Below are 99,883 nucleotides of genomic sequence, written 5' to 3'. Positions count from 1 at the left end.
CCCACCCCCGCCTTCCCCACCCACCCCAACCCGCCACCCACCCCCCAGCCCGTCCGGCGCTTGAGGACAAAGCGGGGTCCGGGGCGGCAGCCCCCAGGGATGGGACGGGTAGGGGCGGCGGGGGCGAAGGAAAGCTACGCGGCCCCGAAAACCTCCCCCTTCTCCGCCCTCCCCACCAACAACGCCGGCGGAGCAAACCGCTCCCCATACCTCTCCGCCAACTCACGCGCCCGCGCGACAAACCCCGGCAGGCCGCCCTCGTACCCGTTGATGTACTGCAGAACGCCCCCCGTCCACCCCGGGAACCCGATCCCGAAGATCGAGCCGATGTTCGCGTCGGCCACCGACGTCAGCACGCCCTCCTCCAGCAGCCGTACCGTGTCCAGCGCCTCGGAGAACAGCATGCGTTCCTGCATGTCCACGAAGGGGATCCGTACACCCTCCGCGCCCTCGGCGCGCCCGAAGTGCTCCCGCAGCCCGGGCCACAGGCCCGCCCGCCTGCCGTCCTCCCCGTACTCGTAGAAGCCCCCGCCCCCACTCCTCCCCGTACGGCCGAACTCGTCGACCATCCGGTCGATGACCGCCTCCGCGGGGTGCGTCTGCCACGTGCCGCCCGCCTCCTCCACCGCCCGCCTGGACTCCGCCCGGATCTTGCGCGGCAGCGTCAGCGTCAGTTCGTCCATCAGGGACAGCACCTTCGCCGGATAGCCCGCCTGGGCCGCCGCCTGTTCGATCGACGCGGGCTCGATGCCCTCGCCGACCATCGCGACGCCCTCGTTGATGAAGTGGCCGATGACCCGTGAGGTGAAGAAGCCCCTGGAGTCGTTCACGACGATCGGGGTCTTCCGGATCTGGCGGACCAGGTCGAAGGCCCGCGCCAGCGCCGCCTCCCCCGTCCGCTCGCCCTTGATGATCTCGACGAGCGGCATCTTGTCCACCGGTGAGAAGAAGTGCAGGCCGACGAAGTCGGTCTGGCGTTCGACTCCTTCCGCCAGGGCTGTGATCGGGAGCGTGGACGTGTTCGAGCACAGCAGCGCGTCCGGGTCGACGATGTGCTCGATCTCCTGGAACACCTTGTGCTTCAGGGCCGTGTCCTCGAAGACCGCCTCGATCACCGCGTCGCAGCCGGCCACGTCCTGCGGGTCGGCGGTCGGCGTGATGCGGGCCAGCAGTTCGTCCGCCTTCTCCTGCGTTGTGCGCCCCCTGGCGACCGCCTTCGCGCACAGTTTCTCCGAGTAGCCCTTCCCCCGTACCGCCGCCTCCGCCGAGACGTCCTTCAGCACCACCTCGATGCCCGCGCGGGCGCACGAGTACGCGATCCCCGCGCCCATCATCCCGGCGCCCAGCACCGCCACCCTGCGCACCGGACGCGGTTCGAAGCCCTTGGGGCGGTTGGCGCCCGAGTTGACTGCCTGGAGGTCGAAGAAGAACGCCTGGATCATGTTCTTCGAGGTCTGTCCGGCGGCCAGTTCCACGAAGTAGCGGGCCTCGATGACCTGCGCGGTCTCGAAGTCGACCTGGGCGCCCTCGACGGCCGCCGCGAGGATGGCGCGGGGGGCCGGGTACGGGGCACCGTTCGTCTGCTTGCGCAGGTTGGCGGGGAAGGCGGGCAGGTTCGCCGCGAACTTGGGGCTGGCGGGGGTGCCGCCCGGGATGCGGTGGCCGGGCTTGTCCCAGGGCTGCTGCGAGGCGGGGTTGGCGTCGATGAAGGCGCGCGCCTTGGCCAGCAACTCGTCCTGCGTGGTGGCCACTTCGTCGATCAGGCCGTTCTTCAGCGCACGCGGGGCGCTGTACTGCGTGCCCTGGAGCAGCACCTTCAGCAGCGCGTCCGCGATGCCGAGCATGCGGACCGTACGGACGATTCCGCCACCCCCGGGGAGGAGGCCGAGGGTGACCTCCGGACAGCCGATCTTCGTGCCGGGCGTGTCGAGGGCGATCCGGTGGTGGCAGGCCAGCGCGAGTTCGTAACCGCCGCCCAGGGCCGCGCCGTTGATCGCCGCGACCACCGGCTTGCCCAGGGTCTCGATGCGGCGCAGGTTCCGCTTGATGGCGAGGCCGCCGTCGAGGAGTTCCTGGGCCGTCTCGGGGGTGACACGGATCAGGTCGCGCAGGTCGCCGCCCGCGAAGAACGTCTTCTTGGCGGAGGTGAGGATGATCCCGCGGATCGTGTCCTTCTCGGCCTCAAGCCGGTCGGTGACCACCGCGAGGGAGTCACGGAACGCCTGGTTCATGGTGTTCGCGGACTGGTCGGGGTCGTCGAGGACGAGGGTGACGAGGCCGGTGCGGTCCTGCTCCCAGCGGATGGTGGTGCTCTGTGTCATGAGGGGATCTCCGTAGCAGCTCAAAAAGTCTCTGTACTGGCGCGCCGGCTTACTGGCGCGCTCGCGTGCTGGCGTCGATTCCGCCGAATCGGCCGAATCCGCTGGGAGTTCAGATCCGTTCGACGATCGTCGCGATGCCCATCCCGCCGCCCACGCACAGCGTGGCCAGGCCGTACCGCTTGTCCTGGCGCTCCAGTTCGTCGACGAGCGTGCCGAGGATCATCGCGCCGGTGGCGCCCAGCGGGTGGCCGAGCGCGATGGCGCCGCCGTTGACGTTGACCTTGTCCAGGGACAGGCCCATGTCTCGGGCGAAGCGGAGGACTACCGCCGCGAAGGCCTCGTTGATCTCGACGAGGTCGATGTCGTCGATGGTCAGCCCGGCCTTGGCGAGGGCCTTGCGGGTCGCGGGCGCCGGGCCGGTGAGCATGATGGTCGGCTCGGAGCCGGAGACGGCGGCGGAGACGATCCGCGCGCGCGGGCGCAGGCCGTAGCGCTCGCCGACCTCCTGGGAGCCGATGGCGACCAGCGAGGCGCCGTCCACGATGCCGGAGGAGTTGCCCGCGTGGTGGACGTGGTCGATCTTCTCGACCCAGTGGTACGTCTGGAGGGCCACCGCGTCGAAGCCGCCCAGGTCGCCGATGTCGGCGAACGACGGCTTGAGGCGGGCCAGGGAGTCGGCGGTGGTGCCGGGGCGCAGGTGCTCGTCGTGGTCGAGGACGACGAGGCCGTTGCGGTCCTTCACCGGGACGAGGGACCGGTCGAAGCGGCCGTCCTTCACCGCTGTCGCCGCGCGCTCCTGGGACAGGGCCGCGTACTCGTCGACGTCGCGCCGCGAGAAGCCCTCGATGGTGGCGATGAGGTCGGCGCCGATGCCCTGCGGCACGAAGTTGACGGCGAGGTTGGTCATCGGGTCGTTGAACCAGGCGCCGCCGTCCGAGGCCATCGGCACCCGGGACATCGACTCGACGCCGCCCGCGAGGACGAGGTCCTCCCAGCCCGAACGCACCTTGGCGGCGGCCATGTTGACGGCCTCCAGACCCGACGCACAGAAGCGGTTCTCCTGGACGCCGGCCACCGTGTCCGGCAGTCCCGCGACGACGGCGGCCACGCGCGCGATGTCGGAGCCCTGGTCGCCGACCGGTCCGACGACGCCGAGCACGACGTCGTCGATCGCGGCCGGGTCGAGGTCCGGGAAGCGGTTCCTGATCTCGTGGATGAGGCCCACGACGAGGTCGACGGGCTTGGTGCCGTGCAGGGATCCGTTCGCCTTGCCGCGCCCGCGCGGGGTGCGGATCGCGTCGTACACGTACGCTTCGGTGCTCACTGGTCAGCCTTTCGGGGAGGGTGCGGGAGCGGGCGCCGGCCGGGGGTCAGCCGCCGTCCTTCAGGAGTCGGGGCACGTCCCAGTCGCGGGCCACGTCCGCCGTGTCCGCGCCCGGCTGGGCGGGGCCGCCGTGGATCGACGTGTGGGTCACGGAGAAACGGGGCGCGGGGGCGGGCTGGGTGATGCCGCCGTGGTCGGTGAAGGTGCCGCGGGCGGCCAGGTGCGGGTGGTGCGGGGCCTCGCGCAGCGAGAGGACGGGCGCCACGCAGGCGTCGGAGCCCTCGAAGACCGCCGTCCACTCGTCCCTCGTACGGGTCCTGAACCGGGCGGTGACGGCCTCGCGCAGGTCGTTCCAGCGGGCGATGTCCTTGCGGGCGGCGGAGTGCTCCTGGAGGCCGAGCAGGTCGAGGAACTCGGCGTAGAACTGGGGTTCCAGCGCGCCGACCGCCATGTACCGGCCGTCGGCGGTCTCGTACGTCCCGTAGTACGGGCAGCCGCCGTCGAGGAGGTTGGCGCCGCGCCGGTCCTGCCAGCCGCCCGCCGCGAGCATGCCGTGGAGCATCGTGGCGAGGTGGGCGGCGCCGTCGACGATCGCGGCGTCCACGACCTGGCCGGCGCCCGTCGCGCGCGCGTGGTGCAGGGCCGCGAGGACCCCGACGACGAGGTAGAGGGAGCCGCCCGCGTAGTCGCCGAGGAGGTTGGCCGGGGCGGGCGGCGGGGCGTCCGGGCTGCCGATGAGGCCGAGGACGCCGGTCGGGGCGAGGTAGGCGATGTCGTGCCCGGCGCGGCGGGCGAGGGGGCCCTCCTGGCCCCAGCCCGTCATCCGGCCGTAGACGAGCCCCGGGTTGCGGGCGTGGCAGCTCTCGGGGCCGACACCGAGGCGCTCGGCGACCCCGGGGCGGTAGCCCTCGACCAGGATGTCGGCGCGGGCGGCGAGATCGAGCACGCGGGCGGGACCGTCAGGTGCCTTCAGGTCGACGATCACCGAGCGCTTGTTGCGGTTCGTGACGTCGTACTCGGGGTCGATGGCCAGTCCCGTGCCGCCCGGCCGGTCCACGCGGACCACGTCGGCGCCCAGGTCGGCGAGGAGCATCGCGGCGAACGGGCCGGGCCCGATGCCCGCCAGCTCGACCACCCGCACCCCGGCGAGCGGACCGCCGCCCGCCTCCCCTGCCACCGACATCGAGTCCCCCACTCCCGTGACACAACCGACATGACACCAGCGATGCTAGGAACGCCCCGAGGCTCCGCACAAGGCTTCGCCGGGCACAAATTAAGCAAGCGCTTGGCCAAGCCTCCCGTTCCGGACGGACACGCACCACGGACGGACCGGGCGCGCGACCCCACTCCCCCTCACGCTAGCCTCGACCACCGACAACGGCGCGGAACGCACAACGAGGGGTGTCATGAGCAGGCCGAACAGGATGGAACGCCCGTACGACATCGTGCTGTTCGGAGCCACCGGCTTCGTCGGCGCGCTCACCGCCGAGTACCTCGCCGCGCACGCGCCCGACGGTCTGCGCTGGGCGCTCGCGGGCCGCAGCCCGGAGCGGCTGGAGTCGCTGCGCGAGCGCCTCGCGGGCATCGGCAAGGCGGCCGAGGTCGGCGTGCTGGCGGCGGACGTCTCCGATCCGGCCTCCCTGCGCGAACTCGCCGGGCACACGCGCGTGCTGGCCACGACGGTGGGCCCCTACCTGACCTACGGCGAGGAGCTGGTCGCCGCCTGCGCGGACGCGGGCACCGACTACCTGGACCTCAGCGGTGAGCCGGAGTTCGTGGACCTGATGTACGTCCGGCACGACGCACGCGCGCGGGAGACCGGCGCCCGGCTGGTGCACGCGGCCGGTTTCGACTCGGTCCCGCACGACCTGGGCGCCTACTTCACCGTCGCCCAGCTGCCCGAGGGCGTGCCGCTGACCGTGGACGGGTTCGTGCACGCCGACGCGATGTTCTCGGGCGGCACCTTCGCCTCGGCGCTCAACCAGTTCTCCCGGGGACCCCGGATGCTGGCCGCCGCCCGCGACCGACGGCGGCACGAGCCACGGCTGCTGGGCCGCCGCGCGACCGCCCCCTCGGGCGCACCCCGGTACGCCAAGGAGGTCGACGCCTGGGCGCTGCCGCTGCCCACCATCGACCCGCAGGTCGTGGTGCGTTCGGCCCGCGCGCTGGAACGCTACGGCCCCGATTTCCGTTACCGCCACTACGCGGCGGTACGACGGCTGCCGTTCGCGGTGGGCGGGGTCGCCGCGGTCGGCGCGGTGTTCGCGGCGGCCCAGGTGCCGCCCGCGCGGCGCTGGCTGTCGGGGCGGCTGCGGCCGGGCGACGGGCCGAGCGCGGAGCGGCGGGCCAAGAGCAGCTTCTCGGTGCGGTTCGTCGGCGAGGGCGGCGGGCAGCGGGTGTTCACGGAGGTCGCGGGCGGCGACCCCGGCTACGACGAGACGGCGAAGATGTTCGCCGAGTCGGCGCTCTCCCTGGCCTTCGACGACCTTCCGGCGACGGCCGGGCAGGTCACCACCGCCGTGGCGATGGGCGACGCGCTGATCGACCGGCTGCGCAAGGCGGGCATCACGTTCCGGGTGGCGGCCACGCGCTGACGGACGGGCCCTCGGCAGGGCGTACGACGGCTCCAGCGGGGCTTACTGGGCCCAGCCCGTGACCGTCCAGATCATGCCGACGATCCAGGCGAGTCCCGCCAGTACGGCGACGACCAGCGCGGCCGTGACGGCGCGCTCGACGGGCTGGGCGGGGCTGGCGGCGGGCTTCGGGGCGCGGTGCGTGGTCATGGGCACAGCCTGCCGACAGCTCAGGGTCGCCGACATCCGTACAGATACTCAGAACACATACTCAGATGATCACTTGAAGGCCCTACGCGGTAGGCCCTTGCGCAACAGCCCCCTCCGCGGTGGCCTCCTTCAGTGCCCGCCGGCACAGGGCGTCCGCGCGGCGGGTCGTCTCCGGGAGGCGGTAGTCCGGAGTGAGCGCCAGGACGTGGGCGCAGGCCCCGTCCAGGGTCGTGCGGTGGCCGACGGAGACGAACACCGGTTTGACGCCGTCCCGGGTGCGCAGGGCGCGGCCGACCTCCTCCGGGCCCGCCAGGAGCGGGGACGCCGAGCCGCGCCGGGTGCCCGGCTCCTCGTACGTGAAGGTGAACGGGTTCTTCGCGACGCCGATCGTGGGGAGCCCGGTGAGGACGCCGAGGTGGCTGGCGAGACCGAAGCGGCGCGGGTGGGCCAGGCCGTAGCCGTCGCACACGACGAGGCCGGGCGGGACGGGCAGCGCGTCGAGGGCTGCCAGGACGGCCGGGACCTCACGGAAGGCGAGCAGGCCGGGCACGTACGGAAAGGGAACCCGTCCGACGGCCGTGGCCTCGGCGACGACGCCCAGGGTCGCCGCGTCCAGGACGACCGCGGCGGCCACGACGAGGTCCCGTTCGTCGTCGTAGGCGACGTCGACGCCGGTGACGTGCCCCGTCCCGGGCGGCGGTCCGGGCTCGTCGAGCACCACCCGCAGCCGCAGTTCGTCCTGGACCGCGCGGGCGCCTTCCTCGGTCGTGGGCCAGTCCGCCGGAACGGGCACGCTCGTCGTCATCTCCATGATGACGACGAGCGTACGGCCCCGGCGCGGGAGGTCACTTGCCGCCGAGGACCCGCTTCAGCTGCTCCTTGTCCATGCCGGAGCGGCCGTGCACGTTCCGCCGCCTCGCCTCCGCGTAGAGCTGCTCGTACGTCTGCCCCCGCGCGCCCTTGTGCGAGCGCAGGCCGCCGCGCCTGCCGGACGACATGTCCTCGGTCGACGTACGGCTGGCGGTCCGGGACTCACCGGCACGGGCGTGCTCCTTGTTGACGGTCCGCGCGTGAACGGGTACCCGGGCATCACGATTCGAGCCGTGCCACGCGCCCCTTCTCGCCGGCCGCCCAGCAGCCCAGGTCGGGGGTGCAGTCCACGGTGTCGTACGAGCCGGTGTCCACCGTCTTCCAGGTGCGCCCGGCGTCCGTGGTGAGGTCGGTGCCGGTCGGGCCGACCGCGAGCGCGGCCGTGCGGCTGTAGGGGAGCCAGGCGACGCCGGAGCGGTAGGCGGGCGGGGGTGTGGCCGAGGTGGTCCAGGTACGGCCGCCGTCCCTGGTGACCGCTCCCGCGCGCGGGGAGGGCTGGTCGGCGCGGTAGTCGCCGCCGACCGCGAGTCCGTGCGTACGGTCGCGGAAGGCGAGCGCGAAGACACCGCGCGCCCCGTCGCCCGCCGGGATCGGCGAGTCGGCGGCCGTCCAGGTGAGCCCGCGGTCGGCGGAGTGCAGCACGCGCGCGCGTGCACCCCCGCCCGTGGCCAGCCAGACGTCACGCGGCCCGGAGCTGACCAGGCACTGCCCGCTCGCCGCGAAGCCCGCCTCGCCCTCCAGCGCGGCCGGCATGCCCTCGCTGGGCAGCACCTTCCAGGAGCGTCCGCCGTCGGCGGTGGACAGGATGCGGAACCTGCCGTCCACCGGGTCGCTCATGGCGAGGCCGTGGCGGCTGTCGAAGAAGGTGAGGCAGTCGTAGAAGGCCCTGGCGTCGGTGTTGCGGAACGACTCGGTCCAGGTCGTGCCGCCGTCGTCGGTGCGGTAGACCCGGGAGGCCTCGCCCTCGCCGATGGCCAGGACCACGGCACGCCGCGCGTCGAACGCCTCGATGTCCCGGAACTGCAGCTCGGCCGCGCCCGGCGGAGAGACGTTTCGCCAGCTCGCGCCGCCGTCGGTGGTGCGCAGCACGGTGCCCGCGGTCCCGGCGACCCAGGCGGTGTTCCGGCTCACGGCGGACAGTCCGCGGAAGCGGACGTCGGCGGCCCCGCTGTCCTTGGCCGCCCAGTGCGGCGCCGGGTGCCCTGCGCCGGAGCCGGTCCCCTCGTACGCCTGCGCGGGCGCCGCCAGTCCGGCGGCCACGGCGGCGAGCGCCGCCGCGTACGCCCCCGCCATCACCACGCGACTCGTCCGCTTCGTCCGGCTCATCCGTATCGTCCGTCTGGCCTGCCGCTTCGGGCTCAAGATCCTCATGGCGGGCGAAGGTAGCAGTGAATGAACTCGGTGACAGAGGTCACTAGAAATTCAGGTGCACTGTTTGGCTCGTTCCAGCGTCTCCTTCAGTGTGCGGACCGTTCCAATCGGGAGTGCGGCCAACCGTCACAAGGGAGCAAGGCGATGTCCACCGTCATCGAACAGCTGGTAGAAGCCCGTCTCGTCGCCGCCGCGCCGCGGATGCCGAGCATTCCCGCGACACTCACCTACGACCGGCGCGATCCGTTCGCCGTCCGGATGACCTTCCCCGCGCCGGCCACGCTGGAGGGCGTGGAGGTCTGCTGGACCTTCGCCCGCGAGCTGCTCTCCGACGGCATGCGCGAACCGCAGGGCCACGGCGACGTCCGGGTCCGGCCGTACGGCTACGACCGGACGGTGCTGGAGTTCCACGCCCCCGAGGGCACCGCGGTCGTCCATGTCCGCTCGGGCGAGCTGCGGCGCTTCCTGGCGGCCACCACCGAACTGGTGCCCGTCGGCCTGGAGCATCTGCAGACCGACCTGGACCACGACCTCGCGGAGCTGATGCGCGACGCCCTCTGACAGCACCGCTCGGCCGCCTTTAATGCTTTGACAGCCCGAAACGCCACTTCCTACGCTGACAGCGGTCCTGTTGCCGTCGAATTGGAGAAGGACGTTGCTCTACTGAGGTCTTGAGACACCGCGCCCCACACCCTCCAGTGGTGTGTGTGCACAGCGTGCGACCTCGGTGTTCGAGCCGTCCGTGACTCCTTCCGGAGCAGGGCCTTTCTCGTGCCACCAAGATCATTCCGCCGCCGCCCGCCGGTGTCTCGACACGCGTTTGCCCCGACCGAACCAAGCAACCGCGAGGCCGCATGTCAGCCACCACTTCCATCGCCGTCACCTCCCTGTCCTTCGCCTGGCCGGACGGCACCGCCGTCTTCGAGGGCCTCGACGTCGCCGTCGGCCCCGGCCGCACCGGGCTCGTCGGCGTCAACGGATCAGGAAAGTCAACCCTGTTGAAGCTGATCGCCGGTCGGCTCCAGCCCGCCGACGGCACCGTCCGCGTCGCGGGCGACATCGGCTACCTCCCGCAGTCCGTCACCCTCGACACCACCCTGCGCGTGGACGAAACGCTCGGCATCCGCGCCAAACGGGCCGCGCTGCACGCCATCGAGGCGGGTGACGTGGCCGACGAGCACTTCGAGACGATCGGCGACGACTGGGACGTAGAAGAACGCGCCCTGGCCACGCTCGGCGAACTCGGGCTCGGCCGGATCGAGTTGGACCGCACGATCGGCGAGATCTCGGGCGGTGAGTCCGTCCTGCTGCGCCTGGCCGCGCTGCTGCTGCAGCGCCCGGACGTGCTCCTGCTGGACGAGCCGACCAACAACCTGGACCTGTACGCGCGCCGACGCCTCTACACGGCCGTCTCCTCCTGGCCCGGCGTGATGGTCGTGGTCAGCCACGACCGTGAACTCCTCGACCTGGTCGACCAGATCGCCGATCTGCGCTCCGGCGAGGTCACCTGGTACGGCGGCAACTTCTCGGCGTACGAGGAGTCGCTCGCCACCGAACAGGAGGCGGCCGAGCGGATGGTGCGGGTCGCCGAGGCCGATCTGAAGAAGCAGAAGCGCGAACTGTCCGACGCGCACCTGAAGTTGGCCCGCCGCAGGAAGTACGGGCAGAAGATGGCCGACCAGAAGCGCGAGCCGAAGATCGTCATGGGGGCGCGCAAGCGGTCCGCGCAGGAGTCGGCGGGCAAGCACCGCATCCTGCACGAGGAGCGGCTCGCCGGCGCCAAGGAGCGGCTCGACGAGGCGGTGGACGCCGTGCGGGACGACGACGAGATCCGCGTCGACCTGCCGTACACGGCCGTACCGCCCGGCCGTACCGTCCTCACGCTGCTGGACCTGGAGCTGGCGTACGGCGCGAGCGTGGGCTCCTTCGATCTGCGCGGGCCGGAGCGGGTCGCGCTGATCGGGCGTAACGGCGCGGGCAAGACGACCCTGCTGCGGACGGTCTCCGGAGAGCTGGCCCCCGCCTCCGGGGAGGCACGCGCGCACGTGCCGCTGCGTTTTCTGCCGCAGCGGCTGGACGTCCTCGACGACGAGCTGACCGTCGCGGAGAACGTGGCCCGGTTCTCGCCCGGCGCCACCAACAACCGGGTCCGTGCGCGGCTGGCCCGCTTCCTGTTCCGGGGCGCCCGCGCCGACCAGCCGGCCGCGACCCTGTCCGGCGGCGAGCGCTTCCGGGCCGCGCTGGCCGCGCTGATGCTGGCCGAGCCCGCACCCCAGCTGCTGATGCTGGACGAGCCGACCAACAACCTGGACATGGCGAGCGCACGCCAGCTCGTCTCGGCCCTGGAGTCGTACGAGGGCGCGCTGATCGTGGCCAGCCACGACCTGCCGTTCCTGGAGTCGATCGGGATCACCCGGTGGCTGCTCCTGGACGGCGAGCTGCGGGAGATCGACCCGGCGGAGGTGGGCTGACGTCGGGGGCCGGGGCCGGGGCGGCGGCCCCGGTCTGACCTCCGGGGCTTTTGTCCGGACAGCCCGGCCCGGCATGATGTGCCCGGACGCCCCCTGCGATTCGGAGTTCCGCCCGTGCCCAGCAAGAAGGCCCTCATACGCCGCCCCAGCCCACGCCTGGCCGAGGGCCTCGTGACGCACATCGAGCGCGAGGAGATCGACCCGGCCCTCGCCGAACGGCAGTGGGAGGCGTACGCGGAGGCGCTGCGCACCCACGGCTGGGAGACCGTCGAGGTCGATCCGGCGGACGACTGCCCGGACGCGGTGTTCGTCGAGGACGCGGTGGTCGTCTACCGGAACGTCGCCCTGATCGCCCGGCCCGGCGCCGAGTCCCGGCGCGACGAGACGGGCGGCGTCGAGGAGACCGTGGCCCGCCTCGGCTGCTCGGTGAACTGGGTGTGGGAGCCGGGCACCCTGGAGGGCGGCGACGTCCTCAAGATCGGCGACACGATCTACGTAGGACGGGGCGGGCGGACGAACGCCGCCGGCGTACAGCAGCTGAAGGCCGTGTTCGAACCGCTGGGCGCCCGGGTGGTCGCCGTACCGGTGAGCAGCGTGCTGCATCTGAAGTCGGCGGTCACCGCGCTGCCGGACGGGACCGTCATCGGGCACGCGCCCCTGGTGGACAGTCCGACGCTCTTCCCGCGCTTCCTGCCGGTCCCGGAGGAGTCGGGGGCGCATGTGGTGCTGCTGGGCGGCGGCAAGCTGCTGATGGCCGCGAGCGCGCCGAAGACGGCCGAGCTGCTCGCCGATCTCGGCCACGAGCCGGTGCTGGTCGACATCAGCGAGTTCGAGAAGCTCGAAGGCTGTGTGACCTGCCTCTCGGTGAGACTGCGGGAGCTGTACAGCTGATCGGGCGAACGGGCTACCCGTTCGGCCCTGGACCTGCGAGCCTGGGGCTTCGCCTCTCCCTGGTGCGAAACCCGCTGATCAGCGATCTTTACAGCACTCTTAACTTACGGTGGCGTAACCTACGGGAACGTAGCCTACGATGCCGTAGGTTGAGTTCTCGGCAGTCCCCGGCAGTCCCCCGAGAAGTCCGCGTATTCCGCTCGCACGTCATTCTGGAGCATTCATGACGATCACTTCGCCGCACCTCGGCAGCCCGTCCGGCGCCTGGACCGACGCCCGGCTGCTGTTCGCCCTGGAAGAAGTGGTCGAGACCGAACTCAACCGGCATCTCAAGGTCGCCAAGGACTGGATGCCGCACGAGTACGTGCCGTGGGGCGACGCCCGCAACTTCCCCGGTTTCTTCGAGGACGGCGAGGCCTGGGACAAGGAGCAGTCCAAGGTCACCGAGCTGGGCCGGATCGCCCTGGTCGTCAACCTCCTCACCGAGGACAACCTCCCCAGCTACCACCACGAGATCGCCAGCCTGTTCGGCCGCGACGGCGCCTGGGGCACCTGGGTGCACCGCTGGACGGCGGAGGAGGGCCGACACGGCATCGTGATGCGCGACTACCTGCTGGCCTCGCGCGCGGTCGACCCGGACAAGCTCGAAGAGTTCCGTATGCAGCACATGGCCGAGGGCTTCGAGTCGGACAACCGGCACTCGATGCTGCACTCGGTGGCGTACGTCGCCTTCCAGGAGCTGGCCACCCGCGTCTCGCACCGCAACACGGGCCACCAGTCGGGCGACCCGGTCTGCGACCGCATGCTGGCCCGCATCGCGACCGACGAGAACCTGCACATGGTCTTCTACCGCAACCTCCTGAAGGCCGCGTTCGAACTCGCGCCCGACCTGACGATGCAGGCGGTCCGGGACGTGATCGTCAACTTCCGGATGCCCGGTCACGGCATGCCCGGCTTCGAGCGGGCCGCCGCGCAGATGGCGATCGGCGAGGTCTACAACATGCGCATCCACCACGACGACGTGCTCCAGCCGGTCCTGCGCCACCTCAAGGTCATGGACATGAGCGACCTCACCGGCGAGGGTCTCCAGGCCCAGGAGGAACTGGGCATGTTCATGGGCGGCCTGGACGCGGAAGCCGCCAAGTTCGACGAGAAGCTCGCGGCCCGCAAGGCCCGCCTGGCGGCCCGCGCCGCCGGCTGACCCGCCTCGACCCCGCCGCATCCCTCACTCGTACGCCGTCACCTCGTCCAGCGCCGCGTCCCGCACGTCGGCCACGGGGTGGCGGCGCAGTGCTGTCAGCCGCTCCCGCCAGGGCCCGGCCCACTCCGTACGGCCGCCCAGCGCCCCGGTGACGGCGACCGCGAGCAGCCCCTCCGCGTGGCCGCCGTGGGCGGTCAGCAGCCCGACCTCGGCCAGCAGCGCCTCGGGGTCGCCCTCCTGTTCCGGCCGCGCCAGCCGTTCGGCCAGCTGACCGGCGGTGCGGGCGGCCAGTGCGGGGCGGCCGGCGGTGAGCGCGGCCAGCTGTCCGAGGCGGGGCGGCCGGGCGTCGAGGTCCAGGTGGTACGCCGCCAGGGTCGCGGCCCGCGGTACGTGGGCGTCGTACCCGGCGAGCAGCTCGCTCGCGGCGAGAGCGGCGGGCCGGACGCTCCCGGCGGCCGGACTGCCGTGCCGGAGCAGGCAGGAGACGACGTACTCGACCCGCCGGTGGGCGGGACGGTCGCGCCCCTCCCCCGCGTCCAGGTCGGGCTCGCCGTCCGCCGGGCGCCCGGCGAGGGTCCGTAGGGCCTCCAGGAGCCAGTGGGCGCCCTGCGGGGAGTCCTCCGCGACGGTCACCAGGCCGCCGGCCGCCACCTGCCAGTTGGTCCGGTCGCCGAGGTCCGTCGCGGCCCGCGCCAGCAGCGCGGGCGCGTCCGGCGACCAGGGCGTCCACCGGGCCAGGGCGCCGAGGGCGAGGGCCGCGGTCTCGGGGTCGTCGGTGCCGCACACGGCGTGCACGAGGCGGGCGTAGCGCTCGCGGTGGGGTTCGGGCAGATCGAGGGGGCGGATCCGCAGCACGGCCCGGCGCAGCACCGGTTCGGCGCCGGCCGCGTCGCGCAGCAGCTCCCAGACCGGCTCGTGCGCGACGAGCCCGCCCGCGAAGGCCACACACGCGGTACGGACGTCGCGGTGGGTGCCGGGCCGCCCGTACGTCTCGCAGAGCAGCGCGACGGCCGACCGCGCGGGCAGCCGGGTCACCGCGAGCCGGACCGCCTCCTTGCGGCTGGTCACCTTGGTGTCCGGGGCCCGCAGCACCTCGGCGAGCTGTCCGGCGAGCAGCGACGGCGGCGCGTACCGCGAGGCCCGGGTGGCCGCGTGGACGGCGACCCGGGCGCGATCGTCGCCCGCGTGGGCGAGGAGTTCGGGCAGCGCCTCGTGGGGCCGGTCGGTGCGGGAGAGCGCGGTGAGCGCCGCCTCGGCGAGGACGACCTCCCCGGAGTCGGTCCACTGCCGTACGAGGGCGACGCCAAACTCCGGTACGTGCGCGGCCTGTTGGATCGCGGCGGCCCGACGGTGCAGCGGCAGCGCGGAGTCGGCGGCGAGGTCCGCCAACCGGCCGACGAACCGGCGCTGTTGGCGGGGCCGCCAGCGCCGGACGCCGTGGTGGCCGGGTGCGGTCCAGGGCTCGCGCTCGGGCAGGAAGCGGCCGTACGGCGGGGTCTCGGCGAGGTACGGGTCGAGCAGGTCGGTACGGCGGCCGGCGAGGGTGCGCCACACCGACGGCAGTGCTCCGGCGGAGGGTTCGTGGGCGAGGACGCGTGCGACGCGTTCGTCGCGGGTGGCGGGCGGCTCCAGCCAGAGGTCGATCGCCGTGCGGACGGTCGCGTCCTTGCCGCCGTAGCGGACGGCCTGCCAGAGCAGGTCCTGGAGTTCGGCCATACCGGCGGCGCGTCGTCCGACGGCCCGGGCGAGGGCGAACGCGAGGCTGTAGTCGGCCTTTTCGGCGCCCGCCTCGATCCAGGGGCGCAGCGCCTCGTACACGCGGTGCTCCTGGCCGTGCGCGAGGGTCCGGTCGAGCCGGCCGAGGTCGATGGTGCCGGTGTGGCCGGTGATGCGGACCAGGGTGCGCAGCGCCCAGTTCACCAACTCCCGTGGCCCGCGCGCCGCGTGCTCGCGCAGCACCCCGAGGGCGAGGGCTCCGAGCCGCTGCCGGGTGGGTCCGGAGGAGTCACGCGCCTCGACGGCGTCCGCGGCGATCCGGTCGAGGTGCGGTTCGGCGTCCTCGGTGAACAGCGCCGCACGGACGTCGGCGAGCGCCGCAAGCGCGGCCGAACGCACCGGGTCCTGTTCGTTCCTCAGCCGCCCCATCTCCGCGAGTACGGCGGTGACGGCGTCCGGGTCGCCGGAGCGCGCGGCGTTGTCGATCAGCAACGGCCAGGCCAGGGCGCGGTCCTCGGCGGCCGGGCGACGGGTGGCGTCGAGGAGCCGGGCGCGTATCTCGGCGACGGGCAGGAACGATTCGACGAGGAGTACGGCGTACCAGCCGGCGCCTCGTTCACGGGCGGCGGCGGCTGCGCGGCGGGCCTCGTCGGGCGCGTGGGTGCGGGGCAGCACCGCCAGGGTCGCCACGTCGGCGACGGCGGAGCCCCGGCCCTCCTGCACCTCGGCGAGGAGGGCGTGGCGGCGTCCTGGCGGCATGGCGGCGAGCAGTACCGGGAGGTCTCCGGTGGCCGCCAGCACCCTGCCGTAGGCGACGAGTTCGGGCGCCCCGGAGCGGGCCAGCCCGCGCAGCACGGACGTGTTCAGCGAGCGCACACAGCGGGCGGACCAGCCGGGTGTGCCGAGCAGGCGCAGTACGCGCCCGGGGGCCGCGGCGACGAACAGGCCCAGGCAGGAGTCGAGTCGGCGGGGGAACACCCTGGGCGGGCGGCGCTCCAGGAAGCCGAGGACGCGCAGGGGGTCGTGCGGCGCGACGGCGGCCACGGCGCCGCCGAAGGACTCCCACCAGGAGTCGTGGAGCGCGGCCGGCAGTTCGGCCAACTCCCGTTCCAGCGCGTCCAGCAGCAGGTCCGGGTGGCGTCGGGCGAGCGCGTGCCAGCCGTCGAAGGCGTGGAACAGCTCGGGGAGCAGCCGGGCCACCGTCTCCCGTGTGCACCCGGGCAGCAGCCGTGCCGCCTCCGCGTCTCCGCGCTCCAGGCGCACTCCGTCCAGGAGCCGTTCGGCGAGTGCGGTGCGCCCGCCCGCGACGATCGCGCGCAGCAGGTCCCGGCGTACCGCCTCGGAGGCGTCGGTGAGCCCCGACTCGTAGGCGGAGTCGGGCACTTGGAGGTTCTCGGCGGCCCGGAGCGCGTGCGCGCGCACGAAGGGGTCGGGGTCGGCGATCCGGTCCGCGATCCAGTCGGCGTCCCGCCCGATCGCCGCGGCGACGATCGCGAGGTCACGGCCGTACGAGCCGCGTTCCGCCAGCTCCGTCAGCACCGGCCGCAGGTGAGTGAACTCTCTTGTCCGTGCGGCGAGTTCGCGCATGCGCTGCGGGTACGGAAGCGGGTCGAGGGCGTCGAGCAGACTGTCGACCTGCTGGTGCGGGGTTCGGAGCATGAGCTGGATTGTGCCGCTCGGTGCCGGTCGGCGTACGGGAATTGGCCGCCGAGCGGTCAGTGGGAGGTGTGCGAGGTGCGCCGGAGCTGGAGCCGTTCCTTCTCGGAGAGGCCGCCCCAGACGCCGAATCGTTCGTCGTTGCTGAGTGCGTACTCCAGGCAGGCGGGACGCATCTCGCACATCCCGCAGATGCGCTTGGCCTCGCGCACCGAGCTGCCCGGCTCGGGAAAGAAGAAGTCGGCCCCGGTCTCCGCGCACAGGGCCTGCGCCTGCCAGGCGTCGTCCATCGGGGTGATCGTCTCGTAGTGCATGGACGAGATCGTGCCGGACCGCGAAAAACGTTCGCTCAACGTCCACTCAACGTCCGATCGACGGCGACCGCCGGGTCCGCCCGCCGAGCGGCCCGGGCGTTCCCGCCGGTCGCCCGATGATGCTCCCGCCGGACGCGCGAGCGCACGGCGGCGCGCGGAGTGTTCTTGGACGAGGCGCGTTCCCGCCCTCACCCAGGGTGACCGGCTCCAGCGCTCCGGGCGGCATTGTCCCGCTCCGGCAGCGATTGTCAGTGGGCGGTGCGAGACTCGGCAGAGCAGGCAACAGGCCCGTCACCGAGGACGGGGCCCCTTGAGGAGGGCGAAGATGCTCACCACCCGTTTCGTGACCGGCGCTCCCAACTGGATCGATCTCGGCACCCCTGACATCGAGGGTGCCACCTCCTTCTACGGCGCGCTCTTCGGCTGGGAATTCCGGGACGCGGGCCCCGAGGCCGGCGGCTACGGCTTCTTCCAGCTGGGCGGCAGGACCGCCGCGGGCGGTATGCAGATGACCGAGGAGCAGGGGGGCACGCCGTCGTGGACGGTGTCCTTCAAGACCCCGGACGTCGACGGGACCGCCAAGGCCGCCGAGCAGAGCGGGGGCGCGCTGCCGATGCCGCCGATGGACGTGATGGACGCGGGCCGGATGGCCGTCGTCACGGACAGCGCGGGCGCCGTCTTCGGCCTCTGGCAGCCCGCCCGCATCAAGGGCCTGGAGGTGGCCGGGGAACCCGGCTCCCTGTGCTGGGTGGAGCTGTACACGCACGACGTGCCCAAGGCCGCCGTGTTCTACGGCAGGGTGCTGGGCCTGGAGACGTCGGGGGTGGAGTTCCCGGGCGGCTCGTACACGTGCCTGAACCCGGCGGACGGCGGGGAGGACAGCGTGTTCGGCGGCGTCATCGACGTGGCCGACGACCCGACCCACACGGAGACGACCCCGTACTGGCTGCCGTACTTCGAGGTCACCGACACGGAGGCGACGGTCGCCAAGGCCCAGGAACTGGGCGGTCAGGTGCGGATGCCGGCCACGGAGGTGGAGAGCGTGGGCACGATGGCCAAACTGACGGACCCGTACGGGGCACGGTTCGCCATCATCAAGAGCGCGCCCAGGCCTGTCTAAGGGGCGCGATCAGCCTCCACCGGTGGTCGGCCGACAAGCTACCCGTCCCGGGGAGCACTACGCCGACACGCGCCGCACCAACGTCGTCGGCAACACCACACTCGACGCCTCACCCCCCACCAACAACCGAGCCATCAACCTCCCCATCTCCTCGATGGGCTGACGCACAGTCGTCAACGCCGGATCGGTCTGCTCGGCGACAGGCAACATGTCGTCGAAGCCGACCACCGCGACATCCTCCGGCACCCGCCGCCCGCACTCCCGCAACACCCTCAACGCCCCCGCCGCGGTGAGGTCGTTCGCCGCGAACACGGCGTCCAGATCAGGCCGCCGCTCCAGCAGCTCACGCATCGCCCGCTCCCCGCCCCCTGGGGTGAAGTCGCCCTCGGCGATCAACCGGGGGTCGGGGTCCGGAGCGGCCTCCCGGAACCCGTCGAGCCGGTCCACCGCCGAGGTCTGGTCGAGGGCGCCCGTGATGTGTGCGACGCGCGTCCGCCCCAGGCCGAGGAGATGCCGTACGGCGACCCCCGCGCCGCCCCGGTTGTCGCTGTCGACGTACACGGCATCACGGGTGCCGTCGCTCCAGCCGGGTCGGCCGCCGAACACGGTGGGCAGCCCGGCGCGTTGGACGAGGCCGGGCAGCGGGTCGTCGAGGTGCAGGGAGAAGACGAGGGCGCCGTCGACATGGCCACCGGCGAGATACCGGCCGACCCGGGTGTGGTCGTCGCGCCCTTCGGTGAGCAGCAGCACGAGTTGGGAGTCGTGGGCGGTCAACTCCTTGCTGATGCCGCGGAGTTGGAGGGCGAAGAAGGGGTCGGCGAAGACTCTGGTCTCCGGTTCGGCGATGACGACGGCGACAGCGTCGTGCCGCCGGGTGACCAGGGAGCGGGCGGCCTGGTTGGGGACGTAGCCGAGTTCCTCGACGGCCTGCCTGACGCGTTCGACGAGGGGTTCGCGCACGCCGTCGCCGCCGTTCACGACCCGTGACGCGGTGGCCCGGGAGACGCCCGCCCGCGCGGCCACGGCCTCCAGGGTGGGACGCGACGCGGTCTCGGTCACTTCGGGGCTCCTCATCGGCGGTTGCCGATCAGGATAGTCCCGCCCCGGCACCGGATGAGAGCGCTCTCGGAGCCCGATCAGTGCTCGTGCGCCGACGACGCCTCCCCCTCCCCGGCGGCAGCACCAGCAGGAGCACCCGCCGCCCCGTGGGGCTCGTACCCGGGAATCGTCCCGTCCGTCCGCCGCACCAGGAACAGCCCCGCCATCCCCATGTCCGAGTGGCTCTGCACATGGCAGTGGTACATCCACGCACCGGCCCCGACGCCTTCCCCGGCGATCACCTGGAAGCCGAAGGAGTCCGCCGGTCCCACGATCTTGTTGTCGACGACCTGGCTCGGGTCGTCGGGGCCGGTGAGCAGGCCGGTGCGGTTGTCCGCCCAGCGATGACCGTGCATGTGGAAGGTGTGGTAGTACTCGCCGTGCGTGATCATCACGAACTCGACCCGATCCCCCACCGTGGCCTCGAAGTTGGGGCTCTGGTGACCGGGCCGGTTGTTGATCGTCATGTCGTTGAAGACGATCGTGTACGTGGTGTCCGGGAGGATGTCTCCCTTGCGCCGCACGATCGCCGGCCCGTAGAGGCCCTTGCGGATGCCGCCGGTGCCGTGTTCGGTGCCGACGACATGGTCGTGGTAGTGCCAGTAACCGGCGCTGCCCGCCCGCCAGGTGCCGTCCGCCCGACGCCCCGGTGCGTGGGTGCGCCAGGTGTAGGTGCGACTGCCGCCGGGCTCGACCTCGCTGCGCGACAGTTTCGTACCGTCGCTGGAGATCTCGTAGTCCATGCCGTGGACGTGCAGACTCACGGCGATGTCCGTCGTGTTCTCCAGGGTGATGTGCGCGGTGTCGCCCTCGTTCAGCTCGATCAGCGGGCCGGGGACGGACGCGGCACCCCTCGTGAACCCGTAGCCCAACTGCCCGTCGGCGAGCCGCTCGGCGTACAGCTGGAGATGCCGTACCTCACCGCCGGCCGGGGCGGTCTTCGGTGGCAGCACGGCCGCGGCGGTCGCGCCGCCCGCCTCCGGGGCCACCGACAACGATGTCGCGACGGCCGCGCCGCCGAGCAGCACCCGCCGGTTGAAGTCACGTCTGTCCATGCCGAACTCCCCACCCTGGTACGGAAGATGCGCAGCGGGAACGAGAGGAACCGCTGAGACGGTAGCGGCCCGCCACCCGTTTATCCACACCCAGGACAAAGTTCGTGCGATCCCGGTCATACCTCTTGGCTGGCCGCCCAAAGGGGTCTAGCTTCCTTGGCGTTTGCTGTGACCGGAGAGGGGTGGGTGACCACATGCGGTTCACATCGCATCAAATACCTATGGCTTTACGAGGGTTGAGCGGGCGCAGACGTACCTGGGCGGCGACCGTCGCCGCCACGGTCGTCACTGCCGGGCTGCTGTCGGGGCCCGCCGCGAACGCGCGGTCGGCACCCGAGCCGTCCGTGACAACGATGTCCGTGAAGTCGCCGCCCGGTGGCAGCGGCGTACGTGTCCTGGTCTTCCACGGTTCGGCGGCGGCCGGGGACGAGTCGCCGGTCGTGAACGCCGGGATCGAGGCGATCGAGCGGATCGGGCTGTCGGGCCCGGCGGAACAGCGCTACGAGGTCGAGGCGACGGACGACGCCTCGGTGTTCACGGACGGGCCCCGGCTCGGCACCTTCAACGCGGTCGTCTTCCTGACCGGCGGCGGTGACGTCCTCGACCCGGAGCAGGAGGCCGGGCTGGAGACGTACATGGAGGCGGGCGGCGGTTTCGTCGGTATCCATGACGCGGCCCGGGCGGAGCCGTACTCCGACTGGTTCACGGGGCTGGTGGGCGCCCGACCGGCGGCGACCAGCCCGACAGCCGTGCAGCGGGCGACCGTTGAGGTCGGCGACCGGCGCCATCCGGCGACGAAGGATCTGCCTGCGCAGTGGAAGCGGCCGGACCAGTGGCTGAACTGGGTGAAGAACCCGTCCGGCGACGTGCACACCGTGGCCCGGGTGCGCGAGTCGACGTACAAGCCCGGTGCGAGCGCCAACGGCTGGGACCACCCGGTGAGTTGGTGCCGGGACTACGACGGCGGGCGTTCCTTCTACACCGCGATGGGCGGGACTGTGTCGTCGTACGACGAGACGGACTTCCGTGCCCATCTGCGCGGGGCGCTGCTGTGGACGACCCGGCTGGCGCAGGCCGACTGCAAGGCGACCGTCAACGGCAACTACAAGGCGGAACGGCTCACCCAGCCCAATCAGCCGGCCCAGAACGACCAGATCGGCGAGCCGCACGGGCTGGTGACCGCGCCCGACGGGCGGGTGTTCTACATCGGCAGAGGCGGCGCCGACTCGTCCCAGCCGGTGGTCACCGACTGGAACAACCCGAACATCGGCAAGGGCAAGGGACAGATCCACGTCTACGACCCGAGGACCAAGAAGGTCACTCTGGCGGGCGAGTTGACCGTCTTCGGCAACAAGGGCGGCGGGGACGAGCTGACCAAGGTCGAGGAGGGGCTGCTCGGTATCGAGCTGGACCCGTCCTTCGAGCGCAACGGCTGGGTGTATCTCCACTACACGCCCCACTCGCGGATCAACCGTGACACGAGGATGGCCGAGCGGTACGTCTCCCGCTTCACGTTGGACCTGAACACCAACCGGCTCGACCTGAACAGCGAGAAGGTGCTGCTCAAGTGGCCGGTGCAGATCCACAGTTGCTGTCACTCGGGCGGCGGGCTGGCCTGGGACTCCAAGGGGAACCTGTACATCGCGACCGGTGACAACAACTCCAGCCAGTTCAGCGAGGGTTACTCGGGCAACAACCCCCAACCGGCGTACAAGGGCGTGTCGTTCGCCGACGCGCGGCGCACCGCCGGCAACACCAACAACCTCAACGGCAAGATCCTGCGCATCCATCCGGAGTCCGACGGCACGTACACACTGCCCGAGGGCAACCTGTTCACGGGCCGGGAGACCGACGAGGGTGGCGGCAAGACGCGCGGCGAGATCTATGTGATGGGGGTCAGGAACCCGGCCCGGATCGCCGTCGACAAGACGACGGACACGCTGTACGCGGGCTGGGTCGGACCGGACGCGGGCGCTCCCTCGACGACCTGGGGTCCGGCGAAGTACGACACGTTCGCCGCCATCACCCGGGCGGGCAACCGGGGTTGGCCGTACTGCATGGGCAACAAGCAGCCTTACCGGGACCGCAATCTGCCCGATCCGTCGAAGCCGCTGGGCTGGTACGACTGCGACCACCCGAAGAACGAGTCGCCGAACAACGACGGCCTGGTCAATCTGCCGCCGGTCACCGGCAACAACATCTGGTACTCGCCCCAGGGCGGCGCCCCGGACTTCCCGCGCGATGCGAACGGCATCCCCTCCTACAAGCAGGCGGAGAGCACCTATCTGCTGCCGTGGCTGAAGGGCGGCGGTCAGGCCGCGATGAACGGTCCGGTGTACCGCTACGACGCGGCGAGCGCGAGTACGGCCAAGTGGCCGGCCTACTGGGACGGCAAATGGTTCGTGGGCGACTTCTACGACTCCGACCAGCCGCGCAACGCGGTGCTCATGGACCCGAAGACCCTGGGTGACGGCGGACTGCCCGTCCACGCCGAGTCGTTGAAGAAGATCGTGCCGATCGGGAACGACGGCATCAAGAACCTCATGGACTGGAAGTTCGGTCCGGACGGCGCGCTGTACGTCCTCGACTACGGCCGGGGTTTCTTCACCTCGGACGCCAAGTCGGCGCTGTGGCGGGTCACTTACACCGGCGGGGGCCCGACGCCCGCGCTGGGCGATCTCGCGAGGGGAGCAGCGGAGTGACACGCGGACGCAGACATCTCTGGACGGCCCTGTTGGCGTCCCTGCTGCTGGTGCTCGGGCTGACGTCGGCGGCGGGAGCGCGCACGGCCGCCGAGCCGGTGGCCGACGAGCCCGCAGCCGCTCAGGTCCTGACCTGGACGGCGGGCGACGACATCACCAAGTACAGCTCGGCGCCCACGACAGCCGTCGCGGGCGCGACGACGATCGTCTTCGAGAACAGCGCGGCGACCGGCAACACCATGGGGATGCCGCACACGTTGACGTTCGACGTCGTCGACCCCGAGTACAACAACGACGTGCCGCTCAACATCCTCGCCAACCCGAACGACGACCAGGACGGCAGGCACACCGCCGAGGTCACGCTCGCCCCCGGCCGCTACCGCTACTTCTGCACGATTCCGGGTCACGGCCAGATGCAGGGCATCCTCGTGGTGACGGAGGGCGGCGGCTCCGACACAACGGCTCCGGTGACCTCGGTGAACGTGACGGGCGCGCAGAACTCGCAGGGCCAGTACGTCGGTTCGGCGAGCGTGGCGATCGGCGCGACCGACGAGGGGTCCGGCGTCGACCGGGTCGAGTACGCGATCGGGGCCGACGGTGCCTGGCAGCCGTACACCACGCCGGTCGTGATCGACCAGGTCGGCGGCCACACGGTGCGCTACCGGGCGTTCGACAAGACGGGCAACGCCGCCGCCGAGAAGAGCGTCACGTTCACGGTGGTCGCGCCGCCGACGGAGGACACGGCGCCGCCGGAGACCTCGGCGACGGTGAGCGGTGAGCGGAACCCGGACGGGGCGTATCTCGACATGGCGACGGTGACCGTCTCCGCGTCGGACACCGGGTCCGGGGTCAACACCGTCGAGTACGCGGTGAACGGCGGGAGTTGGCAGCCGTACACGGGCCCGGTGATGGTGCACCAGGTCGGCAGCCACACGGTCCGCTACCGGGCCACCGACAAGGCGGGCAACGTCGCCGCCGAGAAGAGCGTGGCGTTCACGGTCGTGGCACAGCCCGCCGAGGACACGACACCGCCGGTGACCGGGGTGACGGTCGAGGGCACCCGGAACGCGAACGGCGCCTACGTGAACAGCGCGAAGGTGACGATCAGCGCGACGGACCCGCACGGCGGCTCGGGTGTCGCCGTGGTCGAGTACTCGCTCGACGGCGGCCCCTACCTCACGTACACCGCACCGGTGTTGGTCGACCGGGCGGGCGCGCACTCCGTGACGTACCGGGCGAGCGACAAGGCGGGCAACACCAGTGAGGCCCGGTCGGTGAGCCTCACGGTGGTGGCGGGCGGCGGGGTTCCGGCGCCCAACTGCCCCGAGTACGACGAGCGGTTGACGGTGATCGTCGGCACGGTCGACTCGGGTGTCCCGAACCGGGTGACGAACAACCGTTGCCGGATAGGCGAGTTGATCGAGGACGAACGGGAGTGGACGTCCCACGCCCTGTTCCTCAAGCACGTACGGACCGTCCTCGACCAGCTCTTCAAGGACGGTGCCATCGACGAACGCGAGGACGCGGCGATCGACGAGGCGGCCCGCGAGTCCGGTATCGGCAGGCCGGGCCAGACCGAGGGCTACCGCACGATCCTCGACGGCACGGCGGCGTCCTTCGCCAAGTGGCAGCAGGTGGGCGGCGGTTCGTTCGCGCGCAACGGCGACGGGTCGATCACCAGCGGCACGACCGTCGGGGGCCTGGGCATGCTGTGGTTCCCGGAGCGGAAGTACGGCGACTTCTCCCTCAAGCTCCAGTGGCGTGACGACGCACCGGGCACGGGCAACGCCAACTCCGGTGTGTTCGTGCGCTTCCCGTGGGTCCAGGGGCACCCGGAGGAGCCTCGGCCGGAGTGGGTCGCCATCAAGTACGGGCACGAGGTGCAGGTGCTCGACCGCCCGGACGGCGACATGTACAAGACGGGCTCGGTCTACGGCTTCGACCGCGTGGGTCTGGCCGGGGCGGGGGTGACCCAGAAGGGCACCTGGAACGACTATGAGATCCGGGTGGTCGACCAGCACTACTCGGTCTACCGAAACGGCGTCCTGATCAACGAGTTCGACAACATCGGCGGCCAGGACTTCACCCCGCCGCGCTCGGACGACCCGGGCACGGACGGACGCCGGTTCGCGTCCGGCTATATCGGCCTCCAGGTGCACGGCACGACCGACGTGGTCTCGTACCGGGACATCCGGATCAAGGACCTGTAAGGCGCGAAAGGAGTCGGCAGGACGTAGGCGATCGACGTGACAGCCAAGTCGGTGAACGGTGAACGGTGAACTCAGTCCTTCCGGGCCCGACTTGGCTGCACGCGCTTCGGCTCGCCCGGCATCTTCGGGTACTCCGGGGGATACGGCAGGTCCCCGAGGCCGTGCTCGTGTTCGTCGCGGCGGGCGAGTTCGAGGAGGGCGTCGAGGGAGAAGGCGTGGTCGTCCATGTCGGCGTGGACATCGCCGAGTCGGGCGAACCGTCCGGGCATGGTGGCGAGGTCGAAGTCGCGGGGCTGGGCGTCGGGGACCTCGTCCCAGGTCAAGGGCGCCGAGACGGGGGCGTGCGGGCGGGGCCGTACGGAGTAGGCGGAGGCGATGGTGCGATCCCGCGCCGTCTGGTTGTAGTCGACGAAGATCCGCTCCCCGCGTTCCTCCTTCCACCACTTGGTCGTCACCTGGTCGGGCATCCGGCGCTCCAGCTCCCGCCCGACGGCGATCGCCGCGCGGCGCACCTGTGTGAACGTCCAGCGCGGCTCGATCGGCACGAAGACATGCAGCCCTCGTCCGCCCGAGGTCTTGGGCCAGCCCCGCAGACCGCCGAACTCGTCGAGCACGGACCGCAGTTCGTGCGCGGCACGGACGGCGTCGTTGTAGTCCGTACCGGGCTGCGGGTCGAGGTCGATCCGCAGTTCGTCGGGACTGTCGACATCGGCACGCCGCACCGGCCACGGATGGAAGGTCAGAGTCCCGAACTGGGCGGCCCACAGCACGGCGGCGACCTCGGTCGGGCACATCTCGTCGGCGCTGCGACCGCTGGGGAAGGTGATGTGGGCGGTCGGAATCCAGTCGGGCATGTTCTTGGGCGCCCGCTTCTGGAAGAAGTTCTCACCGGCCACCCCGTCCGGGTACCGCTCCAGGGTGGTGGGCCGGTCGCGCAGCGCACGCAGGATGCCGGGGCCGACGGCGAGGTAGTACTGGGCGAGGTCGAGCTTGGTGAAGCCACGCTCCGGAAAGAAGACCTTGCCCGGACTGGACAGCCGCACCGTCCGCCCGAACGCCTCCAGCTCCACCGCTTCGCCCATGGGAGCCACGGTAGGCGCAGGGCGCGAAGGCCGCATACCGGGTGATAACGGCCGGGGGTGCGCGCAGTCGACGTAAAGGCTGGTCAGAGACAGCCAGAGACAGAAAGTCACACCCTGATGACCTTGTTCGGCTACGTCTGCGGAACCAGCCATTCCGCGGGCTTCTCCAGCGACGTGGAGGTGTACAGCACGCTCTCGGGCCGCTGCTTCGCCGGCACGGCGAAGACCGTCTTGCCCCGCACGCACCCGCCGGGCTTCAGGGTCCTCGCGTACGGATACTCGGGCTTCGGGAAGTCGTCGTACGTCACGCCGCTCGGTTTGATCCGTGCCCCGTTCGCGTAGGCGAGGGCCCACGGGAAGCGGGTCACCGCGCCGACGCCGTTCTTCAGACACGCCTTGATCTCGACGGCCGCCCACGTGTATCCGGTCGTACCGAACTCCTCGTCGGCAGTCCGCTGCGGGTGGAACTTCCCCTGCTCGTACGCGAGTACGGTCATCACCATCGTCGCCCCGTCCGTCGTGAAGGAGAACGGCTTCCCGAGCGGGCGGGGCGCACCGACGCTCGGGCTCGGCTTCGCCGCCGCGCTCTCCTCGGTGGGCTTCACCGACACCTTCTCGGCGCCGGTACCCCCGGAGCAGGCCGTGGCCGCGGCGAGCAGCAGAGCGACGCCGAAGGCGATGGTGGTGGTCGTGCGCATGCTTCCCCCTGGACTGCGTGTCGAGGTGGGCATCATGCTCGGCGCGAGACGGGTCCGCGGCCAGTGTGTCCGTGTTGTGATCCGGGCCGGTTCAGCGGCGGGTCAGCGGTGAGTCAGCAGGACTCGGTGTCCTTCACGGCGTACAGGATCACGGGCGTGTCCGTGGGGTACGTGCCGGCGTCGGGCTCCTGGCTGCAGACCGTCCAGTTGCGGTCCAGGACCTGCAACCGGCCCTGGCCGCTGGCGTCCTGGTCGTCGAGGTCGTAGAAGCCCGCGGCCTGGGCCTCGTCCTGGGCGTCCTGGAGGTCCCGGCCGACGAGGTTGGGCAGCTTCCCCGATTCGGAGTCGGCGGTGGTGGCGGTGTCGGGCGTCTCCTCGTCGGGCGCTTCCGTGTCAGGCGTCTCCGTGTCGGGCGTCTCGGTGCCCGCGTCCTGTGTCGGCTGGTCGCCTGTGTCCTGGGTCGAGGTGTCCGGCTTGCTGGAGCTGTCGTTCTCGCCGCCTTCGCAGGCGGTGAGCATGAGGAGTGCCGCGGCGACGAGTGCGGCTGCGGCGGTTCGGGTGCGCATGGTGTCCCCCAAGGGTGGTGCGTGAGCCGAGGGGACATCATGTGCCGCATCTACGCACCGTGTAGGCAAGGTGACGTTTCTGTGACACAAGTGGGCACCCGGGAACGCGGGACAGCCGGGCAGTGGCCGCCGAATCGCGCAGCGAGCGGACGCCATGGACGGCTCGTAGAGTCGAATCATGGATCTGCCGGTCATGCCTCCCGTGAAGCCGATGCTCGCCAAGTCCGCAGCCAAGATCCCCCCGGACATGCACTACGAGGCGAAGTGGGACGGTTTCCGGGCGATCGTGTTCCGGGACGGTCCCGAGGTCGAGATCACCAGCCGTAACACCAAGCCCCTGACCAGGTACTTTCCCGAGCTGGTGGCGGCCTTGCGGGAGCGGCTGCCCGAGCGTTGCGTGCTGGACGGGGAGATCGTGATCGCGCTCGGGGGGCGGCTCGACTTCGACGCGCTGACCGAGCGGATCCATCCGGCCGAGTCCCGGGTACGGACGCTGGCCGAGCGGACGCCCGCCTCGTTCGTCGCGTTCGACCTGCTCGCGCTGGCCGACGAGTCACTGCTCGACGTGCCGCTGGCCGACCGGCGCGCGCTGCTCACCATGGCCCTGTCCGGCGTGACCGCGCCCGTGCATGTGGCACCGGCGACCACCGACATCGAGGTCGCGCGGCAGTGGTTCGAGCAGTACGAGGGAGCCGGTCTCGACGGGATCGTCGCCAAGCCGCTCACCCTGCGCTACCGGCAGGACGAGCGGCTGATGTTCAAGGTCAAGCACGAGCGGACGGCGGATGTCGTGGTCGCCGGGTACCGACTGCACAAGAGCGGGCCGATCGTGGGTTCGCTGCTGCTCGGGCTGTACGACGCCCGGGGCACCCTCCAGCACATCGGGGTGAGCGCCGCGTTCCCGATGAAACGGCGGGCCGAACTCGTCGAGGAGCTGGAGCCGCTGCGACTGGCGGACGTGGGCGAGCATCCGTGGGCCGCCTGGGCGGACGAGGCCGCGCACGAGGCCTCGCGGCTGCCGGGGGCACCGAGCCGGTGGTCGGCGAAGAAGGACTTCTCGTGGATTCCGTTGCGGCCCGAGCTGGTGGCCGAGGTCGCGTACGACCATATGGAGAACGGGGTGCGTTTCCGGCACACGGCCCGCTTCCGGCGCTGGCGCCCGGACCGTACGGCCGACAGCTGCACCTACGACCAGCTGGAGGAGCCGGTGGGGTACGACCTCGCGGAGATCCTCGGCCCGCAGAGCTGAGGTCACCCTTCAGACAGCTCTCGTAGCTCTCCTATGGGCCGTTCGGTCCCTTCACCGCGCACGATCAGAACCAATCGGGTATGGCCACCAATGAACCGATTAGCGCACAATCGTAAACACGGACTGGGTGGCGACGGTGGACATGCGACAGATGGCGCGAACGACACGGACGCGGCGACGGGGTACGACCACTGCGGCGACGGTGCTGGTGGCCGGTGCGATGGCTGTCTCCCTGCTGGCCGGCTGCACCTCGGGCGACCGCCCCTCCGATGACGGGCGGGGCCAGACCCACAGCCGCAGCCAGGAGCCCGGCCCGGGCGAATCCGACCGGCACGACCCGATGAGCACCGGCTCGGCCCTCGCAGTGAAGATCGACAACGTACGCGCGGCCCGGCCCCAGACGGGTCTGGAGGCCGCGGACATCGTGTACGCCGAGCAGGTCGAGGGCGGTCTCAGCAGGCTGATGGCGGTGTACGCGACCCGGCTGCCCGAGGCGGTCGGGCCTGTGCGCAGCGCCCGCGAGTCCGACCTGGAGCTGCTACGCCAGTTCGACGAGCCGACGCTCGCCTTCTCCGGCGCCCAGGGCAAGCTGCTGCCGCTGATCGACAAGGCGCCACTGCACGCCGAGTCACCGTCGTCGGCCGCGTCCGGCGCCTACTTCCGGGGCGGGAACAAGGCCGCGCCGCACAACCTGTACCTCCGACCGCAACGGCTGTACGACTCCGCACCGGGCGCGGACGCGCTCACCACCGGCTTCCGCTACGGCGCCGCCGCCGAGGGCGGGACCCCGACCGCCTCACGCACCGTCCGCTTCCCGTCGGCGCGCTTCACCTTCACCTGGTCCGCCGACCGGCACGGCTGGCTGGTCTCGATGGACGGCACCCCGACCCTCGCGACCGACGGCAAACGGCTCGCCGCTCCGACGGTCGTCGTGCAGTACGTGAAGGTGCGCGAGTCACGGTTCCACGACTTCCTCGGCAACAACACGCCGTACACCGAGACCGTGGGCTCGGGCCGCGCCCAAGTCCTGCGCGACGGGCGGGAGTTCGAGGTGCGGTGGCAACGGGCGACGGCCACTGACGGAACCGACTTCACGACGGCGGACGGTACGCCGGTGAACTTCGCGAAGGGGCAGGTGTGGGTGGTGTTCGCGACGGCCTGACCAACTCCCCTTACGGCTCAGGCGCGTTGACGTCCCCGTACGGCTCGGGCGCGTTGACCTCCCTGTACGGCGAAGGCGCGGTGGCCCAGGCGTGCTGCGAACTCCGGCCGGCCGCTGCCCCCGGCGAGCAGCGCCTCGGCGACCGCTCCGCCGCCCCGAACACCCCACCTCACACCCCGAAAACCAACTCCGCCCGCCCCAACTCCCCAGCCGCCGCCCGCAACGCCTCCGCGAACCGCCCCACCCGCTCCTCCGTGAACCGCGTACTCGGCCCGCCGAAGGACAGCGCCGCCACCACCGCCCCGCTCCTCCCCCGCACCGGCACGGCCACCGCCGACAAGCCCTCCTCGCGCTCGCCGTGACTCACGGCGTACCCCTGTTCGCGCGCCTCCGCGATCCAGGTCCGCAGGGTCGCCAGGTGCCCGGCGCCGTACGGTGAGGTCTCCGCGACCCGGAGCAGCAGCGCGTCCGGGGCGTCCAGGAGCAGGGCCTTGGCCACGCCGCCCGCCCAGAGCGGGAGTTCGTCGCCCACCCGCACCACCTGGCGCAGCGCCTGCGGCCCCTCCTCCTGCGCGATGCATACGCGCCGCACGTCCCGGCGCACGTACAGATGCACCGTCTCCTTGTGCTCGGCGGCGAGGTCGCGCAGGAGTGCCTGGGCCGTCGCCGGGAGCCGCCAGGCCTGTTCGGCGAGCCGGGACCAGCGCAGCAGTGCGGGTCCTGCGATGTAGCGGCCGTGCTCGTCGACCCAGAGCAGGCCGTTGAGCCGCAGGGTCTGGAGCAGTCGCAGGACGCTGGTCTTCGGCAGTCCGGAGGCGCTGACGATCTCGCGGATGGTCAGCGCGGGCCGGACCTCGTCGAAGAGCCCGAGGATGTCGATGGCCCGCTGAACGGTACGCATCCCCGCGGGCTCGGCCTCACCCGCACCCCCTGCCACGGGCACCCCGGCTCCTCCGACCGCCATCCCTGCTCCTCCTCGACTCCCGACCGACCGCCAGACCGCCCGGCCGTCCCAAAGTCGAGGCGGGCGATCTCACCCCCGCACGGTATCCGGCCCAGGTCCGCCCAGCGGACCCGGCCGGTGGGCAGGCGGGAGCTTGACGACAAACCCTGGGTCAGCGCTGGGAGGCGATCGGCTCCGCCGGGTTGCGCAGGCCCTCCGCCGCGTCGGACACGCGCTGGATGAGGTCGAGGAACACCGTCTGCTCGGCGGCCGAGAGCGGGGCCAGGAACACCTGGTTCATCCGGGCCGTGCGCACGGTCAGCTTGCGGTGGGTGCGTACGCCGTCCTCCGTGGGGCGCAGCAGGGAGCGGCGGCCGTCCTCCGGGTCGCGCACCTTGTCGATGAGGTCCCGGCGGCCGAGCCTGCTGACGACCTCGGCGACCGTGGACCGGTCGAGGCCGACCCGCTCCCCGACCGTGCGCTGGTCCATGCCGGGCTCGGCGACCAGCGCGTTCAGGACCGCGAACTGCGGTGAGGTGATCTCCTCGGAGACCATCGTGTTCCACAGCAGGTAGTGCGCCTGCTGCAGTCGCCGGGCGAGGTGCCCGGGGTGGGTGGAGAGGTCCACCGCGGCCATGTCCGCTCCTGGGGTCGTCTGCGTCAGGGCACAGGATTTCGTTCGTGTACTGACGATACAACTCCACACCCGCCCTGTCTGCGGTCCGGGAAAACAGCTTCCACCTGGCATTTCATCCCACCTCTTGACGCCGTGACCGGCGAGTGGCAGCGTGAGGGAAACCTTGCTGAAATACTCAGTGCCCTGAGTAATTAGGCTCGAAAGAGATCTCGGCGGACTCGGCAGAGATGGGGCTTCACGGATGGACAAGGTGGTCGCCACGGCCCTGGAGGCGGTGGCCGATGTGCCGGACGGCGCGTCGCTCGCGGTGGGTGGTTTCGGGCTCAGCGGAGTGCCGAACGTACTGATCCAGGCGCTGTACGAGCGCGCGGTCTCGGGTCTGTCGGTGGTGTCCAACAACTGCGGAGCCATGGAGTCGGGGCTCGCGGTGCTGCTCGCGGCGGGCCGTATCGCCCGGGTCACCGGGTCGTACATCGGCGCCAACAAGGAGTTCGCGCGTCAGTATCTGGCCGGTGAGCTGGAGGTCGAGCTGATCCCGCAGGGCACGCTCGCCGAGCGGCTGCGGGCCGGCGGCGCCGGCATCCCCGCCTTCTTCACCCCGGCCGGTGTCGGCACCCAGGTCGCCGAAGGCGGACTGCCCTGGCGGTACGACGGCTCCGGCGGCGTCGCCCTGGCCTCACCGCCGAAGGAGGTACGGGAGTTCGACGGCACGGAGTACGTGCTGGAGCGCGGTATCCGCACCGACTTCGCGCTGGTCCGCGCCGCCAAGGGCGACCGGCACGGCAATCTCGTCTTCAACAAGGCCACCCGGAACTTCAACCCCCTCTCCGCCATGGCCGGCCGGATCACGGTCGCCGAGGTGGAGGAGCTGGTCGAGCCCGGCGAGATCGACCCGGACGCGGTGCATCTGCCGGGCATCTTCGTGCAGCGCGTGATCGCCCTCACCCCCGAGCAGGCGGCCGACAAGAAGATCGAGCAGCGGACGGTGAGCAGCTGATGGCCTGGACACGTGAGGAAATGGCCGCGCGGGCCGCGCGCGAGCTGCGGGACGGGCAGTACGTCAATCTGGGCATCGGTCTGCCGACGCTGATCCCCAACTACCTCCCCGCCGGGGTCGAGGTGATCCTGGAGTCGGAGAACGGCATCCTGGGCACCGGGCCCTACCCCACCGACGACCGGGTCGACCCCGATCTGATCAACGCGGGCAAGGAGACGGTGACCGTCCTGCCGGGCGCCTCCTTCTTCGACTCGGCGCTGTCCTTCGGAATGATCCGCGGCGGGCACATCGATGTCGCCGTGCTGGGCGCGATGCAGGTCTCGGCGGGCGGGGATCTGGCGAACTGGGCGATCCCGGGCAAGCTGATCACCGGGATCGGCGGTGCCATGGACCTCGTGCACGGGGCCCGCACGGTCATCGTGGTGATGACGCACACCGCGAAGGACGGTTCCCCGAAGATCCTGGAGCAGTGTGAACTCCCGCTCACCGGCAAGGCCTGTGTGAACCGGGTCATCACCGATCTGGGTGTTCTCGACGTCAACACGGACGGGCTGACGCTGGTCGAGACCGCGCCGGGCGTCACCGTCGACGAGATCGTGACGAAGACCGCCGCGAAGGTCCGCGTCCCCGAAGAGATCCAGGAGAACCAGGAGATCCAGCCGTGAGCCGTCTCAAGGACGTGTACATCGTCGACGCCGTACGGACCCCGACCGGCCGCTACAGCGGCGGCCTCGCGTCGGTGCGCCCGGACGACCTCGCCGCCCACGCCATCCGCGAACTCCTCGCCCGCACCCCCGCCCTGGACCCCGCCCGCATCGAGGACGTCTACTTCGGCAACGCCAACGGCGCGGGCGAGGAGAACCGCAACGTCGCCCGCATGGCCGGGCTCCTCGCCGGGCTGCCCACCTCCGTCCCCGGGGTCACGGTCAACCGGCTGTGCGCCTCCGGCCTCGAAGCGGTGATCCAGGCCGCCCGCGCCATCGCCGTCGGCGACGCCTCCATCGCCCTCGCGGGCGGTGTCGAGTCGATGACCCGCGCCCCGTACGTGCTGCCCAAGAACGACCGGCCCTTCCCCGCCGGGCACACCGAGCTGTACTCGACCACCCTCGGCTGGCGCATGACCAACCCGGCCATGAACCCGCAGTGGACCATCCCGCTGGGCGAGTCCGCCGAACTCATCGCCGACAAGCACAAGATCAGCCGTGAGCAGCAGGACGAGTTCGCCCTCGCGAGCCACCGGAAGGCGGCAGCGGCACAGCAGGCAGGCCTGTTCGACGCCGAACTCGCGCCCGTCTCCGTCCCGCAGCGCAAGGGCGACCCGGTCGTCTTCGGCGCCGACGAATCCGTGCGCGCCGACGCCTCCCTGGCCGCCATGGCCAAGCTCAAGCCGTCCTTCCGCACCGAGGGCGGCACGGTCACGGCGGGCAACGCCTCGCCGCTCAACGACGGCGCCGCCGCCCTGCTCCTCGTCGACGAGGAGGGTCTGAAGGCCACCGGCCGCGAGCCGTTCGCCCGGGTCTCCGCGACCGGCGTCTCGGCCATCGACCCGGACTACTTCGGCCTCGCCCCCGTCGAAGCCGTCAACCGGGCACTCGCCAAGGCGGGCAAGGGATTTGATGATCTGTCAACTCTGGAACTGAACGAGGCGTTCGCCGCCCAGGTCCTCGGCTGTGTCGCCGAATGGCCCGAGTTCGACCCGGCGATCCTCAACCCGCAGGGCGGAGCCATCGCCATCGGCCACCCGCTCGGCGCGTCCGGCGCCCGGCTCGCCGGGACCGTCGCCCACCAACTCGCCCGCCAGGGCACGGGAGTCGGCGTGGCCACCCTCTGCATCGGCGTGGGCCAGGGCCTCGCCCTCGTCCTCGAACGCTAGGAACTCCCCATGGCTCTCACCCAGTCGGACATCGACATCGAGGTAGGCGACCTCCAGGACGCCTACGACAAGGCGGTCGCCGAAGGCGCCCCCGTCCAGAACCATCCGCCGCGCGACTACGCCCCGTACCGCAGTTCGGTGCTCCGCTACCCGAAACAGCCGCTGGTCGCCGTGAGCGGCGGGGACCCGGAGGCGGTCGAGCTGTCGGGGCCGGTGTTCGGGGTCACCGACATCACCGACATCGACAGCGACCTCACCGTCCAGCACCAGGGCGAGCCGCTCGGCGAACGCATCACCGTCTCCGGCCGCCTCCTCGACAGCCAAGGCCGCCCCATACGCGGCCAGTTGATAGAACTGTGGCAGGCCAACGCCTCCGGCCGGTACGCCCATCTGCGCGACCAGCACCCGGCGCCGCTCGACCCCAACTTCAGCGGTGTGGGACGGGTCCTGACGGATGATCAGGGGCGGTACAGGTTCACCACGATCAAGCCGGGCGCCTACCCGTGGCGCAACCACACCAACGCCTGGCGGCCCGCGCACATCCACTTCTCCGTCTTCGGCACGGCGTTCACCCAGCGGCTCGTGACGCAGATGTACTTCCCGAACGACCCGCTGTTCCGCTACGACCCGATCCTGCGCTCGGTGACCGACGAGGCCGCCCGCGACCGCCTCGTCGCCCAGTACAACCACGACCTCTCCCAGCCCGAGTTCTCCCTCGGCTACGAGTGGGACATCGTCCTCGACGGTCCCTCCGCCACCTGGATCGAAGAAGGCCGCGACTGATGAGCGTCTCCCCGAAGGCCCCGGAGAAACTTCTCCCCACCCCCTCCCACACCGTCGGCCCCTTCTACGGCTACGCGCTCCCCTTCCCCGAGGGCGAGCAGGTCGCCCCCAAGGGCCACCCGGACACCATCACCCTCCACGGCTACGTCCTGGACGGCGAGGGCGACCCGATCCCGGACGCCCTGCTGGAGTTCTGGCAGGCGGCCCCCGACGGCTCCCTCACCGGCACCCCCGGCTCCCTGCGCCGCGACCCGGTCACCGGTGGCCATCTCGGCCGCAACGGCACCGACTTCACGGGCTTCGGCCGGGTCGCCACCGACGCCGACGGCCACTACGCGCTGTACACACTGCCCCCGGGCAACACCGGCCTGCCGTACATCAGCGTGTGCGTCTTCGCGCGCGGCCTGCTGCACCACCTCTACACGCGGGCGTACCTGGCGGACGGCGCCGACCCGCTGCTCGACTCGCTGCCCGCCGGGCGACGCGCCACGCTGGTCGCCGCCGAGGGCGAGCGGCGGACGTACCGTTTCGACATCCGCCTTCAGGGCGAGGGCGAGACGGTCTTCCTGGAGTTCGAGTGACACCACCTGCCGACACCGCCACCGCGTCCGACACCGGCCTGCTCTCCCCCGGGTGGGCCGGTTCCCCGGCGGCCTCCGCGACGAGCGACACCGCGTATCTGCGGGCGCTGCTGGACGCCGAGGCCGCGCTGACCCGCGCCCAGGCCGGGCTGGGGCTGGCCCCGGCAGAGGCGGCCACGGCGGTCGACGCGGCGGCCGGTTCCCCGGACGCCTTCGACGTACGGTCGATCGCGCTGCGCGCCCGGGCCGGCGGCAACCCGGTGATCCCGCTGGTCGCGGACCTGACGGCGACGGTCGGCGCGGAGTACGGGCCGTACGTGCACCGGGGTGCGACCAGCCAGGACATCCTCGACTCGGCGACGATGCTGGTCGCCGCCCGCACCCTGGACCTGGTCCTCGCGGACCTGGACCGCACCGCCCGGGCCCTCGCCCGGCTCGCCGCCGAACACCGTGACACGGCGATGCCCGGCCGCACGCTCACCCAGCACGCCGTACCGACCACCTTCGGCCTGAAGGCGGCGGGCTGGCGTTCCCTGGTCCTGGACGCCCGCGACCGCCTGACGGCCGTACGCCACACCCTCCCCGCCCAACTGGGCGGCGCCGCAGGCACCTTGGCCGCGTTCACCGTGTTCGGAACCACCGACACACAGGCCCTGGTCGCCGCCTACGCCCGCGAACTCGGCCTCGCCGAACCCCTGTTGCCCTGGCACACCCTGCGCACCCCGGTCGCGGACCTCGCCGGAGCACTCGCCTTCACCACCGGCGCCCTGGGGAAGATCGCCGCCGATGTGCTGACACTGGCCCGCACCGAGATCGCCGAGCTGTCCGAGGGCAGCGGCGGCGGTTCGTCGGCGATGCCGCACAAGGCCAATCCCGTACGGTCGACACTGATCGCGGCTGCCGCGCGACGGGCACCGCAGCTCGCGGCCACCCTGTACGGCGCCCTGGTCGCCGAGGACGAGCGGCCCGCCGGTGCCTGGCACGCCGAGTGGGAGCCGCTCAGGGAGCTGCTGCGGATCGCCGGGGGCGCCGCCCGGGACGCCGCCGAACTGACCGAGGGGCTACGGGTCCACGCCGACACCATGCGCCAACACCTCGGCCTCACCCACGGGTTGATCGTCTCCGAGCGGCTGGCCGCCGAACTCGCGCCCGTCCTCGGCCGGGCCCGCGCGAAGGCCCTGCTCACCGAAGTGGCCGCCCGCACCTACGCGGAGGGCCGTCCGCTCGCCGAACTCCTCGCCGAGGAGCCGGAGTTGAAAGACCTACCGCTCGACGAGCTGACCGACCCCGCCCGTTACACCGGCTCCGCCGGAGACCTCACCGACCGTGCCCTGGAGCGACCGTGACCGACAAGCTGCCGCACCACCGCGTCGAGGGCTCCGCCACCGCTCCCCCGCTGCTGCTCGGGCCCTCGCTCGGGACGTCGTACGCCCTCTGGGACAAGGTGGCGCCCGAGCTGTCCGTCACGCATCGCGTGGTCCGCTGGGACCTGCCGGGGCACGGGGGTTCGGCGCCCGACCTGATCGGACCGGGCGCCACCGTCGGTGATCTGGCCGCGCTGGTGCTCGACCTCGCCGACTCGCTCGGGATCGAGCAATTCGCCTACGCGGGCGTCTCCTTGGGCGGTGCCGTCGGGCTGCAGCTGGCTCTCGACCACCCGGAGCGGGTGTCCTCGCTGGCCGTGATCTGCTCCTCGGCCCACTTCAACGGCGGCAAGCCGTGGGAGGAACGGGCCGCGCTGGTGCGGAGCGAGGGGCTGGCCGGGCTCGCCGAGACTGCCGACGCGCGCTGGTTCACCCCGGGGTTCACCGTGCCCGAGCTGGTCGCCGACCACCGGAACGCCGATCCGGAGGGGTACGCCGCCTGCTGCGACGCGCTGGCCGCCTTCGACGTACGCGAGCGGCTGGCCGGGATCGACACGCGCACGCTGGTGGTCGCCGGACGGCAGGACCCGGCCACTCCCCCGGCGCATCTGCGGGAGATCGCGGACGCCGTGCCGGGGGCGACCCTCGTCGAGCTGGCGGGCGCCTCGCATCTGGCGGTCGCCGAGTGCCCGGAGGCCGTACTGGCCGCGCTGCGACCGCACTTCGGGGCGGTGCCCCGGCGGGGCATGGAGGTGCGGCGGGAGGTGCTCGGTGACGCGCACGTGGACCGGGCGCAGTCGCGGCAGACGCCGTTCACGGCCCGTTTCCAGGACTTCATCTCGCGGTACGCGTGGGGCGAGATCTGGACCGACCCGACGCTGACCCGGCGCGAGCGCAGCATGATCACGCTGACCGCGCTGGTCGCCCACGGCCACTACGACGAGCTGGCGATGCATGTCCGGGCCGCTCGCCGCAACGGCCTCACCCCCGAGGAGATCGGCGCGGTGCTGCTCCAGACGGCCGTGTACTGCGGGGTTCCGGCGGCCAACTCGGCGTTCGCGGCGGCGCAGCGCGTGCTCGCGGAGGAGGACACCGCCGAGGGGGACCGGACGGAAGGGTGACCCTGGCGGTCGTAGTCCCAGCAGCATCTCGTACGTACCCGCCCGCCGTGTCTACCGTGGTGGCATGTCCACTGTTCTGATCACCGGCGCCACTTCGGGGCTCGGCCGGTACGTCGCCTTCGAGCTGGTCCGCTCCGGTCACACCGTGCTCGCCCACGGGCGCGACCCCGGGCGTACCGAACGGCTCGTCACGGAGTTGCGGACCGAGGGCGCGGCCGAAGGGTTCGTCGCGGACCTGGCTTCCCTCGCCGCCGTACGGCAGTTGGGCGCCGAGGTCTCGGCCGCGCATCCGGGGCTCGACGTGCTCGTCAACAACGCGGGGGTCGGGGCCGGTCCGCGCGGCTCGGGGCGTGAACTGAGCGTCGACGGGCACGAGTTGCGGCTCGCGGTGAACTACCTCGCGCCGGTCGTCCTCACCCGCGCCCTGCTGCCCGCGCTGCGCGCGGGAGCGCCCTCGCGGATCGTGAACGTCGGCTCGGCCGGTCAGGCGCCCCTCGACCTCGCCGATCCCGAACTCGCCCGTGGCTACAGCGGGATGACGGCGTACGTCCGCAGCAAGTTCGCGCTCGCCGCCCATACCTTCACGCTGGCCGAGGAGTTGGCGGCCTGGGACATCTCCGTCAATGTGCTGCACCCGGCCACCTACATGGACACCACGATGGTCCGGGAGGCCGGTGTCACCCCCTGGTCGAGCGTCGCCGACGGCGCCGCGGGCGTTCTCGCGCTGGTGACCCGGGAGTCGGGCAGCGGACGGTACTTCGACGGTACGAGCCCGGCGCGGGCGCATGAGGAGGCGTACGACGAGGAGGTGCGCGGGCGCCTGGCGAAGGTCACGGAGCAGTTGCTCCGGGTGTGACCTCCGCCTGGCGCCCCCGGCGCGTTCAGCGCAGGCCCCGGCCCGTCTCCAGGACTTCCCGGGCCTGGGCCACCAGACCGTCGGCGCCGCACGACCTGGCCAGGGTCAGACCGCGTTGGATCTCGGTGACCGAGCGAGAGAGGATGCCGTACTCGACGCGGGCCGCCGCGTGTTCGTACTGGCAGGGTGACGACTCCAGGTAGGCGACCGCCTGGGCGGCGAGGCGGACCGCGCGCTGCCCGGTCTCCAGGCTCGCCGCGCAGCGGAGGGCCTCGCCGATGGCGGTGTCCGTGCCGAAGCGCTCGGCGTTGCGGCGGGCGTCGGTGGCCAGGGTGGCGGCGCGCAGCGGGTCCTCCGTCGCGAGGGCCCGGGCGAGGTCGACGGCCCAGGTGGCGACCACCGGGTTGTGGAAGCCCCGTGCGGTCGCCGCCTTCTCGGCGGCCTCCAGCTCGTTGATGCCCTCCTTCGTGCGGCCCACGGCGAGGAGCAACCGGCCGCGTACGGCGCGGGGTTCGGGCAGCACGATGGTGGACGGGTAGGGCGGGGCGAAGCCGTACTGCTCGGCGATGTCCCAGGCTTCCTGGGTCTTGCCGCGGGCGAGCAGGGTGTCGACGAGGTTGCAGGTCGCCGACCAGTGCAGGGGCAGTCCGCGGCCGACCAGCTCGGCGAGGCGCAGGGACTCGCGCAGGGAGGTCTCGGCCTCGACGAGACGGCCCCGCCTGCGGTGCCCGAGACCGATGTAGGCATGGGCGAGGGAGAGGTGGCCGTCGCTCCAGCCCGCCGACACATAGGCGCCCAAGGCCTCGTTGTAGAGGGCCTCGGCGCGGTCGAGCCGGTCGGTGTAGGCGTACGAGCAGGCCAGCATGAGCTGCAGTTCGATGCCCCACTCGGGGTCGGTCCAGCCGAGTCCGGGGGCGAGGCGGCCGTTGACGAGGGCGCGGTCGCACACCTCGACGACCTCCTCGGCGTTCTCCCCGTGAGCCATGGCGTCGAAGCCACGCAGCATGAGCAGCGCGCGCTCGGAGTTGTCCCGGCCGGTACAGGTGCCGGCGAGTTCGGCGAGCCGTGCGGAGCGGCCCGGTGCCGACGCCTCGCCACCGTGGATGTTCTCCAGCATGAACTGGACGGCCTGCAGTCTCATCCGGGCCGGTCCCGGTTCGTGCCGAGCCACCTCTGCCTCGACCGTACGGACGGCTTCCTCGGCCTGGTCGTTGTGCAGCAGGGCCTGGGACAGCTTGACGATGGCGTCGACGCGGAGGTCGCCCTCCAGTCCTGGCAGGGCGAGCGCGGTCTGGAGGTGCCCGATGGTGGTCGCGGGCGCGGTGAGGGAGATGACGCAGCCCAGTTCGTAGAGCACGTGCGCGTGGCTCTCCTCGCGGGGCGGTTCCAGCAGGGCGCGCTCCAGGAAACGGCGGGCCGCGTCCGGGGCGCCGAGCGCCCGGCTTTCGCGAGCGGCCTCGCGCAGCTGGTCGACGAGTTCCTCGTCGCCGTCCGGATGGACGTGCATGAGGTGTCGTGCCGCCGCCGCGGGTCCTTGTCCGGACTCGGTGACGACCTGCGCGGCGATGCCGTGCATGGCGGTGCGCGTGCCGTCCGGGATGGACTCGTAGACGGTGGTGGCGATCAGCGGGTGGAGGAACTCCAGCTCGTCGGGGGCGGTCAGCCCGTGTGGGCCGGGCTCGGTGAGGAAACGCGCGCCGCGCAGCAGGTCGGCGCAGCGGTGGGCCTCGTTGACCGCGAGCGTCGCCAGCCTGGCCGCCAGTTTCACGGAGATGCCCGTGTCGAGAATGGCCGCCGCCCAGGCGAAGCGGGTGGCTTCGACGCCGAGTTCCTGCAGGCGGGCGACGAGACCGCCGCCTCGCGCCGAGTTGTTGAGTTCGCGCAGCCGTCCGCAGGACGCCTCGACCGGGTCGAGTCCGGCGTCCTTGACCTTGGCGAGGAGTTCGACGGTCTCGTACGGGTTGCCGCCGGTGACCGCCCACACCTCGCGGCAGAACGGATCGTCGGCGTACGGACCGAGTCTGCTGCGGGTGAGGCCCGCGGCGGAGAGCGGGCTCAGGGAGTCGAGCGCGGTGGTGGCGCCCGCCGCCCGCGTGATCGCTTCGAGATGACCGGTGCCGACGTCGGTCGTCTCACCCGGCCGGTAGGCGACCATGACCAGGACGGACAGGTCGTCGAGCCGCTCGGCGAACGCGGCCAGCCAGTGCAGGGTCTCCTCGTCGGCCCAGTGGGCGTCGTCGACGAGCAGGACGAGCGGCCACTCGCGCTTGGCGAGCCTGCGTACGGCCGCGACCAGGCCGTCGCACACGCCCTGCGGGTCGGCCGTGCGGTCGCCCGGCTCGGTGATGCCGAGGGCGGGGCCCGCGATGTCGTACCAGTCGCCGAGGTACTCGCGGGCCTCCTCCGGCATCAGCGACATCAGCGCGGGCTGCAGCAGCTGCCGTACGACGTTGAAGGGGACGGACCTGAGGGTCTCGCCGCCGCGCACCGACCACACCTTGCAGTTGCGCCGCTCGGCGATGCGCCGGGTTTCGGCCATCAGCGCCGTCTTGCCGAGGCCCGCGTCGCCGGTGAGGAGCAGCAGGCTGCCCGAGGAGGCGCTGTCGGTGCACAGGGCGTCGATCGCCTGCTCGGCCGCGGCGAGTTGCGTGTCGCGCTCCCACAGGGCGGCAGAGCCGGCCGTCCCTGGCCGTTCCTCCGTCATCCCGCTACCTCCCCAAGTCGCCTGAACGACGTACAGAACTTGAGACTAGCCGTCCGGCTGCCGAAGTGGAGGCGGGTCCGCGCAGGTCTTGCCGGGACGAGTGACAGGGAGTGCGGCAGGGCGACGCGGCGGGCCCGCCACCAGCCGTCGTGAAAGTTTTCGACAGTCAACTGCCCCTGGAATGAAGCAAATTTTCCGTCGCGACGGTCGCACGGCCGCCCCCTGACGCGCCCCCTCGGTCACCCCGTCCGCGCCCCCTCGGCAGGATCTCCACGAGTGCGCCCGCGCACCGCCCCGACCTGCGGGGCCCCGCGGCCGGAGCAGTCCCGCAGAGCCCTGTTCGCGGGCTCGGTGGGGAACTTCGTCGAGTGGTACGAGTTCGGTGTGTACGGCTGCTTCGCGCCGGTGATCGCGGCCCGCTTCCTCACGGCGGAGACCCCGGCCTTCGTACGGGCGCCGGTCGGGGAGAGCCCGTCACCCACCGAGGTGGCCCGGGCGGGGGTTCGCGGCGGCGATCGTCCCGGCCGGGTGGTTCAGAGACCGGGTACCGGCACCCGAACACCTCCGCCCGGTTGCCCCTCGTATCCCGCTATCTCCGCATCCAGGAGCCACTTTCTCCGTGATTCCCGGCGCAAAGACGACTCCTCTCATCCGCCTTTCACCCGAGCCTCATACGGTGGGGGCATGACGCAGGAGACACCCCCCGGCTGGTACCCCGACCCCGGGCAGACAAGTGACGGTCCCGCCACCGAGCGCTGGTGGGACGGCAAGGCATGGACGGAACAGACCCGGCCCGAGGGTTCGGCCGCCGCCTGGAGTCCACCCGTGCTGGCCAGCGGCGGGGCGTATCCGGTGTACCCGGACTATTCGCCGACCGGTAACGACACCGGCTCCCGGCGCGGGCTGCGCACCGGGATCGCCGTCGCGGTCGCGATAGCCGTCCTCGCCGGGATAGGCGGGGGCGTGTACGCGCTGACCAAGGACGACGGCGGCGGCACCAACGACGTCAGCTCGCAGGTGCCCGGCGGGACCGGCGGACAGGGCGGGCCCGGCGGGCAGAGCGGTGGCGGGCAGGGTGGGCCCGGTGGCGGCAACGGTGGCAGCGGTGGTGGCTCCGGCGGGCAGACGCCCGATCCGCAGCAGTCCGAGCCCTCGGAGAGCCCGAAGATCGACAGCGGGTCCGTGCCCGACTCGGTCAACGGGATCAGCATCCCGATCCCCGACGGCTGGTACGGCCAGTCGATCACCGTCGGCGGGCAGGTGACCTCGGACAGCTCGTACAAGTGCCCGGGCGACACGACGAAGTCCTGCACCAAGGGGGGCGCGTACTCGGCGCCCGCGCTGGCCCTCGGCACCTCCGGCAGCACCGCCGAGGCCGTCGCCAAGGCGGACATCGAGGCCAACGCCGAGGAGTCGTACGGCGGTACGACCTACGGCAAGATCACCTCGCACGAGGTACTGGCCTCCAAGGCGATCACCGTGGCCGGACAGAAGGGCTACCTGGTCCGTTGGAAGGCGATCACCAGCAAGGGCGCCGACGGGTTCGTCGAGTCGCTCGCCTTCCCCGCGCCGTCCAACCCGCAGCAGATCGTCGTCGTCCGCTTCGGTGTGGACGCCGACCAGAAGGAGTCGGTGATCGACGAGATCACCGCCGGCATCAAGGTCTCCTCGGGCGGCGGCAGCGGGCAGAACGTGTGACCCCCACCCCCGGCCGGATACGGATCGGCCGGAAACGGGTCTGCCGGATGTGGATCGGCCGGGTGGGGCGCCTCTCCGCTCAAGAGGAACCCCACCCGGCCGGGGGGTGCGCGCCGCCCCCGTCCCCACGGGTCGGCGCGGACAGGTCACCGTCCGGTCATCCCACGGGCGGCGGCCTGCGTCTCAGGTGACGCCGAGCGCGGGCAGCACCGCGGCGTCCACGAATCTCACGAGGTAGTCGGGGTCGGCGTACCGGCCCTCCAGGACCGGGCGGACCCGCAGCACGCCCAGCATCTGCGCGGGCACGTACTCCAGCGCCGGATTGTCGGCGGCGATCTCGCCCCGGTCGACCGCGCGCCGGATCATCTCGCGGAACGCGGCCAGCTCCGGTTCGACGAGCGCCTCGCGCAGCGCCTGCTGAAGCTCCGGGTCCTGCATCGCCGCATGCCCGAGGGCCTGCATCAGCTGGGTGTCCTGCCCCGACCGCTCCCCCGACACCCGCGCCGCGGCGCGCAGGTCCCCGGCGAAAGACCCCGTGTCGACGGCGGCGAACCGGCAGCCCCGGCTGGCACGCAGCGCGGCGGCCACGAACTGCGGCTTCGTCTTCCACTGCCGGTAGAGCGTCGACTTGCTGCACCGCGCGCTGGCGGCGACGCCCTCCATGGTCAGCGCCTCGTACCCGCACTCGCGGATCTGTACGAGCACGGCGTCGAAGTACTCCTGCTCACGCTCCGGCGTGATCTTGGAGCGGCGGGAGGCGACGACCGCTTCCGGTCCCTCCGCGGCCTGCGACGTCATGACTGCGCTCCCCTTCTTCGCCGGCGTACTCGTCGTACTCGTCATTGCTTCTGTCGGGCTGCTCTGTGGCTTATTCCCGATTCCAGTGTGTCGTAAGTCCATCGATACGCCAGTGTACCGGTACGGATTCGTTTCGGTACACTCTCGTATCGGTACACCAACGTATCGATGTCTGAGCACTACCGAAAGGGCCGGGGGATGAACGCCAGCACCGCGCCTGCCGAGGCCGACTCCGCCGGTATACGACGGCCGCCCCTCGTCCGTGAACTCCTGCTGGTCGCAGGCCTGTTCCTCGTCTACAAACTCGGCCGCCAGCTCGCCACCGGGCACACCGCCGAGGCCTTCCACAACGCGACCCGCGTGTGGGACTGGGAGCGCGCCCTCCACCTCCCCGGCGAGGGCACCGTGCAGTCGGCGCTGCTGCACAGCGACACCGTGATCCACGTCGCGAACACCTACTACGCGACCGTGCACTTCCCGGCCACCGCCGCCTTCCTGGTCTGGCTCTACCTCCGGCGCCCCACCCACTACGTCTGGGCCCGCCGGGTCCTCGCCGTGGTCACCGGCGCCGCCCTGCTGATCCACCTCACCTTCCCGCTGGCCCCGCCCCGGCTGCTCGGCGCGGCGGGCCTCGTCGACACCGGCCAGGTGTACGGCCCCACGGTCTACGGCGCCTCCCCCGAGGCCGACACCCTGTCCAACCAGTTCGCCGCGATGCCCTCGCTGCACTTCGGCTGGGCCCTGATGGTCGCGATCGGCCTGATCGTGGCGACCCGCTCCCGCTGGCGCTGGCTGTGGCTGCTGCACCCGCTGGTGACGCTCGTGGTCATCGTCGGTACGGCCAACCACTACTGGCTCGACGCGATCGTGGCCTCGGCCCTGCTGGGCATCGCCCTCGCGGTCGTCCACCTGCCGCACCGCACCGAGTCGACCGCCGGGCAGGGCAGCCGCCTCGCCCCGGCCGACGAACCCGTCCTCGTGGGCGCGGGAGCGGGACTGGGAGCCGGACGATGAACACCGCCACCCTCGTCGCCGTCGCCCTCTCCCTCCTCTCCGCCGTCGCCTACGCCGCCGCGGCCGTCGCCCAGGAGCGCCTCGCCGCCCGCAACGCGGACGCGGGGCTACGACGACTGCTGGCATCCGGCGCCTGGTGGGGCTCGGTGCTGCTCAACGCGGCGGGCGCGCTGCTGCACGTGGTCGCCCTCAAGTACGGTCCGCTCACCGTGGTCCAGCCGCTGGGCGCACTCACCCTGGTCGCGGCGGTGCCGCTGGGCGCGCGGGTCGCCGGGCGACGGGTCAGCGCGGTGGAGTGGCGCGGCACCGCCCTCACGCTGCTCGGCCTCGCGGCGATCCTGGTCACGGCGTCCGGTCCGGCGCCCGAGGACGTACTGAGCCTTCCGGAGGCCCTCGCGGTCGCCGGTACGACGATGGTCCTGATCGGGGTACTGGCCCGCCCCGGCGCCAAGCCCGGACTCCGCCACGCGAGCGCGTCGGGCATGGCCTCCGGGGTGGCCTCGGCACTCACCCAGACGGTCACGGTCGCGGCGACGGCCGGCTCGGGCGCGCTGCCCGGCTGGCAGGTGGTCGGGGTCGCGCTGCTGGTCGCGGCGTTCGCCGCGGGCGGCCTGATCCTGTCCCAGACCGCCTACCGGGGCGGCCTCGGCGGCCCACTGGCCCTGGTGACCCTGTCCAACCCGGTAGCGGCGGCACTGATCGGCCTGACCCTGCTCGGCGAACGGCTCCAGGGCGGAGCGGCGGGCCTGCTGCTGGCCCTGGCGGGCGCGGGCCTGGCGGGCTGGGGTGTGGTGACGCTGTCCCGGGCGACACCGGATCCGGTTCCGGTGTCCGTGGAGCGCGTCCTGATTCCGGCTTCGGCTTCGGCGTCGATCCTGGACGACGACGAGCACCCGGTGGCCTCGGTTCTCGCGCTGAAGGCGCACCCGGCGCCCGTCGAGCCGTCGTTGAGGCGGCCCCGGCAACCGGCGGAGCCGGGGCACCTCACATCACTGTGAACCGACCGGCCCCTGTGAACACACCTGTGAACAGGGGCTCCGGTCGGCCCCTGTGAACCGCCCGAACCACCCCGTCGGCTGTGAATGGGTCCCGTCAGCCAAGACCCCGTGCATCCTGCTTCAGCGCCGTATCGACAGTCAGCGCCGTCGCCACCACCAGACTCAACAGGGGCTCGGGCAGCTGGTAGTGGATCTGCAGGACGTAGTTGTCCGAGGTCGTGAACATCGTCTTCGCCAGACCTTCCCAGGTCTTGGTGATCCGGGCGACCTCGTTCTCCGCGTGGTCGACGATCGCGAAGTTCCAGGCCCGCCAGTTCTCCGCCTTGATCGCGCCGACCTGCTGACCACTCGCGTTGATCGCGAAGTTGATCTTCCCGATCATGTTCTGCTGCACGATCTCACCGACCGGCGACCCGTCCGGACGCTGCACGATCACCCGCGACTTGAGGAACTTCCGGGGCCGCGTCAGCAGCAGCACCGGCTGCCCGTGCGCGTCCCTGATCTCCAGCTTGTGCGTCATGTACTGGTCGAGGCTGGAGACGAAGCGCAGGATCTTCTTCAGCGCGCTCTGGCCGACCTGGACGACCGAGCCGAGTTCCCTGCCCTGCTGGTCCATGACCTTGTACTCGTTGGTCAGCTCGATCAGCTTGGCCTTCTGGTTCACCACCAGCACCGGCTCGCTGAACAGCGTGCCACCCCCGGCCCCGCCGGCCGTGACCCCGGCCTGCTGCTGCACCTGGCGCTGGACCTTCGGGGCACCGGCGGGCGGCTTCTGGTCGGTGTTGGTGTGGTCCGTCCACTGGGATCCGTCCCAGTAGCGGAGCGTCTGGGGAGCTCCGTGGGGATCCGGGTACCAACCTGCATCTATGTTCGATTGCGTGCTCACCGGGGCACAGTACCGTGGCATGGTCATCAGACAACCATGTCCCGGTCAAGGCGCCCCGGCCCGCACACCGCCTACCGGCCGGGCCCGGCAGCCGGCCTTGTCGGCAAGCCCTGTCAGCAGGCCGCGATCGCCGGGTCGCTCACGCCCGCCCGGCCGTTCTCCACATGCCCGGCGAACCGGCGCAGGAAGGACGCGTCGGCCCCGGAGGTCACCGTCAGGTCGTACCAGCGCCTGCTGGACCCGAGGTCCACCCGGTGCCGTACGACAGCCCCGGCCCGCACCCTGATCTTGCGGTCGTGCCCCCCGTACGCGCTGCTCAGCGTCAACTCCACTGTTCCGGAGCCCTTGTTGACGAGGGTCAGCTCGACGTCGTCGCCGATGTGGCGTGCGGTCACCTCGGGGCCTGCGGTGCCCTTGCCGCGGCCCTTGAAGACGCGCAGGAAGCCGTTCGGGCCGTGCACGGTCAGGTCGTACGCGTCCTTGGAGTAGGCCGAGTTCCAGGTGTCGGAGACGGTCTTGCCCGCCTCGGTCGTGTAGTGCCAGGGGCCGTCGGTGCGGTTGCCGGACGTCACCACGAAGGCGGCGCCCGCGTGCGCGCCTGAGGCGAAGGAGAGGGTGTACTTTCCGGCGGCCGGGTCGGCCGAACCGTCCACGTACGGGGCGTACTTGAGCGGGCGGGCCGGGCGGGTGCCGCGCTCCTGGCGGGGCATGCGCGGGTCGGCCGGCGGAGTCGGCTTGTAGTCGGGGTGGCGGTCGCGGTCCTGCGGCTCGTAGCCGTCGGTCTCCGGCAGCGGGACCGGCTTCGCGTCCTTGCGGGAGAAGTCGAAGGCGGCGGTGAGGTCACCGCAGATCGCCCGGCGCCAGGGCGAGATGTTGGGCTCGCGCACCCCGAAGCGCTCCTCCATGAACCGGAGGATCGAGGTGTGGTCGAGGGTCTCGGAGCAGACGTAACCGCCCTTGCTCCAGGGCGAGACGACCAGCATCGGCACGCGCGGGCCGAGACCGTACGGACCGGCGACCCGGCTCGCGTCGCCCTTGTAGAGGTCGAGCGTCACGTCCACCGTGGACTTGCCCTGCGCGGCCGACTTCGGCGGCAGCGGCGGCACGAGGTGGTCGAAGAAGCCGTCGTTCTCGTCGTACGTGATGAACAGCGCCGTCTTCGCCCAGACCGCCGGGTTGGACGTGAGCGCGTCCAGTACCTGCGAGATGTACCAGACGCCGTAGTTCGAGGGCCAGTTGGAGTGCTCGGAGAAGGCCTCGGGGGCGGCGATCCAGGAGATCTGCGGGAGCTTGCCCGCCTTGACGTCGGCCTTCAGGCGGTCGAAGTAGCCGTCGCCGTTCTTCACGTCGGTACCGGTACGGGCCTTGTCGTACCAGGGGTCACCGGCCTTGGCACCCCGGTATTTGTTGAAGTAGAGGAGCGAGTTGTCGCCGTAGTTGCCCCGGTAGGCGTCCTGGATCCAGCCCCAGGAACCGGCCGCGTCCAGGCCGTCGCCGATGTCCTGGTAGATCTTCCAGGAGATCCCGGCCCCCTCCAGCCGCTCGGGGTAGGTGGTCCAGTCGTAGCCGACCTCGTCGTTGCCGAGGACCGGGCCGCCGCCCTTGCCGTCGTTGCCCGTGTGACCCGTCCACATGTAGTAGCGGTTGGGGTCGGTGGAGCCGATGAACGAACAGTGGTAGGCGTCGCAGACGGTGAACTTGTCGGCGAGCGCGTAGTGGAAGGGGATGTCCTCGCGGGTCAGGTACGCCATGGTCGTGGCGCCCTTCGCGGGCACCCACTTGTCGTACTTGCCGCCGTTGTACGCGGCGTGCCCGTCGGGCCAGGAGTGCGGGAGTCCCTCCAGGAACTGCATGCCGAGGTCGTCGGCCTCCGGGTGGAAGGGCAGCAGGTCCTTGGTGCCGTCCGACTGGTGCCAGACCGACTTGCCGTTGTCCAGGGTGACCGGATGCGGGTCGCCGAAGCCCCGTACTCCGCGCAGCGCGCCGAAGTAGTGGTCGAAGGACCGGTTCTCCTGCATCAGGACGACGATGTGCTCGACGTCCTCGATCGTGCCGGTGCGGTGGTGCGCGGGAAGGGCGGCGGCACGCTCGATGCTGCTGGAGAGCGCGGTGAACGCCGTGGTGGCACCCGTGAGTTGGAGAAAGCGGCGCCGGTTGACCTCGGGCATGGGTGAAGGCCTCTCGTCCTGATGACGGCGATGAGCGGTACGTGGCGGAATGTGCGCGCCTGGAGTTTCCCAGGGGGACCGAACGGCACGGAAGGGTCCGGTGGCGTCGGTGTGAAGGTCGCCGGTACATGAGATGAGGGGCGGGCCAAGACCGGCCCAAGAAACCCCCACGGCGGCCCCGGGCGCGGCATCGTCGGGCCGCTGATCGTGCACCGCGCCCGCCTCGGTCCGACCGTCCCCGATGGTGCGTGCACTCAGCTCCCGTCACCCAGATAGCTGTTGAGCAGTTCGTCCAGCGCGTCCCGGACGCCCGCCTCCCGCGCCACCTTCAGCAGCGCCTCGGCCAGCACGGACTGCGGTTCGTCCCGTACGACGACCAGTCCGACCCTCGGTCCGTGTGCGGGGCCCTTCAGCGGGACCACCCGCATGCCCTCCGGTACGCCGAACATGTGCAGCCAGGCGTGCGAGATCACGCTGGACCAGCGTCCGCCGGGCAGGTGCGCGTACAGTCCGGCGACGCTGTCCGACTCGATGGCGGGCGCGGCCGTGGCCCCGTCGGCGGCGAAGCACTCGTCGATGATGCGCCGGTTGCGCATCCGGGAGTTGAGCAGACAGAGCGGCAGGGCGGCGGCCTGCGCCCAGCGGGCCGTCGGCTGCGCGGCGAGCGGTCCGTCGAGCGGCGTGAGGAGCACGTACCGCTCCTCGTAGAGGGGGAACCGGCGTACGTGGCGGAGGCTGTCGTCGTCGAGGTACGTCATCGCCGCGTCCAGCTCGAACTCGGCCAGCCCGTGGGTGATCTCGGCGGACGACAGCGACTCCAGGCTCACCCGGGCCTCGGGGTGCCGGTCGCAGAACGGGGTGGTGAGGAGGGAGGCGGCGGGCAGCGCGGTGGGCACGACGCCGAGCCGGAGGGTTCCGCTGAGGCCGCCGCGCATCGCGGACAACTCCTGCCGCAGGGCGTCCCGTTCGGCGAGGATGCGGTGCGCCCAGGCGAGGACGACCTCGCCCTCCGGCGTCAGTCCCTCGTACCGTCTGCCCCGGCGGACGATCGGCACGTCCAGTTCGTGTTCGAGCCGCCGGATCGCGGCGGACAGTGAAGGCTGGGAGACGAAGCAGGCCGCTGCGGCGCGGGCGAAGTGCCGCTCCCGGGCGAGTGCGACGAGGTATTCCAGCTGACGCAGCAGCATGTGCCACCTTCCGGGCGGGTCACCGAGACCGGGGTCTTCGTGACCCGACGTACAGCATCGGGGGTCGCGGGCGGCACGGGTAGTCGCCGTACCTGCCGCTCGGCGAGGCGACACGGCCCCGCGCGCACGCTGTCCGTCCCGGCCACCGCGCCCGCCCCCGCTAGCGTGAGCCCCGCAGCAACCCCAAACCCGACATTCCCCCCTCCGCTTCCTCCCTCCGCTTCCCCCTCTCCGCTTCCCTCTTCTCCACTCCCCTCGCCCGCCCCTCTCCCCTGTGAGGCGTTCCGCCATGAGCCTGAGCATCCGCAACCAGTTCCCCGGTACCGTCACCGGCGTCACCACCGGAGAGGTCATGGCCACGGTCAGGGTCCGTCTCGACGGCGGGCAGGACCTCACCGCCGCGATCACCCGGGAGGCCGTCCAGGATCTCGGTCTCGCCGAGGGCAGCGCCGTACGGGCCCTGATCAAGTCCACGGAGGTCTCGCTGGCCACCGCCGCCGTCAAGGGCGTCTCCATCCGCAACCAGCTGCCCGGCACGGTCGCCGGCCTCGCCACGGGGGCCGCCATGACGTCCGTCAAGGTCACCGTCGCGGGCGGCGAACTCACCGCCGCGATCACCACGGACGCGGTGAACGACCTGGGTCTGACCGCCGGTTCCCCGGTCGTCGCCCTGATCAAGTCGACGGAGATCTCCCTCGCGACCGGGTGAGCGGACGCGGGCCCGGCAGCCACCCCCACCCCCGGCCCCTGTCGTTCCCGGCCCCTGTCGCGCTCGGTAACCGGAGAAGGTCGTCCGGTTGCTAGGCTGGAGGCATGGCGGCGACGGAGAGCGTACGGGCGGGTGGACGGGGGCTGCGGGCGGACGCGCTCCGGAACAGGCAACGCCTCGTGGCAGCCGCCCGCCAGATCTTCGAGGAGCAGGGGCTCGACGCGCCCCTGGACGAGGTCGCCGAGCGCGCCGGGGTGGGCGCGGGCACCTTGTACCGGCGGTTCCCGACTCGCGCGGAGCTGGTCGAGGCCGCGTTCGAGGACGAGTTGCGCAGGGTCACGGCCATCGCCGAGGAGGCACTGCGCTGCGAGGACCCCTGGACGGGGTTCAGCACGTATGTCGAACGGCTCTGCGGGGCCATGGCGGCCGATCGCGGCCTGAGCGATCTGTTCACCGTCCGGCTGCCCAACTCGCAGGTGGCGTCGGCCTTGTGCGACCGGCAGTCGGCCGCCCTGGCCAAGCTGGTGCGCCGGGCCCAGGAGGCCGGGGCCCTTCGGGCGGACTTCGTCCCGGAGGACGTCTTCCTGTTCCTGCTCGCCAACGCCGGGGTCGCCCAGGTGACCCGCTGCGCCGCCCCGCACGCCTGGCGGCGCCTGGTCGCGTTCCTGCTGGCGTCGTGCGGCCCGGACCACACCGAACCGCTCCCGGCCGCGCCGACTCCACTGCAGACGGAACGGGCCCTGCTGGGCAACGCGGAGACGAAGGGTCTGGGCAGTTGCCCGGGCGAGGGGGCGGGGCCGAACCGGGCGTGACGGCCCCTCCCGGGCCCGGCGCTCCCGGCCGTATCAGAACTTCTGTCTTCTGCGTCACAGCGGGAATAAGCGGAGAATCGAGTCCGGTTACCTGATCGTCGAGCAGGATGCAGGATGCAGGATGCCGACGCGTCCGCCGAGGCGGCGCGGCGCGTCCTCGGCCGATCAGGAGGCTGGCGGACGATGAGCTGCCTCACCGTGTGCGCCTCCCGCCGCCGCGCGCGCCGCGAGAAGCATCCGGGACGCCTCATGCCGCAGCCGGGGACGCCCGCGGGCCGGAGTCTGCGACGCGGGGCGGCGGGCGTGGCGGGGACGGGACTCGTGTACGGCGGACTCCTCGCCCTGACCGCGGACGACAACCCCCTCTTCGGCACCGGCCGACTCGGCTCCGCCGCCGAGGCCGCCCGTCCGTACGGCACCGCGCTGAGCACCGGCTGGACGGCGTTCAGCGAGGCCACGGCACAGCTGCTGAGCCGCGCCGAGGCTTTCGCCGCCTGGCCGTTGCTGGCGCTGACCCTGCTCTGGCTGGCCGCCCGGCACCAGTCGGTCTATCTGCGCGGCGCCCTCGCGCTGCTCGTGTCGCACGCGGGCGGACTGGTCGTCTTCGCCTCGGTGCGGGGCCTCCCGGCGGACGAGGCCGCCCTGGTCCGCGACTACCTGGCACTGCCCGGCGTACGCGCGGGCTGGTACGTGCTGCTGGCGCTGGCGGTCGTCGCGAGCGGGGCGAGGTTCTGGATACGGGCCGCCGCGACGGCCGTGGCGCTGCTCGCGGGCACGGCGGCGATGCTGACCACGGACCACCACCCGCTCGGCACACTGTGGGCCACCCTCGCCCCGCTCCTCGCGTGGTACGGCCTGGCGGTTCTCCGGTCGGGCAGGCCGGCACCCGAGGCCGACATGGTCTCCCTCCAGCCGCACGCCGGGGGCCTGCCGGAACAGGCCGACGCCGAGCCCGTACCGCTGCGCCGAGCGGGCTGACCGGCCCGGCAGCACTCGTACGGGCAAGTAGGTGGAAACGCCTCCCGAATGTAACGCTCTGACTACGAAATCCCTCCGCCGCCTTCCCCGTTCCCGACGACGACGGTGTGCTGTTCTGCAACCAGAACTTCGCCGACTATCCGACGACCGTCCCGAACGGCCCGTTCGACCCGTGGACGCCACCGCCCTGGATGCTGCTGTCCTACAGGGCGGCTGCCGTCGCCTCGTCCTCGGCACCCGGCCACGACCCGGCGTCGGCGGTCGACGAGGACATCCGCACCTGGTGGGCGGCCGGGAGCCGGGAGCCGGGCGAGTCCCTGACGGTCGACCTCGGCGAGGCGAGGACCGTGCACGCCGTGCAGCTCAACCTGGCCGACCACGAACTGGCCGCCGGCGCGCCGCTCACCCCGGACGGCGTGGATCTGGGCCACACCTGGCGGGGCATCTTCCCCGGCCACCAACCCCCGGAGATCCTGGTCGAGTTCTCGCGGAACGGCCGGGAGTGGACCGCCGTACGGGACTCCCGCGACACGGACACCGACGCCCCACACGCCCTGGTCGTCCTCGACACCCCGCAGGAGACCCGGTTCATCAGGGTCACCGGCGGCCGGCAGCCGTTCGACGGCGCCTTCGCACTCAGCGGCGTACGCGCCTTCGGGACCGCCGAGGGCGCGGCCCCGCCCGCCGTACGGCCCCGGGCGGCCCGCCTTGACGACCGGACCGCGCGGATCGAGTGGGAGGCGGCCCCCGGAGCCATCGGCTACAACGTCCGCTACGGCCGTGACCCGCGGAAGCTCTACCACAGCTGGCTGGTCTACGAGCGCACAGCCCTGGACCTGCGCTCACTCAACGCGGGCGCGGAGTACTGGGTGGCGGTGGACGCCTTCGGCGAAACCGGCCTCACCCCCGGCGAACCGGTATCTGCGGCATGGCTCTGACCAGCGACTTCATCAAGACGCTTCCGCCTGGCAGAAGTGTCCTTGCGTGACTGCCACGCCCGTCAGGACCCTGTTTCCCATCACGGCACGCGGGGCGAGGACGCCCCGCCGACAGGGACGGGAACGCCATGCCTCACACCACCGCCTTCGCCAGGAACCAGTGGTACAGCTAGCGGACCTTTCTGACCTGCGCTTGTGTGGGGGCGATGAGGCTGTGACCTGCTAGGACGGGTTGCAGAGGCGAGCGGAGGCAGTCAGAGGAAACACTCTGATTCGACCCCGGATCGACCCGGGTCACTCAGAGGCAGTCAGAGGCAACACCCTCTGCAACTGGCCTTTGAGGGACCCGAGTTGGCTGGTGTGGATCATGGGTGGCGACTCTGGCGGACCTGCGATTGATCCCCGGTCGAGCTGCGATGGGGACGCCTGCCTCCACTCGGGGCCAGGCATGCGAAGGCCTCCAGGATGGCCGTCCTGGAAGCGTTCACTGGCACCGATGGAGGTCGGTCCCGGACACCACCCGTGGTTTTAGCGGGCCTGGGTGGCGTCCACGTCTTTGCGAGACGACCCCACCGTGCCCCACAGCACCCACCAGACGAACCCCCAGCAGCAGCGCTCTCACCCGTCAGGCCCCTCGGGCCTCTCACACCTGCCTTCGGCGGCAGCCGATCTCGTCCTCCTCGGGGACCTCACCGGCCGCTACGCCGCCGGTAGTTACAGCAGGCTCGCCTCCGACAAGCGGACCGTGGCGCTGCGCACGGACCACCAGGGCGCCGCCGAGCACGGGCACCGGATCACCGCGGCCATCGCCTGCCACGTGGCCCGCATCGACGGCACCGTCGACCAGCTGACGCGGCTCTTGCTGCACCCGGACCATGAGGGCGGCAGGCACGCCCAGAACATCGCGCTGCGCTCCGGGCAGTCGCGTGCCCTGGACTACATCCGCCGCGTGTGGGCCAGCGCCTCGGAAGCGGTCAGTACCACCAGGGCGCTGAACTCCCGGCACGACGCGTACGAGGTTCTCGCCGCGCTGCGCGACCGCATCGAGACGACGCCCTGGCGCGGAGAGCGGGGACGCACCGCTCTGCGGGTTCTGCGGGCGCACCTGAACTTCGCCGAGACCGCGGGGGGCCTCCTGCACCACGCCAGCGAACGGCAGACTGCCGAAGAAGCCGGCATCTCCCGCACGACATTGCGGGCCGTCTACGAAAGTGTCCTCAAGCCACAGGGCTGGCTGCGCCGGTTGCGGGTCGGTCATGGCCGGGAGGGCTCGACCTGGTACCTCAACGCGCCGTCGTCTCGTTTCCACACCACTCAGTACCCCCCCGACCCGGTACTTGAGGAGTGGCCCACCTCTGAGACGGCCACGACGGCCGACCTCGACTCCACCGTCCTCGGCCGGCTGATGGGCCACGACGCCTTCGCCCACCACGGCCTCGGCAGCGCCGCCCTCGTGATCATCAGTGCTCTGTGCCAGCGCCCCCACCAGACAGTTGCTGAGCTCGTCGGTACCTCTTCGGTCTCTCGCGCGACTGCCTACCGGACCCTGGGGCGCCTTGCCGAGCACGGTCTTGTGCACCGCACCGGGGAGACCTGGGCCCTCGCGCCACGTGGTCTGGAGGGCATCGGCAGCAGCCTCGCGGACCCTGACACCGACTTCACCCCAGTGCCGACGGAGGGCTGGGCCGAAGTCGCCGCGAGACTCGGTACGTCGGGCGGCGCAGCTCACCGCAAGGCCCTGTACGCGGCCCAACGCGCTGCATACCGGCAGGCGTTGGACCGGCTCACGGAGCACCGCAGCAAGGCCGTGGTGATCGTCCGCGAAGACGGTCGCCAGGTCCTGGTCCCCGCGCCACGCCCCGACGAAATCCCGCCCGCGTGGCACACCGCCGACGGGCGTGTCCTCGATCCGGTCACCGGCCGCGCCGCTCCCGGCTGGCGGGTCGCCACCGACGGCCGCCTGATTCTCATCACCCCTGCCGACCAGCGCAGTTACGACGAGCTGGCCGCTTCCCATGCCGAAGCCCTCAGCGAATGGGATTCCGCAGCATGAACCCACAACCCCGTCCAACCAATCCTGTCCAGAGCCAGCCGGTGACCCCTGAGGCCTTGCGCAAGCAGTACGAGTCCGGTGCGACAGTCGATGAACTCGTGGCTGTCAGCGGCCTCTCGTACGGCACGGTTCTCAACCGGCTGCACGAGGCCCGGACCGAGATGCGCACGTCGTGGCAGACCCGCCGCATGCGCAACGACCCGCAAACGCGCAGGCGGCTCGCAGCTCATCTCCGCGTTCTGTACGAGGAGCACGGCGCGACGCTCGGCGAACTCGCTGCTGTTGCCAGAGCAACGAGGCGCGGTGCCCGGCGCCTGCTGGTCGAGGCGGGCGGTGCACCACGCACGTCACAGCAAACGCAACGGATCCGCTCTGCAGCGCGGGCCGCCGAGCGTCAGAAACTCGCATTGTCCCTGCGCGCACGGTACGAGGCCGGCGCCACCGTGCCGAACCTCGCCGAGGAGTGCAGCTACTCCGTCGGCACCGTCTACCGGCTCCTGCACCAAGCAGGCACCCGCATGCGGCCCCAGCACCGACACGGGCCCACTCGCCGCGAAGCCAACCGGCCGTGAGGGCCGAAGCCAGAGCTGTCATTCGCTCCACCCAAGGCCATCCCGGCTGCCACCGCAGAGCACGGGCCCCTCCCCAGTCCACACGGAGACGCCCGTCTCGCCCATCGAGCTTCCACCGAACCACACGACAACATCCCTTCCTCTTCCAGGAGATCAAGCACTCGTGAACGAAAACACCCGTCACCAGACCCTGGCCGCCGCCACCGAACACGTCTGGGACGCGTTCGTGATCGTGGTCGGCATGCTCAAGGGCGGCACCGGCAAGACCACCTCCGCCTGGTTCATCGCCCTCTACTACTCCGTCGTCCTCAACCTGCCGACGCTGCTGCTGGACGCCGACGCGACCAGCCAGTCCGCCTACGACTGGTTCAAGGTCGCCCAGGCCGCAGGCTTCGAGATTCCCGAGAACCTGGTTATCGAGCGGTACCCGTTCGACGACATCGCCGAATACATCCGCACCAAGCGCGCCGAGTTCGGCGCGATCGTGGTCGACGCCGGCGGCGGCAGCGCCCGCATCTTCCACGAGGCTGTCACCGAGGCGAACCTGCTGCTCGTGCCGGTCGCCCCCACCAAGATCGAGCGCCGCAAGCTCGTGGCCACCTTCGACGAGGCCGAGCGCGCCGCCGCCCGCAACGAGCACGGCGTCACCGCCCACGTCGTGATGGTCAAGGCCGACGACCGCACCAGCCTGCCCAGCCGGGCGAAGGAGCAGCTGCTGGAGCCCGCCGAGGGCGAGGGCATCGGCCCGGACCGCGACGAACCGTTCCCGCTCGCCGAGACCACCATCCACTCCTGGGTGCACTACATGGAGGCCTTCGGCGAGATCCCCACCGAACTGAGCGAGTACGCCAACCTGATGAAGGACCTGACCCAGGCATGAGCGAGAACAACGAGAGGCCAAAGCCGCCGGCCCGCCGCACCGGTCGGGCCCTGGGCGGGGCCAAGAGGACGGCCCCGCCGCCCCCTCCTCCGGCCGCCGAGCTCACGCCTGAGCAGTTCGCCGCCGAACAGACCGCCACCCAGGGCAAACGGCATCCCTCTGCGGGCGGGCCGCAGGTTCAGTCCCCTTCTGCCATGGTTCCCGTCGAGGCATCGGCGCAGGGCCGAACTGGGGCAGCGGTCGACGGGGCACTGGTTTCCGGGCCGCCGACAGGTGAGGTCGTACCGAGCGGCATCGTGCCGGAGCCGGTTGCCAGCCAGCCAGTGCACCCCGCCGTTCTCACCCCGGAGGCCGGGACGGAATCTGCTGGGGATCAGGGGGAGCAACAGGTCCAGCATGAGTCCCCGGCTACCGAATCTGGAGCACCTGCGGTTCAGCTGACGCAGCCGGCCGAACCCGTTGCGCGACATGGCCTGTCTCCCAGCACGTTCGCGGCTCCTGATGTGGCCGCGGCCGCCGAGGTGGCGGTTCGTCAGGCAGCTTCTCCGGTCGCGGGCGGTACCGCGTTCCCGGTGAGGACCGATGTTCCGGGGTCTCACCAGGAGCAGTACGGGCTTGCGGAGGCAGCACCCAGCGAGGGAACCCCGTGGGCTCACGGCCCCGGCCGCCCGAAGGACATCCCCGAGACAGCCGTGATCCTCAACCAGCGCATGATCACGCGCGAAAGCCTCGACTCGTCGGTTCCCGCGGCGCTGAAGCTGAAGAAGCGGCTCAAGCGCTTCGCTCTGGACAACGAACTCGATCACCTGCCCATTGGCGACATCGTCTCGGTCGCGCTGGACGAGTGGCTTACCACCCGCGGCTTCTGACGCGGCGTTCATTTCCCAGGGTGTCCGCGAACGCTTCGCTCGTTCGCGGACACCCGTCCCGCTGACTATTCCACTAGTCGACTAGGCGGCTAGCTAGTCGACTAGTGGGCCGGACTGGAGCAGCCCATGCCCGATCTCTCGCGCCACACCCGTCAGCTGCGTGAACTGGCTGACGCTCTCGACACGCAATCCGACCTCACCGACGACCCGTTGGCGCCTCATCCGGACACACTGGAGGTCATCAATGGCCGCAATACCAGCCGTGGGCAGATCAACTACGCCGTCCCCGACGCTCTCCAACTCCAGCGGCGCATCCGCCGGTACCACGCGGACCACGGCGTCCAGCACGGCGACATCGTCGCCATCGCGCTCGATGCCTTCCTTCGCGCCAAGGGCTACCCTCCCTACCTCACCTCACCCAAGGCCGAAGAGCCGTGATCACTCGGCTGGCCTGCGATGCACTGCGCTTTGGGTGAAGTCAGTGAAGCCTTCGAAATTTCCCAGTGCCCTTACTCGGAGTCTCCTCCCGCATGCGTGCACCGGTCGTTGTCGGTGGTCCCTCCTATCCTGAGTGACCTGGACCACGCGTGAACGACGGAGGATCACTCCATGAGGTGGAACAACAACGCGCGGCCTCGGCCTCGCAGATCCGGCCGGGCTACGGCGGGCACTCCCGTGTTTTTCTCGGAGCACTGATCGGATGCCGCAGCGCAGCGTCCAGCAGCGGGCCGGGTTCCGGGGCGAGGCATTCGTCGACAAGGCCGTCTCCGACGCCGGCCACGTGTGGAACGACACCAAACGTGACTTCGCCATCGACGGTCAGATCGAGTTCGTGGACGTCGACCGCGAAGTCACCGGTGTCGCCGTCCTTGCACAGGTGAAGGGCACAGAAGTCGGGTTTCGCGGCGAGACCGCGACCGAGTTCAAGTTCACGTGCAAGGCCGACCACATCGCCTACTGGCTTCGGCTGGGCCGTCCGGTCGTGCTCATCTGCGTGGACCTGCGTATCCAGCAGGCGTGGTGGAAGCGCATCGACACCTGGTTCGCCGACCCTGAACGCAAGGCACGGCGCGTCGTTCAGTTCGACAAGACCTCAGATCTCTTCGACCTCGACGCCTTCAGTCAACTGTCGGCCCTGGGCGTGCCTGCCGGAGAGCCGCTGCCACGGCTCGAAGGAAGCGAACAGCTGGTCTCGAACCTCCTCACGGTTGAGGGCTTCGCACCGCTCATCTACGAGGCGTCCACGCCGTGTCGTGACCGCGGCGACGCATGGGAGCGGATGCGCTCGAACGGCAACCAGTTCGAGAGCGGCTTCGTCCTCGCCGCCGGACGCATCTACTCACTGTGCCGACTGGACGAGGGCCCGCTCGCCGTGCTCTGCGACGGGCCGGTCACCTCCATCCCGACGCGGAACTGGGCGACCACTGAGGACCTGGATGTCCAGCGGCGCTTCGTTTCCCTGTTGAACTTCACCCTGCGCTCCGCCCACCATCCCGATCTGGTCTGGCACCCCACCAAGAAGATCGTCTACATGCAGGCCCCGCCGGACCGATCCAGCCGGAAGATCAAAGGCCGCTACCGAGGCAGCCGCGGACGCACCTTCTTCACCCCGTACTTCGGCAAGGACGACACAACCAAGATCAGCTTCTGTCGTCACTACGCCGCCAGCTTGTACTTCCGCCGCTGGAGCGAACAGTGGTTCCTGGAGATCAACCCCACCTACCACTTCACCATCGACGGCCGACGCGACTCGCTGTACGACGCCGAGTACGTCCAGAAGATCAAGCGGCTGGAACGCAACAACGCCGTCTACCAGCTCGTCCGCGCCTGGGCCGACTACCTGCAAGGCGATGACACCTTGTTCAGGAGCCGCGATGAGCGCATCCGATTCAGCCAGCTCCTGCAGCTCGACTGCGATGCCGCCATCGACGAAAGCGTCTGGATCCCGCAAGAACCAGCCCCGAAACCGAGCCTGAACGGGCTGGCCGAGGGACTGTGGGAGCTGCCGCAATGAAAGCACCGGTGCTGCACGAGCCGGAACTGGAGTTCCGGGCCGGAAACCGCCACATCGATCCCCGCTACGGCATCAGCGTGTTCGGCCCGGCCGACGCCGACTCCCCCACCGGACCCCGCCAGATCCCCATCGCCCTGGTGGGCCCCGCCCATGCGGTCGACGGCATCCGAAGCTGGCTCCAGCGCTGCCAGAACCACATCGAGGCCAAGGACACCAAACCCGGCCAGGAGAACCTGCACCAGCCGTTCCCCGGTTTCAGTACCGACTCCCCGTTCGGCGCCGAGCTCGTCTTCGACGACGCCCTCGTCCGCGAGATCCCCGAACGCCACCTGCGCCGCCTGGCCCGCGCCGACACAGCCTCCGCCACCAAGGAGGCAGTCGAGATGTACGCCGACGCCGCCCGGTCCCTGACCGAAACCGGACGCTGCCGCGTCGTAATCTGCGCCCGCCCCGAAGAACTCCACGACCGCGAAGACCACCCACCGTCAGAGGAGAACAGGGCCGAACGCGAAGAGAACCAGGACAAGCGAAGAACCGGAGGCGACTTCCACGACCTGCTCAAGGCCACCGCGCTCACGCTGCCGGCGCCCCTGCAGCTGATGCGCAAGGAGACCTGGACCGGGATCCCCAGCAGGACCAACGGGCAGACCGTCCGCCCTCTGCAGGACGAGGCCACCAGGGCCTGGAACCTGCACACCGCCCTGTATTACAAAGCCGGTGGGACCCCCTGGCGCATGCAGCGTCACACTTCCGATCTGGCCACCTGCTACGTCGGGGTCAGCTTCTACCGCAGCGCGAACGGAAACGAGCTGCATACCGCCGTCGCCCAGGTGTTCAACGAACGCGGCGACGGCGTCGTCGTCCGCGGCGGCACCGCGCAGATCTCCAAGCGCGACCGCCAGCCCCACCTGACGCTCCCCGACGCCCGGCAACTGCTGCTGCACGCGCTGACCGAGTACCGCACCACCCACGGCCACCAGCCCGCACGCATCGTCGTACACAAGACCTCGAACTTCACCACCGGCGAGATCGACGGCTTCCAGGAGGCAGCCGACCTACGCGACATCGACCATGTCGACCTGCTGTGGATCCAGCGGCGCGGCGCCCCGCACCTCTACCGCACCGGACAGCTCCCACCACTTCGCGGCACCAGCGTCGAACTAGACCCGCGTTCCCTGCTCCTGTACACCCGCGGCTCAGTCCCGTACTTCCGGACCTACCCCGGCCTGTACGTCCCCCAGCCCCTGCTGATCCGGCCCGCAACACACGGCACAGATCTACTGACCGCCGCCACCGACATCCTCGCCCTGACAAAGATGAACTGGAACAACGCCCAACTCGACGAACGTGACCCGCTCACCCTGCGCACCGCCTACCGAGTCGGCTCCATCCTCAAACACGTCCCGACCGAGGCCCGCATCGCCACCCGCTACGCCTACTACATGTAGAGCTACGGGGCAGCGCCCTCAATCACCTGAGCCGTTAACGCCTCGGCGACGCTCTTCTCCTCATCTTCCGCTGAGATCCTCCGTCCCTCTCTGGCGATGCGGAGCTCGATGGTTCACCGGCCCTCTTGGCGAAAGGGTGTCGGGCAATATGTGCGCCATGTAAAGATCAGTGACGCGTGCATGAGTCCGGTGAGACCTGGGGGAAGAGATGGCGGACACGACCGCTCCGTTCGAGGCATCGGCGTCCGCGATTGGCTACGTATACCAGCTCCGTAAAGCCCTTCATTCCTGCGTCGACCAGCACGGCCGCGGGCTCGACTGGTGCATCGCCATCGAAGCCGGCGACGACGTCGAGGAAGTCGTCGAAGGCGGCAGGGTCCTGTACCAGCTCAAGCACCGGGCCGCCGGTGTCACCATGTCGGATTACAGCACGGACCTGTGGAAGACACTGCGGATCTGGGCGCACGGGATCACCAACAAGCAGCTGGCCCTGGACGAGACGGACCTGTTTCTCCTGACCACCGCCGACCTGACGGCCGATTCCGCCGGCTATCTCCTGCAGCCTGTCGCCTCCGATGTCAGGGACGAGAGCCGAGCACTCAAGGCGCTGGAGGCGGCTCGGAAGGCTTCCACCAGCAAGGACAACAAGAAGGCGTACGAGGCATTCGACAAGCTCTCAGCTGACGAGCGGCGGGACATGCTGGCCCGAATACAGGTCATCGGCAATGCTCCGGATGTCGACGAGGTGGAGAACCTGTTGTTGGAGCGAGTGGTCTCCGCTGTGGGGCATGCCTACGCCAAGCCATTCCTGCAGCGTCTGGAGGGCTGGTTCTACCAGCGCACGATCCGGCAGCTGCGCACGGACGAGATGGATGCGATCACGGGCGACGAGTTCGACCAGATCTTCACCGATCTACGCAATCAGTTCCGCCCGGAGAACCTGCCCATCGACGAGGACATCGCCGTCCTCGAACCCGATCCGTCGGACTACGCGAACATGACCTTCGTCCGCCAGCTGGATCTGATCGACATCGGCAACACCAGGGTCGGCATCGCGGTGCGCGACTACATCCGCGCCTTCACCCAACGCTCCCGGTGGTCGGATGACAATCTGCTGCTGCCCGGAGAGATCAGCAAGTATGAGCGCAGGCTCATCGAGGAATGGCAGGACCTCTTCGCGGAGATGGAAGACAACCTGGGAGCCGCGGCAACGGAAGCGGAGAAGCTGGCGGCCGCCAAGGAGATCTACCGGTGGGCCACGCGCGAGGCACGGCCACGCATCCGCATCGGATGCGACGAGCCGTTCGTCTCCAAGGGCTCCTTCCACATCCTCGCCAACGATCTACAGGTGGGCTGGCACATCGATTTCATGACGCGGCTCATGGCCGTCCTGGAGCCGGCGGGAGCGACGCAGGCGTGAACACCCTCACTCAATTCAGCCGGGAAGAACGCGCCCTGTACAACCCGGCGTTCACCGCACTGGTCACCTGCCGCGCCGTCCAGGGCCACGAAGTCCAGTACAGCCGGCCATGCCCGATCGCGGTTGCCGTCCTGTCCGCCGTAATGGCCCTGCAGCCGGCCGTGCGCCGCCCGCTGCCGAAAACCCTCAACAGCGGGCTGACCCGATGGCTGGAGGAGAACAAGAGCGTCAAAGTGACCATGTCACAGAACGCCACCGCCCTGGCCGCCGTGGTCCGCCCCGGCCTGCTCCTGGCCTTGCAGAGCGACGCCCTGCACGTCGATGAAGAGGGCCAGCTCACCGTGGTGCCGAGACGACTCACGAAAACGATCAACGGCGGCACGGACGAAGTCCAGGCCATCCAGAAGGCGGCCCACTTGCTCGGGCGCTGGCTCCCCAGCACGGGCAGCCTCAGTACCGTCATGACACTGCTAGGAGTCCGGCCGTGACGTTCCAGATCAGCGCCATCTCGATCTACAACGAAGACGGCCGCATCCGCACCGTCCCCTTCAAGACCGGCAAGCTCAACATCATCACCGGCGACTCGCGACGCGGGAAGAGCGCCCTGCTCAACATCGTCGACTACTGCCTGGCCAGCAAGGACTACGTCATCAAGGGCGCGGCCCTGCGCAACTTCGTCCAGGTCTTCGCCGTCACCCTGGTCAAGGACCAACGGCAGCTGTTCGTCGCACGGCCGGCTCCAGCGGGCAAGGCTGCCACCGCGACCACGATGTGCGTCGTCTCCCAAGCCCTTGACGCACCGCCGCCGCAGCGCTCCGAGCTGACCTTCTCCACCCCGCTCGACATCGCCAAGGATGTCTTGTCGGAGTTCGCCGGTATCGACCGAACGGTGCGGATCCCGGCCGTGCGCAGCGCTACCCCGATCCCGCCGTCGGTGCGCCATGCGCTCTTCTTCTGTCTGCAGAAGCAGAACGAGGTCGCCAATCCGGACCTGCTGTTCCACTCGCAGGGCGAGGAGTTCCTGCCGGCGACGATCCGGGCGATGATCCCCTACTTCCTCGGTGCCGTCGATCCCGAGCAGGCGCTGCTGGAAAACCGGCTGCGTCTGCTGCGTCAGGACCTCGCGCAGATGGAGGCGGCGGTGGCTGCTGCCCGCAGCCTGTCGCCGGCGTCCGGGCAGGCACTGGCCCTGGTGACCGAAGCCGTCGAGGCAGGTCTGCTGGAACCGCTGCCTCGGGAGGACATGACGGCAGAGGGGGCGGTGGAACATCTGCGCGGTGCCATCGCCGAGACCGCCCCCACGCAGACGCCTGATGCCGGAGAGGATCCGGTCGCCGCCCTCGTTGAGCAGCGCCGAGAGCTGCGTGAGCGGCACGGACGGGCTCGCGCCCGCATCGCCAACCTGAAGCGAGCAGCTCGGGAGAATGGTGAATTTCTCGAGCAAGCGGCAGAGCAGCATGCCCGCCTGGCCACGCTCAACCTCTTCACACCTGCCAACGCCCCGGACCGGGAGGCTCGTTGCCCGGTGTGCGACAGCCACCAGCCTCAGTTGAGCCAGATCGCGGAGGTCATCAACCGCGACCTCGGCCGCCTCGACGCCGACATGACCGTCATCGGCAGCGACACCCCCGAAATCAACGCCCTCATCGCAGCGGAAGAAGGCACGCTGCAGGAGATCCGCAGTGCTCTGGGCCGCAATCAGGAGCAGCTCGATACGCTGACCGCCGGACAGCGCGCTGCGCAAGGCCAGGCGGACGCCGCGCGACGAGCGGTGCTTGTCCAAGGCCGCATCAGTCTTTTCCTGGAGACGGCCGGACGCCACGTCCAAGGGCCTCAAGTCGTGGACCGGCGCGAAGAGATCAGAGCGAAGATCGTAGAACTTGAGGAGGCGATCGGAGCCGGAGCACGAGACGACCGGCTCAACAGCTTCGTCTCCCGGATCAACACGAAGATCAAGGACAAGGCCGTCGCCCTGGATCTCGAACACAAGGAGTCACCCATCCGCCTTGACCCGCGAGGGCTGACCGTCGTCGCGGACACCACCCGCGGACCGGTCCGCCTGGCCGACATGGGCGGCGGCGAGAACTGGCTCGGCTACCACGTCGCCACCCTCCTCAGCATGCACGAGTGGTTCTCCGAACAACGCAATCCCGTGCCCCGCTTCCTCATCCTCGACCAGCCGTCCCAGGTTTACTTCCCCGAAGACGCCCCAGACGGCACCGCCTTGGCCGGACCCGACAGAACCGCCTTGCTCAACCTCTACAGGACCATCCAGAACACGGTCGACGCCCTTGACGGCGACTTCCAGGTGATCGTGATGGAGCACGCGGACCTGGACGACGAGCCCTTCCGCAGCTCGGTCGAAGCACGTTGGCGGCGCAGCAACGGCCAGGCTCTCGTACCCCAGGGTTGGATCACCGAAGAGATCGATGACGACTGACACTTCCGCGCCCTCTTCACGCTGTGCTCAATCCCACCTGCCAAAGTGCGCTTCCGACTGCTGACCATGGGCCGTCAGGTCCAAGTGCCGATCGACCGTCCACTGCTGTGCTGGCGCGGCCGTCGGCGGGCTACTGGTGCACCGTGGTGATGGGCGTGGAGACGCTCGCCCGTTGCCGGGAGCAGAGTAGGAGACGGTCCACACGGCGGTTGTCTTGTTGTTCAGGCGATGTGTCCACACGTGATGCCGAGGATGGCGAGCGGGCGGGTAGTGTCGCGGGCGTGGTGGCGGATGCCCGCGGCGAGGTTGACGTGACCGGCGATCCGGAGGGCGCCGATGGCCAGGTTGCGCAGGATGGTCGTAGCACGAGTCACGGTGCAGGTGACAACCAGGCAACAGCCGAACCAGTGAACCTGAAACCACGTCAACCGATCCTGGCCAGCTAGTCAGCGACTCCCGCGCAGCGGGAGATCCTCATTGCGGGGAGCCTGCCAGGTCGGCCCAGTGCGCCGGAACGAGCTTTTCGCTGTGGTGCCATCGGTGTACGACGGCTTCTTGGAACCACGTCGTCGGGAAGTCCACGTGGTCGCAGACGATGACCTGCAGGTCGGGGGCCAGGTCCTTGACCACTTCGTGGATCAGTTTGAACAGCTCTTGTGCCGCGGGTCTGTCCATATCAGTGTGGTTGTCGCCGTCTTGACTGGTGCGGGGAAACCAGACTTGTGAAGGCTGGTCGAGGAACAGGATGCGCGGAACCGGTCTGCGCTGACGTACGAAGTAGCGGTGCAGGGCCAGGTGAGCCAAGACGTGGTAACCAACCCAGTTGCTCCCGCTGCCCAGTCGTGAGAGCGGGAGTCTGCCGGCTCGGGTGCCGAACTCGACTGTCAGTTTGGTCGGGTTGAGGTACACACCTTGGTTGCAGTGCTCAAGCTGTAGTTGATGGGCCCAGAGTGTGATGTCACGGTTGACCGGACCGAGCCGGGCGAGGAGTTCCTCGTGTACTGCGCGGGGGTCGAGTTCAGCCACGAGGGCATCTACGGTGGCTTTCGCCGTGTCTCGTGCTTGGGTCAGTCGTGCCAGGTCAGCTCCCGTGGTGTGCTGTAGGGCGGTGAGCATGCCGTGGATGCGTCCGCGGGCGAAGTCGATACGGTCTCCGTGTGGGAGGTGTCCGTTGGTGTGGTCCTCCTGTGTGAGTGTCTGCAGAGCGTGTTCGGTCGCACGGAGCTGACTGCGCAGCCGGGTGGCTTGTTGGTGGAGTCCTTCCAGGGCGGCGCGTCGGGCCGGGCGCATGGCGTCGATGCCGTTGATCTGGTGCTGAAGGCGGTCGAGGCTGTTCCTGAGCGCGTTAATCGTCGGGTCCGGTTGGGATAGGACGGAGCCGCACAGTGCGCAGGTGCTCGCGTCGTCGTCCCGGGAGTGAGTAACGAGGTCGAGGCTTGCCAGTCGGTCTCGTGGGATGTGTGCGGAGGTGGCGTAGTCGTCTGCTGCGACGGTTTCGGCCAGGAGCAGGCGACGGTCTGCGGCGAATCCCCTGAGCTGCTCGCGCAGGTCGACGCAGGTCTGTTCGAGATCGAGCTTCCGCTGGTCTTCCTCAAGAGCATGGGCTGGCTCGGTGACAGGTGCGAGGACGGCGTCCTGGAGCGTCTGCATGGCCTGCACGTAGTCGTCGGGTGGGACTGGTGCCGGAACCAGGTTGAGTGTGTGGGCCTCGTGCCAGAGGGCAGCCAGGGTGATGTGGGCGATGCCGTCTGGGTCCTGGGCCTGAGCGAGGTCTTTCTTTGCTTGTGTGAGACGACTGCGTGCAGCGTTGAGTTGCGCGTGCTTACGTGCCTGGTCGTGGGGGGCTACACCGAGAAAGTAGGGCAGTGTCTCTTTGAGGGCTGACGCGACGTTCCAGTCGCTTTGCCGGTGGAAGAGATGATTGCTGTCGGCGATCTCATTCTGGCCCTGCAGGCACAGCATCGCTGCGTGGCCCAGGTGGGCGCCGACGGCGGAGGGACCGCGGCGGCGGGGCGTGGTGCTGTGGTTCTCCTCGATACCGATGAACCGGCCCAGTCGCTGGCGCAGTGTGTAGCGGTCGGTGTTTGGCGCGAGGTCGGAGTAGGGCGGTGGCTCAAGACCGGGACCGAATTTCAGCATGACTTGTTCGGCGGTCTTCTTGCCTGGTCCCGGGGCAGGGCGGGCAACGAAGGCGCGTGTGCTTTCCAGCTGGAACAAGGCGGCGTACCAGGAGACAGAGTCGGTCATGGGACCGATCGGGAAGGTGACAGTCTTGCGTCCTGTGCAGTATTCGAAGATATCAAGCAGTGTGCTTTTGCCTGATGCGGACTGCCCGGTGACGACGTTAAGCGCTCCTGTCCTGAAGGGGACGAGGCGGCGGCCGCCGTCGGCGTTGTAGAGGATCAGCGCGAGCAGCTGCATGCGATCAGGGTTCCACTCCGAGTCCGGCGAAAATGGCGGCTGTCTCGTTATCGGCCATCCAGGCGCCGATCAGGCGGGCGCTGCGCAGGATGTCATGCATCTCGGTGTTCTCAGGCGGCTCGGTGCGCGGCTGGGTGGCTTGTTTGAGGCAGTCGTGATGCAGTTCAAGTACGTTGTGGCGGAGTGCGAATCGCAATCCTGCCCGCACCGGTGCCACCATGACCTTGGCGCGACGGGGGAAGCCAGCCCATAGCACGGGGTGGCGGCTTACCCAGGTGGACAGGTGGGTGCGGGTGCTTGCGGGCAGCGCGCTTCGTGTGCCCTGGTGCAGTGCCATGGGGGCAGCGATGAAGGACAGGGCCCACGGCATGCCCGATGTCTGCCGATGTGTGTAGGCGTCGGCGGCGGTGGACAGGAGGGTGGCGATCAGCGCCGGGTTGAGCATGGCGGTAACGAGGGCCGCTGGTTCGTTCCAGGCGGTTTCTGCTGCAGGGTCCCGGATCTGCCCGGTCGGTGGTGTGGTCATGATCGTGCCTGAAAGGCGCGCATACGGTCTCGGAATTCAGGGTGCCATCCCACGCGTCCCGCGTCGGCGAGCTCGTGACGCTGGCCGCGGACGAAGAACGCCTCGTGGTATCTGTTCTGCAGGCAGGGGCCGTTGCGCTGGGAAAGGTCTCTGAGGAGTCGGGCTCCTGCTCGTTGTCTAGTTGCTTCGTCTGTCGTGGCGGCGAGTTCGATCTGCATCCACTCGAACTCGGTCTCCCACTCGTCGACGAGGTCGCGACTGAGCGCGGTAAGTTCCTCCGCTGCGACGAGTTCTTCGGCGATCCAGCGGATGGCTTGGGTCTGCGCGCGGTGATAGTCGATGACCGAGCGCCGAAGGTTCACCGGCGGGTAACCCACCCACTTCATCTGGTGGACGAAGGGGCTATCGGCGTAGTCGGTGATGAGGGCGTCGTCGCCGGTCTCTTCGCGGGCAGCGACGGTGGGAAGCAGGGCGCGAGTGAACTGGTCGCGCAGGCCGGCGATGGCCGCACGGGCCATTCCGATGTCCACGGCCCGTCTGCGCTTTTGCAGCAGTGCCAGTGCTTGTTCGTCCCACCACTGCCACACCATGGCCAGGAAGAGGTCCTCGTGCCCGGGCGGCAGGTTCCAGCGGAGTTCTGCGCGGACGAGAGCGGGAATGTCCTCGATGTGCGGCGAAGAGTCCATCACTGTGATCCGTGAGACGAACGCGGCCCGGTCCGCCTGCCCCAACGCGAGGAACTGCTCACGAGCCTCCTGGATACGTCCAGAGGCCTCATGCAGGGCGGCGCGTTCCAGCGCGCTCAGGGCTACCTGTTCGCTGCGCGTGTGAGGGCGGAGTGCGGCCATCGCGCTGCCGGGCTTGGCCTGTTGGGTGGAGACGAGCACCAGTGCTGGCCCATCGACGTCACAAGGCACGACCGTGTCGAGCCAGTTCTTCAGGGTCAGCCACACGTCGGGAGAGGCGTCCGTGAGCTGTCGGTCGCCTTTCTGGTGATGTTTGACCTGCAGGAGTTCCGTTGCCGATCCGGCTTGCTCCCACGCGATGTCGTCATGAAGCTCTAGGCAGATCGCCGCGTCGGGACGCGCATGGTTGGCCCTCAGCAGCTCCAGTAACGCCCACCAGGTCTGGTGCTGGTAGCCCAGCGCGCTGGCCGCAGCGCTGTGCACAGGCTTTCCCATACGGCCGCTCCCCCTGGCTACTGGGCACGAGAAAGGATACCCACGGTGGGAACCCGCAAAAAGCCAACCATCAGCCCCGGAGTACCCAGCGATGTCCGTTGTACCTCATCGCGGCCTGCTTGCCCCAGCCTCTTCAGCTCTCTGTACTCTGCAGTGGCTCTGCTCACGAGTTCTCGTGAGCAGAGCCACTGCAGGCCCGACCGCATGATCGCAGAAAAGGCCTACAGTTCCTGCGGCCTCCGCTCCCAGATGCCGTGCTTCCACCGAAGCCGGCATCACCTGCTAACGCACAAGGGCTACCCTGGCCGACGGCACGGTCCATCGCCTCGCCCATACCGCAGTCGTCTCCGAGACATTCGGCCGCTCGGACATACGTTTGGCGTGAGACGTCCGCCAGGCGGACCTCGCGTGCGACGCTGCCGAGGAGGTCGTCGCGTCCTGCGGTGACCGTTGGCCGACGTCGTGTGGAAGCGTCCGCAGGAGGATTTCGGTGGTCACCGTTCTCCCCTTGTCCCCGGCTCGTTACCCTCCCTACGTGACACTCGATGCCCGGCGAACCTTTACGCGCCAGGAGACCTGGCGCACATGGCAGTTGCAGGGCTGCGTCTGCACTCTCTGTAGGCGCGCGATTCCCTTCGACCTGATGCAGGGCGACCACATCGTGCCGTGGAGCCAGGGCGGGCGGACCAGCATCGAGAACCTCCAGGCGATCTGTGGTTCCTGCAATCTGCGCAAGGGCAGCACGGCGCAGTCGGTCGTGAGTGTCCGTTTTTCCGCCGACCGGCTCAGCCCGAGCACGGCTCCGTTGCGGTCATGGCAGGCCGACGCCAAGCCGATCGTCCTGTCCCGGCTGAGACAAGAGCCCGTCCTGGTCGAAGCGTGCCCGGGCTCTGGCAAGACGCGCTTCGGCCTTGAAGTGGCCTACGAGCTGGCAGCCGAGGGGCAGATCTCACGTGTGCTCGTTGTCGTGCCTTCGCTGGCGATCGCGGACGGTTGGGCACGGGCGTCGTCGGCGGCAACGCCGGGGGCGCCGACGCTGCCGCTGCGGACGCAACGTGACTGGCGGGCTGTCGACCCCGTCGGTGATGAGTGGCTCGGGGTGGTCATCACGTACCAGTCGCTCTTCTCATCCACCGAGATGTTCTTGGCCCACGCGACGGATCCCGGCCAGCAGACGCTGGTCATCTTCGACGAGGTCCACCACGCGGGGGCCAACGCAGCATGGGGCATCTCGGCCCAGGAGGCATTCGCAGCGGGCGCGTGGGGGATCTTGTCGCTCACCGGCACACCGTTTCGCACAGGCCGCGATCCGATCGTGTTCGTACCCTCCGAGGAAGGCAACGCCCGCCCTCACTACCGCTACTCGTACGACCACGCCATCACCGACAGCGCCTGCCGGCCCGTTCAGTTCGTCGAGGCTCGTGGCGAGACGACATTCCGCACTCCTGACCACCAGACCCACTCCGTCACCTTCGACGACACAGGCGTGACACAGGCCAGGGAGAGGGGACGTTTGCGCGCCGCGATCGAGTGGATTGGTGAAGGCTCGATCGCCGAGCGGATGCTGATCGACGCCAACCAGTATCTTCTCAGCCTCCGACAGCGCGGAGACACTGATGCCGCCGGTCTCGTCGTGTGCATCGACTGCGATCACGCGGCCCGAGTAGCCGGTCACATGGCTTCCCGAGTACTGGCCTTCCGTCCGGTCGTCGCCTGTTCCAGGCTCCATGACGACAACGATCCCGACCCGGCCAATGCGATCCGTCTGTTCCGCGCCTCGCACGATCCGTGGATCGTCGCGGTCAACATGGTCTCCGAAGGCGTCGACATCCCACGGCTGCGCGCCGTGGTCTACCTGACCAACCGTCTGACCCTCCTGTCGTTCCGGCAGATCGTCGGACGGGTGGTGCGAACGGACCCGGCGAACGTCGACGATCACGGGCGGGTCTATCTCCCAGCTGATCCCCGACTGCTGGGCATGGCTCGGCGTATCACTGAGAACGTGGACCTGCTTCCGCCTCCCCTCGTCCTCATCACGGACGGAGAACGTGCCCTTCGGGTAAGCAGCGGAAACGGAGGTGAGGCCAGGGGCTCGTTCGAAGCACTCAACACGGTCGGCGAACAGGGGGGCGTGTTCGACACCGACGGACGAGACTCACACGCCGATCTGGTGGCCTGCGCACGACTGTTCATCGAACGCGAAGGCTTGACCGGCACAGACCCCGAATCCCTGGCCCTGGCAGCCAGCGACGCGCCGGAACTGCGCCAAGCGCTGCTCGCCCTGCAGCACAGGCCACGATGAGCGATCAAGAGCACACTGACCCCACCAGCCCGACGATCATTCTCATCGGTGGGCCGATGACCGTTGACGACGGCTCGTCGCTGGACTCGCGCCAGCCGGTAGCCGAAGACCCCACCTCGCATGTGACGCATGCGAGTCTCGCGACCTCCCTGCTCTGGTGGCTGACGGCATCCTCGCTTGTCGGTCGCCTCCTCGACTCGGCAGGCGAATCCGCATTTGCCCTACTGGTCGGCCAGCGCTCGGTGGTCGAGCTGCGCCATGACGGGAGTTTGCGCCGTACCGGTCTTCGCGCTGTACTGCCCGGCGGCACGACAGAGCTGGAGCTGATCCGTACCTCGTTCGACGAACCGCTGCCAGACAGCTATACCGAGACACACAAGCTCGAAAGCTGGAACGGCACCGCTATGGGCACCGTGGGATTCAAGACCAAGGCCCCGAGTCGCCGATGGCGTTTCCTCAAAGGAAGCGAGTTCTATCTCGATAGGGCCGGAGCGAGAATCGGAGCCGCAGTTCTCATCGACACAAGTGAAACACTCACCCAAGGCGGCAATCTTCTCCCAGACCGATATGCGGACTTCGAGAAGCGACGCCTCACGGGGGATAACAGCGTCCTCGTCATGCCACATACCCACCGGATCGAATCGCTGGTCCGCGGCTATCTGGCATGGGTGCGTGGCGGCCGAACCACGGCAGAGAGGATCTCGGCTCCGGTCACGACGTGGGATCCGACGGCTCCGCCGGATCCGCTCCACTACACCTGCCCCGTTCCGATCGAGGCGCAGTTCGGTGTCACCGGGCTGGTACAGGACGGCGAGTGGCGTGATCCATCCGATCTCGAAGCCGCCCGGGCGCTGCTCCAGGCGCGCTACGACCTCAAGATCGGTATCTGGGATCTCGTGGGAAATCCGACGCTCAGGAGCGCGCTGCTGTCGTCCGCCCCGCAAGCACCGGCTCCGGCGAAGGTCGCTGCCATTCCCGCCGGTGCGGCCGAACGCGCGCAGAAGCGGGTCGCTGCAAGAACTGTTGAAAGAGCCGAGGCCGAGCGTGCTCTGGATCAGATTGCCGCATCCTTCGGGCCATTGGAGGCGCTGGGCTGGAAACGTCCCGCAGAAGGACGAGGCTTCATGCGCCTGCCACTTACCGACGACTATGCACATTGGCCGGGGGACGATCCTTTCCCCCTGGTCCAACTGGAGTTTGAGATCAGCAAGCGCCAGTCGTCGGTGAGTGCGTTCACCATCTTGTACAACCAGGTTGACATCTCGCAGTACGTGACAGCTCGGCGTGAAACGTTTGAGAGCATCGCCGTTCCGGATCGCTGCCCGCTGGGTAGGAGTCCACGCCCGGTCCTGTGGGGCGCACTCGGTGGCTGGGCCGACGACGTAGATTGGCTGCAGCGGACTACCGCTCTAGCGGAACACACTCTTCGCTGGCGTGCAGCGCTCCAGGAGCTTTGCAGCCAATGCAAACACGCGCATGCGAAGAAGTTTCAGAGGCCCCAACACCCTTTCCATGACAGCGAACCCACATAGATTCTCTATAGCCGGAGAACCCATCGGCACAGCAATGGTGTCGGGCTGATCGACCGCCCGATGTCCTGACGCGACCGTCGGCGGGCTACTGGTAGACGGTGGTGATCGGCGTGGAGACACTGGCTCCGCTGCCGGGGGCTGCGTAGGAGATGGTCCACAGCGCGGCTGTCTTGTTCGGGTAGCCGTACAGGGAGCCGCCGCCGTCACAGCCGTAGTTCAGGCGCTGTCCCGCCAGCGTCGCGGTGCCGCCCCCGGCGAACGAGCAGTGGGCACCGTTGGCCAAGACGAGGATGATCGGTTCGATGTCGGGTCCGCCCGGCAGGTGGTTGTTGTTGCCGGGAAAGCCCTCAGCAACCGACAGCTCGACCATGCGGTCGGGGGCTCCGTCCAGGCACAGGGCACTGGTGTCTGCAGGGTTGGAGTCCGGGGAGAAACACGGGTCAAGGATCCGGTCGCCGGCGGTACAGCGCCAAGCGTCTGTGCGCATCGTGGATTCGGCGGTCCCGAAGCAGGAGCCACTGGCCCGGTCGGTGATGGTGATGTCGGTTGCGGGAGTACCGCCCGGTGACCAGGGACTGAGGGTGACCACCCGGGTCTGCGCCGGCGCGGACGAGGCCGCGGCGGTCGGGGTCTGTGACTCGCTGGTGGCTGGATGAGCGAGGGGTGACGTAGTCGCTGCCGGTTCGGCGGCAGGGGTGGAGCGGACCGCGGTTGCCTGTGGGGAGTGGGTGCCGCGCGCGGGGGCGTGGCCCGAGGCCAGCGCGAACCAGGTGCCCGTGGCGGCCGCGGCAAACACGGCAGCCGCGGCGACGATGAGCCGGGCGCGCCTGCCGGGACGGCGTATGGCGGGAGCGGGCCAGGCGGGGTCTTCCACGGTCGGAGGGTGCCACTGCTCAGCGATCAGGTTCGGGACCTCGGTCGGCCGGTCGTGGACATCTCCGAGGACCTGGGTCGCCTGCTCGCCAAGTAGTTCGCCGGTCTTCTGTGCCACGTTGGCAGCCAACGGCCGGTAGTCCGGGTCTTTGGCGAGACACGCCGTTACCAGGCTGAGCAAGTCGTTGGGGACGCCGGCGAGGTCCGGCTCGGCGCTGAGGACGCGGAAGGCGACGGCCTCGGCGTTGCCGGTGCCGAAGGGGTGACGGCCAGTGGCCGCGAAAGCGAGCAGAATACCCCAGGCGAAGACGTCACCGGGCGGCCCGGTGGTGCCGTCCCGGTAGTACTCGGGGCTCAGCCAGCCCGGGGTCCCGGTCTGCATGCCGGTGCGGGTGACCGCGGTACCGTCGGCGACGTGGGCGATGCCGAAGTCCAGCACCCGCGGCCCGTCCGGGGCCAGGATCACGTTCGCGGGCTTCAGGTCGCGGTGGACCACCCCGGCGGCATGCACGGCCGCGAGCGCCCCGGCCGTACCTGCCGCGAACAGGTGCAGCTGAATCCCGGTCAGCGGCCCGTGCACCGCCGTGTGATCGCCGAGCGTCGAGCCGGGTACATAGGCAGTCGCCAGCCACGGGATGTCCGCCTCGGGATCGGCCTCCAGCAGCGGCACCAGACACGGACCCGAAACCCGCCGCAGCACCGCGACCTCGCGCCGGAACCGGGCCCGGAACTGACCATCCGCCGCCTGCCCGGCGTGCACAGCCTTCACCGCTACCCGCTCGCCCCTCTCCCCCACCGCGGCGTACACCGTGCCCATCCCACCCACGCCAAGCACCCCGACCACCCGGAAACGCCCGATCCGGGTCGGGTCCGAAGCACGACGAGCAGCAATCCGCGACACGAACAAGACCCCAGCCGAGAGCGATTATGGACGAGATGTGAACCCTAGCGGGGATCGCCGACACCACACGCCAGTTGGCATCAGACTCCTCACCTGCTGCTGGCATCACGTGATGGGCGGCTGGTCGGCGAGTCGCCTGCGGCAAAGCCGTATGACGTGTTCATCAACATCGCTGCTAGACGGCGCTCTGTCCCCTTAACATCGCCATGAGCGAAATCCGCCGTGGAGCACTCCGTCGGCAGCGTCCTTCGCTCGGGGGGTGGGATTGCTGTGCCAGTCGTCTTCGTGCATGGGGTAGCGACAAGGCGGTCAGCAGACTATCTGCGCACTGTTACCCAGCGTGACGCACTATTGAGGACCGTTCTGGGCCCGATTTTGTGTGCGGATGATGCCTCGAAGATGACTGTTCTCAACCCCTATTGGGGTGATGTCGGTGCCAAGTTCGTATGGAACCATGCTTCCTATCCGTCTCACGGAGTCGAGTCATTTGGCGCCGATGGTTCGCTCGACGTGACATCGCTGCTTGAACTGTCCGCAGGCGAGGGAGCTCGTCGTAACCAGGTGCTCACTGCTCTCGCGCGCGAAGCGCCGTCCGATGCGGTCGACCTGCTGTGGATGATCGCCGGGACCCGTGCCGGGGAGCCGGAGGCGCAGATCCTTGCCGGCATGGGAATCGAGGCTGCCGCACTTGCTGAGCTCGCAGCGTCAGGGCAAGCCATTGACTGGCCTGCAGACGCATCCGACGACGAGGAGTTTCTGTCCCGGCTGCTGGAGTCGCTCTCAGCTGGCCGGGCTAACGGACCGCCGTCGCATGAAGCATTCGGAGGGCAGCGGGGCGGGCGGCGGATGGCTGTACTGCGGCTTCGGGAGGCCCTCAGTCGAGTGACGGCGGCGGTTCCACGAGCTGGTTCGTCGGCAGTACGCCGAGCCGCACGTCGGCCAGTGCATACGGCGGGCACAAGATTCATCGGCGACGTCTTGGCCTACTTTCGCCAGCGCGAGGAGCAGGGGGATCAGGCTCCGATTGCGCAGCGGGTTGCCTCGGCGCTGGAGGAGGGGTTGCGGCTGCGCACCTCGGCTGATCCTCGACTCGTAGTCATCGCGCACAGCATGGGCGGCAACATTGTGTATGACTTGCTGTCGCATCTCCGCCCGGACCTGGAGTGCGATGTCCTAGTCACCGTGGGCTCCCAGGTTGGCTTCATGGCCGAGCTAGGTCTCTTCCCAGCCGCGCCCGCTCCTGCGGATCCTGACCGAGACCGTGCTCCGATACCAGACGGATTATCACGGTGGATCAACATCTTCGACCCAAACGACCCTTTGTCGTTCGTCATCAGCTCGATCTTCGCCTCCGGCCAGGACTTCAGCTACTCAACTGGGCGCGGTCTGATGGCTGCTCACGGCGCCTACTTCCGCATGCCGAGTTTTTACCGGCGCCTGGCGGAGCGTCTTACGGCGGCACTGAGCATGGAGAGTCATGATTGAGTCGGTTCCCGCATCCTATGACGTGAGTACGAAAGCGCCTGCTCTCCATGCACTCGTAATCGGCGTCGGCGGGTATCCCTATCTGGCCGGTGGCTCGCGCTATCGAGTTGGAGACGGGGCCGCGTGGGAAGAGATGACCCAGCTCACCTCGCCACCGCTGTCTGCGGTTGCCGTAGCCGAGTGGCTCATGAACAGCAGACAGGGCGAGTGGCCTGTGAGTCTCGGCAGTGTGGAACTGCTCGCCTCATGGCCACCAGGGGATGACCTCCCGGCACGGTACACCTCACCGCCGCCTGAACCCACAATCGAAAACATACGAGAAGCGTTTGAGAAGTGGGCAGAACGTTGCCGCCAACATCCCGATAATATTGCCCTGTTCTACTTCTGCGGACATGGACTTCAAGGTGACGGCCAGTACCTGCTCGCCAGCGACTTCAATCGCTTCGCCACTGCACCCTTCGCCCAAGCTTTCGACTTCGACGAAACACGGCTCGCCCTTCAACAGACAGGCCCTTCAACCCAGTTGTACATCGTCGACGCCTGCCGGGATAGCTATCTTGAACGCGCGGGCGGCGTTCCCGGCCTAGCCGTTCGAGACCTCTTCAAGACCAATGCGTGTACGAACGAACTCACCCTCCGTCTGCCAGCATTCGAGCAGGCCTTTAGCGAACGTCATGAGGTTTCCCGACTCACCCAAGCACTTTTGCAGTGCTTGGACGGGCAGGCGGCAACGCCGGACGAGTACGGAAGCTGGGAAGTGCGCACGGACAACATCCGCAGGAGTATCAACCACCTGTTGTCGCCCGAGGGCGAATACAGTGGGCTCACGCGAACCGTTGAAGCAACCGGCTTCGGTGACATACCACTTTTCCGTCTTGGCGGTGCCCCGCCGGCCAGACTGACGGTGAGGTGTCTTCCTCCAGCAGCAGCAGGCCGTACCAAACTGGCTTGTATACCTCAGGATCCACCAGACCAACCCAGCATCGACTGCGGCACTGCGCAGGAGTACGGACCAGACCGGCATGGCGCTTCGATCCAGGAGTGGCGCCTGGAGCTCACCTCTGGCTTCTACACCGTGAGTGCGCACTGCGACAGCACAACCACCCGACGACCTCACGGTGTCTTTCCTCCGTACTCCCGGTTAAGCATGCAGGTGACGTCATGAGCGGACCTGCAATGCTTACTCTCACGGCCCGGGATGAGTTGCTCGCCGGCGCCCCCGTCCGCCTCCAGGTGATCGGTTCCGGACAGCGCCGGGTCCAGACCGGCATTGTCCGCATCGGCATCCCCCATCCACTGCAGTTGCCAAGCGGAACCTACGCGGTACGGGCGCTTCTCCCGTCCGGCAACGTCACAGAACACGGGTTGACGGTTCCTGATGAGGGGCCATCGCCTGCGGTCTCCGTCGACCTCGGTTCCCATCTTGCACACTCGTGGCTTGAACCTGCAGCCCTGCTGAGCCCCCCCGCTCGCACCCACTTCGGTGACCTGACCGGCGCGGAATTCTCCACCGCGTGGATCCGTCTGTGGGCTTACCGGGGCAACAAGTGGAACGTAATTACATGGCCTCACCCAAGGGTTCACCGCGCCGCCCAGGGTGTGCGATTCACCTTCCATGGTCTCGACGCCATTCCGCACGCTGTCCAGGTGGGCACTGCCTCCACTGCGTGGCAGATCATGTGCCTGCCACTGACGTCGGACTCTGTGATCACAGTACGGCCCGTCGACCGGCCATTGCATCTGTCGGTGTCGGCCCTCTCCGGCGACGTTGCCATGGACTCACTGCTCGGCTACCTGGCAGTCGGTGACACCGCGGCCGCCAAGCTCATCGGGAAGCCCCTTGCTGACGATATGTTCGTCTGCCGTAACCACTTCAGAACCGCTGGGCTGGGCTATTACCTGCTGGATTCGCATGCCGATGGCGGTGAACTAAGCTCTGATTTGCTTCTGACGGCATCGGGGACTCCCGACGGCTCCGTCCTCTCCGCCTGGACCCTGTTGGAGCGTATGCGCGCTGGAGTGACCGAGCAGTCTACCGAGGAGGCATGCCTGGCATTCGTGCGAGCCGCATCGATAGGCATGCCGGTTTTCACCCGGGGAATGGCAAAGCTCATTGACGGCCTAGGTCTAGCGGCGTCGATTCCGTCACCCCATCAGAAGACTGCTCAGGAACTCCGGGTCCAGTACGCGCGATATCTCGCACATGCTGATGTAGCGTCGCCGCTGCTCGCCTTCCATGGCAGCAGCCCAGATGCACCGGGTCAATGGATTCCAGGCACCGTTGATATCCCCCTCGGAGCGGTACTTCTCACGAGCCCTCCGCTTGAGGCTGCCTCGCCGGCACCAATCCGGCCGGGAGCCAAGGCTCTGCCAGGGGATCTCGTGGAGCGTGTCCTCACCGTTCTCGACACGGGTCTCGACTGGCGTATGCCTATACAGGGCTGGGATGAGGTCACCGCGTGCGTCGTAGCTCTGCAGCGGGCCCTTTCTAGCTCGGACTGGGATGCTTTCGCCGCGGCAGCGGAGACGCTGCACCATCTGTTCATCGATCGCAGCGAATCCGCCAAGGCAGTACAGGCACCCGGACCGATCCGCGTTCCCATCCAACAGCTGCTGCAACGTTGCTGCGTGCTCATCGGCCGTCCCTCGGTCGAGTTGCTTCGTCCCTCCCTTCAGCTCGGGCCAGCCCAGCAGCCGCGCGCCTCGTCGGAACCGTCTAGGGCGGCCAACAACAGGGCGGTCAGCCTTTACGCCGCTGCTGCGGAAGCCCACGACGCGAAGTTGCTGGAGACGTGTGTTCACCATCTCAGGCAGTTGCTCGACTCGATCCATGGCGCTGACGCACTGCGCCCGACTGTCTTGGTCAACTACGCCATTGCACTATGGACGTTGAACGAGTGGACCGAGGAGCTCTCATCTCACGGGGACCCTTTGGGCCCTCTCAAGGAAGCCATGTCACTGACCGAGGCTGCCAGTGAGTCCTTCCAGCGTCGTCTGTTGTGCCTACACGTTGTACGAACCATGCACCTGGAAGAGCAGGAACAAGACCTTGCACCTGGCAATGTTCCGCGGAGCCGAGTGAAGGTCGTGGCGCCCCAAGCTCCGGCGACGGAGTGGCCGCTCGAACTGAGTGTGGAGTTGACGACGACAGCGTCGGAACCCTCGGGGGACACCTCACCGTCGTTGCGACGTTCACCGTCCAAGGAGAGTGGCCGCCCAGTCGGCGCAGAACCGTCACCTGCAAGCCGCAGGGGCTACATCAGAACAGTGCGCAAGGTGCTGCCCCGATACGACTATGAGCACTACAGCCGATTGGCCGGCCCCCTTACACAGCCCGACTCCGAAGGGCACTTCCGTCTCCAGTACCGACGTCTGATTGCTCAGGAGCCTCATCGAGTGCGCGCCGCACTCATGCTCGCCGCCGCGCCACTGTTATCCATCACCCTCGTGGCATGGCTTGTACAGCCCGAACACTGGGCGTCGACCCTAAACGCTGGCGGATGGGACTTCGCGCTGCGCATCAGCATGGTGGCCGCTATCGCGTTGATCGAAGGCACCCGCGCCGTCGGTGTCCTTTCAGGTGCGGTGTCTACTTTGGTCGCGCGCGATCCCGTTCCCGTGGTGCCCAAAACAGGGCTGAGGCTCGCTTTCCTCACCACCTGCGTGCCGGGCAGAGAGCCACTCGAAATGGTTCGTGCCACCTTAGAAGCCGCCGTACGAGTCCGCCACAGAGGTGAGCTGCATGTGTGGCTACTCGATGAGGGAGACGACCCCGAGCTTCGTCTCCTATGTGAACGCCTTGGCGTGAACCACTTCTCCCGACAGGGTGTCATTCGATGGAACCAGCGCAGCGGCCCAAACCGGATGCACTCCAAACACGGAAACTATAATGCCTGGCTGGAAGAGCATGGCCATAATTACGAGTTCCTTGCATCGGTAGACACCGATCACATTCCACTTCCGAACTATCTGGAGCGCATTCTGGGCTATTTCCGGGATGAAGACGTAGCGTTCGTGTCAAGTCCTCAGGTCTACGGAAACAATGACAGTTGGATCACCAGGGCAGCGGAGAGCCAGCAATACCTCTTCCATGCCGTCACGCAGCGCGCTGGCAACCAGTACGGCGCACCCATGCTCGTCGGCACGAACAACGTCATCCGCATCAAGGCCCTTAAAGGCGTCGGCGGATTCCATGACTCCATCACCGAAGACTTGGCCACGAGCCTCGCCGTTCACCGCTCCCGCAACCCTGATACAGGAAGCCGCTGGCGCTCCGTCTACACACCGGACGTGCTTGCAGTCGGCGAGGGGCCCAACAACTGGACCGACTACTTTACGCAACAGCTCCGATGGAGCAGGGGAACATATGAGGCCATTGTCAAACAGCTTCCCCTTTCGCTATTCTCCCTCAGTCCGGGCCGCCTATTTCACTACCTACTGATGCTCGCATTCTATCCGCTGGCAGCTCTCAACTTGCTTCTCAGCGCAGCGAGTTGCTTCATCCTGGTGTGGCTTGGAACGGGCAGCATCGATGTGGATCCCGGTGTCTGGTTGATGCTCTATGGGAATGCATCAGCGTTGCAGATCGGCCTGTACATCTGGAACCGTCGGCACAACGTATCGCCTCACGAACCGGAAGGATCGGGAGGAGTCGCAGGAATGGTCATGTCCGTTCTGGCTTCTCCTATCTACCTTCGCGCTGCATTTGACACGTTGCTGCGCCGCTCCAGCCACTTTGTTGTGACCCCCAAGGGGGACTCCGCGAGCAATGACACGATCAGAACGTTCAGGCAGCACCTCGTATGGGCTGCTCTGTTTGGAGTCACTGCGCTCTACGGCGCCCTCCAAGGCGGGACGGCCGGGACAGTCGGAGCGGTCTGGTCTTTCTTCGGCCTGATCAACAGCATCCTTGCTCCGGCGCTCTGGATCACCACGCGCTATCGAACCGCGCGCGCGATCCGCAGAGGTCGCGACAGAGGTCGCGACGCGACCAAAGTGGAAACACACGACCCGAACGAGCACCCGGCCGAGTCCGCAGAGGCGCCCACCCCGCCCACTGGGAGTACCCGGTCCGGTCGTCAACGCGCCTGAACACACCGAGGTCTTGCAGTGTTGGGGCCTCCCAGCGTGAGGACCACTGGTGCGATTGGATATCACCTGAATCGGGCTGCACCGCGCTCTACCTAAGATCCGCCAGGACTTCAGTCGTGCGACTCCGCGCTCGACCGGGGCCCGCGCCCTGCCGACGAACCGTCCGAGCTGCGGAAGAACAATCCGGGACCCCGCTGGAGCCAGCTTCCCCTCGGCCGTGAGAACGACCTTCCCGCCCTTCAGCTCCTCGCCGGTGCGGGCGAAGCACACCGAGAGGTCGTGGTAGTAGTCCGCCCACTTCCCCGCGCCAAACTCCCCCTGGGCGATGGCCAAGGCGACGCTCTCCGCCCAGCCGACGGTGGCGGGCGGGAGGAGGCCCAGACCACGGGCCGTCCCCAGCGCGGCCAGCCGCTCGGCGCGCCGGAGATGGAGTTGTGGGTCGATGATCCGTCGGATTCCAGCGGCTGCCACGCCCTGCGGTGCGAATACGCGGGGCTGGTCGGGCCGCACCCCCGTTGGCCGTTGCGGTACGAAGTGCGAGCGCCCCGCAGGGCGCGCAGTAACGGCATGAACGATACGCCGTCGAACTCACGGTGATCTGCCCCGTGTTTCGTAGAGTGAACCGCTCCGGGTCTGATGGAGGCTCCGGCCTGCCCCGAGTTGTGTGGAGTCGAGTTGCTTGGTTTCAGGCTACTGGAGGGGTGCGGAGTTCGTACTCCACCGGGCTGAGCATGCCTAGCGCGGAGTGTCTGCGCTGGCGGTTGTGGAAGATTTCCAGGTACTCGAAGAGTGCGGTGGACAGCTCCAGACGCGTCCGCCACCGTCTGCGGTTGAGCAGTTCGACCTGGACCCGAGCCCAGAAGGATTCCATCATCGCGTTGTCCACGCAGTCCCCGATGGAGCCCATCGAAGGCAGCAGGCCGGAGGCCCTCGCGCGCTGGGTGAATGCCCAGGACCCGAACTCGCTGCCGCGGTCCGTATGGAAAATGACGCCTCGCACGTCTCCGCCACGGGTCGTCGCGGCCATGTGCAGGGCAGCGACGACCAGTTCGGCATCGTGGCGTGTCCCCATCGCGTAGCCCGGCAGACGCCGGGAGAAAAGGTCGATGACCGTGGCCAGGTACAGCTTGCCCTCGCCGGTTTCGATCTCGGTCATGTCCCCGCACCAGACCAGGTCGGGTGCCTCGGCGGTGAAGTCGCGGCGCACGAAGTCCAGTGCGGCCGACCGCTTCCCCGGGCGGGTCAGCCCCCGCCGTCTGCGTACCTTCCGCGCGACCAGGCCCAGCTCGGCCATGATCTTCGCGATGGTGTTCACCGAGATCCGCCAGCCCTGCCTCACCAGCCTGATCCAGATCTTCGGCGAGCCGTAGGTGCCGCCGGAGTCGTCGAACTCTCCCTTCACCACCTCGATCAGATGCTGTCTGCGCAGCTCACGTCGGGTGGGCTGGTGGGTGTGGTGCTTGTAGAACCACGACTCGCTCACGCCCGGGGCGCGGCAGGAGACGCGGTGCGAAATGCCGTGCTCGGTCCTGAAGCCGCTGATCACCCCGACGACGGACGCCGGGTCCGCCACGGCTGCTTCACCCACAGGACCATGCAGCGTTTGAGGACATCACGCTCCATGCCCAGCTCCTTGTTGTCCCGCTTGAGCTGGGCGTTCTCCCGCCGCAACCGCTCCAGCTCGTCACTTCCGCCAGCCGGTGCGGTCCCTGCCCGACGGGCGCGGGAGACCCAGCTCGCCAGGGTGGTCTCGTTGATCCCCAGGTCTTCGGCGACCTCCGCGATCGTCTTGCCGGTCTCCATGACGATCCGTACAGCTCCCTCACGGAACTCCGGCTCGAACTTCCGTCGCTTCTCCGCCATGACTCCCAACTTCCCCTGCAGTCACGGTCTCTACGCTACGAGGGGAAGAACAGACTTCGCCTTCGCCGCGTCCCGGACGGCCGCCTGTGCATCCGTATTCCGCGGTTCCTGGGCGACCTCCACGGCCACGGTGCCGCTGTCCGGAGTCAGCACAGCACCGACCCGCCTGCGGGCGATCACCCACTCCTGCCGCTCCTGCTCAGCCGCGGCCAACTCGGCCTGGAAGCGGTCGGCCTCCTCCCGCAGCCCGTCAACGCGACGGCGAGCAACAAGCTCGCGCTGTTCCAGCAGTCCAACAACCGACGGCATCCACGACCTCCCGGGAAGCGACAACACGACACGCCACTACTCCCACAAGACCGCCGTCCTACGCCCCGCCAGCAGAAACGCAGTCCCCAAGTCCGGAAAGACAACAGCTTCTAACCGGGCCAGGCGTCCCATGCGCGTCACCGGGAGACGAACGGACTGTCGATGACCCTCATTCTGCGTCCTTCAGTCCGCAATCTCCTCGCGATTCCTGCTCCCAATCCCTCGCGCTACCTTCCCGACCTGCGACAACACGCTGAAGGGCCGAAAGTAAGGCAGATTCGACCCGGATTCGACCCCGAAGCCGTCACACGCTCCGACGAACACACTTGATCTGCGGCGATGCAAGTTCTGCTCCTGTACAGACAGTTTGCGGCGCAACAAGCAAGCCAAAATACCCAAAGACGCCATACCCTACAAAGCGGGAGCGTCAGGCTTCACGCAAACCATCGACGGAAACGCTCAGCGAGATTGCCGGCTCAGCGAACTCCTGATTTCACTCCCAGAAGCGAGCACCCGCCCTGAACAGGCATTTTCCCCAGATCCTTCCGTGAGGCGGAAGAGGCATTGCGTCCCCGCGACACCCTTCCGGACGATGTCGCCATCACCCAACGACGGGAGCCGCAACGATGCCGCACACCACCGCCTTCGCCAGGAACCAGTGGTACGTCGCCGCCTACAGCCACGAGGTCGGCCGGGAGTTGCTCGGCCGGACGATCCTCGGTGAGCCGATCGTCTTCTACCGCACCGAGGGCGAGGGCACGCCCGTCGCCCTGCACGACCGCTGTGTGCACCGCCGGTACCCGCTCTCCGAGAGCGGCCTCGACGGCGACCGCATCGTGTGCGGTTACCACGGCTTCACCTACGACACCTCCGGCACGTGCGTGTACGTGCCGGGGCAGAAACGGGTGCCGCGCACCGCCCGGGTCGTGGCCTACCCGGTGGTCGAGCAGGACTCGCTGGTGTGGGTGTGGATAGGCGACCCGGCGCTCGCCGACCCGCAGACCATCCCGCGCGCCCGGCACCTCGACTCCCCCGGCTGGACCACCATCCAGGGCATGGAGCCGATCGACGCCGACTACGGCCTCCTCGTCGACAACCTCCTCGACCTCTCCCACGAGACCTATCTGCACGGCGGCTACATAGGCACCCCCGAGGTCGCCGAGACGCCGATCACCACCGAGGTCGACGAGGGCGCCGGGATCGTCCGGGTCAGCCGGCACATGGCCGACGCCGAGTGCCCGCCGTTCTACGCCAGGTCGACCGGCATCGAGGGCCGGATCACCCGCTGGCAGGACATCGAGTACCACGCGCCCTGCCTCTACCTCCTGCACAGCCGGATCGCCCCGGTGGGTGTGGTGCCCGAGGCGGACGGCAGCGACCCGAACGGCTTCCACACCGAGATCACGTACGCGATCACACCGTCGTCCGACGGCAAGGTGTACGACTTCTGGATGGTCTCCCGGGACTGGGCCACGGACGACGACGAGGTCACCGAGTTCCTGCGGAGCAACAACCACACGGTGGTCATGCAGGACGTCGTCGCGCTCAACCTCCTTCAGGAGACGCTCGGTTCGGAGCGCACCGGCTACCAGGAGCTGAGCATCAACATCGACACCGGTGGTCTCGCCGCCCGCCGTATCCTCGCCCGGCTGGTCGAGGAGGGCGACAAGCCCGTGGAGAAGGTCCTGTGAGCAGCAGCCCGACAGGAGAGATCTACCGCATCGACTGGCTGCCGGGCACGGACATCCTGCACGGCACCTGTCACTGCGGACGCGAACACAGCTCGCAGGACCCCATCGAGATGTGGGAGTGGATGCTCTCCCACCCCCAGGGACATCAGTCGACAGGAAACAGCTCATGAGCGTGTACGAAGCCGAACTCGTCGTCGACCGGCGCGAGTCGGCCGCCGATGGAGTGCTCGCCCTCACCCTGCGGCATCCGCTGGGCGAGCAACTCCCGGAGTGGGAGCCCGGCGCCCATGTCGACGTCGTGCTCGGGCCCGAACTGGAGCGCCAGTACTCGCTCTGCGGCGACCCGGCCGACCGGTCCGCGTGGCGGATAGCCGTGCTGCGCGAGCCCGACGGGCGCGGCGGATCCGCTTATGTGCACGGGCAGTTGAAGGTCGGCGACAAGGTGCGGATACGCGGTCCCCGCAACCACTTCGCCCTCAAGCCGGCCCCCCGCTACCGCTTCGTCGCGGGCGGCATCGGCATCACCCCGATCCTCCCGATGCTCGCCGCCGCCGAGGCCGCGGGCGCCGAGTGGACGCTGCTGTACGGCGGGCGCACCCGTAACTCCATGGCGTTCACCGAGGAGTTGGCGCGGTACGGGGACAAGGTCACCTTCGCTCCGCAGGACGAGACCGGCCTGCTGGACCTCGACTCGGAGGTCGGGCGGCTCACCGCAGGCACCCTCGTCTACTGCTGCGGGCCCGGGGCGCTGCTCGACGCCGTGGAGGCCGTCTGTCCCGGCGGTGCGCTGCACGTCGAGCGGTTCGCACCGAAGGTCCAACAGGGCGGCGACGACAGTGAGTTCGAAGTCGTCCTGGAGCGCAGCGGTCGTACGCTGACCGTGCCGGTCGACGTGTCCGTGCTGGACACCGTGCGCGAAGCCGGGGTCGAGGTGCTCTACTCCTGCACCGAGGGCACCTGCGGGACCTGCGAGACCGATGTGCTCGAAGGGACCCCGGACCACCGGGACTCGGTGCTCACGGACGAGGAGCGGGAGACGGGCGAGACGATGCTCATCTGTGTGTCCCGGTGCCGGGGGCCGCGGCTCGTCCTCGACCTGTAGCCATCGCGAGGTCGGCCTCGATCCTGGCGACCGTGGCCAGCAGGTGGGGCAGCAGGTCCCAGCGTACCGACTCCACGGAGTTGCGGCCGGCGTGGACGGGGATGTTCACGCCGGCCACCACCTCGCCGTCCCGGTCGCGCACCGGGGCGGCGACCGAGCGCAGCCCCTCCTCCAGTTCCTGGTCGACGACGGCGTGCCCCTGTCGTCGTACGCGCTGAAGTTCCGTTCGCAGTAGAGCCGTTGAGGTGATCGTCCGGGCGGTCAGCGGGCGCAGGTCGGCGCGGGCGAGGCGGGCGTCCAGCTCCTCCTCGGGCAGATGCGCGAGGATCACCCGGCCCACCGAGGTGACGTGGGCCGGGAAGCGGGTGCCGACGGTGATGGCCGCCGTCATGATGCGGCGGGTCGTGACCCTGGCCACGTACACGATGTCGTCGCCGTCCAGGACGCACAGCGAGGACGACTCCCTTACCTGCGCGACGAGTTGCTCCAGATGCGGTTCGGCGATCTGCGGCAGGGTGAAGGCGGCGAGGTAGGCGTAGCCGAGTTCCAGGACGCGCGGCGTGAGCCGGAAGAGGCGGCCGTCGGTGTGGACGTAGCCGAGGTCGGTGAGGGTCAGCAGGAAGCGGCGGGCGGCGGCGCGGGTCAGTTCGCAGGCGCGGGCGACCTCGCTGAGCGTCAGCGCCGGGTGTTCGGCGTCGAAGGCGCGGATGACCGCGAGGCCGCGTTCGAAGGAGCGGACGAAGTGCGGGGCGCGGGCGGCAGCGGTCATCGTAGCCTCCAGGGGGACGTACGAGTGTTCGCTGTGCGCACGCTATGAGTGCGTGCCGTGTACGTCAACGACCGGGTACGGCAAGGGCATTGACCCTGGCTCGCACGGGGCTCTACGTTCCCGCTGAGAAGTCCCGCGAGGTTCCCCGGCGTTCGGGGACCGTTCTCCCTGAGCACACCCGTGCTGTCTGCGCACAACTCGCCACCATCTGGCACAACCTGTCGGAGCACCAGGATCGGTCCCACAGGAGGAGTCATGCGTCGTCTGTTCACCGGCCTCACGGCCGTCACGCTTCTGGTCACCGCCACGGCCTGTGGTTCGTCGGACGGTTCCGGTTCGCCGGACGGCTCCGCGTCGTCCGGCGGCACCACCACGGTCAAGGTCGGCATCATCCCCATCGTCGACGTCGCACCCCTCTATCTCGGCCAGCAGAAGGGCTTCTTCAGCGAGCGCGGGCTCAAGCTGTCGCTCACCCTCGCGCAGGGCGGCGCGGCGATCGTGCCGGGGGTCGTCAGCGGTCAGTTCCAGTTCGGCTTCAGCAATGTCACCTCGCTGATGATCGCCCAGTCGAACAACGTGCCGGTCAAGGCAGTTGTCAACGGCATCGCGTCAACAGGCGTGGCGGGCAAGGACTTCAGCGCGATCACGGTGAAGAAGGACAGCCCGATCAAGTCGGCGAAGGACCTGGAGGGCAAGAAGGTCGCGGTCAACACCCTGAAGAACATCAACGAGACGTCGGTGCGCGAGTCGGTGCGCAAGGCGGGCGGCGACCCGGACAAGGTGACCTTCGTCGAGCTGGCCTTCGACCAGATGCCCGCCGCCCTCGACAGTGGCCAGATCGACGCGGCCCAGGTCGTCGAGCCGGCCCTGGCGACCGTCAAGAGCCAGGGCGGCACCGAGATCGCCTGGCCGATGGTGGACGTCGCGCCGAACTGCACGGTCGCCATGTACTTCACGTCGACCCAATACGCCGAGAAGAACCCGGAGTTGGTGAAGAAGTTCCAGGAGGCCACCGCCGAGTCCCTCGCCTACGCCGACGCCCATCCGGACGAGGCCCGCCAGATCGTCACGACGTACACCAAGATCCCGGCGGACGTGCTGGCGAAGGTGACCCTGCCGAAGTGGCCGGCCGAGGCGGACCGTGCCTCGATCGAGGCGCTGCTGAAGCTCGGCGAGTCGGACGGGCTCTTCAAGCAGACCCCCGACCTGGACAAGCTGCTTCCGTGAGGGGGACGAACGCCGTCCTCGGCGCGACCGGGCTCGCGGTCTTCCTCGCCCTGGGCGAGGCGGTACCGCGACTCGGTCTCGTCAAGGAGGCGTACTTCCCGCCGGTCGCCCGGATCGCCGGCGCCCTCGGGGACGAACTGTCCGACGACACCTTCTGGACGGCGCTCGGCGACACCCTCACCGGCTGGGCGCTGGGCCTGGCGGTCGCGGTGAGCGCGGGCATCGTCATCGGGGTGCTCGTGTCGGTCGTGCCGTATCTGCGCGAGGCCACGGCGTCGACGATCGAGTTCCTGCGCCCGATCCCGTCGGTCGCCCTGATCCCGCTCGCCGTCCTCCTCTACGGCAGCGAACTCCGCTCGGTCCTCCTCCTCGTCGTCTACGCCTCCTTCTGGCAGGTGCTGGTCCAAGTCCTGTACGGCATCCAGGACTTGGACCCGGTCGCGGACGAGACGGCCCGCTCCTACGGCCTGGGCGGCTGGGCGCGCGTCCGGTACGTACTGTGGCCGACCGCGCTGCCGTACGTCATGACCGGCGTACGGCTGGCCGCGGCCGTCGCCCTGATCCTCACCGTGACCGCCGAACTGGTCATCGGGGCACCGGGGTTGGGGGCACGCATCGCCATCGCGCAGAACTCGCAGGCGGTGCCCGAGATGTACGCCCTCATCGTGGTCACCGGGCTGCTCGGCCTGGTCATCAACGTGGGCGCCCGCACGGTGGAACGGCGGGCGCTGGCCTGGCACCAGTCGGTGCGCGGGGAGGTGACGGTGTGACCCGGTTCCTGCTCCGGCTGGCCTTCGTGGTCGCGCTGCCCCTCTTCCTGCTCGGGCTCTGGTGGCTCGCCTCGGACGACAGCACCAACCCTTTCTGGCCACCACTACGCACAATCCTCACCACCTTCCCCGACGTCTGGACCTCCGAGCGACTGCGCGCGGACGTGCTGCCGAGCGTGCTGCGGCTGTCCGCCGGGTACGCGGTTGCGGCCGTCGCGGGCGTGGCCGTCGGCACGGTCATCGGCTCCTACAGGCGCGTACGGGCCCTGTGCGAACCGGTGCTGGAGTTCCTGCGGGCGATCCCGGCACCCGTCCTGATCCCCGTCATCATGCTGTTCGCGGGCATCGGCGACACCATGAAGATCACCGTGATCGCGAGCGGCTGCGTCTGGCCGATCCTCCTCAACACCGTCGAGGGAGTGCGCGCGGTCGACCCGGTGATGGCCGAAACGGCACGCTCGTACGGGATCACGGGCGCCGCCCGGCTGCGGAACGTGGTGCTGCGCTCGGCGAGCCCGCAGATCTTCGCGGGGCTGCGCCAGGCGCTGTCCATCGCGATCATCCTGATGGTCATCAGCGAGATGTTCGCCGCCAGCAACGGCCTCGGCTTCACCATCGTGCAGTTCCAACGCGGCTTCGCCGTACCGGACATGTGGACCGGCATCCTCGTCCTGGGCCTCCTCGGCTTCGCCCTCTCCGTCGTCTTCCAGCTGGTCGAGCGGCGGGTGCTCGGCTGGTACCACGGTCTGCGCGCCTCGGCCCGGCGGTCACCGTGAACCTCGTGCCGTAAATCCCAGCGAACCTGAAAGGGCGGTCCATGGGCGCGCTTCTCGATGTATCCGGCCTGAACAAGGTCTACGAGGGTTCCGGGCGCCGGGTCGAGGCGGTGCGGGACCTCACCTTCACCGTCGAGTCGGGCGAACTGGTGTGCCTGGTGGGGCCGTCGGGGTGCGGCAAGACGACACTGCTGAAGTGCGTGGGCGGGCTGCTGGCCCCGACCGCGGGCCAAGTGACCCTCTCCGGGCGGCCGGTGAGCGGTCCGCCACCGGGAATGGCGTTCGTCTTCCAGGAGTACGGCCGCAGCCTGTTCCCCTGGATGCGCGTCGGCGACAACGTCGAACTCCCGCTGAAGCAGAAGGGTCTGTCCAAGTCCCGGCGCGGCGAACTGGTCGATGACGCGCTGCGCTCGGTCGGTCTCGCGGACGCCGCCGGGGCGTATCCGTGGCAGCTGTCCGGCGGAATGCAGCAGCGGGTCGCGATCGCCCGCGCGCTCGCCTACGAGCCCGAGATCCTGCTGATGGACGAGCCGTTCGCGGCGGTCGACGCCCAGACGCGCGCCGACCTCGAAGACCTCGTACGGGGGCTGTGGCGGGAGCGCGGGATCACGATCCTGTTCGTCACGCACGACATCGACGAGGCCGTGTACCTGGGCGAGCGGGTGCTCGTCCTGTCCGGGTCGCCGACCGTCGTCAGGGAGCGGCTGAGGATCGATCTCCCGGCCGAGCGCGACCAGTTGCACACCCGAGTCGCCCCGCGCTTCGCCGAACTGCGCACGCACGTGTACGAACAGATCCAGGCGGCCAAGCGCGGCACCCCGGCGCCCGAACCGTCGGACCGGATCGTGGACGTCGAGGACCGGCCGGTGGACAAGAGCTGATCCCGGGCCACCGCCGGGTGTGAGGTGGGCGGTGGCCCCGGTGCCGTCGGCGACCTGAACGCCGACGGCACCGGGGCCAGGTACCGTCTCACGCCTCCGGGGCCGGCACCACGCTGAGGTGGTTCGCCGAGCGCCTCGGGCGGCGTGGTCCTCGTGCGGCGTCCGCCGGGCGCCGCGTCTCGCGGAGCACCAGCGTCAGCCTCGTATAGCCCATGTCCGCAAGGGACTTGGGGGTCTCGCCGACGACCCGGCACTCGGTGGCGCCCCAGCGCGGGTCGGGGTGGAGCAGCGGGCGTACGGCGCCGTCGTGCTGGACGGCCTCCGCGCCTACCGCCCGGATCCAGTGCGGCAGGCCCTGCCGGTAGGCGGCCTCCATGATCGGGTCCTGGGCGATGTCGCGGCGGATGGACTGCAGGCCGCGGTCCTGGGCGTCCCGCTCCACGGCGGCGGCGAAGTGCGCGAGCATCGGCAGGCACCAACTCGACTCGTGTTCGCCGAGGACCGTGCCCGCGTCCGGGTGGAAGAGGACGAAGCGGAGGAAGTTGTCGCCGGGCATGGCCGTGGGATGCGGGCCGACGGCGCGGAAAAGTGTCTCGAACGCGGTGTTGGCCAGGACCACGTCCCACCGGTGGTCGAGCACGACGGACGGAAAGGGCGCGGCCTCCACGAGCGTGGCGTAGTCCCGCAGATACGCCTGGGCCTCGGGACTCTCGGGGACGGGCCGCGGCGCCGGCCGCTGCCCTCCTGCCTGAAATGCCATCGGGAGGTCACCCCTCTTGCCTATGCGGCCTTCACGCGGCGCCCTGATCCTGCTGCCCCGGCAGGAGCCGTGTCAACTATCGTGGCATTTCATGCCTGTTGACGGCTGAATCTGGCCACAGATGTGGCGAGAGCTGGCTGTTAGTTCGAACAACCCGCTACTCTCTCCGGGCAGTTCACGGCAACGGCGAAGCCGAACGAAAACGAAGACGCACGAAGACGAAAACGGACGAAGACGTGGGAGACCTGTCGGTGACGGATGGCTACGAGGTTCCGGGCGCCACGGCGACGGTTCTGCTGTCCGCCGTGGTGGTCCGTGTCACCGCGCTCGCGGACCGGCTGAGCGTCGCGCACACCGAGGTCTTCAGGACGGCGCAGCTGTCCACCGCCTCCGGTGTGCCGGAGAGTGTCGTCAAGGCCCTGCTGAGCGGCCAGAGCGCCGGTGAACCCGACCTCCAGGCCCGCTTCCTGCAGCGCCTGGGCCTGCTGCGCCGCACCCGGCTCAAGCCGAACGGCCGCAAGTACACCCAGCAGGAGATCGCCGACGGCGCCGGGATGTCGCGCCAGCAGGCGGGCGCCCTGATCAACGGCGACCGGCGCCCCACGATGGAGCACTGCGACGCGATCCAGCGCTTCTTCCGGGTGCACGCCGGTTTCCTCACCGCGGAGGACCCCGAGGCGCTCGCGGGCGCCCTGCAGCGCACCGAGCAGGAGCTGCTCCAGCAGCTGGCCGACCGGGAGCGCGAGGCGGCGGCTGCCGCCTTCGACCCGCTGGAGCGGCTGCTGCAGGACCACGGTGTCCGCGGAATCGCCTGGCGGGCCGCGCAGCTGCCCTCCGACCAGCATCGCGACAAGGTCGCCGAATGGCTGGACATGCTTCTGGAGAGCGTCAAGCGGCCGGAGTCGTGATCCGAGGGATGACTGTGAACATCGGCAAGGAAATGCGCCGCCTGTGCGGCGAGTTGGTGACCGAGCTGAGGCTTCCGGCACCCGCGGCACCCGCCGACCTGTACGCGGCGCTGTGCGACGCGATGAGCAGGCGGCGCGGCCGTCCCGTCGTGTTCCGCGCGGCGCCCTTCCCGCCCGGCACGGCCAGCGGGCTGTGGCTCGACATGGCCGACCAGGACCTGATCGTGGTCGAGGAACGCACCGCGCCCGACCACCAGTTGGTGATCCTGGGCCACGAGCTGTGGCACATGCAGGCCGGCCACTGCGGCCACCATGTCGACGGCGCGGCGGTCGCCGCCCGGCTGCTGAGCGACACCGCCGACCTCCAGGCCACGGTCCGTTCGGTGGCGGCCCGTACCCGGTTCGACCTGGCGGACGAGCAGGACGCCGAGAGCTTCGGTCTGCTGCTGGCCAGCAAGTGCCGTACGTGGCTGGCGGGTTCGGCGCTGCGCAAGCCGGTGCGGCGGGACGAGCTGGCGGGCCGGATCGAGGCGTCCCTGGGCTATCGCGGGCCGCAGAGCTGAGGATGCGCCCGGCGTGAACGACTCCAGCTACTACGTGCCGTCCGCCGCGATGGTGATCGTCCTGCTCCTCAAGGGCCGGGCGGTGCTGCGCGCCTGGCGCGATCCGCTGCTGCGCTCGGTGTACGCGCTGCTCCTGCTCTCCGTCCTGGTGTTCCTCTTCGCGGCCCCGCCGACGATCTCCTGGGTCAACCGCGTCACCGGCGTCCCGAACATCTCGGCGCCGCTCGTGTACTGCCTGCTGAGCGCCTTCAGCGCCTCCTGCCTGGTCCTGATCATCAACTGGCGCGGCGGCCCACCGGAGTCCACCCGCCGCGCCTCACGCCGCTGGATCGCCGGGTACGCGGTGGTGATCGTGGCGACGGCTGCCCTGTTCGCCCTCGGCGACGCCCCCGAGCAGCGCCTGCGCGACTTCGACACGCACTACGCGAACACGCCGTACATCCGCGAGATGATCGTCCTGTATCTCGTGGCGCTGACGGTCGCGAACATAGCGATGAACATGATGTGCTGGCCGTGGGCGCTCCAGGTGCACGGCTGGCTGCGGGTCGGCCTGCTGGTCATCGTGGCGGGCTTCTTCTGCAACATCGCCTTCGCGGCGGCCAAGATGACGGCCGTGATCGCCCGCTGGAACGGCGAGAACCTCGACTACCTGAGCACGTACGTCGCCCCCGCGATGGCCGCCGCCGCGGAGGTCGTGACAGCGGCCGGCTTCTGCATCCCGCTGGCCTTCCAGCGCGTGGGCGACGTCTGGAGCACCTGGTCGACGTACCGCCGTCTGAGCCCCCTGTGGCGCGAACTGGCCCCGCTCTCGGACCACGGCGACCGCGCGGTCCGCATCGCCTGGTGGTCCCCGGCCGAACTCCAGGTCACCCAGCGCGAGTCGGACATCCACGACGGCATGCTCAGCCTGTACCCGTACTTCGACCCGACGGTCCGGACCAGGGCCTACGAGGCCGCGGTCACCGCCGGCTCACCCCCCGAGGTCGCCAGAGCGGAGGCGGACGCGGCGATGGTGACGGCGGCCTTACGGGCCAGGGCGGCGGACCCGGAGGGCAGGGTGATCAACGAGGCGACAGCAACGGAGAACGACGCGTCGACGGCAGCGGCCGAGGGCCCGCGAGACTTGGTGGCCATGTCGCACGCCTTGCGCAAATCACCGGTGGTGGCGGCGGTACGAGAGGGAACGGTGGCTTTCCAGTAAGGGCTGCGGTGGGCTTTTGGGGGCGCGGGGCTGTGTCAATTTGCGGCTCCGCCGCGTGGGCGCGACCGGCCACGACGGCGCCGCACCCGAAAGACTACGTCGCACTACGCTCACTGACCTCCCGCAACTCCTCCCCCACCCCCTCCCCACCGGGCCGCCCGTCAACCAACAACTCCCGCCAATGCTCCCGACTCCAGTCGGCAGGCGCACTCCCCCCGGTGAACTCCTCCACCAGCGAGACGAACCGCCCCGGATCGCTGTGGAACGGAAAATGCCCCGCCCCCTCGAAGATCTCCAGCCGACTCCCCGGCATGGCCTCGTGCGCCCCGTACGCATGCCGCACCGGCACCACACTGTCCCGGTCCCCCCACAGCAACATCGTCGGCATGCCCTCGGTCAGATAGCACCGGTCGAGCATCGTCACCACCTGCCCCCGCCAGTCGACGACGGCCCGCAGCGTACGGATGAAGGCGTTGCGCGAGGTCTCGTCGGGCAACGCGTCCACCAGCGTGAGCAACTCCGGCGCGTCCTGCCCCAGATCGGTGTCCAGCAGCTCCATCAGCCGTACGACCAGCCCCACTTGCATCCGCATCCCCGGCAACCGCAGCGCGGACAGCGCGAGATGGGCCCCAGGAAGTGACACGGCCCGCAGGACCGGGTTCACCTCCCGCCCCACACCTCCCGCGCTCACCAGGATGAGCCGCTCCGTACGCTCGGGGAACTGATAGGCGAACTGCATCGCCACCCCGCCCCCGAGCGAGTGCCCGACGAGCGTCGCGGACTCGATGCCGAGGGTGGTCAGCAGGTCCCGTACGCCGTTGGCGTAGGCGGCGACCGAGTAGTCGGCGCGCGGTTTGTCGGAGGCGCCGTGGCCGAGCAGGTCGGGGGCGATCACGGTGTGGCTGCGGGCGAGGTCGGGGATCAGCTCGGCCCAGGTCGCCGAGGAGTCCCCGATGCCGTGGATCAGGACGAGCGCGGGGCCCGAGCCCGCCATCCGGAAGGCCCGGCGGTACCCGTGCACGACGCGGTACCGCAGCTCCAGTTCGTCGTCGCCCACCGGACGCAGCCTTACGGCGCGTGCCGGTCCATGGCGCGGGACGTCCATCACTGCGCACACCCCCGTTTCCTGAGCGCCGACGCGCCGACGCGCCGCCACCTTCCCGAAAACCCTTTCCCTCCAGCGTAGAACCCCATTCTCACGAGGCGTTTCAAGGAGGTTTCGCCTCCGCTAAGCGAGCGAACCGACGCGTAGCGAAGCGGGATTGTCAGTGGCGGGCGGCAAGCTGGGGGTGCAGGGATGACGCCGACATGGGGAGAGCCGTCCGATGCCGACCGCTGTACTGACCGACCGTGAGCGCACCGCCGTACAGGCCTACTTGAGGCTGCTGCACACCGTGCGCGCGGCCTTCGACATGCCGCAGGGCAGCCGCAGGCCGGCCGTCGTACCGCCCGCCGTCCTCGCGGAGGCGGAGGCGGCGCTGGCGGCTGCGGGTCTGACCGGCAACGAGGAGCGGTTCTTCGAGCTGCTCAGACAGGCCGGTGCGGCACACTGACCGCCGTCCCGAGCAGCCCGCGCCGTACGGTCCAGCGGCCGTCGAAGGAGCCGACCTCTCGGCCGCCGACGACCGGTCCGGGCACCAGCAGTCGGGCCCGGAAGGTGCCGTACGGGTGCGGGCCCGGCTCGGCCGTGAAGGCGATGTCGGCCTCGCTGAAGTCCAGCCACTTACCGGTGAGGGGGAACCACGCCTTGTAGACCGACTCCTTGGCGCTGAACAGCAGCCGGTCCCAGTGCACGCCCGACCCGGCTTCGGCGAGTACGCGCAGGTGCTCCCGTTCCGTGGGCAGGGCCACGGAGCCGAGGACGCCCTCGGGGAGCGGCTGGTGGGGTTCGGCGTCGATGCCGATCGAGGCGAGGTCGGTGGCGCGGACCAGTGCGGCGGCGCAGTAGCCCTCGCAGTGGGTCATGCTGCCGACCAGCCCGGCCGGCCAGCGCGGGGCGCCCCGCTCGCCGGGCAGCACGGGCTGCGGCGACACGCCGAGCTTCTCCATGGCCCTGCGGGCACACGCACGGACGAGGGTGAACTCGCGGACGCGCTTGGGCACCGCCCGGGTCACGAGCGCCTGCTCCTCCGGGTACAGCGTCGCGTCGCCGGGGCTGTCGCCGAACGGCTCGTCACCGTGTGCTTCCACGGCCACCACCGTGGCCGGAAGCAGCTCCTCGATCACCGGTTCCGACCTCCATCGGCAGTATGCGGCGCAGCCTTCCCGGGTCTCCGGGGCGCTTCTGCCACTCGCGGGGGTAGCCCACCGACACTTCCTCGAAGCGCACGCCCTCGTGCCAGGTGGTCCGAGGGATGTGCAGATGACCGTAGACCATGGTCGCGACGCGGAAGCGGCGGTGCCAGTCGGCGGTCAGTGTGGTGCCGCACCACATGGCGAACTCGGGGTGCCACAGCACGTCCGTCGGGTGCCGGTCCAGCGGGTAGTGGTTGACCAGCACCGTCGGCAGGTCCTCGGGCAGCTCGGCGAGCCGCCGCTCGGTCTCCGCGACCCGGGCCCGGCACCAGGCCTCTCGGGTCGGATACGGGTCCGGGTGCAGGACGAACTCGTCGGTGCAGACGATGCCGGTGCTCTCCGCGTACGCGAGGCCCTCCTCCTTGGTGGCGCAGCCCTGCGGCAGGAAGGAGTAGTCGTAGAGGAGGAAGAGCGGGGCGACGGCGACGGGGCCGCCGGGGCCCTCCCACACGGGGTAGGGGTCCTCGGGCGTCGTCACGCCCAGCTCGCGGCAGAGGGCGACGAGGTGGTCGTAGCGGGCGACGCCGCGCAGGGTGACCGGGTCCTTGGGGTGGGTCCACAGCTCGTGGTTTCCGGGTGCCCAGATGACCTTCCGGAACCGTCCGGCGAGGGTTTCGAGGACCCAGCGGATGTCGGCCACGGTCTCCGACACGTCGCCGGCGACGAGCAGCCAGTCCTCGTCCGACTGGGGCCGCATCCGTTCGACCAGAGCGCGGTTCTCAGGATAGCTGATGTGCAGATCGCTGATCGCCAGCAGCTGTCCGGCACCACCGGCCGTCGACTCCACCCCAGCCCCCTCCGCAGCCGAACTCCGCCCCCGCGGGCGCACGTTCGGACCCACAAGAACACATCCCCGGCAGCCGGACAAGTAGGGCTCGACGCGCCCCGCGGGCCCCCTCCGCGAAGATCGTCGAATGAGGCCGAAGATCACTACCGGGGGCCACTGGTGGTGCACAAGGCAACACACGGGGTATTGCTGTCGATTCCGTAACACGCACGTAGCAGAAACACCGTCGCCGGAGCCTTATGATCGCCTCAACACTTCCGCCAAAAACCGGTTCGCACCCGGCGGCTTGTCGTGTTCCCAACTCTCCCCTGGCCGGGCTCGGCCTTGCTCCGCCGTGCCCGTGATCCTTGAAAGGTGGCCCCTGCATGGTCTCTCGCGTACGCGTCTGGCTCAACCGCACGTACGCGGAGAACGTGTTCTTCATTGAACAGGTGCGGAAAAATCCGAGCGATCGCGCGGTCTCGATCCACGCCACCCACGGGGACGCCGACTCCCCCGTCCTGGCCGCCGCCGACACCGCCGCGATGGAGCCCGAGGGCCTCTCCCCCGCCGCGTACGTCGAATACGCGCTCGACCAGTGCGACCGCCGCGAGATCGACGTGTTCGTGCCGCGACTGCACCAGGACGCGATCGTCGAGCACCGCGCGGACTTCGAGGCCGTCGGTACCAAGCTGCTCGCGCCGACGCCCGAGGCGGTGGCCGTCTTCCAGGACAAGGCGACCGCGTACCAGGCCGTCGAGGCGGTCGGGGTACCGGTGCCGCCGTGGTGGCGGGTGCGCAACGCCGACGAACTCGTCACCGCCGTCGAGAAGTTGGAGGCGGACGGGCACAAGGCGTGCTTCAAGCCGGCGGCGGGCGCGGGCGGGGTGGGTTTCCGGGTGATCACCCGTGCCCCCTTCTCGATGTCGCACCTGAACGGATTCCCCACCCCCTACGTCCAGTTGGACATGGTCCTGGACGTGCTGCGCAACTCCGACGAGGGCGTCGACTGGCTGGTGATGCCCCGTCTGGAGCAGCCCGAGGTCTCCGTCGACTGCCTCACCGGCCCCGACTCGCGCATCCGGATGGCGATCGGCCGCACCAAGAACGGCCGGCGTCGCGGCTTCACCCTCGACGAGGCCTGGCTGGAGCCCGCGCGGCTCATCGCCGAGGGCTTCGGACTGCACCACCTGAGCAACATCCAGTTCCGGATGTACGAGGACCGCCCGGTCCTGATGGACGTCAACACCCGCCCGGCCGGCGGACTGCACCAGCTCCAGCTGTGCGGCGTCAACGCCCCTTGGGCAGCAGTACAGTTGGCCCTCGGCGAGGACCCGGGCGACCTGGTCCCGCCGTTCCTCGGCCAGGACTACGCGGTGGTCTCGGCACCCCGCCCGGTGCGTACGACGTCGGTCCCGGCCCACGCGGACGAGGTCCCGACCCTCACATCGACGCTGCCGGCCGTACCGGCACCGCCGGTAGTAGAGGAAGCGGCAGCTGGGGCGCCGGCGGGAACACCGGCAACGGCAACGGCGTAGCGCTTCACCACCTAGCACGAAGAACGGGCGGGCCGTAAAAAATACGGCCCGCCCGTCCTACCTAGGGGCGCGGGGAACTGCGCGACCAGCCACAGCGCCCCCGCAGCCAAACAACGACCTATCCGGCGGAGCCAACAGCCAACCGCAGCGTCTGCACCTCGAACGGCCGCAGCACAACAGCCACCGAGTCACCGTCCACCGCCGCCTCCGACAACGGACGCTCCAGCAGATCGGTGATCTGGGCGCCCGCCAGCGGGAACCCGGTGCACAGAACACCCTCCGCCCGACCCCCACGCGACTCGTACAGCCGCACGACGACATCACCCGACGCGTCGTCGGCGAGCTTGACCGCCTCGATGGTCACGCCGTCACCGTCCGCCCAAACGACCGGCTCCGACGCCCCCGCCGCGTCCGCGACACGCAACGGCAGGTTCAGCGAGTACCCCTCGGCCACCGTGTCCTCGATGCTCGCGCCGGGCAGCAGCGAGTACGTGAAGCGGTGCTTGCCCTGGTCGGCGCCGGGGTCGGGGATGCGCGGGGCGCGCACCAGC

Annotated in this window: 86 protein-coding genes and 2 pseudogenes (1 of these 88 running past the window's edge); 53 read left to right on the top strand and 35 right to left on the bottom strand. The window is 69.6% G+C overall.

Features of this window, described 5'->3' with window-relative positions:
* Positions 1-134: 134 nt before the first annotated feature.
* The 3 genes from CW359_RS20020 to CW359_RS20010 form a co-directional block, all read right to left on the bottom strand.
* A complete protein-coding gene (locus CW359_RS20020; protein ID WP_105971339.1) occupies positions 135-2,321 on the bottom strand; it encodes a 3-hydroxyacyl-CoA dehydrogenase NAD-binding domain-containing protein in 2,187 nt (728 codons plus the stop codon).
* Between the two features lie 109 nt (positions 2,322-2,430).
* Positions 2,431-3,645, bottom strand: coding sequence for an acetyl-CoA C-acetyltransferase (locus tag CW359_RS20015; RefSeq protein WP_105971338.1), 1,215 nt, complete (start codon positions 3,643-3,645; stop codon positions 2,431-2,433).
* Between the two features lie 46 nt (positions 3,646-3,691).
* The gene (locus tag CW359_RS20010; protein WP_105971337.1) at positions 3,692-4,828 is read right to left on the bottom strand and encodes a CaiB/BaiF CoA transferase family protein; all 1,137 of its coding nucleotides are present in this window, start codon (positions 4,826-4,828) and stop codon (positions 3,692-3,694) included.
* A gap of 223 nt (positions 4,829-5,051) precedes the next feature.
* Between CW359_RS20010 and CW359_RS20005 the strand changes: the two genes are divergently transcribed.
* The gene (locus tag CW359_RS20005) at positions 5,052-6,239 is read left to right on the top strand and encodes a saccharopine dehydrogenase family protein (protein WP_105971336.1); all 1,188 of its coding nucleotides are present in this window, start codon (positions 5,052-5,054) and stop codon (positions 6,237-6,239) included.
* Positions 6,240-6,281: 42 nt separating this feature from the next.
* On the opposite strand, the gene mmpA is transcribed toward CW359_RS20005, so the two are convergent.
* The 4 genes and pseudogenes from mmpA to CW359_RS19990 form a co-directional block, all read right to left on the bottom strand.
* On the bottom strand, positions 6,282-6,428 hold the full coding sequence (gene mmpA / locus CW359_RS45895; RefSeq protein WP_198655295.1) for a morphogenic membrane protein MmpA: 147 nt from the start codon (positions 6,426-6,428) through the stop codon (positions 6,282-6,284).
* An 82-nt stretch (positions 6,429-6,510) separates the two neighbouring features.
* Positions 6,511-7,239 (bottom strand): endonuclease V, encoded by a 729-nt coding sequence (locus CW359_RS20000; RefSeq protein WP_105971335.1) that lies wholly within the window; start codon positions 7,237-7,239, stop codon positions 6,511-6,513.
* A gap of 34 nt (positions 7,240-7,273) precedes the next feature.
* Positions 7,274-7,501 (bottom strand): annotated as a pseudogene (locus tag CW359_RS19995) (plasmid stabilization protein); the annotation flags it as partial.
* 16 nt (positions 7,502-7,517) lie between these two features.
* The gene (locus CW359_RS19990; RefSeq protein ID WP_408647499.1) at positions 7,518-8,624 is read right to left on the bottom strand and encodes a WD40/YVTN/BNR-like repeat-containing protein; all 1,107 of its coding nucleotides are present in this window, start codon (positions 8,622-8,624) and stop codon (positions 7,518-7,520) included.
* A gap of 189 nt (positions 8,625-8,813) precedes the next feature.
* Between CW359_RS19990 and ssgD the strand changes: the two genes are divergently transcribed.
* From ssgD to CW359_RS19970, 4 genes are all read left to right on the top strand, one after another.
* A complete protein-coding gene (gene ssgD, locus CW359_RS19985; protein ID WP_105971333.1) occupies positions 8,814-9,230 on the top strand; it encodes a spore wall synthesis regulator SsgD in 417 nt (138 codons plus the stop codon).
* A 293-nt stretch (positions 9,231-9,523) separates the two neighbouring features.
* Positions 9,524-11,140 (top strand): ABC-F family ATP-binding cassette domain-containing protein, encoded by a 1,617-nt coding sequence (locus tag CW359_RS19980; protein WP_105971332.1) that lies wholly within the window; start codon positions 9,524-9,526, stop codon positions 11,138-11,140.
* Between the two features lie 114 nt (positions 11,141-11,254).
* Positions 11,255-12,031 carry a dimethylargininase gene (gene ddaH / locus CW359_RS19975; protein WP_105971331.1) on the top strand — a complete coding sequence of 259 codons (777 nt, stop codon included), beginning with the start codon at positions 11,255-11,257 and terminating at the stop codon, positions 12,029-12,031.
* Positions 12,032-12,254: 223 nt separating this feature from the next.
* Positions 12,255-13,232: an acyl-ACP desaturase gene (locus CW359_RS19970; RefSeq protein ID WP_105971330.1), complete on the top strand. Its 978-nt coding sequence runs from the start codon at positions 12,255-12,257 to the stop codon at positions 13,230-13,232.
* A gap of 24 nt (positions 13,233-13,256) precedes the next feature.
* Here the strand turns inward: CW359_RS19970 and CW359_RS19965 are convergent, their stop codons facing one another.
* Positions 13,257-16,607, bottom strand: coding sequence for a hypothetical protein (locus CW359_RS19965; RefSeq protein WP_105971329.1), 3,351 nt, complete (start codon positions 16,605-16,607; stop codon positions 13,257-13,259).
* Positions 16,608-16,663: 56 nt separating this feature from the next.
* On the bottom strand, positions 16,664-16,918 hold the full coding sequence (locus CW359_RS19960; protein WP_105971328.1) for a WhiB family transcriptional regulator: 255 nt from the start codon (positions 16,916-16,918) through the stop codon (positions 16,664-16,666).
* A 325-nt stretch (positions 16,919-17,243) separates the two neighbouring features.
* Here CW359_RS19960 and CW359_RS19955 point away from each other — a divergent pair, with 325 nt between their 5' ends.
* On the top strand, positions 17,244-18,038 hold the full coding sequence (locus CW359_RS19955; RefSeq protein WP_105971327.1) for a VOC family protein: 795 nt from the start codon (positions 17,244-17,246) through the stop codon (positions 18,036-18,038).
* 57 nt (positions 18,039-18,095) lie between these two features.
* Here CW359_RS19955 and CW359_RS19950 read toward each other — a convergent pair whose 3' ends face one another.
* Both CW359_RS19950 and CW359_RS19945 read right to left on the bottom strand, forming a co-directional pair.
* On the bottom strand, positions 18,096-19,097 hold the full coding sequence (locus CW359_RS19950; protein WP_105971326.1) for a LacI family DNA-binding transcriptional regulator: 1,002 nt from the start codon (positions 19,095-19,097) through the stop codon (positions 18,096-18,098).
* A 77-nt stretch (positions 19,098-19,174) separates the two neighbouring features.
* Positions 19,175-20,191 carry a multicopper oxidase domain-containing protein gene (locus CW359_RS19945; protein ID WP_105971325.1) on the bottom strand — a complete coding sequence of 339 codons (1,017 nt, stop codon included), beginning with the start codon at positions 20,189-20,191 and terminating at the stop codon, positions 19,175-19,177.
* A gap of 221 nt (positions 20,192-20,412) precedes the next feature.
* Between CW359_RS19945 and CW359_RS19940 the strand changes: the two genes are divergently transcribed.
* Complete coding sequence (locus tag CW359_RS19940) at positions 20,413-22,893, top strand: ThuA domain-containing protein (protein ID WP_105971324.1); 2,481 nt, start codon at positions 20,413-20,415, stop codon at positions 22,891-22,893.
* Positions 22,890-25,103: an OmpL47-type beta-barrel domain-containing protein gene (locus CW359_RS19935; protein ID WP_105971323.1), complete on the top strand. Its 2,214-nt coding sequence runs from the start codon at positions 22,890-22,892 to the stop codon at positions 25,101-25,103. Before CW359_RS19940 ends, CW359_RS19935 begins: the two co-directional genes overlap by 4 nt.
* 71 nt (positions 25,104-25,174) lie before the next feature.
* Here the strand turns inward: CW359_RS19935 and ligD are convergent, their stop codons facing one another.
* From ligD to CW359_RS46580, 3 genes are all read right to left on the bottom strand, one after another.
* A complete protein-coding gene (ligD, locus tag CW359_RS19930; protein WP_105971322.1) occupies positions 25,175-26,185 on the bottom strand; it encodes a non-homologous end-joining DNA ligase in 1,011 nt (336 codons plus the stop codon).
* Between the two features lie 131 nt (positions 26,186-26,316).
* The gene (locus CW359_RS19925; RefSeq protein WP_105971321.1) at positions 26,317-26,883 is read right to left on the bottom strand and encodes a hypothetical protein; all 567 of its coding nucleotides are present in this window, start codon (positions 26,881-26,883) and stop codon (positions 26,317-26,319) included.
* A 113-nt stretch (positions 26,884-26,996) separates the two neighbouring features.
* Positions 26,997-27,449, bottom strand: a complete 453-nt coding sequence (locus tag CW359_RS46580) for a PASTA domain-containing protein (RefSeq protein ID WP_232838477.1) — start codon at positions 27,447-27,449, stop codon at positions 26,997-26,999.
* Between the two features lie 178 nt (positions 27,450-27,627).
* On the opposite strand from CW359_RS46580, the gene CW359_RS19915 reads away from it, so the two are divergent.
* Positions 27,628-28,698 carry an ATP-dependent DNA ligase gene (locus CW359_RS19915; RefSeq protein WP_105971320.1) on the top strand — a complete coding sequence of 357 codons (1,071 nt, stop codon included), beginning with the start codon at positions 27,628-27,630 and terminating at the stop codon, positions 28,696-28,698.
* Between the two features lie 151 nt (positions 28,699-28,849).
* On the top strand, positions 28,850-29,860 hold the full coding sequence (locus CW359_RS19910; protein WP_105971353.1) for a DUF3048 domain-containing protein: 1,011 nt from the start codon (positions 28,850-28,852) through the stop codon (positions 29,858-29,860).
* A gap of 169 nt (positions 29,861-30,029) precedes the next feature.
* Here the strand turns inward: CW359_RS19910 and CW359_RS19905 are convergent, their stop codons facing one another.
* Both CW359_RS19905 and CW359_RS19900 read right to left on the bottom strand, forming a co-directional pair.
* Entirely contained in the window at positions 30,030-30,824 is a 795-nt protein-coding gene (locus tag CW359_RS19905; RefSeq protein WP_269805602.1) for an IclR family transcriptional regulator, read from the bottom strand.
* A 151-nt stretch (positions 30,825-30,975) separates the two neighbouring features.
* Entirely contained in the window at positions 30,976-31,440 is a 465-nt protein-coding gene (locus tag CW359_RS19900; protein ID WP_105971319.1) for a MarR family winged helix-turn-helix transcriptional regulator, read from the bottom strand.
* Between the two features lie 241 nt (positions 31,441-31,681).
* Between CW359_RS19900 and CW359_RS19895 the strand changes: the two genes are divergently transcribed.
* The 8 genes from CW359_RS19895 to CW359_RS19860 all read left to right on the top strand — a co-directional run bounded on the left by CW359_RS19895 (position 31,682) and on the right by CW359_RS19860 (position 39,015).
* A complete protein-coding gene (locus tag CW359_RS19895) occupies positions 31,682-32,437 on the top strand; it encodes a CoA transferase subunit A (protein WP_105971318.1) in 756 nt (251 codons plus the stop codon).
* Positions 32,437-33,102, top strand: a complete 666-nt coding sequence (locus tag CW359_RS19890; protein ID WP_105971317.1) for a CoA transferase subunit B — start codon at positions 32,437-32,439, stop codon at positions 33,100-33,102. Before CW359_RS19895 ends, CW359_RS19890 begins: the two co-directional genes overlap by 1 nt.
* Positions 33,099-34,310, top strand: a complete 1,212-nt coding sequence (locus CW359_RS19885; protein ID WP_105971316.1) for a thiolase family protein — start codon at positions 33,099-33,101, stop codon at positions 34,308-34,310. The genes CW359_RS19890 and CW359_RS19885 overlap by 4 nt, the downstream gene beginning before the upstream one ends.
* 9 nt (positions 34,311-34,319) lie before the next feature.
* Entirely contained in the window at positions 34,320-35,093 is a 774-nt protein-coding gene (gene pcaH, locus CW359_RS19880) for a protocatechuate 3,4-dioxygenase subunit beta (RefSeq protein WP_105971315.1), read from the top strand.
* Positions 35,093-35,674: a protocatechuate 3,4-dioxygenase subunit alpha gene (gene pcaG, locus CW359_RS19875; RefSeq protein ID WP_105971314.1), complete on the top strand. Its 582-nt coding sequence runs from the start codon at positions 35,093-35,095 to the stop codon at positions 35,672-35,674. The genes pcaH and pcaG overlap by 1 nt, the downstream gene beginning before the upstream one ends.
* Positions 35,671-37,020, top strand: a complete 1,350-nt coding sequence (gene pcaB / locus CW359_RS19870; protein WP_105971313.1) for a 3-carboxy-cis,cis-muconate cycloisomerase — start codon at positions 35,671-35,673, stop codon at positions 37,018-37,020. Before pcaG ends, pcaB begins: the two co-directional genes overlap by 4 nt.
* Positions 37,017-38,159: a bifunctional 3-oxoadipate enol-lactonase/4-carboxymuconolactone decarboxylase PcaDC gene (gene pcaDC / locus CW359_RS19865; RefSeq protein WP_105971312.1), complete on the top strand. Its 1,143-nt coding sequence runs from the start codon at positions 37,017-37,019 to the stop codon at positions 38,157-38,159. Before pcaB ends, pcaDC begins: the two co-directional genes overlap by 4 nt.
* Positions 38,160-38,223: 64 nt before the next feature.
* Positions 38,224-39,015, top strand: coding sequence for an SDR family NAD(P)-dependent oxidoreductase (locus CW359_RS19860; RefSeq protein ID WP_105971311.1), 792 nt, complete (start codon positions 38,224-38,226; stop codon positions 39,013-39,015).
* A gap of 25 nt (positions 39,016-39,040) precedes the next feature.
* Here the strand turns inward: CW359_RS19860 and CW359_RS19855 are convergent, their stop codons facing one another.
* Positions 39,041-41,719, bottom strand: a complete 2,679-nt coding sequence (locus CW359_RS19855; protein ID WP_105971310.1) for an ATP-binding protein — start codon at positions 41,717-41,719, stop codon at positions 39,041-39,043.
* Positions 41,720-42,403: 684 nt separating this feature from the next.
* Here CW359_RS19855 and CW359_RS19850 point away from each other — a divergent pair.
* Positions 42,404-43,417: a DUF2510 domain-containing protein gene (locus CW359_RS19850; RefSeq protein WP_105971309.1), complete on the top strand. Its 1,014-nt coding sequence runs from the start codon at positions 42,404-42,406 to the stop codon at positions 43,415-43,417.
* A 183-nt stretch (positions 43,418-43,600) separates the two neighbouring features.
* On the opposite strand, the gene CW359_RS19845 is transcribed toward CW359_RS19850, so the two are convergent.
* Positions 43,601-44,215 (bottom strand): TetR/AcrR family transcriptional regulator, encoded by a 615-nt coding sequence (locus CW359_RS19845; protein ID WP_105971308.1) that lies wholly within the window; start codon positions 44,213-44,215, stop codon positions 43,601-43,603.
* Between the two features lie 198 nt (positions 44,216-44,413).
* Between CW359_RS19845 and CW359_RS19840 the strand changes: the two genes are divergently transcribed.
* Complete coding sequence (locus tag CW359_RS19840; RefSeq protein WP_105971307.1) at positions 44,414-45,229, top strand: phosphatase PAP2 family protein; 816 nt, start codon at positions 44,414-44,416, stop codon at positions 45,227-45,229.
* Positions 45,226-46,227 (top strand): DMT family protein, encoded by a 1,002-nt coding sequence (locus CW359_RS19835; RefSeq protein ID WP_105971306.1) that lies wholly within the window; start codon positions 45,226-45,228, stop codon positions 46,225-46,227. Before CW359_RS19840 ends, CW359_RS19835 begins: the two co-directional genes overlap by 4 nt.
* 94 nt (positions 46,228-46,321) lie before the next feature.
* Here CW359_RS19835 and CW359_RS19830 read toward each other — a convergent pair whose 3' ends face one another.
* The 3 genes from CW359_RS19830 to CW359_RS19820 all read right to left on the bottom strand — a co-directional run bounded on the left by CW359_RS19830 (position 46,322) and on the right by CW359_RS19820 (position 50,468).
* Entirely contained in the window at positions 46,322-47,113 is a 792-nt protein-coding gene (locus CW359_RS19830) for an LURP-one-related family protein (protein WP_105971305.1), read from the bottom strand.
* A 113-nt stretch (positions 47,114-47,226) separates the two neighbouring features.
* The gene (locus CW359_RS19825; protein WP_105971304.1) at positions 47,227-49,281 is read right to left on the bottom strand and encodes a phosphocholine-specific phospholipase C; all 2,055 of its coding nucleotides are present in this window, start codon (positions 49,279-49,281) and stop codon (positions 47,227-47,229) included.
* Between the two features lie 254 nt (positions 49,282-49,535).
* A complete protein-coding gene (locus CW359_RS19820; RefSeq protein ID WP_105971303.1) occupies positions 49,536-50,468 on the bottom strand; it encodes a LysR family transcriptional regulator in 933 nt (310 codons plus the stop codon).
* A gap of 289 nt (positions 50,469-50,757) precedes the next feature.
* Between CW359_RS19820 and CW359_RS19815 the strand changes: the two genes are divergently transcribed.
* The 14 genes from CW359_RS19815 (at position 50,758) to CW359_RS19755 (ending at position 65,601) form a co-directional block, all read left to right on the top strand.
* Positions 50,758-51,177: a TOBE domain-containing protein gene (locus CW359_RS19815; protein ID WP_105971302.1), complete on the top strand. Its 420-nt coding sequence runs from the start codon at positions 50,758-50,760 to the stop codon at positions 51,175-51,177.
* A 104-nt stretch (positions 51,178-51,281) separates the two neighbouring features.
* The gene (locus CW359_RS19810; protein ID WP_105971301.1) at positions 51,282-51,989 is read left to right on the top strand and encodes a TetR/AcrR family transcriptional regulator; all 708 of its coding nucleotides are present in this window, start codon (positions 51,282-51,284) and stop codon (positions 51,987-51,989) included.
* 114 nt (positions 51,990-52,103) lie between these two features.
* Entirely contained in the window at positions 52,104-52,967 is an 864-nt protein-coding gene (locus tag CW359_RS19805) for a hypothetical protein (RefSeq protein ID WP_157968598.1), read from the top strand.
* Positions 52,968-53,074: 107 nt separating this feature from the next.
* Positions 53,075-53,905 (top strand): discoidin domain-containing protein, encoded by an 831-nt coding sequence (locus CW359_RS19800; RefSeq protein WP_105971299.1) that lies wholly within the window; start codon positions 53,075-53,077, stop codon positions 53,903-53,905.
* Positions 53,906-54,479: 574 nt separating this feature from the next.
* A complete protein-coding gene (locus CW359_RS19795) occupies positions 54,480-55,958 on the top strand; it encodes a MarR family winged helix-turn-helix transcriptional regulator (protein WP_232838476.1) in 1,479 nt (492 codons plus the stop codon).
* Positions 55,940-56,530, top strand: a complete 591-nt coding sequence (locus CW359_RS19790; protein ID WP_105971298.1) for a helix-turn-helix domain-containing protein — start codon at positions 55,940-55,942, stop codon at positions 56,528-56,530. Before CW359_RS19795 ends, CW359_RS19790 begins: the two co-directional genes overlap by 19 nt.
* A gap of 163 nt (positions 56,531-56,693) precedes the next feature.
* The gene (locus CW359_RS19785; RefSeq protein ID WP_105971297.1) at positions 56,694-57,410 is read left to right on the top strand and encodes a ParA family protein; all 717 of its coding nucleotides are present in this window, start codon (positions 56,694-56,696) and stop codon (positions 57,408-57,410) included.
* A complete protein-coding gene (locus tag CW359_RS45345) occupies positions 57,407-58,279 on the top strand; it encodes a hypothetical protein (RefSeq protein WP_157968597.1) in 873 nt (290 codons plus the stop codon). The genes CW359_RS19785 and CW359_RS45345 overlap by 4 nt, the downstream gene beginning before the upstream one ends.
* Before the next feature lie 126 nt (positions 58,280-58,405).
* Positions 58,406-58,717, top strand: coding sequence for a hypothetical protein (locus CW359_RS19780; protein WP_105971296.1), 312 nt, complete (start codon positions 58,406-58,408; stop codon positions 58,715-58,717).
* 262 nt (positions 58,718-58,979) lie between these two features.
* The gene (locus CW359_RS19775; RefSeq protein WP_105971295.1) at positions 58,980-60,293 is read left to right on the top strand and encodes a DUF4365 domain-containing protein; all 1,314 of its coding nucleotides are present in this window, start codon (positions 58,980-58,982) and stop codon (positions 60,291-60,293) included.
* Positions 60,290-61,741: an argonaute/piwi family protein gene (locus CW359_RS19770; protein ID WP_157968596.1), complete on the top strand. Its 1,452-nt coding sequence runs from the start codon at positions 60,290-60,292 to the stop codon at positions 61,739-61,741. Before CW359_RS19775 ends, CW359_RS19770 begins: the two co-directional genes overlap by 4 nt.
* 208 nt (positions 61,742-61,949) lie before the next feature.
* Entirely contained in the window at positions 61,950-63,161 is a 1,212-nt protein-coding gene (locus CW359_RS19765) for an ABC-three component system protein (RefSeq protein WP_105971293.1), read from the top strand.
* Complete coding sequence (locus CW359_RS19760; RefSeq protein WP_105971292.1) at positions 63,158-63,649, top strand: three component ABC system middle component; 492 nt, start codon at positions 63,158-63,160, stop codon at positions 63,647-63,649. The genes CW359_RS19765 and CW359_RS19760 overlap by 4 nt, the downstream gene beginning before the upstream one ends.
* Complete coding sequence (locus CW359_RS19755) at positions 63,646-65,601, top strand: DUF3732 domain-containing protein (protein ID WP_105971291.1); 1,956 nt, start codon at positions 63,646-63,648, stop codon at positions 65,599-65,601. The genes CW359_RS19760 and CW359_RS19755 overlap by 4 nt, the downstream gene beginning before the upstream one ends.
* A gap of 221 nt (positions 65,602-65,822) precedes the next feature.
* Here CW359_RS19755 and CW359_RS19750 read toward each other — a convergent pair whose 3' ends face one another.
* From CW359_RS19750 to CW359_RS19735, 4 genes are all read right to left on the bottom strand, one after another.
* Positions 65,823-65,975: a hypothetical protein gene (locus tag CW359_RS19750; RefSeq protein ID WP_157968595.1), complete on the bottom strand. Its 153-nt coding sequence runs from the start codon at positions 65,973-65,975 to the stop codon at positions 65,823-65,825.
* 100 nt (positions 65,976-66,075) lie between these two features.
* Positions 66,076-68,022 (bottom strand): DUF3732 domain-containing protein, encoded by a 1,947-nt coding sequence (locus tag CW359_RS19745; protein WP_105971289.1) that lies wholly within the window; start codon positions 68,020-68,022, stop codon positions 66,076-66,078.
* A gap of 4 nt (positions 68,023-68,026) precedes the next feature.
* Positions 68,027-68,548: a three component ABC system middle component gene (locus CW359_RS19740; protein ID WP_232838475.1), complete on the bottom strand. Its 522-nt coding sequence runs from the start codon at positions 68,546-68,548 to the stop codon at positions 68,027-68,029.
* On the bottom strand, positions 68,545-69,729 hold the full coding sequence (locus CW359_RS19735) for an ABC-three component system protein (protein WP_105971287.1): 1,185 nt from the start codon (positions 69,727-69,729) through the stop codon (positions 68,545-68,547). The genes CW359_RS19740 and CW359_RS19735 overlap by 4 nt, the downstream gene beginning before the upstream one ends.
* 535 nt (positions 69,730-70,264) lie before the next feature.
* Between CW359_RS19735 and CW359_RS19730 the strand changes: the two genes are divergently transcribed.
* Both CW359_RS19730 and CW359_RS45340 read left to right on the top strand, forming a co-directional pair.
* Positions 70,265-72,031 carry a DEAD/DEAH box helicase family protein gene (locus tag CW359_RS19730; RefSeq protein ID WP_157968594.1) on the top strand — a complete coding sequence of 589 codons (1,767 nt, stop codon included), beginning with the start codon at positions 70,265-70,267 and terminating at the stop codon, positions 72,029-72,031.
* Complete coding sequence (locus CW359_RS45340; RefSeq protein WP_157968593.1) at positions 72,028-73,563, top strand: hypothetical protein; 1,536 nt, start codon at positions 72,028-72,030, stop codon at positions 73,561-73,563. The genes CW359_RS19730 and CW359_RS45340 overlap by 4 nt, the downstream gene beginning before the upstream one ends.
* Positions 73,564-73,648: 85 nt before the next feature.
* Here the strand turns inward: CW359_RS45340 and CW359_RS19725 are convergent, their stop codons facing one another.
* Entirely contained in the window at positions 73,649-75,271 is a 1,623-nt protein-coding gene (locus CW359_RS19725; protein ID WP_408647498.1) for a serine/threonine-protein kinase, read from the bottom strand.
* A gap of 465 nt (positions 75,272-75,736) precedes the next feature.
* Between CW359_RS19725 and CW359_RS45335 the strand changes: the two genes are divergently transcribed.
* The 4 genes and pseudogenes from CW359_RS45335 to CW359_RS19710 all read left to right on the top strand — a co-directional run bounded on the left by CW359_RS45335 (position 75,737) and on the right by CW359_RS19710 (position 81,913).
* Positions 75,737-76,822, top strand: a complete 1,086-nt coding sequence (locus tag CW359_RS45335) for a lipase family protein (RefSeq protein WP_157968592.1) — start codon at positions 75,737-75,739, stop codon at positions 76,820-76,822.
* Positions 76,815-77,987 carry a caspase family protein gene (locus CW359_RS19715; protein ID WP_105971283.1) on the top strand — a complete coding sequence of 391 codons (1,173 nt, stop codon included), beginning with the start codon at positions 76,815-76,817 and terminating at the stop codon, positions 77,985-77,987. The genes CW359_RS45335 and CW359_RS19715 overlap by 8 nt, the downstream gene beginning before the upstream one ends.
* A pseudogene (locus CW359_RS47385) lies at positions 77,984-79,399 on the top strand (hypothetical protein); the annotation flags it as partial. The gene CW359_RS19715 and the pseudogene CW359_RS47385, both read left to right, overlap by 4 nt.
* Positions 79,400-80,005: 606 nt before the next feature.
* Positions 80,006-81,913, top strand: coding sequence for a glycosyltransferase family 2 protein (locus tag CW359_RS19710; RefSeq protein ID WP_408647500.1), 1,908 nt, complete (start codon positions 80,006-80,008; stop codon positions 81,911-81,913).
* A 685-nt stretch (positions 81,914-82,598) separates the two neighbouring features.
* On the opposite strand, the gene CW359_RS19705 is transcribed toward CW359_RS19710, so the two are convergent.
* From CW359_RS19705 to CW359_RS19695, 3 genes are read right to left on the bottom strand one after another with little or no spacing between them, the layout of a single operon-like run.
* A complete protein-coding gene (locus CW359_RS19705) occupies positions 82,599-83,501 on the bottom strand; it encodes an IS3 family transposase (RefSeq protein WP_198655294.1) in 903 nt (300 codons plus the stop codon).
* A complete protein-coding gene (locus CW359_RS19700) occupies positions 83,456-83,776 on the bottom strand; it encodes a transposase (protein ID WP_105971349.1) in 321 nt (106 codons plus the stop codon). The genes CW359_RS19705 and CW359_RS19700 overlap by 46 nt, the downstream gene beginning before the upstream one ends.
* Before the next feature lie 30 nt (positions 83,777-83,806).
* Positions 83,807-84,085: a hypothetical protein gene (locus tag CW359_RS19695; RefSeq protein WP_105971281.1), complete on the bottom strand. Its 279-nt coding sequence runs from the start codon at positions 84,083-84,085 to the stop codon at positions 83,807-83,809.
* A gap of 626 nt (positions 84,086-84,711) precedes the next feature.
* Here CW359_RS19695 and CW359_RS19690 point away from each other — a divergent pair.
* Genes CW359_RS19690 through CW359_RS19685 form a run of 3 tightly spaced genes read left to right on the top strand, consistent with a single transcriptional unit; the run spans position 84,712 to position 86,878 of the window.
* Positions 84,712-85,776, top strand: coding sequence for an aromatic ring-hydroxylating oxygenase subunit alpha (locus CW359_RS19690; protein ID WP_105971280.1), 1,065 nt, complete (start codon positions 84,712-84,714; stop codon positions 85,774-85,776).
* On the top strand, positions 85,773-85,946 hold the full coding sequence (locus CW359_RS45890) for a hypothetical protein (protein WP_198655293.1): 174 nt from the start codon (positions 85,773-85,775) through the stop codon (positions 85,944-85,946). Before CW359_RS19690 ends, CW359_RS45890 begins: the two co-directional genes overlap by 4 nt.
* Positions 85,943-86,878 (top strand): PDR/VanB family oxidoreductase, encoded by a 936-nt coding sequence (locus CW359_RS19685; protein ID WP_105971279.1) that lies wholly within the window; start codon positions 85,943-85,945, stop codon positions 86,876-86,878. The genes CW359_RS45890 and CW359_RS19685 overlap by 4 nt, the downstream gene beginning before the upstream one ends.
* Here the strand turns inward: CW359_RS19685 and CW359_RS19680 are convergent.
* On the bottom strand, positions 86,829-87,647 hold the full coding sequence (locus CW359_RS19680; protein WP_105971278.1) for an IclR family transcriptional regulator domain-containing protein: 819 nt from the start codon (positions 87,645-87,647) through the stop codon (positions 86,829-86,831). The two genes, CW359_RS19685 and CW359_RS19680, sit on opposite strands and share 50 nt — an antisense overlap.
* A gap of 255 nt (positions 87,648-87,902) precedes the next feature.
* Between CW359_RS19680 and CW359_RS19675 the strand changes: the two genes are divergently transcribed.
* Genes CW359_RS19675 through CW359_RS19660 form a run of 4 tightly spaced genes read left to right on the top strand, consistent with a single transcriptional unit; the run spans position 87,903 to position 91,301 of the window.
* Positions 87,903-88,874, top strand: coding sequence for an ABC transporter substrate-binding protein (locus CW359_RS19675; protein ID WP_105971277.1), 972 nt, complete (start codon positions 87,903-87,905; stop codon positions 88,872-88,874).
* Positions 88,871-89,644 (top strand): ABC transporter permease, encoded by a 774-nt coding sequence (locus CW359_RS19670; protein WP_105971276.1) that lies wholly within the window; start codon positions 88,871-88,873, stop codon positions 89,642-89,644. Before CW359_RS19675 ends, CW359_RS19670 begins: the two co-directional genes overlap by 4 nt.
* Positions 89,641-90,420: an ABC transporter permease gene (locus CW359_RS19665; RefSeq protein WP_105971275.1), complete on the top strand. Its 780-nt coding sequence runs from the start codon at positions 89,641-89,643 to the stop codon at positions 90,418-90,420. Before CW359_RS19670 ends, CW359_RS19665 begins: the two co-directional genes overlap by 4 nt.
* A gap of 41 nt (positions 90,421-90,461) precedes the next feature.
* Positions 90,462-91,301, top strand: coding sequence for an ABC transporter ATP-binding protein (locus CW359_RS19660; protein WP_105971274.1), 840 nt, complete (start codon positions 90,462-90,464; stop codon positions 91,299-91,301).
* An 88-nt stretch (positions 91,302-91,389) separates the two neighbouring features.
* Here the strand turns inward: CW359_RS19660 and CW359_RS19655 are convergent, their stop codons facing one another.
* On the bottom strand, positions 91,390-92,061 hold the full coding sequence (locus tag CW359_RS19655) for an MmyB family transcriptional regulator (RefSeq protein ID WP_198655292.1): 672 nt from the start codon (positions 92,059-92,061) through the stop codon (positions 91,390-91,392).
* Between the two features lie 251 nt (positions 92,062-92,312).
* Here CW359_RS19655 and CW359_RS19650 point away from each other — a divergent pair, with 251 nt between their 5' ends.
* Genes CW359_RS19650 through CW359_RS19640 form a run of 3 tightly spaced genes read left to right on the top strand, consistent with a single transcriptional unit; the run spans position 92,313 to position 94,733 of the window.
* Positions 92,313-92,969, top strand: coding sequence for a helix-turn-helix domain-containing protein (locus CW359_RS19650; protein WP_105971348.1), 657 nt, complete (start codon positions 92,313-92,315; stop codon positions 92,967-92,969).
* Between the two features lie 32 nt (positions 92,970-93,001).
* Positions 93,002-93,532 carry a toxin-antitoxin system, toxin component gene (locus CW359_RS19645; protein ID WP_105971347.1) on the top strand — a complete coding sequence of 177 codons (531 nt, stop codon included), beginning with the start codon at positions 93,002-93,004 and terminating at the stop codon, positions 93,530-93,532.
* 13 nt (positions 93,533-93,545) lie between these two features.
* Positions 93,546-94,733, top strand: coding sequence for an MAB_1171c family putative transporter (locus tag CW359_RS19640; RefSeq protein ID WP_105971272.1), 1,188 nt, complete (start codon positions 93,546-93,548; stop codon positions 94,731-94,733).
* A 94-nt stretch (positions 94,734-94,827) separates the two neighbouring features.
* On the opposite strand, the gene CW359_RS19635 is transcribed toward CW359_RS19640, so the two are convergent.
* A complete protein-coding gene (locus CW359_RS19635; protein WP_105971271.1) occupies positions 94,828-95,841 on the bottom strand; it encodes an alpha/beta fold hydrolase in 1,014 nt (337 codons plus the stop codon).
* A 217-nt stretch (positions 95,842-96,058) separates the two neighbouring features.
* On the opposite strand from CW359_RS19635, the gene CW359_RS19630 reads away from it, so the two are divergent.
* The gene (locus CW359_RS19630; RefSeq protein WP_105971270.1) at positions 96,059-96,286 is read left to right on the top strand and encodes a hypothetical protein; all 228 of its coding nucleotides are present in this window, start codon (positions 96,059-96,061) and stop codon (positions 96,284-96,286) included.
* Here CW359_RS19630 and CW359_RS19625 read toward each other — a convergent pair.
* Together CW359_RS19625 and CW359_RS19620 are read right to left on the bottom strand one after the other, a co-directional pair.
* Positions 96,261-96,959, bottom strand: coding sequence for a 4'-phosphopantetheinyl transferase family protein (locus tag CW359_RS19625; protein ID WP_105971269.1), 699 nt, complete (start codon positions 96,957-96,959; stop codon positions 96,261-96,263). The genes CW359_RS19630 and CW359_RS19625 overlap by 26 nt on opposite strands.
* On the bottom strand, positions 96,907-97,815 hold the full coding sequence (locus CW359_RS19620; RefSeq protein WP_105971268.1) for a metallophosphoesterase family protein: 909 nt from the start codon (positions 97,813-97,815) through the stop codon (positions 96,907-96,909). The genes CW359_RS19625 and CW359_RS19620 overlap by 53 nt, the downstream gene beginning before the upstream one ends.
* A gap of 365 nt (positions 97,816-98,180) precedes the next feature.
* Here CW359_RS19620 and CW359_RS19615 point away from each other — a divergent pair, with 365 nt between their 5' ends.
* Complete coding sequence (locus tag CW359_RS19615; protein WP_105971267.1) at positions 98,181-99,332, top strand: ATP-grasp domain-containing protein; 1,152 nt, start codon at positions 98,181-98,183, stop codon at positions 99,330-99,332.
* Between the two features lie 118 nt (positions 99,333-99,450).
* Here CW359_RS19615 and CW359_RS19610 read toward each other — a convergent pair whose 3' ends face one another.
* Positions 99,451-99,883: the end of an alpha-mannosidase gene (locus CW359_RS19610; RefSeq protein ID WP_105971266.1), read on the bottom strand. The gene runs 2,621 nt beyond the window's last position; the window shows 433 of its 3,054 coding nt (coding positions 2,622-3,054); its start codon lies beyond the right edge, outside the window; it ends in the stop codon at positions 99,451-99,453.

The sequence above is a fragment of the Streptomyces geranii genome, assembly GCF_002954775.1.
GTDB classification, from domain to species: domain Bacteria; phylum Actinomycetota; class Actinomycetes; order Streptomycetales; family Streptomycetaceae; genus Streptomyces; species Streptomyces geranii.
This window is presented reverse-complemented; position numbering and strand designations above follow the sequence as displayed.

Excerpts from the sequence above, each read along its gene's own strand:
- CW359_RS20020 (WP_105971339.1), bottom strand. The coding sequence starts at position 2,321 with ATGACACAGAGCACCACCATCCGCTGGGAGCAGGACCGCACCGGCCTC.
- CW359_RS20010 (WP_105971337.1), bottom strand. The coding sequence starts at position 4,828 with ATGTCGGTGGCAGGGGAGGCGGGCGGCGGTCCGCTCGCCGGGGTGCGG.
- CW359_RS20005 (WP_105971336.1), top strand. The coding sequence starts at position 5,052 with ATGAGCAGGCCGAACAGGATGGAACGCCCGTACGACATCGTGCTGTTC.
- mmpA (WP_198655295.1), bottom strand. The coding sequence starts at position 6,428 with ATGACCACGCACCGCGCCCCGAAGCCCGCCGCCAGCCCCGCCCAGCCC.
- CW359_RS20000 (WP_105971335.1), bottom strand. The coding sequence starts at position 7,239 with ATGGAGATGACGACGAGCGTGCCCGTTCCGGCGGACTGGCCCACGACC.
- CW359_RS19990 (WP_408647499.1), bottom strand. The coding sequence starts at position 8,624 with ATGAGCCGGACGAAGCGGACGAGTCGCGTGGTGATGGCGGGGGCGTAC.
- ssgD (WP_105971333.1), top strand. The coding sequence starts at position 8,814 with ATGTCCACCGTCATCGAACAGCTGGTAGAAGCCCGTCTCGTCGCCGCC.
- CW359_RS19980 (WP_105971332.1), top strand. The coding sequence starts at position 9,524 with ATGTCAGCCACCACTTCCATCGCCGTCACCTCCCTGTCCTTCGCCTGG.
- CW359_RS19970 (WP_105971330.1), top strand. The coding sequence starts at position 12,255 with ATGACGATCACTTCGCCGCACCTCGGCAGCCCGTCCGGCGCCTGGACC.
- CW359_RS19965 (WP_105971329.1), bottom strand. The coding sequence starts at position 16,607 with ATGCTCCGAACCCCGCACCAGCAGGTCGACAGTCTGCTCGACGCCCTC.
- CW359_RS19960 (WP_105971328.1), bottom strand. The coding sequence starts at position 16,918 with ATGCACTACGAGACGATCACCCCGATGGACGACGCCTGGCAGGCGCAG.
- CW359_RS19955 (WP_105971327.1), top strand. The coding sequence starts at position 17,244 with ATGCTCACCACCCGTTTCGTGACCGGCGCTCCCAACTGGATCGATCTC.
- CW359_RS19945 (WP_105971325.1), bottom strand. The coding sequence starts at position 20,191 with ATGGACAGACGTGACTTCAACCGGCGGGTGCTGCTCGGCGGCGCGGCC.
- CW359_RS19940 (WP_105971324.1), top strand. The coding sequence starts at position 20,413 with ATGGCTTTACGAGGGTTGAGCGGGCGCAGACGTACCTGGGCGGCGACC.
- ligD (WP_105971322.1), bottom strand. The coding sequence starts at position 26,185 with ATGGGCGAAGCGGTGGAGCTGGAGGCGTTCGGGCGGACGGTGCGGCTG.
- CW359_RS19925 (WP_105971321.1), bottom strand. The coding sequence starts at position 26,883 with ATGCGCACGACCACCACCATCGCCTTCGGCGTCGCTCTGCTGCTCGCC.
- CW359_RS46580 (WP_232838477.1), bottom strand. The coding sequence starts at position 27,449 with ATGCGCACCCGAACCGCCGCAGCCGCACTCGTCGCCGCGGCACTCCTC.
- CW359_RS19915 (WP_105971320.1), top strand. The coding sequence starts at position 27,628 with ATGGATCTGCCGGTCATGCCTCCCGTGAAGCCGATGCTCGCCAAGTCC.
- CW359_RS19910 (WP_105971353.1), top strand. The coding sequence starts at position 28,850 with ATGGCGCGAACGACACGGACGCGGCGACGGGGTACGACCACTGCGGCG.
- CW359_RS19905 (WP_269805602.1), bottom strand. The coding sequence starts at position 30,824 with ATGGCGGTCGGAGGAGCCGGGGTGCCCGTGGCAGGGGGTGCGGGTGAG.
- CW359_RS19900 (WP_105971319.1), bottom strand. The coding sequence starts at position 31,440 with ATGGCCGCGGTGGACCTCTCCACCCACCCCGGGCACCTCGCCCGGCGA.
- CW359_RS19895 (WP_105971318.1), top strand. The coding sequence starts at position 31,682 with ATGGACAAGGTGGTCGCCACGGCCCTGGAGGCGGTGGCCGATGTGCCG.
- CW359_RS19890 (WP_105971317.1), top strand. The coding sequence starts at position 32,437 with ATGGCCTGGACACGTGAGGAAATGGCCGCGCGGGCCGCGCGCGAGCTG.
- pcaH (WP_105971315.1), top strand. The coding sequence starts at position 34,320 with ATGGCTCTCACCCAGTCGGACATCGACATCGAGGTAGGCGACCTCCAG.
- pcaG (WP_105971314.1), top strand. The coding sequence starts at position 35,093 with ATGAGCGTCTCCCCGAAGGCCCCGGAGAAACTTCTCCCCACCCCCTCC.
- CW359_RS19860 (WP_105971311.1), top strand. The coding sequence starts at position 38,224 with ATGTCCACTGTTCTGATCACCGGCGCCACTTCGGGGCTCGGCCGGTAC.
- CW359_RS19855 (WP_105971310.1), bottom strand. The coding sequence starts at position 41,719 with ATGACGGAGGAACGGCCAGGGACGGCCGGCTCTGCCGCCCTGTGGGAG.
- CW359_RS19850 (WP_105971309.1), top strand. The coding sequence starts at position 42,404 with ATGACGCAGGAGACACCCCCCGGCTGGTACCCCGACCCCGGGCAGACA.
- CW359_RS19845 (WP_105971308.1), bottom strand. The coding sequence starts at position 44,215 with ATGACGTCGCAGGCCGCGGAGGGACCGGAAGCGGTCGTCGCCTCCCGC.
- CW359_RS19840 (WP_105971307.1), top strand. The coding sequence starts at position 44,414 with ATGAACGCCAGCACCGCGCCTGCCGAGGCCGACTCCGCCGGTATACGA.
- CW359_RS19835 (WP_105971306.1), top strand. The coding sequence starts at position 45,226 with ATGAACACCGCCACCCTCGTCGCCGTCGCCCTCTCCCTCCTCTCCGCC.
- CW359_RS19825 (WP_105971304.1), bottom strand. The coding sequence starts at position 49,281 with ATGCCCGAGGTCAACCGGCGCCGCTTTCTCCAACTCACGGGTGCCACC.
- CW359_RS19820 (WP_105971303.1), bottom strand. The coding sequence starts at position 50,468 with ATGCTGCTGCGTCAGCTGGAATACCTCGTCGCACTCGCCCGGGAGCGG.
- CW359_RS19815 (WP_105971302.1), top strand. The coding sequence starts at position 50,758 with ATGAGCCTGAGCATCCGCAACCAGTTCCCCGGTACCGTCACCGGCGTC.
- CW359_RS19810 (WP_105971301.1), top strand. The coding sequence starts at position 51,282 with ATGGCGGCGACGGAGAGCGTACGGGCGGGTGGACGGGGGCTGCGGGCG.
- CW359_RS19805 (WP_157968598.1), top strand. The coding sequence starts at position 52,104 with ATGCAGGATGCCGACGCGTCCGCCGAGGCGGCGCGGCGCGTCCTCGGC.
- CW359_RS19790 (WP_105971298.1), top strand. The coding sequence starts at position 55,940 with ATGGGATTCCGCAGCATGAACCCACAACCCCGTCCAACCAATCCTGTC.
- CW359_RS45345 (WP_157968597.1), top strand. The coding sequence starts at position 57,407 with ATGAGCGAGAACAACGAGAGGCCAAAGCCGCCGGCCCGCCGCACCGGT.
- CW359_RS19780 (WP_105971296.1), top strand. The coding sequence starts at position 58,406 with ATGCCCGATCTCTCGCGCCACACCCGTCAGCTGCGTGAACTGGCTGAC.
- CW359_RS19775 (WP_105971295.1), top strand. The coding sequence starts at position 58,980 with ATGCCGCAGCGCAGCGTCCAGCAGCGGGCCGGGTTCCGGGGCGAGGCA.
- CW359_RS19770 (WP_157968596.1), top strand. The coding sequence starts at position 60,290 with ATGAAAGCACCGGTGCTGCACGAGCCGGAACTGGAGTTCCGGGCCGGA.
- CW359_RS19765 (WP_105971293.1), top strand. The coding sequence starts at position 61,950 with ATGGCGGACACGACCGCTCCGTTCGAGGCATCGGCGTCCGCGATTGGC.
- CW359_RS19745 (WP_105971289.1), bottom strand. The coding sequence starts at position 68,022 with ATGCAGCTGCTCGCGCTGATCCTCTACAACGCCGACGGCGGCCGCCGC.
- CW359_RS19740 (WP_232838475.1), bottom strand. The coding sequence starts at position 68,548 with ATGACCACACCACCGACCGGGCAGATCCGGGACCCTGCAGCAGAAACC.
- CW359_RS19735 (WP_105971287.1), bottom strand. The coding sequence starts at position 69,729 with ATGGGAAAGCCTGTGCACAGCGCTGCGGCCAGCGCGCTGGGCTACCAG.
- CW359_RS45340 (WP_157968593.1), top strand. The coding sequence starts at position 72,028 with ATGAGCGATCAAGAGCACACTGACCCCACCAGCCCGACGATCATTCTC.
- CW359_RS45335 (WP_157968592.1), top strand. The coding sequence starts at position 75,737 with ATGACTGTTCTCAACCCCTATTGGGGTGATGTCGGTGCCAAGTTCGTA.
- CW359_RS19715 (WP_105971283.1), top strand. The coding sequence starts at position 76,815 with ATGATTGAGTCGGTTCCCGCATCCTATGACGTGAGTACGAAAGCGCCT.
- CW359_RS19700 (WP_105971349.1), bottom strand. The coding sequence starts at position 83,776 with ATGGCGGAGAAGCGACGGAAGTTCGAGCCGGAGTTCCGTGAGGGAGCT.
- CW359_RS19695 (WP_105971281.1), bottom strand. The coding sequence starts at position 84,085 with ATGCCGTCGGTTGTTGGACTGCTGGAACAGCGCGAGCTTGTTGCTCGC.
- CW359_RS19690 (WP_105971280.1), top strand. The coding sequence starts at position 84,712 with ATGCCGCACACCACCGCCTTCGCCAGGAACCAGTGGTACGTCGCCGCC.
- CW359_RS19685 (WP_105971279.1), top strand. The coding sequence starts at position 85,943 with ATGAGCGTGTACGAAGCCGAACTCGTCGTCGACCGGCGCGAGTCGGCC.
- CW359_RS19680 (WP_105971278.1), bottom strand. The coding sequence starts at position 87,647 with ATGACCGCTGCCGCCCGCGCCCCGCACTTCGTCCGCTCCTTCGAACGC.
- CW359_RS19675 (WP_105971277.1), top strand. The coding sequence starts at position 87,903 with ATGCGTCGTCTGTTCACCGGCCTCACGGCCGTCACGCTTCTGGTCACC.
- CW359_RS19660 (WP_105971274.1), top strand. The coding sequence starts at position 90,462 with ATGGGCGCGCTTCTCGATGTATCCGGCCTGAACAAGGTCTACGAGGGT.
- CW359_RS19655 (WP_198655292.1), bottom strand. The coding sequence starts at position 92,061 with ATGGCATTTCAGGCAGGAGGGCAGCGGCCGGCGCCGCGGCCCGTCCCC.
- CW359_RS19645 (WP_105971347.1), top strand. The coding sequence starts at position 93,002 with ATGCGCCGCCTGTGCGGCGAGTTGGTGACCGAGCTGAGGCTTCCGGCA.
- CW359_RS19630 (WP_105971270.1), top strand. The coding sequence starts at position 96,059 with ATGCCGACCGCTGTACTGACCGACCGTGAGCGCACCGCCGTACAGGCC.
- CW359_RS19615 (WP_105971267.1), top strand. The coding sequence starts at position 98,181 with ATGGTCTCTCGCGTACGCGTCTGGCTCAACCGCACGTACGCGGAGAAC.